General features: G+C 56.2%; 107 protein-coding genes and 2 pseudogenes (2 of these 109 running past the window's edge). 46 read left to right on the top strand and 63 right to left on the bottom strand.

Annotation, left to right across the window (positions count from 1 at the left end; genetic code table 11):
• The 4 genes from pabA to ppiA form a co-directional block, all read right to left on the bottom strand.
• Window positions 1-192, bottom strand: the 5' portion of a protein-coding gene (pabA, locus tag WFN75_RS19890; protein ID WP_040078317.1) for an aminodeoxychorismate synthase component 2. It extends 372 nt beyond the left edge of the window; 192 of the gene's 564 nt are visible here — the first part of the coding sequence; the start codon lies at window positions 190-192; its stop codon lies off the left edge, out of view.
• A gap of 32 nt (window positions 193-224) precedes the next feature.
• Entirely contained in the window at window positions 225-827 is a 603-nt protein-coding gene (locus WFN75_RS19885) for a putative adenosine monophosphate-protein transferase Fic (RefSeq protein WP_046886751.1), read from the bottom strand.
• The gene (locus WFN75_RS19880; protein WP_072039554.1) at window positions 817-984 is read right to left on the bottom strand and encodes a YhfG family protein; all 168 of its coding nucleotides are present in this window, start codon (window positions 982-984) and stop codon (window positions 817-819) included. Before WFN75_RS19880 ends, WFN75_RS19885 begins: the two co-directional genes overlap by 11 nt.
• Window positions 985-1,093: 109 nt before the next feature.
• Window positions 1,094-1,666: a peptidylprolyl isomerase A gene (gene ppiA / locus WFN75_RS19875; protein WP_263617141.1), complete on the bottom strand. Its 573-nt coding sequence runs from the start codon at window positions 1,664-1,666 to the stop codon at window positions 1,094-1,096.
• 278 nt (window positions 1,667-1,944) lie between these two features.
• Here ppiA and tsgA point away from each other — a divergent pair, with 278 nt between their 5' ends.
• Window positions 1,945-3,129, top strand: a complete 1,185-nt coding sequence (tsgA, locus tag WFN75_RS19870; RefSeq protein WP_040078313.1) for an MFS transporter TsgA — start codon at window positions 1,945-1,947, stop codon at window positions 3,127-3,129.
• 3 nt (window positions 3,130-3,132) lie between these two features.
• Here the strand turns inward: tsgA and WFN75_RS19865 are convergent, their stop codons facing one another.
• Complete coding sequence (locus WFN75_RS19865; RefSeq protein ID WP_336996706.1) at window positions 3,133-4,449, bottom strand: cytosine deaminase; 1,317 nt, start codon at window positions 4,447-4,449, stop codon at window positions 3,133-3,135.
• 240 nt (window positions 4,450-4,689) lie between these two features.
• Between WFN75_RS19865 and nirB the strand changes: the two genes are divergently transcribed.
• From nirB to cysG, 4 genes are all read left to right on the top strand, one after another.
• Window positions 4,690-7,233: a nitrite reductase large subunit NirB gene (gene nirB, locus WFN75_RS19860; protein WP_040078311.1), complete on the top strand. Its 2,544-nt coding sequence runs from the start codon at window positions 4,690-4,692 to the stop codon at window positions 7,231-7,233.
• A complete protein-coding gene (gene nirD, locus WFN75_RS19855) occupies window positions 7,230-7,556 on the top strand; it encodes a nitrite reductase small subunit NirD (protein ID WP_040078310.1) in 327 nt (108 codons plus the stop codon). The genes nirB and nirD overlap by 4 nt, the downstream gene beginning before the upstream one ends.
• 68 nt (window positions 7,557-7,624) lie before the next feature.
• Window positions 7,625-8,434, top strand: a complete 810-nt coding sequence (nirC, locus tag WFN75_RS19850) for a nitrite transporter NirC (protein WP_040078309.1) — start codon at window positions 7,625-7,627, stop codon at window positions 8,432-8,434.
• 11 nt (window positions 8,435-8,445) lie between these two features.
• Window positions 8,446-9,819, top strand: a complete 1,374-nt coding sequence (gene cysG, locus WFN75_RS19845) for a siroheme synthase CysG (protein ID WP_286765057.1) — start codon at window positions 8,446-8,448, stop codon at window positions 9,817-9,819.
• Window positions 9,820-9,880: 61 nt separating this feature from the next.
• Here the strand turns inward: cysG and trpS are convergent, their stop codons facing one another.
• From trpS to WFN75_RS19785, 12 genes are all read right to left on the bottom strand, one after another.
• The gene (trpS, locus tag WFN75_RS19840) at window positions 9,881-10,885 is read right to left on the bottom strand and encodes a tryptophan--tRNA ligase (protein WP_040078306.1); all 1,005 of its coding nucleotides are present in this window, start codon (window positions 10,883-10,885) and stop codon (window positions 9,881-9,883) included.
• A complete protein-coding gene (gene gph, locus WFN75_RS19835; RefSeq protein ID WP_040078305.1) occupies window positions 10,878-11,639 on the bottom strand; it encodes a phosphoglycolate phosphatase in 762 nt (253 codons plus the stop codon). The genes trpS and gph overlap by 8 nt, the downstream gene beginning before the upstream one ends.
• The gene (gene rpe, locus WFN75_RS19830; RefSeq protein ID WP_336996705.1) at window positions 11,632-12,309 is read right to left on the bottom strand and encodes a ribulose-phosphate 3-epimerase; all 678 of its coding nucleotides are present in this window, start codon (window positions 12,307-12,309) and stop codon (window positions 11,632-11,634) included. The genes gph and rpe overlap by 8 nt, the downstream gene beginning before the upstream one ends.
• A gap of 41 nt (window positions 12,310-12,350) precedes the next feature.
• Window positions 12,351-13,163 carry an adenine-specific DNA-methyltransferase gene (gene dam / locus WFN75_RS19825; protein WP_040078303.1) on the bottom strand — a complete coding sequence of 271 codons (813 nt, stop codon included), beginning with the start codon at window positions 13,161-13,163 and terminating at the stop codon, window positions 12,351-12,353.
• 67 nt (window positions 13,164-13,230) lie between these two features.
• The gene (damX, locus tag WFN75_RS19820; RefSeq protein ID WP_336996704.1) at window positions 13,231-14,493 is read right to left on the bottom strand and encodes a cell division protein DamX; all 1,263 of its coding nucleotides are present in this window, start codon (window positions 14,491-14,493) and stop codon (window positions 13,231-13,233) included.
• Between the two features lie 92 nt (window positions 14,494-14,585).
• Entirely contained in the window at window positions 14,586-15,674 is a 1,089-nt protein-coding gene (aroB, locus tag WFN75_RS19815) for a 3-dehydroquinate synthase (RefSeq protein ID WP_040078301.1), read from the bottom strand.
• A gap of 57 nt (window positions 15,675-15,731) precedes the next feature.
• A complete protein-coding gene (aroK, locus tag WFN75_RS19810) occupies window positions 15,732-16,253 on the bottom strand; it encodes a shikimate kinase AroK (protein WP_010436374.1) in 522 nt (173 codons plus the stop codon).
• Between the two features lie 296 nt (window positions 16,254-16,549).
• Window positions 16,550-17,785, bottom strand: a complete 1,236-nt coding sequence (hofQ, locus tag WFN75_RS19805; protein ID WP_212478417.1) for a DNA uptake porin HofQ — start codon at window positions 17,783-17,785, stop codon at window positions 16,550-16,552.
• Window positions 17,730-18,101 carry a HofP DNA utilization family protein gene (locus WFN75_RS19800; RefSeq protein WP_212478416.1) on the bottom strand — a complete coding sequence of 124 codons (372 nt, stop codon included), beginning with the start codon at window positions 18,099-18,101 and terminating at the stop codon, window positions 17,730-17,732. Before WFN75_RS19800 ends, hofQ begins: the two co-directional genes overlap by 56 nt.
• Window positions 18,091-18,555, bottom strand: a complete 465-nt coding sequence (locus WFN75_RS19795; RefSeq protein WP_336996703.1) for a HofO family protein — start codon at window positions 18,553-18,555, stop codon at window positions 18,091-18,093. Before WFN75_RS19795 ends, WFN75_RS19800 begins: the two co-directional genes overlap by 11 nt.
• Entirely contained in the window at window positions 18,536-19,075 is a 540-nt protein-coding gene (locus WFN75_RS19790; protein ID WP_336996702.1) for a PilN domain-containing protein, read from the bottom strand. The genes WFN75_RS19795 and WFN75_RS19790 overlap by 20 nt, the downstream gene beginning before the upstream one ends.
• On the bottom strand, window positions 19,072-19,854 hold the full coding sequence (locus WFN75_RS19785) for a DNA utilization protein HofM (protein WP_336996701.1): 783 nt from the start codon (window positions 19,852-19,854) through the stop codon (window positions 19,072-19,074). Before WFN75_RS19785 ends, WFN75_RS19790 begins: the two co-directional genes overlap by 4 nt.
• Window positions 19,855-19,974: 120 nt before the next feature.
• On the opposite strand from WFN75_RS19785, the gene mrcA reads away from it, so the two are divergent.
• Entirely contained in the window at window positions 19,975-22,527 is a 2,553-nt protein-coding gene (gene mrcA, locus WFN75_RS19780) for a peptidoglycan glycosyltransferase/peptidoglycan DD-transpeptidase MrcA (RefSeq protein WP_336996700.1), read from the top strand.
• Between the two features lie 47 nt (window positions 22,528-22,574).
• Here the strand turns inward: mrcA and nudE are convergent, their stop codons facing one another.
• A complete protein-coding gene (gene nudE, locus WFN75_RS19775) occupies window positions 22,575-23,135 on the bottom strand; it encodes an ADP compounds hydrolase NudE (RefSeq protein ID WP_263617451.1) in 561 nt (186 codons plus the stop codon).
• 322 nt (window positions 23,136-23,457) lie between these two features.
• Between nudE and WFN75_RS19770 the strand changes: the two genes are divergently transcribed.
• The 5 genes from WFN75_RS19770 (at window position 23,458) to pckA (ending at window position 29,649) form a co-directional block, all read left to right on the top strand.
• Window positions 23,458-25,593, top strand: coding sequence for an intracellular growth attenuator family protein (locus WFN75_RS19770; RefSeq protein ID WP_046886762.1), 2,136 nt, complete (start codon window positions 23,458-23,460; stop codon window positions 25,591-25,593).
• Window positions 25,594-25,659: 66 nt separating this feature from the next.
• Window positions 25,660-26,343: a GMP/IMP nucleotidase gene (yrfG, locus tag WFN75_RS19765; RefSeq protein ID WP_263617450.1), complete on the top strand. Its 684-nt coding sequence runs from the start codon at window positions 25,660-25,662 to the stop codon at window positions 26,341-26,343.
• Window positions 26,340-26,741 (top strand): ribosome-associated heat shock protein Hsp15, encoded by a 402-nt coding sequence (gene hslR / locus WFN75_RS19760; RefSeq protein ID WP_040078288.1) that lies wholly within the window; start codon window positions 26,340-26,342, stop codon window positions 26,739-26,741. Before yrfG ends, hslR begins: the two co-directional genes overlap by 4 nt.
• A gap of 23 nt (window positions 26,742-26,764) precedes the next feature.
• Window positions 26,765-27,643 (top strand): Hsp33 family molecular chaperone HslO, encoded by an 879-nt coding sequence (hslO, locus tag WFN75_RS19755; protein ID WP_040078654.1) that lies wholly within the window; start codon window positions 26,765-26,767, stop codon window positions 27,641-27,643.
• Between the two features lie 389 nt (window positions 27,644-28,032).
• The gene (gene pckA, locus WFN75_RS19750) at window positions 28,033-29,649 is read left to right on the top strand and encodes a phosphoenolpyruvate carboxykinase (ATP) (protein ID WP_263617449.1); all 1,617 of its coding nucleotides are present in this window, start codon (window positions 28,033-28,035) and stop codon (window positions 29,647-29,649) included.
• A gap of 102 nt (window positions 29,650-29,751) precedes the next feature.
• On the opposite strand, the gene envZ is transcribed toward pckA, so the two are convergent.
• The gene (gene envZ / locus WFN75_RS19745) at window positions 29,752-31,098 is read right to left on the bottom strand and encodes a two-component system sensor histidine kinase EnvZ (RefSeq protein ID WP_046886764.1); all 1,347 of its coding nucleotides are present in this window, start codon (window positions 31,096-31,098) and stop codon (window positions 29,752-29,754) included.
• Window positions 31,095-31,814 (bottom strand): osmolarity response regulator transcription factor OmpR, encoded by a 720-nt coding sequence (gene ompR / locus WFN75_RS19740; protein WP_001157751.1) that lies wholly within the window; start codon window positions 31,812-31,814, stop codon window positions 31,095-31,097. Before ompR ends, envZ begins: the two co-directional genes overlap by 4 nt.
• A gap of 227 nt (window positions 31,815-32,041) precedes the next feature.
• Here ompR and greB point away from each other — a divergent pair, with 227 nt between their 5' ends.
• The 5 genes from greB (at window position 32,042) to feoC (ending at window position 38,060) form a co-directional block, all read left to right on the top strand.
• The gene (gene greB, locus WFN75_RS19735; RefSeq protein ID WP_040078285.1) at window positions 32,042-32,515 is read left to right on the top strand and encodes a transcription elongation factor GreB; all 474 of its coding nucleotides are present in this window, start codon (window positions 32,042-32,044) and stop codon (window positions 32,513-32,515) included.
• A gap of 87 nt (window positions 32,516-32,602) precedes the next feature.
• Window positions 32,603-34,933, top strand: coding sequence for a Tex family protein (locus WFN75_RS19730; protein ID WP_233802575.1), 2,331 nt, complete (start codon window positions 32,603-32,605; stop codon window positions 34,931-34,933).
• A gap of 303 nt (window positions 34,934-35,236) precedes the next feature.
• Window positions 35,237-35,464, top strand: a complete 228-nt coding sequence (gene feoA / locus WFN75_RS19725) for a ferrous iron transporter A (RefSeq protein ID WP_040078283.1) — start codon at window positions 35,237-35,239, stop codon at window positions 35,462-35,464.
• 30 nt (window positions 35,465-35,494) lie between these two features.
• Window positions 35,495-37,813: a Fe(2+) transporter permease subunit FeoB gene (gene feoB, locus WFN75_RS19720; protein WP_336996699.1), complete on the top strand. Its 2,319-nt coding sequence runs from the start codon at window positions 35,495-35,497 to the stop codon at window positions 37,811-37,813.
• A 10-nt stretch (window positions 37,814-37,823) separates the two neighbouring features.
• Window positions 37,824-38,060, top strand: a complete 237-nt coding sequence (gene feoC, locus WFN75_RS19715) for a [Fe-S]-dependent transcriptional repressor FeoC (protein ID WP_286809566.1) — start codon at window positions 37,824-37,826, stop codon at window positions 38,058-38,060.
• Window positions 38,061-38,096: 36 nt separating this feature from the next.
• On the opposite strand, the gene WFN75_RS19710 is transcribed toward feoC, so the two are convergent.
• Window positions 38,097-38,366 carry a YdgH/BhsA/McbA-like domain containing protein gene (locus WFN75_RS19710; protein WP_040078280.1) on the bottom strand — a complete coding sequence of 90 codons (270 nt, stop codon included), beginning with the start codon at window positions 38,364-38,366 and terminating at the stop codon, window positions 38,097-38,099.
• A 112-nt stretch (window positions 38,367-38,478) separates the two neighbouring features.
• Window positions 38,479-39,252: a pimeloyl-ACP methyl ester esterase BioH gene (bioH, locus tag WFN75_RS19705; protein ID WP_336996698.1), complete on the bottom strand. Its 774-nt coding sequence runs from the start codon at window positions 39,250-39,252 to the stop codon at window positions 38,479-38,481.
• A 37-nt stretch (window positions 39,253-39,289) separates the two neighbouring features.
• On the opposite strand from bioH, the gene gntX reads away from it, so the two are divergent.
• The 3 genes from gntX (at window position 39,290) to gntT (ending at window position 42,274) form a co-directional block, all read left to right on the top strand.
• The gene (gene gntX / locus WFN75_RS19700; protein WP_046886769.1) at window positions 39,290-39,973 is read left to right on the top strand and encodes a DNA utilization protein GntX; all 684 of its coding nucleotides are present in this window, start codon (window positions 39,290-39,292) and stop codon (window positions 39,971-39,973) included.
• A gap of 58 nt (window positions 39,974-40,031) precedes the next feature.
• Window positions 40,032-40,607: a Fe-S biogenesis protein NfuA gene (gene nfuA, locus WFN75_RS19695; protein WP_040078277.1), complete on the top strand. Its 576-nt coding sequence runs from the start codon at window positions 40,032-40,034 to the stop codon at window positions 40,605-40,607.
• Between the two features lie 350 nt (window positions 40,608-40,957).
• On the top strand, window positions 40,958-42,274 hold the full coding sequence (gene gntT, locus WFN75_RS19690) for a gluconate transporter (RefSeq protein WP_046886770.1): 1,317 nt from the start codon (window positions 40,958-40,960) through the stop codon (window positions 42,272-42,274).
• A 31-nt stretch (window positions 42,275-42,305) separates the two neighbouring features.
• Here the strand turns inward: gntT and malQ are convergent, their stop codons facing one another.
• Window positions 42,306-44,396, bottom strand: a complete 2,091-nt coding sequence (gene malQ, locus WFN75_RS19685; protein ID WP_336996697.1) for a 4-alpha-glucanotransferase — start codon at window positions 44,394-44,396, stop codon at window positions 42,306-42,308.
• A 9-nt stretch (window positions 44,397-44,405) separates the two neighbouring features.
• Complete coding sequence (gene malP / locus WFN75_RS19680) at window positions 44,406-46,799, bottom strand: maltodextrin phosphorylase (RefSeq protein ID WP_336996696.1); 2,394 nt, start codon at window positions 46,797-46,799, stop codon at window positions 44,406-44,408.
• A gap of 638 nt (window positions 46,800-47,437) precedes the next feature.
• On the opposite strand from malP, the gene malT reads away from it, so the two are divergent.
• Complete coding sequence (gene malT, locus WFN75_RS19675) at window positions 47,438-50,143, top strand: HTH-type transcriptional regulator MalT (protein WP_046886773.1); 2,706 nt, start codon at window positions 47,438-47,440, stop codon at window positions 50,141-50,143.
• Window positions 50,144-50,277: 134 nt separating this feature from the next.
• Here malT and WFN75_RS19670 read toward each other — a convergent pair whose 3' ends face one another.
• From WFN75_RS19670 to glpE, 3 genes are read right to left on the bottom strand one after another with little or no spacing between them, the layout of a single operon-like run.
• Complete coding sequence (locus tag WFN75_RS19670) at window positions 50,278-51,036, bottom strand: DeoR/GlpR family transcriptional regulator (RefSeq protein WP_040078270.1); 759 nt, start codon at window positions 51,034-51,036, stop codon at window positions 50,278-50,280.
• A gap of 18 nt (window positions 51,037-51,054) precedes the next feature.
• Window positions 51,055-51,885 carry a rhomboid family intramembrane serine protease GlpG gene (gene glpG / locus WFN75_RS19665; RefSeq protein WP_040078268.1) on the bottom strand — a complete coding sequence of 277 codons (831 nt, stop codon included), beginning with the start codon at window positions 51,883-51,885 and terminating at the stop codon, window positions 51,055-51,057.
• A 44-nt stretch (window positions 51,886-51,929) separates the two neighbouring features.
• Window positions 51,930-52,259 carry a thiosulfate sulfurtransferase GlpE gene (gene glpE / locus WFN75_RS19660; protein ID WP_040078267.1) on the bottom strand — a complete coding sequence of 110 codons (330 nt, stop codon included), beginning with the start codon at window positions 52,257-52,259 and terminating at the stop codon, window positions 51,930-51,932.
• A 211-nt stretch (window positions 52,260-52,470) separates the two neighbouring features.
• Between glpE and glpD the strand changes: the two genes are divergently transcribed.
• Window positions 52,471-53,979, top strand: a complete 1,509-nt coding sequence (gene glpD / locus WFN75_RS19655; protein ID WP_046886775.1) for a glycerol-3-phosphate dehydrogenase — start codon at window positions 52,471-52,473, stop codon at window positions 53,977-53,979.
• A gap of 81 nt (window positions 53,980-54,060) precedes the next feature.
• Here glpD and glgP read toward each other — a convergent pair whose 3' ends face one another.
• From glgP to asd, 6 genes are all read right to left on the bottom strand, one after another.
• Window positions 54,061-56,508 carry a glycogen phosphorylase gene (gene glgP / locus WFN75_RS19650; RefSeq protein WP_040078265.1) on the bottom strand — a complete coding sequence of 816 codons (2,448 nt, stop codon included), beginning with the start codon at window positions 56,506-56,508 and terminating at the stop codon, window positions 54,061-54,063.
• A gap of 19 nt (window positions 56,509-56,527) precedes the next feature.
• Window positions 56,528-57,961 carry a glycogen synthase GlgA gene (gene glgA / locus WFN75_RS19645; protein ID WP_046886776.1) on the bottom strand — a complete coding sequence of 478 codons (1,434 nt, stop codon included), beginning with the start codon at window positions 57,959-57,961 and terminating at the stop codon, window positions 56,528-56,530.
• The gene (glgC, locus tag WFN75_RS19640; RefSeq protein WP_040078263.1) at window positions 57,961-59,256 is read right to left on the bottom strand and encodes a glucose-1-phosphate adenylyltransferase; all 1,296 of its coding nucleotides are present in this window, start codon (window positions 59,254-59,256) and stop codon (window positions 57,961-57,963) included. The genes glgA and glgC overlap by 1 nt, the downstream gene beginning before the upstream one ends.
• Window positions 59,257-59,273: 17 nt before the next feature.
• Window positions 59,274-61,247 carry a glycogen debranching protein GlgX gene (gene glgX / locus WFN75_RS19635; protein WP_336996695.1) on the bottom strand — a complete coding sequence of 658 codons (1,974 nt, stop codon included), beginning with the start codon at window positions 61,245-61,247 and terminating at the stop codon, window positions 59,274-59,276.
• Window positions 61,244-63,430, bottom strand: a complete 2,187-nt coding sequence (gene glgB / locus WFN75_RS19630; protein ID WP_207292535.1) for a 1,4-alpha-glucan branching enzyme — start codon at window positions 63,428-63,430, stop codon at window positions 61,244-61,246. The genes glgX and glgB overlap by 4 nt, the downstream gene beginning before the upstream one ends.
• Window positions 63,431-63,680: 250 nt before the next feature.
• Window positions 63,681-64,784 (bottom strand): aspartate-semialdehyde dehydrogenase, encoded by a 1,104-nt coding sequence (gene asd / locus WFN75_RS19625; protein ID WP_233802596.1) that lies wholly within the window; start codon window positions 64,782-64,784, stop codon window positions 63,681-63,683.
• 178 nt (window positions 64,785-64,962) lie between these two features.
• On the opposite strand from asd, the gene yhgN reads away from it, so the two are divergent.
• Entirely contained in the window at window positions 64,963-65,556 is a 594-nt protein-coding gene (gene yhgN / locus WFN75_RS19620; protein WP_015960802.1) for an NAAT family transporter YhgN, read from the top strand.
• Window positions 65,557-65,953: 397 nt separating this feature from the next.
• Window positions 65,954-66,208: pseudogene (locus tag WFN75_RS19615) on the top strand (hypothetical protein); the annotation flags it as partial.
• Between the two features lie 370 nt (window positions 66,209-66,578).
• On the opposite strand, the gene gntU reads toward WFN75_RS19615, so the two are convergent.
• The 5 genes from gntU to WFN75_RS19590 all read right to left on the bottom strand — a co-directional run bounded on the left by gntU (window position 66,579) and on the right by WFN75_RS19590 (window position 71,519).
• Window positions 66,579-67,919 (bottom strand): gluconate transporter, encoded by a 1,341-nt coding sequence (gntU, locus tag WFN75_RS19610; protein WP_263616698.1) that lies wholly within the window; start codon window positions 67,917-67,919, stop codon window positions 66,579-66,581.
• 3 nt (window positions 67,920-67,922) lie between these two features.
• On the bottom strand, window positions 67,923-68,450 hold the full coding sequence (gene gntK / locus WFN75_RS19605) for a gluconokinase (protein WP_040078255.1): 528 nt from the start codon (window positions 68,448-68,450) through the stop codon (window positions 67,923-67,925).
• 126 nt (window positions 68,451-68,576) lie between these two features.
• Window positions 68,577-69,572 carry a gluconate operon transcriptional repressor GntR gene (gene gntR / locus WFN75_RS19600; RefSeq protein WP_040078254.1) on the bottom strand — a complete coding sequence of 332 codons (996 nt, stop codon included), beginning with the start codon at window positions 69,570-69,572 and terminating at the stop codon, window positions 68,577-68,579.
• Window positions 69,573-69,662: 90 nt separating this feature from the next.
• Window positions 69,663-70,358, bottom strand: a complete 696-nt coding sequence (locus WFN75_RS19595; RefSeq protein WP_040078253.1) for a pirin family protein — start codon at window positions 70,356-70,358, stop codon at window positions 69,663-69,665.
• A gap of 123 nt (window positions 70,359-70,481) precedes the next feature.
• A complete protein-coding gene (locus tag WFN75_RS19590) occupies window positions 70,482-71,519 on the bottom strand; it encodes an oxidoreductase (RefSeq protein ID WP_336996711.1) in 1,038 nt (345 codons plus the stop codon).
• Between the two features lie 228 nt (window positions 71,520-71,747).
• Here WFN75_RS19590 and WFN75_RS19585 point away from each other — a divergent pair, with 228 nt between their 5' ends.
• Both WFN75_RS19585 and yhhY read left to right on the top strand, forming a co-directional pair.
• Window positions 71,748-72,419: a bactofilin family protein gene (locus WFN75_RS19585; RefSeq protein WP_336996693.1), complete on the top strand. Its 672-nt coding sequence runs from the start codon at window positions 71,748-71,750 to the stop codon at window positions 72,417-72,419.
• A 186-nt stretch (window positions 72,420-72,605) separates the two neighbouring features.
• On the top strand, window positions 72,606-73,094 hold the full coding sequence (gene yhhY, locus WFN75_RS19580) for an N-acetyltransferase (RefSeq protein ID WP_046886781.1): 489 nt from the start codon (window positions 72,606-72,608) through the stop codon (window positions 73,092-73,094).
• A gap of 140 nt (window positions 73,095-73,234) precedes the next feature.
• Here yhhY and ggt read toward each other — a convergent pair whose 3' ends face one another.
• On the bottom strand, window positions 73,235-74,980 hold the full coding sequence (ggt, locus tag WFN75_RS19575) for a gamma-glutamyltransferase (RefSeq protein ID WP_336996692.1): 1,746 nt from the start codon (window positions 74,978-74,980) through the stop codon (window positions 73,235-73,237).
• A 122-nt stretch (window positions 74,981-75,102) separates the two neighbouring features.
• Here ggt and WFN75_RS19570 point away from each other — a divergent pair, with 122 nt between their 5' ends.
• Window positions 75,103-75,480 (top strand): DUF2756 family protein, encoded by a 378-nt coding sequence (locus WFN75_RS19570; protein WP_040078248.1) that lies wholly within the window; start codon window positions 75,103-75,105, stop codon window positions 75,478-75,480.
• Here the strand turns inward: WFN75_RS19570 and ugpQ are convergent.
• The 12 genes from ugpQ to livK all read right to left on the bottom strand — a co-directional run bounded on the left by ugpQ (window position 75,467) and on the right by livK (window position 86,420).
• Window positions 75,467-76,210, bottom strand: coding sequence for a glycerophosphodiester phosphodiesterase (ugpQ, locus tag WFN75_RS19565; RefSeq protein WP_336996691.1), 744 nt, complete (start codon window positions 76,208-76,210; stop codon window positions 75,467-75,469). The two genes, WFN75_RS19570 and ugpQ, sit on opposite strands and share 14 nt — an antisense overlap.
• Entirely contained in the window at window positions 76,207-77,277 is a 1,071-nt protein-coding gene (locus WFN75_RS19560; RefSeq protein WP_040078246.1) for a sn-glycerol-3-phosphate import ATP-binding protein UgpC, read from the bottom strand. The genes ugpQ and WFN75_RS19560 overlap by 4 nt, the downstream gene beginning before the upstream one ends.
• A gap of 1 nt (window position 77,278) precedes the next feature.
• On the bottom strand, window positions 77,279-78,124 hold the full coding sequence (gene ugpE, locus WFN75_RS19555; protein ID WP_046886785.1) for a sn-glycerol-3-phosphate ABC transporter permease UgpE: 846 nt from the start codon (window positions 78,122-78,124) through the stop codon (window positions 77,279-77,281).
• Window positions 78,121-79,008 (bottom strand): sn-glycerol-3-phosphate ABC transporter permease UgpA, encoded by an 888-nt coding sequence (ugpA, locus tag WFN75_RS19550; protein WP_336996690.1) that lies wholly within the window; start codon window positions 79,006-79,008, stop codon window positions 78,121-78,123. The genes ugpE and ugpA overlap by 4 nt, the downstream gene beginning before the upstream one ends.
• Window positions 79,009-79,124: 116 nt before the next feature.
• Window positions 79,125-80,441 carry a sn-glycerol-3-phosphate ABC transporter substrate-binding protein UgpB gene (ugpB, locus tag WFN75_RS19545; protein ID WP_040078243.1) on the bottom strand — a complete coding sequence of 439 codons (1,317 nt, stop codon included), beginning with the start codon at window positions 80,439-80,441 and terminating at the stop codon, window positions 79,125-79,127.
• A 470-nt stretch (window positions 80,442-80,911) separates the two neighbouring features.
• The gene (locus WFN75_RS19540; protein WP_040078242.1) at window positions 80,912-81,280 is read right to left on the bottom strand and encodes a type II toxin-antitoxin system death-on-curing family toxin; all 369 of its coding nucleotides are present in this window, start codon (window positions 81,278-81,280) and stop codon (window positions 80,912-80,914) included.
• A complete protein-coding gene (locus WFN75_RS19535) occupies window positions 81,277-81,498 on the bottom strand; it encodes a type II toxin-antitoxin system Phd/YefM family antitoxin (RefSeq protein ID WP_040078241.1) in 222 nt (73 codons plus the stop codon). Before WFN75_RS19535 ends, WFN75_RS19540 begins: the two co-directional genes overlap by 4 nt.
• A gap of 86 nt (window positions 81,499-81,584) precedes the next feature.
• Complete coding sequence (livF, locus tag WFN75_RS19530; protein WP_046886786.1) at window positions 81,585-82,298, bottom strand: high-affinity branched-chain amino acid ABC transporter ATP-binding protein LivF; 714 nt, start codon at window positions 82,296-82,298, stop codon at window positions 81,585-81,587.
• A 1-nt stretch (window position 82,299) separates the two neighbouring features.
• Entirely contained in the window at window positions 82,300-83,067 is a 768-nt protein-coding gene (gene livG / locus WFN75_RS19525; protein WP_046886787.1) for a high-affinity branched-chain amino acid ABC transporter ATP-binding protein LivG, read from the bottom strand.
• Window positions 83,064-84,341 (bottom strand): high-affinity branched-chain amino acid ABC transporter permease LivM, encoded by a 1,278-nt coding sequence (locus WFN75_RS19520; RefSeq protein ID WP_046886788.1) that lies wholly within the window; start codon window positions 84,339-84,341, stop codon window positions 83,064-83,066. The genes livG and WFN75_RS19520 overlap by 4 nt, the downstream gene beginning before the upstream one ends.
• Window positions 84,338-85,264, bottom strand: coding sequence for a high-affinity branched-chain amino acid ABC transporter permease LivH (livH, locus tag WFN75_RS19515; protein WP_040078237.1), 927 nt, complete (start codon window positions 85,262-85,264; stop codon window positions 84,338-84,340). The genes WFN75_RS19520 and livH overlap by 4 nt, the downstream gene beginning before the upstream one ends.
• A gap of 46 nt (window positions 85,265-85,310) precedes the next feature.
• The gene (gene livK, locus WFN75_RS19510) at window positions 85,311-86,420 is read right to left on the bottom strand and encodes a high-affinity branched-chain amino acid ABC transporter substrate-binding protein LivK (protein WP_336996689.1); all 1,110 of its coding nucleotides are present in this window, start codon (window positions 86,418-86,420) and stop codon (window positions 85,311-85,313) included.
• Window positions 86,421-86,843: 423 nt separating this feature from the next.
• Here livK and panM point away from each other — a divergent pair, with 423 nt between their 5' ends.
• Window positions 86,844-87,227 (top strand): aspartate 1-decarboxylase autocleavage activator PanM, encoded by a 384-nt coding sequence (gene panM / locus WFN75_RS19505; RefSeq protein ID WP_040078652.1) that lies wholly within the window; start codon window positions 86,844-86,846, stop codon window positions 87,225-87,227.
• Window positions 87,228-87,457: 230 nt separating this feature from the next.
• Here panM and livJ read toward each other — a convergent pair whose 3' ends face one another.
• The 6 genes from livJ to ftsY all read right to left on the bottom strand — a co-directional run bounded on the left by livJ (window position 87,458) and on the right by ftsY (window position 94,652).
• The gene (livJ, locus tag WFN75_RS19500) at window positions 87,458-88,558 is read right to left on the bottom strand and encodes a branched chain amino acid ABC transporter substrate-binding protein LivJ (RefSeq protein ID WP_072039552.1); all 1,101 of its coding nucleotides are present in this window, start codon (window positions 88,556-88,558) and stop codon (window positions 87,458-87,460) included.
• 229 nt (window positions 88,559-88,787) lie between these two features.
• A complete protein-coding gene (locus tag WFN75_RS19495; RefSeq protein WP_336996688.1) occupies window positions 88,788-90,053 on the bottom strand; it encodes a 4-aminobutyrate--2-oxoglutarate transaminase in 1,266 nt (421 codons plus the stop codon).
• Window positions 90,054-90,311: 258 nt separating this feature from the next.
• Window positions 90,312-91,169, bottom strand: a complete 858-nt coding sequence (gene rpoH / locus WFN75_RS19490; RefSeq protein ID WP_040078232.1) for an RNA polymerase sigma factor RpoH — start codon at window positions 91,167-91,169, stop codon at window positions 90,312-90,314.
• Between the two features lie 255 nt (window positions 91,170-91,424).
• Complete coding sequence (gene ftsX, locus WFN75_RS19485; protein WP_040078231.1) at window positions 91,425-92,480, bottom strand: permease-like cell division protein FtsX; 1,056 nt, start codon at window positions 92,478-92,480, stop codon at window positions 91,425-91,427.
• Window positions 92,473-93,138 carry a cell division ATP-binding protein FtsE gene (gene ftsE, locus WFN75_RS19480; protein WP_040078229.1) on the bottom strand — a complete coding sequence of 222 codons (666 nt, stop codon included), beginning with the start codon at window positions 93,136-93,138 and terminating at the stop codon, window positions 92,473-92,475. The genes ftsX and ftsE overlap by 8 nt, the downstream gene beginning before the upstream one ends.
• 2 nt (window positions 93,139-93,140) lie before the next feature.
• Window positions 93,141-94,652 carry a signal recognition particle-docking protein FtsY gene (gene ftsY / locus WFN75_RS19475; RefSeq protein ID WP_336996687.1) on the bottom strand — a complete coding sequence of 504 codons (1,512 nt, stop codon included), beginning with the start codon at window positions 94,650-94,652 and terminating at the stop codon, window positions 93,141-93,143.
• 137 nt (window positions 94,653-94,789) lie between these two features.
• Between ftsY and rsmD the strand changes: the two genes are divergently transcribed.
• Together rsmD and WFN75_RS19465 are read left to right on the top strand one after the other, a co-directional pair.
• Window positions 94,790-95,392 carry a 16S rRNA (guanine(966)-N(2))-methyltransferase gene (gene rsmD / locus WFN75_RS19470; RefSeq protein WP_046886836.1) on the top strand — a complete coding sequence of 201 codons (603 nt, stop codon included), beginning with the start codon at window positions 94,790-94,792 and terminating at the stop codon, window positions 95,390-95,392.
• Window positions 95,376-95,657, top strand: a complete 282-nt coding sequence (locus WFN75_RS19465) for a DUF1145 family protein (protein WP_336996686.1) — start codon at window positions 95,376-95,378, stop codon at window positions 95,655-95,657. Before rsmD ends, WFN75_RS19465 begins: the two co-directional genes overlap by 17 nt.
• Before the next feature lie 60 nt (window positions 95,658-95,717).
• Here the strand turns inward: WFN75_RS19465 and WFN75_RS19460 are convergent, their stop codons facing one another.
• Complete coding sequence (locus WFN75_RS19460; RefSeq protein ID WP_336996685.1) at window positions 95,718-96,074, bottom strand: DUF2500 domain-containing protein; 357 nt, start codon at window positions 96,072-96,074, stop codon at window positions 95,718-95,720.
• Window positions 96,075-96,202: 128 nt separating this feature from the next.
• Between WFN75_RS19460 and WFN75_RS19455 the strand changes: the two genes are divergently transcribed.
• Entirely contained in the window at window positions 96,203-96,829 is a 627-nt protein-coding gene (locus WFN75_RS19455; protein ID WP_040078225.1) for a lysoplasmalogenase, read from the top strand.
• A 75-nt stretch (window positions 96,830-96,904) separates the two neighbouring features.
• Window positions 96,905-99,079 (top strand): Zn(II)/Cd(II)/Pb(II) translocating P-type ATPase ZntA, encoded by a 2,175-nt coding sequence (gene zntA / locus WFN75_RS19450; RefSeq protein ID WP_336996684.1) that lies wholly within the window; start codon window positions 96,905-96,907, stop codon window positions 99,077-99,079.
• A gap of 88 nt (window positions 99,080-99,167) precedes the next feature.
• Here the strand turns inward: zntA and WFN75_RS19445 are convergent, their stop codons facing one another.
• From WFN75_RS19445 to tusA, 4 genes are all read right to left on the bottom strand, one after another.
• Window positions 99,168-100,454: a TRAP transporter large permease gene (locus WFN75_RS19445; RefSeq protein ID WP_336996683.1), complete on the bottom strand. Its 1,287-nt coding sequence runs from the start codon at window positions 100,452-100,454 to the stop codon at window positions 99,168-99,170.
• A 10-nt stretch (window positions 100,455-100,464) separates the two neighbouring features.
• Complete coding sequence (locus WFN75_RS19440; RefSeq protein WP_336996682.1) at window positions 100,465-100,974, bottom strand: TRAP transporter small permease; 510 nt, start codon at window positions 100,972-100,974, stop codon at window positions 100,465-100,467.
• A 12-nt stretch (window positions 100,975-100,986) separates the two neighbouring features.
• Window positions 100,987-101,958, bottom strand: coding sequence for a TRAP transporter substrate-binding protein (locus WFN75_RS19435; RefSeq protein WP_046886796.1), 972 nt, complete (start codon window positions 101,956-101,958; stop codon window positions 100,987-100,989).
• Window positions 101,959-102,143: 185 nt separating this feature from the next.
• Complete coding sequence (gene tusA / locus WFN75_RS19430; protein ID WP_046886797.1) at window positions 102,144-102,389, bottom strand: sulfurtransferase TusA; 246 nt, start codon at window positions 102,387-102,389, stop codon at window positions 102,144-102,146.
• Window positions 102,390-102,558: 169 nt separating this feature from the next.
• On the opposite strand from tusA, the gene WFN75_RS19425 reads away from it, so the two are divergent.
• Window positions 102,559-103,224: a 7-cyano-7-deazaguanine/7-aminomethyl-7-deazaguanine transporter gene (locus tag WFN75_RS19425; RefSeq protein ID WP_040078217.1), complete on the top strand. Its 666-nt coding sequence runs from the start codon at window positions 102,559-102,561 to the stop codon at window positions 103,222-103,224.
• A gap of 72 nt (window positions 103,225-103,296) precedes the next feature.
• On the top strand, window positions 103,297-103,854 hold the full coding sequence (locus WFN75_RS19420; RefSeq protein WP_046886799.1) for a DcrB family lipoprotein: 558 nt from the start codon (window positions 103,297-103,299) through the stop codon (window positions 103,852-103,854).
• 4 nt (window positions 103,855-103,858) lie between these two features.
• Here the strand turns inward: WFN75_RS19420 and WFN75_RS19415 are convergent.
• A pseudogene (locus WFN75_RS19415) lies at window positions 103,859-105,107 on the bottom strand (MFS transporter).
• Between the two features lie 110 nt (window positions 105,108-105,217).
• Here WFN75_RS19415 and WFN75_RS19410 point away from each other — a divergent pair.
• The 13 genes from WFN75_RS19410 to WFN75_RS19350 form a co-directional block, all read left to right on the top strand.
• Window positions 105,218-106,267 carry an AI-2E family transporter gene (locus WFN75_RS19410; protein WP_046886801.1) on the top strand — a complete coding sequence of 350 codons (1,050 nt, stop codon included), beginning with the start codon at window positions 105,218-105,220 and terminating at the stop codon, window positions 106,265-106,267.
• A 346-nt stretch (window positions 106,268-106,613) separates the two neighbouring features.
• On the top strand, window positions 106,614-107,003 hold the full coding sequence (locus tag WFN75_RS19405) for an LptM family lipoprotein (RefSeq protein WP_207292552.1): 390 nt from the start codon (window positions 106,614-106,616) through the stop codon (window positions 107,001-107,003).
• Window positions 107,004-107,069: 66 nt separating this feature from the next.
• Window positions 107,070-108,134 (top strand): methyltransferase, encoded by a 1,065-nt coding sequence (locus tag WFN75_RS19400; RefSeq protein ID WP_207292553.1) that lies wholly within the window; start codon window positions 107,070-107,072, stop codon window positions 108,132-108,134.
• A 65-nt stretch (window positions 108,135-108,199) separates the two neighbouring features.
• The gene (locus tag WFN75_RS19395) at window positions 108,200-108,922 is read left to right on the top strand and encodes a beta-ketoacyl synthase chain length factor (protein ID WP_336996681.1); all 723 of its coding nucleotides are present in this window, start codon (window positions 108,200-108,202) and stop codon (window positions 108,920-108,922) included.
• Window positions 108,919-109,734 (top strand): lysophospholipid acyltransferase family protein, encoded by an 816-nt coding sequence (locus tag WFN75_RS19390; RefSeq protein WP_412098748.1) that lies wholly within the window; start codon window positions 108,919-108,921, stop codon window positions 109,732-109,734. Before WFN75_RS19395 ends, WFN75_RS19390 begins: the two co-directional genes overlap by 4 nt.
• Window positions 109,715-109,972 (top strand): phosphopantetheine-binding protein, encoded by a 258-nt coding sequence (locus WFN75_RS19385; protein ID WP_207293885.1) that lies wholly within the window; start codon window positions 109,715-109,717, stop codon window positions 109,970-109,972. Before WFN75_RS19390 ends, WFN75_RS19385 begins: the two co-directional genes overlap by 20 nt.
• 10 nt (window positions 109,973-109,982) lie before the next feature.
• On the top strand, window positions 109,983-110,234 hold the full coding sequence (locus WFN75_RS19380) for an acyl carrier protein (RefSeq protein ID WP_207292556.1): 252 nt from the start codon (window positions 109,983-109,985) through the stop codon (window positions 110,232-110,234).
• 39 nt (window positions 110,235-110,273) lie between these two features.
• Window positions 110,274-110,813 (top strand): hypothetical protein, encoded by a 540-nt coding sequence (locus tag WFN75_RS19375; protein ID WP_212478383.1) that lies wholly within the window; start codon window positions 110,274-110,276, stop codon window positions 110,811-110,813.
• Window positions 110,806-112,167, top strand: a complete 1,362-nt coding sequence (locus WFN75_RS19370; protein WP_212478382.1) for an acyl-CoA synthetase — start codon at window positions 110,806-110,808, stop codon at window positions 112,165-112,167. The genes WFN75_RS19375 and WFN75_RS19370 overlap by 8 nt, the downstream gene beginning before the upstream one ends.
• Window positions 112,154-112,507: an ApeI family dehydratase gene (locus WFN75_RS19365; protein WP_207292558.1), complete on the top strand. Its 354-nt coding sequence runs from the start codon at window positions 112,154-112,156 to the stop codon at window positions 112,505-112,507. Before WFN75_RS19370 ends, WFN75_RS19365 begins: the two co-directional genes overlap by 14 nt.
• Window positions 112,498-114,189 carry a glycosyltransferase family 2 protein gene (locus WFN75_RS19360; protein WP_207292559.1) on the top strand — a complete coding sequence of 564 codons (1,692 nt, stop codon included), beginning with the start codon at window positions 112,498-112,500 and terminating at the stop codon, window positions 114,187-114,189. The genes WFN75_RS19365 and WFN75_RS19360 overlap by 10 nt, the downstream gene beginning before the upstream one ends.
• Window positions 114,190-114,192: 3 nt before the next feature.
• The gene (locus WFN75_RS19355; RefSeq protein ID WP_263617422.1) at window positions 114,193-114,615 is read left to right on the top strand and encodes an acyl-CoA thioesterase; all 423 of its coding nucleotides are present in this window, start codon (window positions 114,193-114,195) and stop codon (window positions 114,613-114,615) included.
• Window positions 114,612-114,777, top strand: partial view of a LolA family protein gene (locus WFN75_RS19350; protein ID WP_263617421.1) — the beginning only. Its footprint extends 440 nt past the window's final position; the window shows 166 of its 606 coding nt (coding positions 1-166); its start codon is at window positions 114,612-114,614; its stop codon lies off the right edge, out of view. Before WFN75_RS19355 ends, WFN75_RS19350 begins: the two co-directional genes overlap by 4 nt.

The following is a 114,777-nucleotide window of genomic DNA, read 5'->3' as shown; positions in this document are numbered from 1 at the left end:
CTCAAGCGAGATCCCTGACTCATCAGGCGTGCAGGGGCCAGGCGAGATAACGATTTTTTGTGGATCCAGAGCAGCGATATCTGCCAGCGTTAGCGCATCGTTTCGTCGTACTTCCACCTCGGCCCCCAGCTCGCAAAAATACTGGTACAGGTTCCAGGTAAACGAATCGTAATTATCAATCAGTAAAATCATGGCGGCTCCGGGTCAACAATCGCCGCCCTATTTTACTCAGATTCTCCCGCTTCGCTCACCACTTTGCCAAAGATGGTCTGCAACGCGCTGAGATCGCCCATCGCCCCGCTCTGATTGGCCTGCGCCCAGGCCTCGGGATCAATATCGCGCCAGTTGAGCTGGTAACCCGCATGGATAGCCAGTTGTTCAAAGAAGATGCGCTGCGCAATACCATTGCCGATACGGAATGGATGCAGGACGTTAATTTCACAATAATAATGGCTGAGGCGGGCGACAAACTCCTCTGGGTTCAACCCCACCAGGTACGCTTCATCCTCCAGATCCTGCATAAGGGCATTGCCCTCTTTTTCGATATAGGCGAAGTGACAAAAACGGGTGTCCCCCTGGTAAATATCGATTTCGCGAATCTCTCCCGCCCAGTCAAACACATCCTGGTAAAGATGGCGATGAATGGCGCACAGATGTGGCAAGCCGCGCGCAGAGGGCCCCAGGGGCAAAGTTGCAGCGCGCAGAGCCGTCAGTTCATAGGCCGCCTGCGCAAGGCGTTCAGCCTGGCGAATCCCCAGCCGGTTACGCATCACATTCAAACCAGGATAGAGATAAGGGTCGCGACCGTCGCCGTATTTATCGCTCATAGTGCCTCCTGAGTTCCTCAAGGCGCACCTGCGCTTCGTCCGCATTAAGCGTAACCAGTGGACTGTCGACCCCCTCAAGGAGGCGGCTGGCCCGGAAATTGGCATTTCGTAGCTGCTCCCAGAGACGGGATTTTTGCTTATCGGTGAGCTTTTTCACTTATGTCCTCCCTGCTTGTGTCCGTGTTTGCCACAAGTATAAGCAGCAAATAGCGGTTCCGCAGGGAGGAAAACGCATCGCGGACGTAGAATGCCCGCGTAAAGGGCGATTAAGGCAGGACTTTCGCGGAGAGGATAACTATCGGTTTTGACGGAACATTTTGGTATGGGCCCACGTCGTGAGTCTGCACCTGAGAAATCTTATCCGCCACGTCCATTCCTTTCACAATTTTACCAAACACTGCATAGCCAAAATCACGCTGTCCGTGATCGAGGAAGGCATTGTCAGCCACATTGAGGAAGAACTGGCTGGTTGCGCTGTCTTTATCAGCGGTACGCGCCATAGAGATGGTGCCGCGCTTGTTCAGCAGTCCGTTATCCGCTTCGTTTTTGATTGGCGGGTTAGGTTTCTTCTGCTGCATCTGCTCGGTGAAACCGCCGCCCTGGATCATAAAGCCCGGGATCACACGGTGGAAGGTGGTGTTGTTATAGAAGCCACTGTTTACGTAATCGAGGAAGTTTTTTACCGATACAGGGGCTTTCTGGCTATTCAGTTCCAGCTCAATGTTGCCGGCGGAAGTGGTCAACAGAACGTGAGGGTCTCCTTTCGCTGCCAGCGCAGCAGGAGAAACGGCAGAAAAAGCAAACACAGCTGCAACAGCCGCCAGTGTTGATTTGAGCATGAGAATTCCTTAACAAAGCGCAGTATAAAAAGCGAATGGCTTGATTCTAAAGAGCAGTATGAGCCGAGACCAGCCTTTTACCTAATTTTACGAAAATGAAACAATTATTACCGCGCAAACGATTGGTTATCTCGCCGATTAATGTGATCTGGATCACATATAAAACTGCAACGATCTTCAAATTTCTCTTAAAAGATATGAATGGATCACTTTAATGTCTAAAATCTGCCCGCCCTCAGCGCCCTTTCCGGCGCTTCTCTTTTTTGAACAGGCCAGACATGACTAACAGCAATCGCATCAAGCTCACATGGATCAGCTTCTTCTCCTACGCCCTGACCGGCGCGTTGGTGATCGTCACCGGGATGGTGATGGGAAATATCGCAGACTACTTCCAGCTGCCCGTTTCCAGCATGAGTAACACCTTCACCTTCCTTAACGCGGGGATCTTGATCTCCATCTTCCTGAACGCCTGGCTGATGGAAATTGTCCCGCTGAAAACACAGCTGCGCTTTGGCTTTGTGCTGATGGTTGCCGCCGTGGCGGGCCTGATGCTCAGCCACAGCATCGCGCTCTTCTCTGCCGCCATGTTCGTACTGGGTCTGGTGAGCGGGATCACCATGTCCATCGGTACCTTCCTGATTACTCACATGTATGAAGGCCGTCAGCGCGGCGCTCGCCTGCTCTTTACCGACTCCTTCTTTAGCATGGCCGGCATGATATTCCCGATGGTGGCTGCCGTGTTGCTGGCACGTAGCATTGAGTGGTACTGGGTATACGCCTGCATCGGGCTGGTGTACGTAGCGATCTTTATTCTGACCTTCGGCTGCGACTTCCCGGTGCTGGGCAAAAAAGCGCAGACGACCTCAGAGCCGGTGGTGAAAGAGAAATGGGGCATCGGCGTACTGTTTCTCTCTATCGCGGCCCTGTGCTACATCCTGGGGCAGCTGGGCTTTATCTCCTGGGTACCGGAATATGCGAAAGGTCTGGGCATGAGCCTGAATGACGCGGGTAAACTGGTGAGCGATTTCTGGATGTCTTACATGTTCGGTATGTGGGCGTTTAGCTTCATCCTGCGCTTCTTCGACCTGCAGCGCATTCTGACCGTACTGGCGGGGCTGGCAACCGTGCTGATGTATCTGTTCATCAACGGTTCACCGGAGCATATGCCATGGTTCATTCTGACCCTGGGCTTCTTCTCCAGCGCGATTTATACCTCCATCATTACGCTGGGATCGCTGCAGACCAAAGTGGCCTCGCCGAAGCTGGTGAACTTCGTTCTGACCTGCGGCACCATCGGCACCATGCTGACCTTTGTGGTTACCGGCCCGATCGTGGCGCACAGCGGCCCGCTGGCCGCCCTGCATACCGCTAACGGTCTGTACGCCGTGGTGTTTGTTATGTGTCTGGTACTGGGCTTTGTGACCCGCCACCGCCAGCACAACATGGCGGCAGCGTCGCACTAATCCTTATGCCCCTTTGCGCTCTGCGAAGGGGCTGTTTTTCGTAAGGAATACCTCCTCCCCACCGTTGTCCATCTGAATCCAGGTCTGCGCCAGCTGCGTGGTGGCAATCACCCGCCCGTGACGAATTGACCAGCGTACCGGCACCTGACAGCGCACCGCTTCAAAACCGCTCTCCGCGGGCAAAATAATCAGGTTCGCCGGATTTCCCGTCTCGATGCCGTAATCGCTCAGTCCGAAGGTGCGGGCGCTGTTGTGAGTGATCAGGTTCAGCCCACTGTCGATCTGCGAATAACCCATCATCTGGCACACATGTAGCCCCATATGCAGCACCTGCAGCATATTGCCGGTGCCGAGTGGGTACCAGGGATCAAAGACGTCATCATGGCCGAAGCAGACGTTAATCCCCGCCTCCTGCAGCTCTTTAACCCGGGTAATGCCGCGACGCTTAGGGTAGTCGTCAAAGCGACCCTGCAGGTGGATATTCACGAGCGGGTTAGCCACAAAGTTAATCCCCGACATCTTCAGCAGCCGGAATAGCCGCGAGGTGTAAGCGCCATTGTAGGAGTGCATGGCCGTGGTATGGCTGGCGGTCACGCGCGGGCCAATACCTGCCTCATAGGCCAGGGTTGCCACCGTCTCGACAAACCGTGACTGTTCGTCGTCGATTTCATCGCAGTGAATGTCCAGCGGACGGTCATATTTCTTCGCCAGCGCGAAGGCGATGTGCAGCGACTCCACGCCATACTCGCGGGTGAACTCAAAATGCGGGATTGCGCCGACCACATCCGCCCCCAGCTTTAACGCCTCTTCCAGCAGCGCCGCGCCGTTCGGGTAAGAGAGGATCCCCTCCTGCGGAAATGCCACGATTTGCAGCGTCACCCACGGCGCCACCTCCTGTTTCACCTCCAGCATGGCCTTCAGGGCGGTAAGCGTCGGGTCGGAGACATCCACGTGGGTACGTACAAACTGGATGCCGTTGGCAATTTGCCATTTCAGCGTCTTCCAGGCGCGTGCTTTCACATCGTCGTGGCTCAGCTGCGCCTTGCGCTCCGCCCAACGTTCAATGCCCTCGAACAGGGTGCCGGACTGGTTCCAGTTCGGCTCACCTGCGGTCTGGGTGGTATCGAGATGAATATGCGGCTCAATAAACGGCGGGATCGCCAGGCCGCCGCGGCCATTAAGCACTTCATAACTTTCAGCGTGGGCATCGCCCATCGGCGTAATCTCGCCAAAATGACCGTTCTCCACGGCAAGTTGCCAGAGCCCTTCACGGCCAGGTAAACGGACATTCTGGATAAGCCAAAGCGGAGCTGTACTCATGATGTTCTCCTGAAAAACGCGGCTGAAATTTAGAGGTAGCCGGATCGGCATAATAACCCTGTAATTTGTACACAAATTCGACAAAGACGAAAAGCTCGATATTTCCGCAACTTAGAAAATCCCTGACAAATCAGGCATCTACCCACTAAGGAGTAGTTGAAGGCGTATTTGATTTACATCAATAAGTGGCTTTGCTGAATCGTTAAGGTAGGCAGTAATAGAAAAGAAATCGAGGCAAAAATGAGCAAAGTCAGACTCGCTATCATCGGTAACGGCATGGTCGGCCACCGCTTTATTGAGGATCTTCTCGATAAAGCCGAGGCTGACCAGTTCGACATTACCGTGTTCTGTGAAGAACCCCGTAAGGCGTACGACCGCGTGCACCTCTCCTCCTACTTCTCTCACCACACTGCCGAAGAGCTCTCTCTGGTGCGTGACGGCTTTTACGAGAAGCATGGCGTGAAGGTACTGGTGGGCGAGCGCGCTATCACCATTAACCGTCAGGAAAAAGTGATTCATTCCAGTGCGGGACGCACGGTTTTTTACGACAAGCTGATCATGGCGACTGGCTCCTATCCATGGATCCCGCCCATTAAAGGCTCGGAAACCCAGGATTGCTTCGTTTATCGCACCATTGAAGATCTGAACGCCATCGAGTCCTGCGCCCGCCGTAGCAAACGCGGCGCGGTCGTCGGCGGCGGTCTGCTCGGTCTGGAAGCGGCCGGTGCGCTGAAGAACTTAGGCGTTGAAACCCACGTCATCGAATTTGCCCCGATGCTGATGGCAGAACAGCTCGACCACATGGGTGGCGATCAGCTGAAACGCAAAATCGAAAGTATGGGTGTGAAGGTACACACCAGCAAGAATACCAAAGAGATCGTGCAGGAAGGCACCGAGGCGCGTAAAACGATGCGCTTCGCCGACGGCAGCGAGCTGGAAGTCGACTTTATCGTCTTCTCTACCGGTATTCGTCCTCGCGACAAACTGGCGACCCAGTGCGGCCTGGCCGTGGCCCAGCGCGGCGGGATCATGATTAACGACACCTGTCAGACCTCCGATCCGGATATCTACGCCATCGGTGAGTGTGCCAGTTGGGAGAACCACGTCTACGGTCTGGTCGCCCCTGGTTACAAAATGGCGCAGGTCGTGGCAGACCATATCCTGGGTAATGAAAATGCCTTCGCGGGCGCCGACATGAGCGCCAAGCTGAAACTGCTGGGCGTGGACGTGGGCGGCATCGGTGATGCGCATGGTCGCACTCCGAACTCTCGCAGCTACGTTTATCTCGACGAAAGCAAAGAGGTCTATAAACGCCTTATCGTTAGCCCGGATAACAAAACCCTGCTCGGTGCGGTGCTGGTGGGCGACACCAGCGACTACGGTAACCTGCTGCAACTGGTTCTGAACGGGATTGAGCTGCCGGAGAATCCGGACGCCCTGATTCTCCCGGCTCACGCCTCCAGCGGTAAGCCCTCCATTGGGGTAGATAAACTGCCGGATAGCGCGCAGATCTGCTCCTGCTTCGACGTCACCAAAGGCATGCTGGTTGCGGCCATCAACAAAGGCTGTCACACCGTTGCGGCGCTGAAAGCCGAAACCAAAGCCGGTACCGGCTGCGGGGGTTGTATCCCGCTGGTAACTCAAGTGCTGAACGCCGAGCTGGCCAAACAGGGCATCGAAGTGAATAACAACCTGTGCGAGCATTTCGCTTACTCTCGCCAGGAGCTGTATCACCTGATTCGTGTTGAAGGCATCAAATCCTTCGACGAATTACTGGAAAAACACGGCCAGGGTTATGGCTGTGAAGTGTGTAAACCGACAGTGGGCTCACTGCTGGCCTCGTGCTGGAACGACTACATCCTTAAACCGCAGCATACGCCGCTGCAGGATACCAACGACAACTTCCTGGCCAACATCCAGAAAGATGGTACCTACTCGGTGATCCCACGCTCTGCCGGCGGCGAAATCACGCCGGAAGGGCTGGTCGCGGTTGGTCGCATTGCACGTGAGTTTAACCTCTATACCAAAATCACCGGTTCTCAGCGTATCGGCCTGTTTGGTGCGCAGAAAGATGACCTGCCGGAAATCTGGCGTCAGCTGATTGAAGCCGGTTTCGAAACCGGTCACGCGTATGCTAAAGCGCTGCGTATGGCGAAAACCTGCGTAGGCAGCACCTGGTGCCGCTACGGCGTGGGCGATAGCGTGGGCTTCGGCGTTGAGCTGGAAAACCGCTACAAAGGCATCCGTACGCCACACAAAATGAAGTTTGGCGTCTCCGGCTGTACCCGTGAATGTGCGGAAGCACAGGGTAAAGACGTGGGTATCATTGCTACCGAGAAGGGCTGGAACCTGTACGTCTGCGGTAACGGCGGGATGAAACCACGCCATGCGGATCTGCTGGCGGCGGACATTGATCGCGAAACGCTGATCAAATACCTCGACCGCTTCATGATGTTCTACATCCGCACTGCGGACAAACTGACCCGTACCGCCCCGTGGTTAGATAATCTGGAAGGCGGCATCGACTACCTGAAGTCGGTCATTATTGACGACAAACTGGGTCTGAACGCACACCTGGAAGAAGAGATGGCCCGCCTGCGCGACGCGGTGATTTGCGAGTGGACAGAAACCGTGAATACCCCGGCCGCTCAGGTTCGCTTCAAACACTTCATCAACAGCACCCAGCGCGATCCGAACGTGCAGGTTGTGCCTGAGCGCGAGCAGCACCGTCCTGCAACACCGTATGAACGCATTCCCGTCACTCTGGTGGAGGAAAACGTATGAGCCAGTGGGTAAACATCTGCAGCATTGACGCTATTCTGCCTGCAACCGGCGTATGTGCGCTTTTAGGTAACGAGCAGGTCGCCATTTTCCGTCCACGTCACGATGAACAGGTTTTTGCCATCAGCAATATCGACCCGTTCTTCGAGTCCAGCGTGCTCTCCCGCGGCCTGATTGCTGAACACCAGGGTGAACTGTGGGTTGCCAGTCCGCTGAAAAAACAGCGTTTCCGTCTGAGCGACGGGCTCTGTATGGAAGATGAAGGCCACTCCGTGAAGCACTATGACGTCCGGGTGAAGGATGGGCAGGTGCAACTGCGCGGTTAAACACTTATTGGGAGGCGCAACGCCTCCTTTTTTTACATTTTTCTTTTTATTTTCAGGATAATCAAACCATGTTCACAGACACTATTAACAAGTGTGCGGCTAACGCTGCGCGCATCGCGCGGCTCAGCACGAATAATCCCCTCGGTTTTTGGGTCAGCTCAGCGATGGCGGGTGCCTACGTTGGTCTGGGCATCATCTTGATCTTCACCCTCGGCAATCTGCTGGAGCCCTCTGTCCGTCCGCTGGTGATGGGCGCAACCTTTGGTATCGCGTTAACCCTGGTCATCATCGCCGGATCGGAGCTCTTCACGGGCCATACCATGTTCCTGACGCTGGGCGTTAAAGCGGGCACCATTACCCAGGGCCAGATGTGGGCCATCCTGCCGCAAACCTGGATGGGTAACCTGCTGGGCTCGGTCTTCGTCGCGCTGCTGTATAGCTGGGGCGGCGGAAGCCTGCTGCCTGTGGATACCAGCATCGTTCACTCCGTAGCGCTGGCGAAGACGACTCAGCCAGCTATGGCTCTGTTCTTCAAGGGCGCGCTCTGTAACTGGCTGGTATGCCTGGCAATATGGATGGCAATCCGTACCGAAGGCGCGGCCAGGTTTATCGCTATCTGGTGGTGCCTGCTGGCGTTCATCGCCTCCGGCTACGAGCACTCCGTGGCAAACATGACCCTCTTCGCCCTCTCCTGGTTTGGACACCATAGCGAAGCTTTCACCCTTTCGGGTATCGGCCATAACCTGTTGTGGGTAACCCTGGGCAATACCCTTTCAGGTGCAGTATTTATGGGCTTAGGTTACTGGTATGCTACCCCTAAAGCGGAGCGTCCGACTCCGGCCAACATCGCAACAGCACCGGCGAAAGCCCATTCTTAAGAGGTAATGTCGTGGATCACCTGCCAATATTTTGTCAATTACGCAACCGCGACTGCCTGCTGGTGGGCGGTGGTGATGTCGCCGAACGCAAAGCACGTCTGCTGCTAGAGGCAGGTGCACGACTGACCGTCAATGCCCTCGCGTTCGCGCCGCAGTTTGATGTCTGGGCGAAGGAAGGGATGCTCACCCTTGCGCCTGGCGAGTTTGATGAATCCCTGCTTGATACCTGCTGGCTGACCATCGCAGCCACGGACAATGATGACGTGAACCAGCGCGTCAGCGATGCCTGCGAAGTTCGCCGCATCTTCTGCAACGTGGTGGATGCGCCGAAAGAGGCGAGCTTTATCATGCCCTCCATCATCGACCGTTCGCCGCTGATGATTGCGGTGTCATCCGGGGGACGTTCGCCCGTTCTGGCTCGCCTGTTACGGGAAAAGCTGGAGGCCCTGCTGCCCCAGCACCTCGGGCAGATTGCACACTACGCCGGGCAACTTCGCTCCCGCGTGAAGCAAACCTTCCAGACCGTTGGGGAGCGCCGCCGCTTCTGGGAAAAATTCTTTGTTAACGACAGGCTGGCGCAGTCGCTGGCGAATCAGGATCAGAAGGCCATTGAAGAGACGACAGCGCAACTGCTGAGCGAGCCGCTGGATCATCGCGGTGAAGTGGTGCTGGTTGGCGCAGGCCCGGGTGATGCAGGCTTGCTGACGTTGAAGGGGCTGCAGCAGATCCAGCAGGCAGATATCGTGGTTTACGATCGCCTCGTATCGGACGACATCATGAATCTGGTGCGACGCGATGCGGATCGCGTGTTCGTGGGCAAACGCGCAGGTTACCACTGCGTACCGCAGGAGGAGATTAATCAGATCCTGCTGCGCGAGGCGCAGAAAGGTAAACGCGTGGTGCGTCTCAAGGGGGGCGATCCCTTTATCTTTGGCCGCGGTGGCGAAGAGCTGGAAACCCTCTGCGAAGCGGGCATTCCCTTCTCCGTGGTGCCCGGTATTACGGCAGCTTCTGGCTGTTCGGCTTACTCCGGTATTCCGCTGACCCACCGTGATTACGCCCAGAGCGTACGTCTGGTAACGGGGCACCTGAAAACCGGCAGCGAACTGGACTGGCACAACCTGGCGGCTGAAAAACAGACGCTGGTGTTCTATATGGGGCTGAACCAGGCCGCCACGATTCAGGCGAAACTGCTGGAGCAGGGTATGGATGCAGAGATGCCCGTCGCGCTGGTGGAAAACGGCACCGCCGTTACGCAGCGGGTGGTGAACGGCGTTCTGACGCAGCTGGGTGAACTGGCACAACAGGTTGAAAGCCCGGCGTTGATTGTGGTTGGCCGGGTGGTGGAACTTCGCAACAAGCTCAACTGGTTCTCAAATCACTAACGGGCAGGCATAAAAAAACCGGGGCCATCCCCGGTTTTTTTTCACTGAGACTTCGCCGTATTTACGGTTTTGCCACAAAACCAATCGCTTCGTAGACCGCTTTCAGGGTTTCAGACGCTCGAGCACTGGCTTTTTCCGCTCCGTCTTTCATCACCTTCTGCAGGAAAGCTTCGTCGTTACGGAAACGGTGATAACGCTCCTGCAGGTCAATCAGCATACCGGACACCGCATCAGCAACTTCGCCTTTCAGGTGGCCATACATCTTACCTTCGAAGTGCTGCTCCAGCTCCGGAATACTCTGGCCGGTCACGCCGGAGAGGATATCCAGCAGGTTAGAGACACCCGCTTTGTTCTGCACGTCGTAACGTACCACTGGCGGCTCATCAGAGTCGGTCACGGCACGTTTCAGTTTTTTCACCACCGCTTTTGGATCTTCCAGCAGGCCGATAACGTTGTTGCGGTTATCGTCAGACTTGGACATCTTTTTGGTCGGCTCCAGCAGAGACATTACGCGCGCGCCGGATTTCGGAATGAACGGCTCCGGAACTTTGAAGATCTCGCCGTAGATGGCGTTAAAGCGCTGGGCGATATCGCGGCTCAGCTCCAGGTGCTGTTTCTGGTCTTCGCCAACCGGAACCTGATTGGTCTGATACAGCAGAATATCTGCAGCCATCAGCACTGGGTAATCGAACAGACCGGCGTTAATGTTTTCGGCATAGCGGGAAGATTTATCTTTGAACTGAGTCATACGGCTCAGCTCACCGAAATAGGTGTAGCAGTTCAACGCCCAACCCAACTGCGCATGCTCCGGCACGTGAGACTGAACGAAAATGGTGCTTTTCTCAGGATCGATACCGCAGGCCAGATAGAGGGCAAGCGTATCCAGCGTGGCTTTACGCAGCTGCTGTGGGTCCTGACGCACGGTGATCGCGTGCTGGTCAACGATGCAGTAAATGCAGTGATAGTCATCCTGCATGTTTACCCACTGACGCAGCGCACCCATGTAGTTGCCAATGGTCAGTTCACCTGAGGGCTGTGCGCCACTAAAAACGATGGGCTTAGTCATTTTTCAATTCCTGATTTTCACTGTGCGGGAGCCCGAGTGCGGGCAGTAAATCTTTAAAGTGGTCGAAGACGTAATCCGGCTCACTGAGAGTAATGGCTTCACCGTAGTTGTAGCCATAGGTCAGGCCAACGGAGGGGCTCCCCGCGGCTTTCGCAGCCAGAATATCATTGCGGGAATCGCCCACAAAGAGCAGCGCTTCCGGCGATAAGGATAATTTTCCCGCCACCAGCAACAGCGGCTCCGGGTGTGGTTTTTTGTTCTGTACGTCGTCGCCGCCAACAATCACTGAGAAATAGTGGGCGATATTCAGCGCTTCCAGCAGTGGGGCAACAAAGGGGGTCGGCTTATTGGTCACCAGCCCCAGCGGCAAGCCTTTGGCATGCAGCGCACTCAGCGTGGCCTCAACGTCCGGGAACAGGAAGCTGCCCTCTTCAACCGTCTCTTCATAGAAACGGTCAAACAGTTTGCGCAGGATACGTACCTGCTCTTCCTGAGGGATATCCGCATGGTCAACGCCCGGTTTGCCCTGTGCGGCGCGCTGAATGGCGCGCTCCTGGCGCGCCCAGCTTAATGCGCGCTCCATTAGCACATCGGCACCGTTGCCGATCCAGGTAATGACCCGCTCTTCGCCCGCAACGGGCAGCTCCAGTGCATATAACGCCTGGTCGACTGCGCTGGTTAAACCCGGTGCGCTATCCACCAGCGTACCGTCGAGGTCAAAGGCTACACCCCGAATTGCCTGCAATTTATTCATGACTTACCTTTGCCAGTTCGCTGCGCATTTCATCAATCACTTTGCGGTAGTCCGGCTGATCGAAGATGGCAGAACCGGCGACAAACATATCCGCACCTGCCGCTGCGATTTCACCAATATTATTGACCTTCACTCCCCCGTCCACTTCAAGACGAATGTCGTAGCCGGATTCGTCGATACGGCGGCGGACTTCACGCAGCTTATCCAGCGTTTGAGGAATAAAGGATTGACCACCAAAGCCCGGGTTGACGGACATCAGCAGAATGACATCCAGCTTATCCATTACGTAATCCAGGTAGCTCAGCGGCGTGGCCGGGTTGAACACCAGTCCGGCTTTACAACCGTGCTCTTTAATCAGCTGCAAGGTGCGGTCTACGTGCTCGGAGGCTTCCGGATGGAAAGTAATGATGCTGGCACCCGCGGCGGCAAAATCCGGCACGATGCGATCAACCGGCTTGACCATCAGATGTACGTCAATCGGCACGGTGATACCGTAACTGCGCAGCGCCTTCAGCACCATCGGGCCGATGGTAAGATTCGGCACATAGTGGTTATCCATCACGTCGAAATGAACCACATCCGCGCCGGCAGCCAGCGCCTTCGCGGTATCTTCACCCAGGCGGGCGAAATCGGCCGACAGAATTGAGGGAGCAATCAAATACTGTTTCATCCGCATCTCCTTGAAAAGTTTATAGCGGCGGGCGAAACGGCTCAGGGTCGATAGAGAGCCAGCAGTTCGTCCACCTTTTTACGTGTGCCGCCGTTGCTGCTGATGCTACGGCGCACCTTCACCTGATAATGCTTCGCGGCTTTGTACCATTCGCGCGTATCAGGCGTGTCATGATTCGAAATTAACACCGGTATTCTTTTGCTGACCAGCTTTTCCGCCATCTCCGCCAGACGCGCCTGCTCGGCAGGGCTGAAGCTGTTGGTGTGATAGGCGGTAAAATTCGCTGTGGCAGACAGGGGGGCGTAAGGGGGGTCACAGTAGACCACCGAGTTTGCATCAGCACGATCCATACACTCCTCATACGAGAGGCAGTGGAACTCTGCATTCTGCGCTTTTTCGGCGAAGTGATACAACTCGGCCTGCGGGAAATAGGGGCGCTTATAACGGCCAAATGGCACGTTAAATTCGCCGCGCAGGTTATAGCGGCACAGGCCGTTGTAGCCATGGCGGTTGAGATAGAGGAACAACAGCGCACGGCGGAACGGCTCCTGGCTCTGATTAAATTCAGTGCGGAACTGGTAGTAAACGTCCGGATGATTATGCTCAGGCGTAAACAGCTTACGGGCCTCATCAACGAACTCGTCTGTCCGCTCTTTAACGATGTTATAGAGGCTGATCAGGTCGCTGTTGATATCCGCCAGGATGTAACGAGAAAAATCGGTATTGAGAAATACCGACCCGGCCCCGACAAAGGGCTCGATAAGGCACTCGCCTTTCGGCAGGTGTTTTTTAATATCATCAAGCAGGGGGTATTTCCCCCCTGCCCATTTCAGAAAAGCGCGATTTTTTTTCATGCTGACTAACTGATTACACCTTCTCCGGCTGTGGAGAAAGCTCCGACAGCATCCTGCGCTTCACAGATTATTTCAAATCGGACTGAACCTGACGGATAGGTTTAGCCCATGGGTTTTTCGCCTGAACGTCCGCTGGCAGCGAGGAAACAGCGCGTTTCGCCTCATCTTTAGAAGCATAAACACCGCTTACCAGCACGTACCATGGCTGACCGTTACGCGTGGTTTGATAGACCACATAGTTTTTCAGGTTCGACTTTTTAGCCCAACCGTTCAGGTTGTCATAGTTCGATGAACTGCTCAGCTGCAACGTATAGTTGCTGGAGGGTGCAGATTTCAGCGAACTGACGTTGCCAGTGGTTTTACCCGCGCTGCTGGTTGCAGTGGCTGTCGCTGCAGGAGCGGCAGGTGCCGTTGCGGTCGCCTTCGGCGCAGACGGCGCTGCTGTGGTCGGCGCTTTTACCGGTGCGCTGGTCACGGTTTCGCTGTGCTTAGGCTGCGCGGCTGGTTTTGGCTCTGCGGCTTTGGCTACGGGCTGTGGTTTGGTTTCACGCTTCGGCTCGATAACCGTCTGCTTGCGTTCCTGACGCGGTGCAGTCTGGGTCTGGCGAGGCGTTGATTCGGTCGCGGCGGTTTGCTGGCCATTCGCACCACGAATTGGCGCAACAGTGGCCGGTTCCGTCGGCAGCGTAGAACTGACAACGTTGTTAACCTGCGTCTGGCCCTGCGGCTGAGTCAGCGCATTATTCAAATCGCCCTGAACTTCTACACGCTGCTGGCCCTCAGGCGCGGCGGCTGCCTCACCCTGAGTCGGTGTGGAAGAGACTGGCGGCAGAGAGATCTCTTGCTGAGTATTGCCAGCAGTCTGCTCTGCAGAGGTCGTGCCCGGGGCTGGCTGAGTGCCATTAGCTTGATCGGCGGCGTTACCGGAAAGATCAATACTCTTTTCCGTATTTGCGCTTTGGTTAGCCGACGGGGTAGAAGGTGCTTTGAGTGCGGAACCGACGCCAATAATCAACAGCAGCAGAACCAGCACACCCAGCCCCATCATCACATACTGGCGGGAGGCGGGCTTAGCGGCGGCTTTTTTACGTTTACGCGGGCGACGCTCTACGGGCGCTTCGTCCATTGAATCATCTTCGGACTCATACTCTTCTTCACGCTCATCGCGTGCCGTGCGGCCTCGCGACGGACGGCGGTCGTCACCATCAAGATCAACGTCATCAAAATTAATCTGCGGCTCGTTATCACGTTCTGAAGATTGACGAGTACGACCAGTACGACGATCGCTGGGATCGGGTTTCAGATCGTCTTCTGGTTTGAATTCATCCATTTAACACCCCACTCAACGGCTCATGCTTACAACGCTGCATATCACCTGAAGCAAAATGGCTACGTTTTACGGTAGCCGGACCTTTCTAGTTGTTACGCTTGCTGGCAATCAGCAATAGCGCCAAGAACGACATCGTGCGGCACTCCGCCGCGTACTTCACTCTTTCCTATTGCCAGCGGAAGCACCAGACGCATCTCGCCAGCCAATACTTTTTTGTCGCGCATCATATGAGGCAGGTAAGCCTGCGCCGACATCTCCTGCGGGCCGCTTACTGGCAAGCCAGCGCGCTTGAGCAGGGTAATGATGCGTTGCGTCTCGTCGGGGGTAAACTGTCCCAGGCGTTCAGAAGTGCGGGCCGCCATAACCATGCCCGCAGCAACCGCCTCGCCGTGCAGCCAGTTGCCGTAGCCCATTTCAGCCTCAATAGCGTGACCGTAAGTGTGCCCCAGATTCAGTAAAGCACGTAAGCCGGATTCGCGCTCGTCTGCGGCAACGACTTCTGCTTTCAGCTCACAGCACCGACGAATGCAGTACGCCATCGCCTGACCATCAAGACGCAACAGCGCGTCCATATTCTCTTCCAGCCAGCTAAAGAACTCACCGTCGAGAATAATGCCGTATTTGATCACTTCCGCCAGGCCAGAGGCTAACTCACGCGCAGGCAAGGTTTGCAGACAGTCGAGATCCACCACCACCGAAGCGGGCTGGTAGAACGCGCCAATCATGTTTTTGCCAAGCGGGTGGTTAACGGCCGTTTTGCCGCCCACGGAGGAGTCCACCTGCGAAAGCAGTGTGGTAGGAACCTGAATAAAGCGCACACCGCGCTGATAACTTGCCGCAGCGAAACCGGTTAGATCGCCAACAACGCCGCCCCCAAGGGCAACCAGCGTCGTATCGCGACCATGCGGTTTTTGCAGCAGCGCGGTGAAGACGGTATCAAGAACCGCCAGGCTTTTAAATTGTTCGCCATCCGGCAGGATGACGCTGTCGACTTTCACACCCGCCTTTTCAAGAAGAAGGCGGATTTTTTCGAGATAAAGCGGCGCCAGCGTCTCATTGGTGACCAGCATCACCTGATCGCCCGCTTTCAGTGGCAAAAAGGAAGCTGGATCGTTAAACAAGCCAGCCGCGATGGTGATGGGGTAACTACGTTCCCCGAGAGTGACGGTAATCCTCTCCATGACGCGACATCCACCTTAAATGCTTATACCCGCAGGCGAGTGTGTATTAAGCCAGAATCAGTTGCTTTCCAGCATATGAATAATCTGGTTTGCGACCACTTTAGCGCTCTGATCGTCCGTGCGAATGGTGACGTCAGCAATCTCTTCGTACAGCGGATTGCGTTCACCTGCAAGGGCTTCCAGAACTTCGCGCGGAGGCGTTTCAACCTGCAGTAATGGGCGCTTTTTATCGCGCTGCGTACGTGCCAGCTGTTTTTCGATGGTCGTCTCGAGATAAACCACGACACCACGGGCGGAGAGACGGTTACGGGTCTCGCGTGATTTTACAGAGCCGCCGCCAGTTGCCAGCACGATGCCCTGTTTTTCCGTAAGTTCATTAATAACTTTTTCTTCACGGTCACGGAAACCTTCTTCGCCTTCTACATCGAAGACCCAGCCCACATCAGCTCCGGTTCGTTTCTCAATCTCTTGATCAGAATCGTAAAATTCCATATTGAGTTGTTGAGCTAACTGGCGCCCAATAGTGCTTTTGCCGGCACCCATAGGCCCAACCAGAAAGATATTGCGTTTCTCTGCCATTTTTTCGGTACTACTAAGACTATTCGTTAATGGTAAACCCGCTTCGCCGACACCTGGCGTAACAGGGCATGAACTGAAACCTCATATGCGATAGAGCGAGAGTCAGACTAAAAATTATCTCAGTACTCCCGGTTGTTTGGCAACAGAATAAATCACCGGACCAGAAGCTTAAGGCGTAAAGGCGCATGACCAGACAAGCTGACACTCAAATCGGTACTCCTTGTATGCTAATTCATGCCCCACGTCAAACATCTGCAACAAACTGAATGCAAAATCACTACGGGGATCGTTACCTGTTAGCGCGTCGTCACCAGACGAGGCGTAATAAAAACCACCAGCTCCCGGCGCTCTCTCTCTTTTCCGTCATGGCGAAATAGCTGCCCTAACAACGGAAGCCCTCCCAGCCCCGGAACCCGTTGACTGCCGGTTTTATGCTTCTGCGAAAAAATGCCGCCTAGCGCCAGCGTTTCACCGCTTTTGACTTCGACCTGGGTTTCAATCTCTTGCTTATCGATCGCCAGCGTTTCCCCCTCCGCCTGTTGCAATACCTGGCCTGGGGTATTTTCGCTGATCCGCAGTTTTAAACGCACGCGTCCGTTGGCCAGTACCACGGGCGTCACCTCCATCCCCAGCACCGCCTCTTTAAATTCTACCGAGGTGGCACCGCTCTCTCCGCTGGAGACCTGATACGGGATCTCACTGCCCTGTTTGATGCTGGCAGGCTGCATATGCGAGGCCAATAGTCGTGGGCTGGCAATGATCTCCAGCTGCTGTTTCTGCTCCAGCGCAGAGAGCTCAATATCCAGCAGCCGACCATTAATCCGCCCGATATTGAATCCCAGCCGCCCGGTAGCATTGGCGACCGCCAGCTCGCTGTTCAGCGTGGTGAGCTGGCCGGGTTTACCCGCCTGCTGCGCTTCCGCCAGGTTCCACTTTACCCCCAGCTCACGCAGGCTCTTTTCGCTGATGGTGACAATATGCGCGGCCAGTTCAACCTGTGCCACGGGCAGATCCATCTGCTCAACCCAGCGCGATATTGACTCTAGGACTGCCCGGCTATCACGAACCAGCAGCCGGTTGGTGCGTTTGTCCACCGCCAGCGTCCCCCTGGCACTGAGCAGTTTCTCCGCCGCAGCCTGCAGATCGCTGGCATCCGCATAGGAGAGGGGGATGCTACGCGCTTCCAGCGGAGCGTTCTGGGCCCTTTTATTGCGCTCAGCCTCCTTGCCCGCCTGCTGTTGTTGCTGCCATACAGCGGTATGAACGAAATAAATGCCGTTCTCTTCCCGCAGTACCAGCCCGGCGCTGTTCACCACCGTCTGGATTGCCTGGCGCCACGGCACGTCCGTCAGCCGTAGGGATACCTTGCCCGCCACCTCGGGAGAGATGATCAGATTGCGGTTTTCCTGCTCGGCCAGCGCTTGCAGGACCTGCGCGACGGGTACCTCGTCCACCACCAGGCTGATGGTTGTGGGCTTAGCCATCAGCGGCGGCGTGCAGATCAGTAATAGCGCGACGATCCCTGTTCTCATTTTTTGTTGTTCCTTCTCGTGGCCATCGCCAGTGCTGCGGTTCACACGCAGCTAAGGTATCGATGACGAGTTCTTTCTCATTAAATGCCAGCACTCGCCAGCCGGTGGGCAGCGTTTCACCGTCCCGCACGCGAAGCCAGCGGCCATTCGCATCCCGTATAATGCCGAGCGGCCTCTTTCCACTCACTACCCCTGAATAGCGCCATTCGCCCGTTTTGCCGTTGGGGCAGTTCGACAGCGGCGGCTGAAACGGGTCGCGCATGCCCAGCAACAGGGGCAGGCTGATAAGCAGCCACCCTATCCTCCTACCCCGCATTCTGGCGCTCCAGTTGCAAAACCACCTGTAAACTTTGCTGCTCTGGCGCAACGCTAAAGCTCGCCACCGTCACATCACGCTGGGCCAGCAAGCTGAAGAGCGCGGGGATCGCTGCCCAGGCGGCATCCAGGACCAGTTCCCCACCTGCCGCAGCCGGTTGCCAGCGCACCAGACGCAGGCCATTGACGTTGAACGCCAGCGGGGTAAAAGGCTGAGCGGGAGAGTTGATTGCCTCAGCCGGAGGCGGAAAGAGTTTTCTCGCCGCAGACCACATAGCACGGTGAGAAGCCGCTTCACGTTGTCGCTGCGCCTCCAGCGAAATGAGCTGTTGTTGGGCTGGGCGGTAAAACGAGAGCCACCACCCCAATAGCAACAACAGGGAACTGGCCAGCCAGACGGCGCATCGCCCGCGCGGCGTAAGCGCGTACCAGCGCTCAAAGGGGACCGGCATCATTCGCCTCCCGCTTACTCAGGGCGTAGCTAAACTGCCAGCGTCCCTGCGCATCCTGTCGCATCTCGCCTGCGGGCTTGAGCAGGAAACCGGGAAATGCCGCAAGCGCGCGCTCCAGCCGGTTCAGGGCGCCTGGCGTGGAGGTGAAACCGGTCAGGTAGAGCGTGGATTGCTGAAAGCGCAGACGGGTAAGCCATGCCTGCGCGGGCAGAGTTTCTGAAAGGGTGATGAGCACCTGCTGCCAGTCGCGAGTGGCGGCTTTTTGCTGCTCCCAGCGTTGCCGCTGCTGGCGCTGATTCTGCATCGCCAGCCACTGTTTTTTGCGCTGTTCGAGCGCCTGCTTTAGCGTCAGGTTGCTGTCGCGCCACTGCTGGGATGCTGGCAAAGAAGCGAAATGGCTGGCCCGTCCGCTCAGGTACAGCGACAGGACCAGAAACAGTGAACCGGTAAACAGCAGTCCCCAGAAGCGCACACAGTGGCGCTGCCGGCTCTGGCGCCAGGGCAGTAAATTGGCGGTTCTCACCGGGCGCCCTCCCCCATGGCCAGCGCCAGCGCTACGCTAAATTCTCCACCATTTTCTGGTAGCGGAGGCTGGCAATAAGAGAGCGTTGCCCAGGGGTCGAAGCTATCGCTACCACAGCAGACGATCTCCTCTGGCTGCAGCGCCAGCAGGGCCGCCAGCCGATCTGGCGTCTGCGCCTCGGCCAGCGTTCGCCGCCCCCACTGGTGGCGCATCGCCCATAGCCATTGATCCTTGTCGCGCCAGGCGATGCACTGGGCCGGCAAGCTGAGCCAGGGAAGAAAATGCGCCAGCGCACCTGCATCGGGGGTAATGGTTGTCAGCCGCAGCCGTAACGCCACTGCCAGATCCAGTAGCGTCGCAATCTCTCTGTTTTGCGCCGCAGTGACGTGAAAAGCGTGGCTGAAGGTGTCTTCGGTGTAGTCGAAGCGTAGCGCATCGGGAGCCATCTCCAGTTCACGACTGATGGCTGTGTGAATCCAGTCCACCTGCTCGTTTTCACGCAGGGTCATTTCCGGGCGCGGCAGGGTGCGCTGCAGGGTACGGGAAGCAGGGAACGCGAGGAAAATCTGATGCTGCTGAGGTAGCAGCCTACGCCACTCCCCCAGCGCGGTTACCAGCTGTTGGGGTTGCAAAATTTGCCCGTCGCGGATGATGCCAGGCACCAGCGGGATCTGCCACCAGCGGCGTAAACCCCAGCCCGCCTTCTCCTTGACCAGTGCGACGGCAAGCACCTTATCCTGTTGAATATGCAGGCCTGTTCGCCATGTTTTGAACGCCATGTTTCACGATCTCCTTATCACCGCCGGGGATGACGGCTATATCAATGATCCAGGCTTGCCTTTATACTACCGCGCGATTGTTTAGAAACTGCCCAGGTCCAACTAAATGGGAAATCTCCGGTGAAGTTCGTAAAGTATTTATTGATCCTTGCAGTCTGTTGCATTCTGCTTGGAGCAGGCTCGATTATTGGTTTGTACAAATATGTAGAGCCCCAGCTACCTGATGTTGCCACGCTGCGCGATGTGCGACTCCAAATCCCCATGCAGGTCTATAGCGCTGATGGCGAGCTCATTGCTCAATACGGTGAGAAGCGCCGTATCCCGCTGACCTTAGATCAGATTCCGCCGGTGATGGTGAAAGCGTTCATCGCAACGGAAGACAGCCGTTTTTATGAGCACCATGGCGTTGACCCGGTGGGGATTTTCCGTGCCGCCAGCGTCGCGATGTTCTCAGGCCATGCGTCTCAGGGTGCAAGTACCATTACCCAGCAGCTTGCGCGTAACTTCTTCCTCAGCCCTGAAAAGACGCTGATACGAAAGATCAAAGAAGTGTTCCTGGCGATCCGCATAGAACAACTGCTGAACAAGGACGAGATCCTTGAGCTTTACCTCAATAAGATCTATCTCGGCTATCGCGCCTATGGCGTGGGGGCTGCGGCTCAGGTCTATTTTGGTAAGTCGATCGATCAATTGACGTTAAGCGAAATGGCGACCATTGCCGGCCTGCCGAAGGCGCCGTCAACCTTTAACCCGCTCTACTCGCTGGAGCGCGCAACTGCCCGTCGTAACGTGGTGCTGTCGCGTATGTTGAGCGAAGGCTATATCAGCCAGACGCAGTACGAGCAGGCGCGTAACGAGGTGATTAACGCCAACTATCACGCCCCGGAAATCGCCTTCTCGGCCCCTTATCTCACCGAGATGGTGCGTCAGGAGATGGTTTCCCGCTACGGCGAGCAGGCGTACGAAGATGGCTATCGTATATACACCACCATCACCCGCAAAGTGCAGCAGAGTGCGCAGCAGGCCGTGCGTAATAACGTCATGGATTACGATATGCGCCACGGTTACCGTGGCCCGTCGAACGTCCTGTGGAAGGTGGGTGAAGCGGCCTGGGATAGCAAAAAAATCACGGATTCCCTGAAAACGCTGCCGACGTATGGCCCGCTTATCGCCGCAGTCGTGACCAGCGCCAACCCGCAAGAGGCCACGGCGATGATGGCCGACGGCACCTCAGTGTCACTGCGTATGGAAGGGATCCGCTGGGCGCGTCCGTACCGCTCTGATACCGCACAGGGCCCAACGCCACGCAAAGTGACCGATGCCGTCCAGGCGGGCCAGCAGATCTGGATCCGCCAGGTTGGAGACAGCTGGTGGCTGGCACAGGTTCCGGACGTCAACTCTGCGCTGGTCTCAATCGATCCCCACAACGGTGCCGTGCTGGCGCTGGTAGGTGGCTTCGATTTCAACCAGAGCAAATTCAACCGTGCAACCCAGGCGCTGCGCCAGGTCGGCTCGAATATCAAGCCATTCCTCTATACTGCGGCGATGGATAAAGGATTGACGCTCGCCAGTATTCTGAACGACGTGCCGATTTCTCGCTGGGATGCCGGTGCCGGTTCCGACTGGCGTCCGAAAAACTCCCCGGCGGAATATTCCGGGCCTATTCGCCTGCGTCAGGGGCTGGGTCAGTCGAAGAACGTGGTGATGGTGCGTGCGATGCGTGCCATGGGCGTGGATTATGCCGCTGAGTACCTTCAGCGTTTCGGTTTCCCGGCACAGAACATTGTCCATACCGAATCGCTGGCGCTGGGCTCCGCCTCCTTTACGCCGCTGCAGGTGGCGCGCGGTTATGCGGTGATGGCGAACGGCGGTTTCCTTGTCGATCCGTACTTCATCAGCAAAATCGAGAACGATCAGGGCGGCGTCATTTTTGAAGCGAAGCCTAAAATTGCCTGCCCGGAGTGTGATATTCCGGTGATTTATGGCAACACGCCGAAGTCTGACGTGCTGGAAGGCAAAGATATGGAAGATGTTGCCGTGTCGCAGGAGCAGCAAAATGCCACCGTGCCAATGCCGAAGCTCGAGCAGGCTAACCAGGCGCTGGTGTCGCAGGTGGGTGCGCAGGAGTACGCTCCGCACGTCATCAACACCCCGCTCTCCTTCCTGATTAAAAGCGCGCTCAACACCAATATCTTTGGTGAGCCGGGCTGGCAGGGCACAGGCTGGCGTGCAGGACGTGATTTACAGCGTCGAGATATCGGCGGAAAAACCGGTACCACCAACAGTTCGAAAGATGCGTGGTTCTCCGGCTACGGCCCGGGGGTGGTGACCTCCGTCTGGATCGGCTTTGACGATCACCGCCGTGATTTGGGCCGTACCACTGCCTCTGGCGCCATTAAGGATCAGATCTCGGGCTACGAAGGCGGGGCGAAGAGTGCTCAGCCAGCGTGGGATGCCTATATGAAAGTGGCCCTGGACGGCGTACCGGAACAACCTCTGACCCCGCCGCCAGGCGTGATCACGGTGAATATCGACCGCAGCACCGGTCAGTTAGCGAACGGCGGCAACAGTCGTGAAGAGTTCTTTATTGAGGGCACCCAGCCAACGCAGCAGGCTGTGCACGAGGTAGGTACAACGCTAATTGATAACGGCGAAACGCACGAGCTGTTCTGACAGCCATAAAAATAGCCCGGCTCGCCGGGCTATTTTTTTATAAGCGATTACAACCGCCCCTGTCCTTTTAGCCATTCCCTCACCAGGAACAACGCACTGACGTTGCGCGCTTCATTGAAATCAGGCTCTTCCAGCAGATCCATCAGATGCGCCAGCGGCCAGTGTACCTGCGGCAGCGGCTCGGGCTCGTCGCCCTCCAGCCACTCCGGGTAGAGATCTTCTGCCAGAACAATATTCATTTTGCTTGAGAAGTAGGACGGCGCCATGCTCAGTTTTTTCAGGAACGTGAGATCCTTCGCACCAAAACCCACCTCTTCTTTCAACTCACGGTTTGCTGCCTCAAAGACAGATTCACCCGGGTCGATAAGCCCTTTCGAGAACCCCAGTTCATAAGACTCTGTACCTACCGCATATTCGCGGATCAGAATCAGATGATCGTCAATAATCGGAACAATCATTACCGCTTCGCGCGTGGACGGACGCATACGTTCATAGACGCGGCGCACGCCGTTGCTGAATTCCAGATCCACGCTTTCGACATTAAACAGACGCGACCTGGCGACAGTTTCAACATTCAGAATCGTGGGCTTTTGTAATGGTTTGCTCATATTGGGGGGTCTTTGCTGAGTGGACTCACGTCATTGTGCGATATGCCGCACGGGTTCGGCAATGTTCATCGCTCTGTATTTACATTTATGCAACTTATAGGGATTCATCCCTTATTTCAAACTGAAAGTCAAGAGGTTGAAATATGTCCAGGAATTTGCTGATATCCGCCATAGATTGCCTTTGCTATCATGACGGATCACTGGGACGCGTTTCAAATTGCTCAAGTTTGACTCCACACATGCCGATAGCCGAACACAGATTCTCATTCATTGTAAAAGGTGCAACTGATTACACCTGTAAAATAAGTAAGATGGGGAAAGCATGAGCACCATTTTGTTTTTTATCGCTGCTATGCTGGCCTGCGCAATGATTGCAGGGTGGGTGTACAGGCGTCGGGCAAAACGTCAGTATCGACTGCCCTTTTTAAATGCGTTTGCTGGCGCAGGCACGCGTAAACTCACTGCCGAAGAGCGCAGTGCCGTTGAGCAATATCTCGACGCCTTTAACCGCATTCAGCTAACGCCAGGTCCTACAGGCGCCAGCGCGGCACCGGTTTCCCTTACTCTGAATGCGCAAAGCAATACCGTGCTTTGCGTAACACGTTCTATTACCCGCTACGGCATTACCACTGACGATCCCAACAAGTGGCGTTATTACCTGGACTCTGCCGAAGTCCACCTGCCGCCGTTCTGGGAGCAGTACATCAATGATGAAAACAGCGTTGAACTGATTCAGACCGACTCCATTCCACTGGTGATTGCCCTTAACGGCCACACCATTGGTGAGTATGTGCAGGAAGCGCCTCGCTTTGCGCTGGAACATGTCAGCGCTACCCAGGCCTCTATCCGCGGTGAAGAGACCGAGCAAATCGAGTTGCTTAATATCCGACAGGAGACGCACGAAGAGTATGCCTTAAGCCGCCCGGACGGGATCCGCGAAGCGGTACTGATTGTGGCCTCTTTCCTGCTGTTCTTCTTCTGCCTGGTTACGCCAGACGTGTTTGCTCCCTGGCTGGCTGGCGGCGGTGTTCTGCTGCTGGCTGCCGGTTTATGGGGGCTTTTTGCCCCGCCAGCGAAAAATACCCTGCGTGAAATTCATTGCCTGCGCGGTACGCCAAAACGCTGGGGTCTGTTTGGCGAGACCGATCAGGACCATATCAATATTTCGCTCGGTATTATCGACCTGATTTATCCCCGTCACTGGCAGCAGTGGATTGCCCAGGACATCGGACAAAAAACCGATATTGATATCTATCTCGACAGGCACGTCGTGCGCCAGGGGCGCTATTTATCCCTGCACGATGAAGTAAAAAACTTCCCCCTCCAGCACTGGCTGCGTAGTACCGTCATTGCGGGCGGCGCCGCCATTGTGCTGGCGATGTTGTTTTTCCTGGTGCCGCTGGATATGCCGCTCAAATTCACCCTGTCATGGATTAAAGGGGCGCAAACCGTTGAGGCCACCAGCGTAAAACAGCTTGAAGAAGCAGGTATCCGCGTGGGTGACACCCTGCGTCTGAAAGGAACAGGAATGTGTAACATCCACGCGCCTGGCACCTGGACGACCCGACAGAACTCGCCGTTCACGCCGTTTGACTGCTCACAACTTATCTGGAATGACGCCCCGCCGCTGCCGCTGCCGGAGTCCGACACCGTTAACAAAGCCGTTGCGTTAACCGAGGCGCTGAGCAACCAGCTCCACCCGAAACCAGACACGAACTCTCGCGTTAGCCCGGCGCTCCGCTCGGCCATTCAGAAATCAGGCATGGTGCTGTTGGATGACTTCGGCGACATCGTGATGAAAACGCAGGATCTCTGTTCAGCGCAGGATGAGTGCGTGAGGCTAAAAAATGCGCTGGTGAATCTGGGTAACAGTAAAGACTGGGAAACGCTGGTCAAACGTGCCAGCGCCGGCCGACTGGATGGCGTGAACGTACTATTGCGCCCGGTCAGTGCGGAGTCTCTCGATAATCTGGTAGCGACCTCCACCGCGCCGTTCGTGATACGTGAAACCTCCCGTGCAGCGCAGGCGCTGAACAGCCCGGCTCCCGGTGGCTTTATCATTATCAGCGATGAAGGCACCGATCTGGTCGATCAACCCTATCCACCGGTGGCGTTGTATGACTATCCGCCTCAGGAACAGTGGGGCGAGTTCCAGCGCCTGGCGCAGATGCTGATGCAAACGCCGTTCAGCGCGGAGGGGATTGTCACCGGTATCTTTACCGATGCCAACGGCACCCGCCATGTTGATCTGCATCGTATGCCGGATAGCGCAGGGCTCTGGCGCTATATCTCCACCACCCTGCTGATGTTAGCGTTGGCTGTCTGTATTATCTGGAATGGTTTCCTGGCGCTGCGCCGCTATCAGCGCTCGCGCACTCGTCTGGATGAAATCCAGCAGTACTATGATAATTGCCTTAATCCGAAGCTCATTCCCTCTCCTGAAAGCCTGATCGGATAACGCTGCTGCGCGACAAGATGTGCTACCCTGTCGCGCATCTTTCTTCTGGCTGGAGAGTCCCCCCTCATGCACCTTGATATCACCTGGCAGGACGTTGATACCGTCCTGCTGGATATGGACGGCACGCTGCTCGACCTCGCGTTTGATAACTATTTCTGGCAAAAGCTGGTGCCCGAAACTTACGGCGCGCAGCAGGGCATCACTCCGGCAGAAGCCCAGGATTATATTCGTCAGCAGTATCATGCCGTGCAGCATACGCTAAACTGGTACTGCCTGGATTACTGGAGCGAGCGCCTCGGTCTGGATATCTGCGCGATGACCACCGCCCAGGGGGCACGCGCGATACTGCGTGAAGACACGGTTCCTTTCCTGGAGGCGTTGAAAGCGTGCGGCAAGCGACGCATCTTGCTGACGAATGCGCATCCGCATAACCTGGCCGTGAAGCTGGAACATACCGGACTGGCCTCGCACCTTGATTTATTACTTTCCACCCACACATTTGGTTATCCGAAAGAGGATCAGCGTTTGTGGCAGGCGGTGGCTGAGCAAACCGGATTGCAGCCTGAAAGAACGCTGTTCATTGACGACAGTGAGCCGATTCTGGATGCCGCCGCGCAATTTGGTATCCGTTATTGTCTGGGTGTGACCAATCCTGATTCTGGTCTGGCAGAAAAAAGCTACCTGCGCCATCCGGGACTGAACGATTATCGCCGGATGATCCCCTCACTCAGCGTGAAGGAGACGCCATGAAAGAAAAACCCTCTGATGGGGTAAGACTGGATAAATGGCTGTGGGCTGCCCGTTTTTATAAAACGCGCGCCCTGGCCCGCGAGATGGTTGACGGCGGCAAAGTGCACTACAACGGACAGCGCGCTAAGCCCAGCAAGATTGTTGAACTGAATGCCACCCTGACGCTGCGTCAGGGAAATGACGAGCGAACGGTGGTGATCAAAGCCATCACTGAACAACGTCGACCCGCGACCGAAGCTGTGTTGCTCTATGAAGAGACCGCAGAAAGCATCGAGAAACGCGAAAAAACGGCGCAGGCGCGCAAGCTGAATGCCCTGACCATGCCGCATCCCGACAGGCGACCGGACAAGAAAGAGCGCCGCAACCTGATAAAATTTAAATACGGCGAAAATGAGTAATCGTCGTTAAACGAGAGAAAACTATGGCCCAACACGACCAATTACACCGCTATCTGTTTGAGCAATTTGCTGTTCGCGGCGAGCTGGTGACTGTATCTGAAACCTGGCAGCAGATTCTGGAAAACCACAACTATCCGCTGCCAGTGAAAACCCTTCTTGGCGAGCTGCTGGTTGCCACCAGCCTGCTCACCGCCACGCTGAAGTTCGCGGGCGACATTACCGTGCAGTTGCAGGGTGACGGGCCAATGAACCTGGCCGTGATTAACGGTAATAACCAGCAGCAAATGCGCGGCGTTGCGCGCGTGCAGGGCGACATCCCGGAAGGTGCAGACCTGAAAACGCTGGTCGGCAACGGCTTCCTGGTGATCACCATCACCCCGGAAGAGGGCGAACGCTATCAGGGCGTGGTAGGTCTGGAAGGCGATACCCTGGCCGCCTGCCTGGAAGATTACTTTATGCGCTCCGAGCAGTTACCTACTCGTCTGTTTATCCGTACCGGCGAAGTAGAAGGTAAACCCGCCGCGGGCGGTATGCTGCTGCAGGTACTGCCAGCGCAGAATGCGCAGGGCGATGATTTCGAACACCTGGCCACGCTTACCGAAACCATCAAAGCGGAAGAGCTGCTGACGCTACCCGCGAATGATGTACTGTGGCGTTTGTATCACGAAGAAGAGGTCACGCTTTACGATCCACAGGATGTAGAGTTCAAGTGCACCTGTTCCCGTGAACGCTGTGCAGGCGCACTGAAAACGCTGCCGGATGAAGAGATCGACAGCATTCTGGCGGAAGACGGTGAGATCGATATGAACTGCGATTACTGCGGTTCACACTATGTCTTTAACGCCATGGATATAGCAGAAATTCGTAATAACGCCTCTCCGGCGGATCCGCAAGTTCACTAATCCTGTTATGAACTGCCCTCTCTGCAGGGCAGTTCATCTTCTTCTCGCTCCCCTTTTCCCGCGCTCCCCAGCCTGACTCATCTTTTTCTCTTCGTTTACGTTATGCGAATCACTTTCCATTCTGTAAGTATTACGTAATTTACTTTCATGTATGCGATTACATTCACATTCTTTTGGATTAAATCACCACCTCTTAACCTTTTAGGAACATTTTCTCCAACCAAAAAATGAATCCTGCCATAATCTGTGCCGCGGAGTGACAGGAGTTACAGCGTTTTCCGTTAAAAGGGTTTTGTCCGGATACGTAAATCTATGAGCCCCGTCGCGGTCAACAAACTCAGAAAAACCCTACAATTTTAGGCAGTACATATTGGCTAAGGAGCAGTGACATGCGCGTTAAAAGTTTAACCCCGCAAGATCTCAAGGCTTATGGTATTCACGACGTCCAGGAAATCGTTTATAACCCCGATTACGATACGCTGTATCAGGAAGAGCTTAATCCGGCACTGGAAGGCTACGAACGCGGGATATTAACGAATACCGGCGCTATCGCCGTTGATACCGGTATCTTTACCGGCCGTTCGCCAAAAGATAAGTATATTGTCCGTGACGACACGACCCGTGACACCCTGTGGTGGGCAGATAACGGTAAAGGGAAAAACGACAACAAACCGCTTTCCCCTGAAACCTGGCAGCATCTGAAATCGCTGGTCACCCATCAACTTTCTGGCAAGCGCCTGTTTATTATCGACGCTTTCTGTGGTGCCAATGCCGATACCCGTCTCTCGGTGCGCTTTATCACTGAGGTGGCCTGGCAGGCACATTTCGTCAAAAACATGTTTATCCGCCCGACCGATGAAGAATTACAGGATTTCGAACCTGACTTTATCGTGATGAACGGCGCGAAGTGCACCAACCCGCAGTGGAAAGAGCAGGGGCTGAATTCCGAGAACTTTGTGGCATTCAACCTCACGGAGCGTATTCAGCTGATTGGCGGAACATGGTACGGCGGCGAAATGAAAAAAGGGATGTTCTCGGTCATGAACTACCTGCTGCCGCTGAAAGGCATTGCCTCTATGCACTGCTCGGCTAACGTGGGCGAGAAGGGTGACGTGGCGGTCTTCTTCGGCCTTTCCGGCACTGGAAAGACGACCCTCTCCACCGATCCGAAGCGCCGTCTGATTGGCGATGATGAACATGGCTGGGATGATGACGGCGTGTTTAACTTCGAAGGCGGGTGCTATGCCAAGACCATTCGTCTCTCTCCCGAAGCGGAGCCGGATATCTATCAGGCCATCCGTCGCGACGCGCTGCTGGAGAACGTTACCGTCCGTGCCGACGGTAGCGTCGATTTTGACGATGCGTCAAAAACCGAAAACACCCGTGTAAGTTACCCGATTTACCATATCGACAATATTGTGAAGCCGGTATCGAAAGCGGGTCATGCCACGAAGGTCATCTTCCTTACTGCCGATGCGTTTGGCGTACTGCCGCCGGTATCTCGTCTGACCGCGAGCCAGACTCAGTATCACTTCCTTTCGGGCTTTACCGCCAAGCTGGCAGGTACCGAACGTGGCGTCACCGAGCCGACCCCGACCTTCTCGGCCTGTTTTGGCGCAGCGTTTCTCTCTCTGCACCCAACGCAGTATGCCGAAGTGCTGGTGAAGCGCATGCAGGCAGCCGGTGCGCAGGCGTACCTGGTAAATACCGGCTGGAACGGCACCGGCAAGCGTATCTCGATTAAAGATACCCGCGCCATTATCGACGCCATTCTGAATGGTTCGCTGGATGACGCGGAAACCTTTACGTTGCCGATGTTTGATCTGGCCATCCCAACGGCGCTGCCGGGCGTAGAGACGCGCATTCTCGATCCGCGTAATACCTACGGCTCACCGGAGCAGTGGCAAGAAAAAGCGCAATCGCTGGCGAAGCTGTTTATTGAGAACTTCGAGAAGTATACCGATACCCCGGCGGGCGCTGCGCTGGTGAGTGCGGGACCCAAGTAAAGGTAAAAGTAAAAAGGCAACGAACGTTGCCTTTTTTCATGTTTTCTTTCTCTCCCCGTGGGAGAGGGCCGCGGTGAGGGCATCAGACCGCACCTTCAAGATCTAACTCTCTTTCACCTGCCCTCGCGTAACCGGCACCGGTAACCAGGCACGAATGCTCAACCCGCCCCGCTCACTGGTACCAATCTCCAGCAGGCCGTTATGGTTATCAACAATACGCTGCACAATCGCCAGGCCAAGACCGGTCCCGCTCGTGCTACGGGCACTGTCGCCACGCACAAACGGCTGAAACAGGTGCTTACGCTGCTCAGGTTTAATGCCCGGGCCGTCATCCTCTACCTGGAACCAGGCGCGGTTCAGTTCAGAACCGCTGCTCACTCTGATCCAGCCATTACCATAGCGGGCAGCGTTCACCACCATATTGGCGATAGCGCGTTTGATGGAGAGCGGGTGCATACGCACCTGAATTTCGCCTGGCTGCATCGCGGTTTCGATTTCGCGTTCATAACCACTCTCTGCTGCCACCACTTCACCCAGCACCGCGTTCAGATCGGCCATCTCCATGGGCATCTCCTGCCCGGTACGCAGGTAGTCAATGAACTGCTCGATAATGGCATTGCACTCTTCGATGTCTTTATTAATCGACTCGGCGAGATATCCGTCCTCTTCGCCCATCATCTCTGTCGCCAGACGGATGCGCGTAAGCGGCGTTCGCAGATCATGGCTGACACCCGCCATCAATAGCGTTCGGTCATCCGCCAGTTGCTTCACCCCTGCCGCCATATGGTTAAAGGCACGGGTTACCGACCGCACTTCCGATGCGCCATATTCACGCAGCGGCGGCGGAATAATCCCTCTACCGACCTGCAGCGCAGCATGCTCCAGGTCGACCAGGGGTCGGTTTTGTATACGGATGAATAGCCATGCGCCGCCTATCGCCAGCAGCATAATGGCCAGGGTGTAACGGAACAGCGGCGAGAAGTCGCCCTGGTGGATTTCGGTGAGCGGTACGCGCACCCAGATATTGGGTGACAACCAGGTTTTCAGCCAGACGACCGGCGAGCTTTTGTTAACCTCGACGCGCACTTCCGTCGGGCCACCCAACTGCTGCGCCATCTGCTGGCTGAGAAATTCATAGTGCTGGGCCCAGCGCAGGCCTGCGTCTTCCGCCGCTTCGTTTGAATAGAGCGATATTCCCAGCTCCCGGTAAATTTCACGGCGGAATGCCGGTGGAACCACCAGCTGGGTGCCATCTTCCAGCTGCAGTTTATCGGTCATCAGCATACGGACTTCGTACGCCAGAACCTTATTAAACTGTTGAAGACTAGGCAGAATCGCAAAGTTCAGCACCACCAGATAGGTCGTCACCAGGCTGACGAACAGCAAGGTGACGATCAATAACAGGGTGCGGGCAAACGAGCTTCGCGGCGAGAAACGCATTCGCCTCATGCTTTAGAGCCGTCCGGCACAAATACGTAGCCCAGGCCCCAGACGGTCTGGATATAGCGCGGATGCGCGGGATCTTCTTCCACCATGCGACGCAGGCGAGAGATCTGCACGTCGATGGAGCGCTCCATGGCGGAATATTCGCGGCCACGCGCCAGGTTCATCAGCTTATCGCGCGAGAGCGGCTCACGCGGGTGGCTGACCAGCGCTTTCAGAACCGCGAACTCACCGCTGGTGAGCGGCATTGGCTCATCTTCGCGGAACATCTCGCGGGTGCCGAGGTTAAGCTTGAACTTACCGAAAGCGATCACCGCCTCTTCCTGAGAAGGCGCACCCGGCAGTTCGTTCGCCTGGCGGCGCAGCACCGCGCGGATACGCGCCAGCAGTTCGCGCGGGTTAAACGGTTTTGGAATGTAGTCGTCGGCGCCGATCTCCAGCCCTACGATACGGTCAACTTCTTCCCCTTTCGCCGTCACCATAATGATTGGCATCGGGTTGCTTTGACTGCGCAGACGGCGGCAAATAGACAGGCCATCTTCGCCCGGTAACATCAGATCCAGTACCATCAGGTGGAAGGATTCACGGGTCAGCAGGCGGTCCATCTGTTCGGCGTTGGCTACGCTACGAACCTGGAAGCCCTGCTCGGTCAGATAACGCTCAAGCAGCGCGCGCAGGCGCATGTCGTCATCTACCACCAGAATCTTATAATTCTCTTGCATTGTGTGTACTCCCAAAGGTTCGGATACTCTTGAAGAACGTATTCTAAAAAAGTGCGCGTCTACGACCAGCTAATTCTGGTATAAATTCTAGTCGAAATTGTTACAAAGCATATTTAACAGCAGCTTATCTGCATAATCCATCACATAAATCATTATTAATCCTGTCTGTTACGCTCAGTGATACCTAATGTGCGTAAATGAGACAGGCCAGGTAGTAAGGCAAGATGATGAAAACGCCCCTGATCACCCGCGAAGGGTATGAGAACCTCAAGAAAGAGCTGGATACCCTGTGGCGCGAAGAGCGCCCGGAAGTGACTAAAAAAGTGACCTGGGCGGCTAGCCTGGGCGATCGCAGTGAAAATGCGGACTACCAGTACAACAAAAAGCGGTTACGCGAAATCGACCGCCGGGTGCGTTACCTGACCAAATGCCTGGAGAACCTGAAAATCGTCGATTACTCCCCCCAGCAGGAGGGCAAAGTCTTCTTTGGCGCCTGGGTTGAAATTGAAAATGACGACGGCGATCTCAAGCGTTTTCGCATTGTCGGCTACGATGAAATTTTTGGTCGTAAGGATTACATCTCCATCGACTCCCCCATGGCCCGCGCGCTGTTGAAAAAAGAGGTAGGGGATATCGCCATCGTCCACACCCCTGCGGGTGAAGCGAGCTGGTACGTGAATGAGATCCAGTACGTTAAATAGTCCGAGAGCACCCTCCCCGGCTGGCATTTTGCGGTGCCAGCCCGTATAACTATCCCCCTGATTTTTGATCCACAAGATGAACCAATCATGATGAAAGAGTCGCTCTGCCGCATTATTGCGGGTGATATTCAGGCCAGAGCCGAACAGGTAGAAGCTGCCGTTCGCCTGCTTGACGAAGGGAACACCGTGCCGTTTATTGCACGTTATCGTAAGGAAGTCACCGGCGGCCTGGATGATACCCAGTTGCGTAACCTGGAGACCCGTCTGGGCTACCTTCGCGAACTGGAAGACCGACGTCAGGCGATCCTGAAATCCATCGGCGAACAGGGCAAGCTGACCAGCGATCTGGAAAAAGCCATCAATGGCACCCTGAGCAAAACGGAATTAGAAGATCTCTATCTGCCCTACAAACCGAAGCGCCGCACGCGCGGGCAGATTGCGATTGAAGCGGGCCTGGAGCCGCTGGCCGATCTGCTGTGGAACGACCCCTCGCATGACCCGGAAACAGAAGCCGCCAAATTTATCGACGCCGACAAAGGGGTGGCAGATACCAAGGCCGCGCTCGACGGAGCACGCTACATTCTGATGGAGCGTTTTGCCGAAGATGCCGCCCTGCTCGCCAAAGTGCGTGATTATCTCTGGAAGAATGCCCACATTGTGGCCACCGTGGTGGCAGGTAAAGAAGAAGAAGGCGCGAAATTCCGCGACTACTTCGATCACCATGAGCCGATCGCTACCGCCCCTTCTCACCGTGCGCTGGCGATGTTCCGCGGCCGCAACGAAGGCGTGCTGCAACTCTCCCTGAATGCTGACCCGCAGTTTGACGAGCCGCCAAAAGAGAGCCATTGCGAGCAGATCATTGCCGATCACCTCAATCTTCGCCTGAACAACGCCCCGGCGGACAGCTGGCGCAAAAACGTGGTGAGCTGGACCTGGCGCATCAAGATCTTAATGCACCTCGAAACCGAACTGATGGGCACCGTGCGCGAACGCGCGGAAGACGAGGCGATCAACGTCTTCGCCCGTAACCTGCACGACCTGCTGATGGCTGCGCCTGCTGGCTTGCGCGCGACCATGGGTCTCGATCCGGGTCTGCGTACCGGCGTGAAAGTGGCCGTGGTTGACGGCACCGGCAAGCTGGTTGCCACCGATACCATCTATCCACATACCGGCCAGGCCGCGAAAGCCGCCGTTGCGGTGGCCGCCCTGTGCGAGAAATATAACGTCGAGCTGGTGGCGATTGGCAACGGCACGGCGTCGCGTGAAACCGAGCGTTTCTACCTTGACGTGCAGAAGCAGTTCCCGAAAGTGACGGCGCAGAAAGTGATCGTCAGCGAGGCGGGCGCCTCCGTCTATTCCGCATCTGAACTGGCGGCCCAGGAGTTCCCGGATCTGGACGTTTCTCTTCGCGGTGCGGTCTCTATCGCCCGTCGTCTGCAGGATCCGCTGGCGGAGCTGGTGAAGATTGACCCGAAATCCATCGGCGTGGGCCAGTATCAACACGACGTCAGCCAGACGCAGCTGGCGCGTAAGCTGGATGCGGTGGTGGAAGACTGTGTAAACGCCGTTGGCGTAGACCTGAACACCGCCTCGGTTCCTCTTCTGACCCGCGTGGCAGGCTTAACCCGCATGATGGCGCAAAACATCGTCGCCTGGCGTGACGAGAACGGCCAGTTCCAGAATCGTCAGCAGTTACTGAAGGTCAGCCGCCTGGGGCCGAAAGCTTTTGAGCAGTGCGCGGGCTTCCTGCGTATTAACCACGGCGACAACCCGCTCGATGCCTCCACCGTTCACCCGGAAGCCTACCCGGTTGTGGAACGTATTCTGGCCGCCACCCAGCAGGCGCTGAAAGATCTGATGGGCGACAACAGCGCGCTGCGCAACCTGAAGGCCGTCGATTTCACCGACGAGCAGTTCGGCGTGCCGACGGTCACCGACATCATCAAAGAGCTGGAAAAACCGGGCCGCGACCCGCGTCCTGAATTCAAAACCGCTACCTTTGCCGACGGCGTCGAGACCATGAACGACCTGCTGCCGGGCATGGTGCTGGAAGGCGCGGTAACCAACGTCACCAACTTTGGCGCGTTTGTTGATATTGGCGTCCATCAGGATGGCCTGGTTCACATCTCTTCGCTGGCCGATAAGTTCGTGGAAGACCCGCACACCGTGGTCAAAGCGGGCGACATCGTGAAAGTGAAGGTGCTGGAAGTGGATCTGCAGCGCAAGCGTATCGCCCTGACCATGCGTCTGGATGAGCAGCCGGGCGAGACCAACGCGCGCCGTGGCAACGGCGGCGGCGCTCGCGATCAGCAGCGTCCGGCAGCCAAAGCGGCGAAACCGCGCGGGCGTGATGCACAGCCGGCGGGTAATAGCGCGATGATGGATGCCCTGGCGGCAGCCATGGGTAAAAAACGCTAAACCTCTTTACCCTCTCCAGCCGGAGAGGGTATTTAATCCTGTAATAGTATCGTTTTATTCCTCACCCTTTATTTCATTCTGAAACCGATTGCACATCCATTATTAAACTGTAATTTATCACTCCATTAACAAATAAGTCATTTTTCCCACGAATCGAATATTCATTAAATATTGAGCAAGGTCAAACAGCCCGCAAATTAATAGCGCTATGCACATTTCGTCACAGTTTGAATATTGCTGGTAGTAACCATTCTCATTATCATTGCATCTGTTTATTATTTCACCTCAGTGTAAGTAGGCACTATGCAATTCACTCCAGACAGTGCATGGAAGATCACCGGATTCACGCGTGAAATCAGCCCGGCTTATCGACAGAAACTCCTGTCATTGGGCATGTTGCCGGGGTCCTCGTTCCAGGTCGTGCGGGTAGCACCTCTGGGCGATCCCATACATATCGAGACGCGCCGGGTGAACCTGGTGCTGCGCAAAAAAGATCTCGCATTCATTGAAGTCGAAGCCATGCCTCAATAATCCGCCAGCCGTCACCACGAGTTTTGAAAAATGAATAAATTAACCATTGGCTTAATTGGCAATCCAAATTCCGGCAAGACCACATTATTTAATCAATTAACTGGCGCACGTCAGCGCGTGGGAAACTGGGCGGGCGTTACGGTTGAACGAAAAGAGGGACAATTTTCGACGACGGATAATAATGTCACGCTGGTTGACCTGCCGGGTACCTATTCTCTTACCACTATCTCGTCGCAAACCTCGCTCGATGAACAAATAGCTTGTCACTATATTTTGAGCGGCGATGCGGATTTACTGATTAACGTGGTGGATGCCTCTAACCTCGAGCGCAATCTCTATCTGACATTACAGCTGCTGGAGCTTGGGATCCCCTGCGTGGTGGCGCTGAACATGCTCGATATTTCGGAGAAACAGAAAGTCCGCATCGATATCGACGCGCTGGCCGCGCGTCTCGGCTGCCCGGTGGTGCCGCTTATCTCTACCCGTGGTCGTGGTATCGATGCCCTGAAGCTGGCCATTGACCGTCACCAGAAGAATAGTGACCTTGAGCTGGTGCACTACCCTCGCCCGCTGCTGCGCGAAGCCGATCGGCTGGCGCAATTCATGGACCCGACGATGCCGCAAAAACAGCGCCGCTGGCTTGGTCTGCAGATGCTGGAAGGAGATATCTACAGCCGCGCCTTTGCCGGCAATGCCGCCCAAAAACTGGAGGCGTCGCTGGCCCATCTCAGCGAAGAGCTGGATGACCCGGCCCTGCATATCGCCGATGCCCGCTATCAGAGTATCGCCGCCGTCTGCGAAGTGGTTAGCAATACCCTGACCGCTGAGCCCAGCCGCTTCACCGCTGCGGTAGATCGCATTATCCTCAACCGCTTCCTCGGTCTGCCTGTCTTCCTGCTGGTGATGTATTTGATGTTCTTGCTGGCAATCAACATTGGCGGGGCGCTGCAACCGCTGTTTGACGTCGGCTCGGTGGCAATCTTCATTCACGGTTTGCAATGGCTCGGCTACACCCTGCACTTCCCCGAATGGCTGACCATTTTCCTCGCCCAGGGGATTGGCGGCGGGATCAACACTGTTCTGCCGCTGGTTCCCCAGATTGGCATGATGTATCTGTTCCTCTCATTCCTGGAGGACTCTGGCTACATGGCCCGCGCGGCTTTTGTGATGGACCGTCTGATGCAGGCGCTGGGTCTGCCGGGCAAATCCTTCGTGCCGCTGATTGTCGGCTTCGGCTGTAACGTCCCGTCGGTAATGGGGGCGCGAACCCTGGATGCGCCACGTGAACGTCTGATGACCATCATGATGGCACCCTTTATGTCCTGCGGCGCGCGTCTGGCGATTTTCGCCGTCTTTGCGGCGGCGTTCTTCGGCCAGCAGGGAGCGCTGGTGGTCTTCTCGCTGTACGTGCTCGGGATTGTGATGGCTATTCTTACCGGCCTGATGCTGAAGCACACCATTATGCGTGGCGAAGCGTCGCCCTTCGTAATGGAGTTGCCGGTCTACCACGTCCCGCACCTGAAAAGCCTGTTGATTCAAACCTGGCAGCGTCTTAAAGGCTTCGTGGTGCGCGCCGGTAAAGTGATCGTGGTGGTCAGTATTTTCCTTAGCGCCCTGAATAGCTTCACCCTCAGCGGAAAAGCGGCCGATAACATCAACGACTCCGCGCTGGCCTCCGTCAGCCGCGTCATCACGCCGCTGTTCAAACCCATCGGCGTGCATGAGGATAACTGGCAGGCCACCGTTGGGCTGTTTACCGGTGCGATGGCTAAAGAGGTGGTCGTCGGAACACTGAACACGCTCTACACCGCCGAAAACATTCAGGAAGAGGCCTTTAACCCGGCGGAATTTCACCTCGGTGACGAGCTGTACAGCGCCGTGGATGAAACCTGGCAGAGCCTGAAAGAGACCTTCAGCCTGAGCGTGCTGGCCAACCCCATCGAAGCCAGCAAAGGCGACGGTGAAATGGCGACCGGCGCCATGGGCGTGATGAGCGAGAAATTCGGCAGCGCCTCGGCCGCCTACAGCTATCTGATCTTCGTTCTGCTCTATATTCCGTGCATCTCGGTTATGGGGGCGATTGCCCGCGAGTCCAGCCGCGGCTGGATGGGCTTCTCCGTACTGTGGGGGCTGAACATCGCTTATTCGCTCTCTACGCTCTTCTATCAGACGGTCAATTTCAGCCAGCATCCGCAGTTCAGCCTGGTCTCTATTCTGGCGGTGGTATTGTTCAACGTGGTACTGCTTGGCATGCTGCGCCGGGCGCGCAGTCGTGTGGATATTAACCTGCTGGCGACACGTAAAACGCCGGCTCACTGCTGCGACAGCCCGGCAGAAAGTTGCCACTAAGGAGCGCAATATGGCATCGATGATTGACGTTCGGGATTTACTGGCGCTCCAGGGAAGAATGGAGGCGAAACAGATCGGTCTTCGTCTGCATACCCCGCAGGCGCTGGTGGATGCCATGCTGCACCGTCTTGAGGCGATGGGTAAAGCAATACGTATTCAGGAGGAGCGCGACAATTGCCTCTCCGGCAGCTGTAAAAGTTGCCCCGAAGGGAAAGCCTGCCTCAGGGAGTGGTGGGCGCTGCGTTAATCAGGAAGCCGGGCATCACTGCCCGGCTCGCCTCGCTTACTTAAAGACTTCTGCGGTTGCGCGTACGTTTTTCGTATCTTTATTGGCGCTGGTAACCACAAAATATTTTCCGCCCATTTCGTCCGCTTTCTGTGAAAGCTCTTTTTTAGCGTCCATTGGCGCCGTGGTGTCAGACGTTGAAATCTCACCGACTTTGGTCAAATTCATCTCTTTCGCTTTGTCTTTTTCCAGCTCCTGTGCCGCAAAGACGCCAAAAGAAAGTGACCCGATAACCAGAGATGTAACAATACCTGTAACAAGTTTCATAGTCATAACTCCCAAAGAAATTGTTGTTTTGATAGTCGTAGGCAGAACAACCGCAACGACTTCTTGAGTATTGTTGCGGCACGTGACTTTTGCCAGGCGGATTAAAAAACAATCATTCGATGCGTTGACGTAGCGCAATCAGCGCGGCGCAAAATTCGGCGGGATGAGAGACAAACGGCGCATGTGCCGCTTTAGGGATTACCAGCGATGCGCTATCAGGCCATAGCGCATCCAGCAAGGGGACGATCTTGCGCGGTACCAGCCCATCCAGGTAGCCGTAGATCCGCAGATGCGGCATCGCCAGCGCAGCCAGCGGCGCGCGCAGATCGACCGTTTTTAGTATCTCCAGTCCACCGTTCAGCACGCTGACGTCGGGCATTGGCAAAGACAGCACGGTGCTTTTGAGCAGGCGCGCATCCTGGCGAGCAGTGTCGGTGCCCATGGTTTGTAGCGCCAGAAAACGCTCTACCGTGCGCTGAAAATCGTCACTCAGCTGTTGCTGGAACCCGGCTAACACCTCGGGTTTGATACCCGGCCACCCCTCACGCGCGCTAAAGCAAGGCGAGGATGCCACCGTCACCAGCGCCTGAACGCGCGTCGGGTGCGTCAGTGCGATCTGGCTCGCCACCAGCCCGCCCAGACTCCAGCCGAGCCAGATCGCGTTTTGCGGCGCACGTTCCAGAACCTCTTCGGCCATCGCCTCCAGCGTCAGGGCCTGATAGCCGCGGCTGCGGCCGAAACCGGGCAGATCCACCAAGTGCAGGGTAAAGTGCGAGGCGAGTTCCTCGCGAATTGTATTCCATACTTCGGCATTCAGCCCCCATCCGTGCAGCAGCACAAGATGACAATTTCCTGTGCCTACGGTCTGCCACCAAAGACTCTTCATCGCTTACTGTTCTCTTTTATCTACAAGGAGGAGAGCTATGCTAACAGTGCCTGGCTTGTGCTGGCTATGTCGGATGCCCTTAATGCTGAGCCATTGGGGCATCTGCTCAGTCTGTGAGAAAGCCATTACGCCACAGCGTGGATGCTGTCCGCAGTGTGGCTTATCGGCATCCAGCCTTTTTCTGCCGTGCGGACGCTGTCTGCGCAGGCCACCGCCCTGGCAGGCACTGGTGGCAGTCTGTCCCTATATCCCCCCGGTCAGCAGGCTGGTACATCAGTTTAAATTTTCTCGTCGCAGCCAGCTGGCGCAACCGCTGGCAAGGCTGTTGCTGTTAGCAATATTGCGGGCCAGACGCACCCGGGCACTGCCTCCGGTGGAGATGATTGTCAGCGTGCCGCTCTGGTCTCGGCGTCACTGGCGGCGCGGGTTTAACCAGAGCGACCTGCTCTGCCGTCCGCTGGCGCGCTGGCTCAAGTGTGACTACAACCCCGCCGCCCTTCGACGCACCCGGCCCACCGCTACCCAGCACCAGCTTAGCGCCAGATTGCGAAAGCAGAACCTGAAGCAGGCGTTTCAGCTTGAATTCCCGGTGGCGGGTCGCCATATCGCTATTGTGGATGATGTCGTGACAACAGGTACGACCGTGGCTGAACTATCCCGCCTGCTTTTGCGAAGCGGCGCGGCCTCGGTTCAGGTATGGTGTCTGTGTCGAACCTTGTAGCGCCCCCAGGTTGGGCGTATTATAACCAGGTATTTTAGTCAACTATTAGGCCAATGCTATGATCCGTATTTCCGATGCTGCACAAGCGCACTTTGCCAAACTGCTGGCAAATCAGGAAGAAGGGACCCAGATTCGCGTTTTTGTCATCAATCCGGGTACCCCGAACGCAGAATGCGGCGTCTCTTATTGCCCACCGGACGCTGTGGAAGCAACTGACACCGCCCTGAAATTTGAGCAACTGACTGCCTATGTCGATGAGCTGAGCTCACCGTATCTGGAAGATGCGGAGATTGATTTTGTGACCGACCAGTTGGGTTCGCAGTTAACGCTGAAAGCGCCAAATGCCAAGATGCGCAAAGTGAGCGATGACGCTCCGCTGATGGAACGCGTTGAGTACCTGCTGCAGTCGCAAATTAACCCGCAGCTGGCCGGGCACGGCGGTCGCGTCTCCCTGATGGAGATCACCGAAGATGGCCTGGCGATTCTGCAGTTCGGCGGTGGCTGTAACGGCTGTTCCATGGTCGACGTCACCCTGAAAGAAGGGATTGAAAAGCAGCTGCTGAATGAGTTCCCGGAGCTGAAAGGCGTGCGCGATCTCACCGAGCACCAGCGCGGCGAGCACTCTTACTACTAAGTTCCCGTCTGTTTTGCCCGGTGGCGGCGTCGCTAACCGGGCCATAGAACCCGACTCCAGGCCGGGCCATGCGTTTACGCTGGCCCGGCTTTTCTTTTGCCCTCTCCTGCACCATAAGTTGACCTGCGTCTCATAATTCACATTTTGACCGGCTGGGTGATTCTCAAATCACCAATGTTACCCGTATCATTCGCGTGGGCACTAACCCCCCCAATAACAGCCGACTAAACTAGGTAGTCTGGACGGTATCAGTGTTAGTGCCATTACAACTCTGTTCCCAGTTGGGACAATTGGACAATAGTCGTTGAAACAACGACGTTACCCATAACAATTCAAAGGCCAGGTCAATCATGCCATTAGTCATCGTAGCTATCGGTGTTGTGTTATTACTGCTCTTGATGATCCGTTTCAAAGTGAACGGCTTCATCGCTCTGGTTCTGGTGGCGCTTGCAGTCGGTTTGATGCAGGGTATGCCGCTGGTAAAAGTTATCAGCTCTATTAAAGCCGGTGTCGGCGGTACGCTGGGTAGCCTGGCGCTGATCATGGGCTTCGGTGCCATGCTCGGTAAAATGCTGGCGGACTGCGGTGGCGCACAGCGCATTGCAACCACGTTGATTGCCAAATTTGGTAAGCAGCATATCCAGTGGGCGGTGGTGTTAACCGGCTTTACCGTGGGTTTCGCCCTCTTCTATGAAGTCGGTTTCGTACTGATGCTGCCGCTGGTGTTCACCATTGCCGCCGCGGCGAATATCCCTCTGCTGTTCGTTGGCGTTCCGATGGCGGCGGCGCTCTCTGTCACGCACGGCTTCCTGCCACCGCACCCGGGCCCGACCGCAATCGCGACGATCTTCCATGCCGATATGGGTAAAACCCTACTGTTCGGTACCATTCTGGCTATCCCGACCGTTATCCTCGCAGGCCCGGTGTTTGCACGCTGCCTGAAAGGGATCGACAAGCCTATTCCTGAAGGTCTGTACAACGCTAAAACCTTCACGGAAGAAGAGATGCCAAGCTTTGGCGTCAGTGTCTGGACCTCTCTGGTACCGGTTGTGCTGATGGCGATGCGCGCCGTGGCGGAGATGGTTCTGCCAAAAGGTCATGCTTTCCTGGGCGTGGCTGAATTCCTCGGCGACCCGGTTATGGCTACCCTGATTGCGGTGCTGATTGCCCTCTTCACCTTCGGCCTGAACCGTGGCCGTAGCATGGATCAGATTAACGATACCCTGAGCTCTTCGATCAAAATCATCGCCATGATGCTGCTGATCATCGGCGGCGGCGGTGCGTTTAAACAGGTTCTGGTTGATAGCGGCGTGGATAAATACATCGCCTCTATGATGCACGAAACCAATATCTCGCCGATCCTGATGGCCTGGTCTATCGCCGCGGTACTGCGTATCGCCCTCGGTTCTGCAACCGTGGCAGCCATTACTGCCGGGGGGATTGTTGCCCCGCTGATCGCCACTACCGGCGTCAGCCCGGAGCTGATGGTGATTGCCGTCGGTTCGGGTAGCGTGATTTTCTCGCACGTGAACGATCCGGGCTTCTGGCTGTTCAAAGAGTACTTCAACCTGACTATCGGCGAGACCATTAAGTCCTGGTCAATGCTGGAAACCATTATTTCAGTCTGCGGCCTGGTGGGCTGTCTGCTGCTGGCAACGGTGGTATAAAAAACGAAACCCGCCATCCGGCGGGTTTTTGTTATTTCTGGCGTTTTGACAGCGCTTTTCGCCGCTTATCCAGATCCTTAATCAGCTTGTTGACCCCGTCATCGGCAAACATCGCCTCCAGCGAGGAGGATAACTTCCGGCGCCAGTTCTTGTACTGATAACTGGTGCCAGGAATGTTCACCGGCCCGGCCATATCGAGCCAGTCTTCTGGCTGCAACCCTAACAGCGCACTGTTGCTATCGGCAATGTAACGCTGCATACCTCGATTCAGGGTTGGGGTCATCGCCATCAGCGACGCTTTGTGACCGGTACGTTTCGGCAGGCAGCCATGTTTATGTAACGCATCTAGCAGCCCCTGCTTCGACAGCTCTCTGTCCTGATACAGCCCGCGCAGCACTACCTCATCGGGATACAGCCCTAAGGTTTTACCGAGCGTGAGATCGCCACTCTCCCAGTAGCCTCTGAGCGTAGGAAGGTCATGCGTCGTCGCGACTGCCATTGACTGTTGAGGATACGCTTGCGGCGCACGGAAATTCTTCTCATGGTCGTTTTCAAAATAGAGCACCTTGTAGGAGTAAACGCCGCTGTCGCGCAGTTTACTGACGATCTCGACCGGCACGGTGCCAAGGTCTTCGCCAATCACCATGCAGTTGTGGCGCTTGCTTTCCAGCGCCAGGATCGCGAGCAGATCGCCTACCGGGTAGTGAACGTAAGCGCCGTGATCCGCGGTTTCACCGTAGGGGATCCACCACAGACGCAGCACCGACATCACATGATCGATACGCAGCGCGCCGCAGTTCTGCATGTTGGCACGCAGCAGTTCGATGAAGGGCTCGTAGGCACGAGACACGATAACGTGCGGATCCATCGGCGGCAGTCCCCAGTTCTGGCCCAGGGGGCCGAGAATGTCCGGCGGTGCGCCTACCGAGGCTTTCAGACAGTAGAGTTCACGGTCGCACCAGGTCTCCGCTCCCCCTTCTGCCACCCCCACCGCCAGGTCGCGATAGAGACCAATCGGCATGTTGTAACCCTGGCTTACCTGCCAGCAGGCGGCGAACTGGGTATACGCCAGCCACTGCAGCCAGAGGTAGAACTCCACTTCGTCAGCATGCTGTTCGCAAAAGGCGCGAACCTGAGGGGAGTCAACGGACTGATAGGCCTCCGGCCAGACCGGCCACCCCCAGCGCATTTCGTCCTCTTTAACCTGCTGCGCATGCAGCGCATCGAACGCCGCCTGCCAGTACAGGCTTTCGCCTTCGGCGGCGATAAACTGCCGGAAGGCCAGCATATCGGCATCGTCACGCTGAGAAAAACCTTTCCACGCCATACGCAGGGCGGCCATTTTCAGCGCCGTCACGGTGGCGTAATCCACCCATTCAGCCTCACGCGCCTGCCTCAGCGCCTGTTGCGTGGTATCTAACGCCCACCATGCCTGCGCCTCAGCACTGTTTTTAAAGTCATCTAAGGCATTAACGTCGATATAAATCACGTTCAGCCAGCGACGAGACGACGGGCTGTACGGGCTGGCGCTCTCCGGGTTCGCCGGGTAAAGCGCATGAATCGGGTTCAGGCCAATAAAGGCGCCGCCGCGCTCACCCACTTCGGCGAGCATCGATTTGAGATCGCCAAAATCACCGATCCCCCAGTTGGCTTCTGAACGCAGGGTGTAGAGCTGTACGCAAGCCCCCCACAACTTTTTCCCTTCCAGCAAAGCCTGGGGTTCATAGCAGCGTTTGGGCGCCACAATCACGCGGCAGTGCCAGCGATGGTCGTCACGGGTTAGCGTCAGGGTGTGGTAGCCCTCCGGCAACTTTGCCGGAAGGTTCAGGTTTTTGCCGCCAGTGGCATGGCCTTTATGCTGTTGCCCCGTTTCAGTGGTCAGCAGCCAGGCAAACTCACCGTGGCCTTCGATCGGCAGCGGCATTTTTTTACCGGCAGTGAACACTTTCACATTCGGTACAGGGGTGACCGCTGCTTTTGCGCCGGGTGTGGCTTTGTGCATAGCATCCAGCAAACGCCTTTTGGTCTCAGCACCAATAGACTGCGGTTTACCATGAGCATTGATGTAGCTGGGGCTGATCCCCGCCGCCAGGGCGGCATTATCGAGACGTTTGCTTTCCATCGCGCTTCCTTAGCGTTTTGCCTGCCAGATACGAGCCTGGTAGTCACGGATTGAGCGGTCAGAGCTGAACATGCCGCAGCGCGCGGTATTCAGAATACAGGCGCGGGTCCAGGCATCCTGGTCACGGTACAGCACGTCCACCTGTTTTTGCGCATCCACATACGCCGTAAAGTCGGCCATCAGCAGATAAGGATCGCCGCCCTGTTTACCTATGCTGTGCAGCATCTGGTCGAAGGCGTGCTTATCCCCATCACTGTATTTACCGCTTTCCAGCTCTTTCAGTACGGCATCCAGCACTTTATCTTTCTTACGCCATTTCACCGGGTCGTAGCCTTTGGCTTTCAGGGCCTTCACCTCTTCCACGGTATGACCAAAGATAAAGATGTTTTCGTCGCCCACCTGTTCGGCAATTTCCACGTTCGCGCCGTCCAGGGTACCTACGGTCAACGCGCCGTTGAGTGCCAGCTTCATGTTACCGGTGCCCGAGGCCTCTTTACCGGCCGTGGAGATCTGCTCTGAGACATCCGCCGCCGGGATCAGCAGCTCTGCCGCTGAAACGCAGTAATCCGGCAGGAAGACCACTTTCAGCTTATCGCCCACTTTCGGGTCGTTATTAACCGCTTCTGCCACCTTATTGATAGCAAAGATAATGTTTTTCGCCAGGTAATAACCCGGCGCCGCCTTGGCACCGAACAGGAATACGCGCGGTACGCGATCGGCCTGCGGGTTCTCGCGGATCTCTTTGTACAGCGCCAGAATATGCAGCAAATTCAGGTGCTGACGTTTGTATTCGTGCAGGCGTTTAATCTGGATATCGAACAGCGCGTGCGGGTTGATCTCAATGCCGGTGCGCGCTTTGACAAACTCTGCCAGACGCACTTTGTTCTCCTGCTTGATGGCCCGATACTGCTCGCGGAATTTCGCGTCATCGGCATACTTTTCCAGGTTGATGAGCTGATCAAGATCGTTAGCCCACTCTTTCTGCAAAGTGCTGTCGAGCAGTGCAGAGAGCGCCGGGTTGCACTGCTTGATCCAGCGACGCGGCGTAATGCCGTTGGTCACGTTGTGGAATTTGTTTGGCCACAGCTGGTGATATTCCGGGAACAGATCTTTCACCACCAGATCGGAGTGCAACGCAGCCACGCCGTTCACCGCAAAGCCACTCACCACGCAGAGATTCGCCATCCGCACCTGTTTGTCATAGACGACCGCCAGCTTCGCCCAGATTGCTTTGTCGCCTGGCCAGGTTTGCTCGACCTGTTTTTTGAAGCGGTTGTTGATCTCGTTAATCAGCTGCATATGGCGTGGCAGCAGGGTTTTAATCAGCTTCTCATCCCAGCACTCCAGCGCTTCTGGCATCAGGGTGTGGTTGGTGTAAGCAAAGGTCTTACTGGTAATGGCCCAGGCATCGTCCCAGCTCATCTGGTGCTCATCGATCAGCACGCGCAGCAGTTCCGGGATAGCGATCGTCGGGTGAGTGTCGTTCAACTGGATAACTTCGAAATCAGCCAGATCGGCCACGTTCCGGCCCGCCAGATGGTGGCGACGCAGAATATCGGCCACTGAACAGGCGCACTGGAAATATTGCTGCATCAGACGCAGTTTTTTACCCGCCAGATGGTTGTCGTTCGGGTAGAGCACTTTTGTCAGTTTGTCGGCGTCGATACCCTGCTGCTCTGCGCGCAGGAAATCACCGTCGTTGAATTTGGTCAGGTTGAACGGGTGAGCGTGTGTCGCTTGCCACAAACGCAGCGGCTGAGCCACGCCGTTACGGTAGCCCAGCACCGGCAGATCCCAGGCCTGGCCGGTAATGGTAAAGCCTGGCTCCCAATGCCCCGCTTTTGTCACTTTACCGCCGATGCCCACCTGCACATCCAGCGCCTCGTTGTGGCGGAACCAGGGATAGCTGCCGCGATGCCAGTCGTCCGGCGCCTCCTTCTGCTGACCATCCGCAAAGGATTGACGGAACAGGCCGTACTGGTAATTCAGACCATAGCCGGTGGCCGACTGGCCAACCGTCGCCATTGAGTCCAGGAAACAGGCAGCCAGACGCCCCAGCCCACCGTTACCCAACGCCGGATCAATCTCCTCTTCGAGCAGATCGGTAAGGTGAATATTGTGGCCTTTAAGCACATCGCTCACCTCCTGGTACCAGCCCAGGTTCAGCAGGTTGTTACCGGTAAGGCGGCCAATCAAAAACTCCATGGAGATATAGTTGACGTGACGCTGCCCTTTAACCGGCTTTGCCGCAGGCTGGGCGTTCAGTAACTCGGCGAGCGCACCGCTAACGGCTTGCCACCACTGGCGAGACGTCATCTCCTCTGCGGCGACTAAACCAAAACGTTGCCACTGACGCGTCAGTGCGGCCTGAAATTGCGCTTTGTTGAAGGTAGGCTGTGACATAGGGAAACGGCATCCTGTAGAAAAAAATAAACACGTTGGTGCTAGTGTGCCTGGCTCATAAACGCTCTTCCTCCTCCTGCCAGGGATTAGCCAGGGAGGAGTACCGGGGATGAGCATCAAAGTGTGATCGTGGCCACTTTATCTACCCGGTTTCGCCCTTCAGCGCTCAAGAAAGCAGTCCGAATCGCCGCCTGTCTCAGAAGAGGATGAACGAAATGTCATCAACACAATAAGGTCATCCTTGTGACAATATGTTTTTTAAGCTCGTCAGAAATAGCCCAGGCAAGAAATAATTACTCACGTGAAATAATATTTTTCGACATTAACGTTAAACCAACGTTTTATTTTATAGAGATGACAGTCGCGAAACTTTATTAACTCAGGTGATTGTTAACCTTCGTTTACGGTTTGGCTTGTTAAAGCAGCAGCTTCGGTGCAACCCAGTATCCATGCGCTCTCAAGGCCAATATAAAAGTTCCCTGCTATGCGGTAATATTTTTGTGACAGAGTGCAAATTCAGGCGCATTAAAAACGGTCATAACTTGCAATAAAAGTGTTTCTGGCCGAACTTATAAGCATTAATTACGAAGCGCAAAAAAAATCAAAATTCTCGTTTTCCACACAGTGAAGTGAATACCATGTTGATTCCGTCCAAATTAAGTCGCCCCGTTCGTCTTGACCATACCGTGGTTCGCGAACGGTTACTGGCGAAACTTTCCGGCGCGAACAATTTCCGACTGGCGCTGGTAACGAGCCCTGCGGGCTATGGCAAAACAACGCTCATTTCACAGTGGGCGTCAGGTAAAAGCGATCTTGGCTGGTTCTCACTAGATGAGGGCGATAACCAGCAGGAGCGCTTTGCCAGCTATCTGATCGCCGCCATTCAGCAAGCCACAAACGGCCACTGCGTCACCAGCGAAGTCATGGTGCAAAAGCGCCAGTATGCCAGCCTCTCTTCGCTCTTCTCGCAGCTGTTTATTGAGCTGGCCGAGTGGCACCGTCCGCTATTCCTGGTCATTGACGATTATCATCTGATCACCAATCCGGTGATCCATGAATCGATGCGCTTCTTCCTGCGCCATCAGCCAGAAAACCTTACCCTGGTGGTGCTGTCGCGTAACCTTCCGCAGTTGGGCATTGCCAACCTGCGCGTTCGCGATCAACTGCTTGAGCTGGGCAGTCAGCAGCTCTCCTTTACCCATCAGGAGGCGAAACAGTTCTTCGACTGCCGCCTGACATCCCCGATTGAAGCCGCCGAGAGCAGCCGTCTGTGTGACGATGTTGCCGGCTGGGCCACCGCTTTACAGCTTATCGCCCTCTCCGCGCGGCAGAACAATAGCCCCACACATCAATCCGCACGGCGTCTGGCAGGCATTAACGCCAGCCACTTGTCAGATTATCTGGTCGACGAAGTGCTCGACAGCGTTGACACCTCCACGCGGCAGTTCCTGCTGAAAAGCTCGCTGCTGCGTTCGATGAACGATGCGCTGATTGTTCGCGTCACCGGTGAAGACAATGGCCAGATGCGGCTGGAAGAGATTGAACGCCAGGGGCTGTTCCTGCAACGCATGGACGACTCCGGCGAATGGTTTAGTTACCACCCGCTGTTTGGCAGCTTCCTGCGCCAGCGTTGTCAGTGGGAGCTGGCCACCGAGCTGCCGGAGATCCACCGCGCCGCAGCGGAAAGCTGGATGGCGCAAGGCTTCCCGAGCGAGGCCATCCACCATGCGCTGGCGGCGGGTGATGCCCATATGCTGCGCGATATCCTGCTCAATCACGCCTGGAGCCTGTTCAACCATAGCGAACTGACGCTGCTGGAAGAGTCGTTGCGTGCCCTGCCGTGGGAGAGCCTGCTGGAGAACCCGCGTCTGGTGCTGCTGCAGGCATGGCTGATGCAGAGCCAGCACCGCTACAGCGAAGTGAATACCCTGCTTGCCCGCGCCGAGCAAGAGATGAAAGGCGATATGGATAGCTCGCTGCACGGCGAGTTTAACGCCCTGCGCGCCCAGGTCGCCATTAACGATGGCGATCAGGAAGAGGCTCAACGCCTGGCGATGGTTGCTCTCGATGAGCTGCCGCTGGCGAACTTCTATAGCCGTATCGTTGCCACCTCGGTGCATGGCGAAGTGCTGCACTGTAAAGGCGATCTCGCCCGCTCGCTGGCGCTGATGCAGCAGACCGAGCAGATGGCACGTCGGCACGATGTCTGGCACTACGCGCTGTGGAGCCTGATTCAACAAAGCGAGATTCTGTTTGCCCAGGGCTTTTTACAGGCCGCCTGGGAGTCGCAGGAGAAGGCATTCCAGCTGATCCGCGAGCAGCATCTTGAACAATTACCGATGCACGAATTCCTGCTGCGTATTCGCGCCCAGCTGCTGTGGGCCTGGGCCCGTCTGGATGAAGCAGAAAGCACCGCCCGCCACGGCGTGGAAGTGCTTTCGGCATTCCAGCCGCAGCAGCAGCTGCAGTGCCTGGCGCTGCTGGTACAGTGTTCACTGGCGCGCGGCGATCTGGATAACGCCCGTAACCACCTTAATCGCCTGGAAAACCTGCTTGGCAACGGCCAGTACCATAGCGACTGGGTCTCTAACGCGGATAAAGTGCGGGTGATTTACTGGCAGATGGTGGGTGATAAAAAATCGGCCGCCAACTGGTTACGCCAGACGCCGATGCCAGAATTTGCCAATAATCACTTCCTGCAGAGCCAGTGGCGCAACATCGCCCGGGTGCAGATTTTACTGGGTGATTTCGAACCGGCAGAGATCGTGCTGGAGGAGCTGAACGAAAACGCACGCAGCCTGCGTCTGATGAGCGACCTGAACCGTAACCTGCTGTTGCAAAACCAGCTCTACTGGCAGGCAGGTCGTAAAACTGATGCCCAGCGCGTCTTACTGGAAGCGCTGCAGCTGGCTAACCGCACCGGTTTTATCAGTCACTTTGTGATTGAGGGCGAAACCATGGCGCAACAGTTACGTCAGCTGATTCAACTGAACACCCTGCCCGAGCTGGATCAGCATCGTGCGCAGCGTATTCTGCGTGAAATTAACCAGCACCATCGGCACAAATTCGCCCATTTCGATGAGACCTTTGTCGAGCGTCTGCTGACCCATCCGGAAGTGCCTGAGCTTATCCGCACCAGCCCGCTCACCCAGCGTGAATGGCAGGTGCTGGGGTTAATTTACTCCGGATATAGCAATGAGCAGATCGCCGGGGAGCTGGCGGTAGCAGCAACCACTATCAAAACCCATATCCGTAATCTGTACCAGAAACTTGGCGTGGCGCATCGCCAGGATGCAGTACAGCATGCCCAGCAGCTGCTGAAGATGATGGGGTATGGCGTGTAGTTATGCGCGTACAGAAATGAAAATGGCAACCTCGGGTTGTCATGCCATATTCCGCTGAACATGAGGTGAACGGAACAATTTCACCCTGTTTAACCGATCGGCATGACAACCGAAGTTTTCGTGTTGCTTTTACCTCAGCACAGCTCAAGCTGCATTTTATGGTCGTTAATCACCTTCAGCACCCCTTCAGGCGGCACCTCATCGGTATAGACCGCATCCACCATGCTGATACTGCCCATATTCACCATCGCGTTACGCCCGAATTTCGAGTGATCGACCACCAGCATGACGTGGCGGGAGTTCTCAATAATGGCGCGCTTAGTACGCACTTCATGGTAATCGAATTCCAGCAGCGAGCCGTCGGTGTCAATGCCGCTAATACCAAGAATGCCGAAGTCGAGGCGGAACTGGGAGATAAAATCGAGTGTCGCTTCGCCAATGATCCCGCCGTCGCGGCTGCGCAACTCTCCCCCGGCGAGGATGATGCGGAAATCCTCTTTCTGCATCAGCGTATTGGCCACGTTCAGGTTGTTCGTCACCACGCGCAGATTCTCATGGTCCAGCAGCGCGTGGGCTACCGCCTCCGGTGTGGTACCGATATCGATAAATAAGGTGGCGCCGTTTGGGATCTGGCTCGCGACCTTACGGGCGATACGCTCTTTTTCTGACGTCTGGGTCGCTTTACGATCATGCCAGGAGGTATTGACCGAGCTGGAGGGAAGCGCCGCACCGCCGTGGTGGCGTAAAATTCGGTTCTGATCGGCCAGGTCGTTCAGGTCACGGCGAATGGTTTGCGGGCTGACGGCGAACTGTTCAACCAGCTCTTCCGTACTGACATACCCCTGCTTTTTCACCAGCTCGATAATGGCATCATGACGTTGTGTCTGTTTCATCAAATATCCCTGCCAGAATTATGTTCGTTTTCGCGCATGCAGCGTATCGGCAAACGCCATCGCCAGCCCAACGGCCAGACCGGCCACGTGTGCACCGTTAGCTATCGCCATTCCGAACAGATCAAACCATCCGGCAATTAACCATATTAACGCAAAGGCAATTAAGCCGCGCTGAAGAAAGATGCCGCTTTCGGGATCACGCTCGCCGCGCAGCCAGACGTAGCCCATCAAGGCGTAAACGACGCCCGAGAGCCCACCGAACCACGGGCCGCTGAATTTATGCTGCACATAGCCGCTCAGCAAGGCGCTGATAAGGGTGATAACAATGAGTTTACCGCTGCCGAGCCGTTTCTCTACGGCACCGCCGAGATACCACCACCACAGCAGGTTAAAGAGAATGTGCAGGAAGGAGAAGTGCATCAGCGCATGGCTGAAGTAGCGCCAGACATCGAACTGCACCGACGGATCATAGGGCCAGGCCAGCAGCACCATCACACTTTGGTCACCTACGACGTTCATGATGATAAACGTCAGGATACAGGCCGCCATCAGCAGCAGCGTGAACGGGCCGGCACGCTCACGCACCGTGGCTAAAAACGGAAAACGGCGGTAGTGCAGCCCGCTACCGGTGTGGCCGGATTGCCAGCTGGCCGCCAGATAGCGCGGGTCGCCGGGATTTTCCAGAAAGCGCGCCAGCTCGGCATGCACGCGTTCGGCCTGGCTCTCATCTGCCAGCCAGACGTCCGTTTGCGTATGTTGTTGGATAGTCAGGATCACACCCTGCGTCGCCATGTAATCGACAAACGCCTGAGCGACGCGCGGGTTGGTAAAGGAGGTAATCATCAGCATTGGCAGCGGTCGCTTATTCCACACAAAGGGGGACAGTATATACCTTAAAACCCAGTGTGCTCGACTTCCGCCGGGAAATGACGGTGCCAGGCGTCGAAACCGCCATCCACGCTGTAGACCGCGTCATAACCCTGTTGCAGCAAGTATTGTGCTGCACCTTTGCTGCTGTTGCCGTGATAGCACATCACCATCACCGGGGTATCGAAATCGTTGTCACGCATGAAATCACTAAGGGAGGCGTTAGTGAGGTGAAACGCACCCGGGGTGTGACCCATGGCAAAGCTTTGCGGGTCGCGAATATCTACCAGTACAGCGGTTCCCTGGTGCATCTTCTGGTGGGCTTCTTCGACATTAATACATTCAAACTGATCCATGCGGCTCTCTTTCGGTTATTCAGGGTGGTGCGAAGTGAGGTAAGGACCCCACTATTTTACCTTCTAGTGTACGTCCTGGCGGCGGGTAAACGCCATTATGTTAGCTGTATCACTCTAAATTGTTTTTTTAATGTTACCAAAGGCGCGTTCCTTTGCTATTATGAGCGATATCGAACATTTTTGAACGTAAGCGAAAGTGCGTGAGGATACGATGGAAACCAAAGATCTGATTGTGATAGGTGGCGGCATCAACGGTGCCGGGATTGCGGCCGATGCCGCTGGCCGTGGTCTGTCGGTATTAATGCTGGAAGCGCAGGATCTCGCTTGCGCAACCTCCTCCGCCAGCTCCAAGCTGATTCACGGCGGCCTGCGCTACCTTGAACACTACGAGTTTCGCCTCGTGAGCGAAGCGCTGGCTGAGCGCGAAGTGTTACTGAAGATGGCCCCGCATCTCGCCATCCCGATGCGCTTCCGTCTGCCTCACCGCCCGCACTTGCGCCCGGCGTGGATGATTCGTATCGGTCTCTTTATGTACGATCATCTGGGTAAACGCACCAGTCTGCCCGGCTCTACCGGTGTGCGTTTTGGCGCAGAATCGGTCCTTAAGCCAGAAATCGTGCGCGGATTCGAATATTCAGACTGCTGGGTCGATGATGCCCGTCTGGTGCTCGCAAACGCGCAAATGGTGGTTCGCAAAAATGGTGAGGTGAAAACCCGCACCCGCGCGACCTCCGCACGCCGCGAGAATGGTCTGTGGATTGTTGAAGCAGAAGATATCGATACCGGCGAGAAGTTCAGCTGGCAAGCGCGCGGGCTGGTTAATGCGACCGGTCCATGGGTGAAACAGTTCTTTGACGACGGCATGAAGCTGCCTTCGCCGTACGGTATTCGCCTTATCAAGGGCAGCCATATCGTCGTGCCTCGCGTGCATACCCAGAAGCAGGCTTACATTCTGCAGAACGAAGACAAGCGCATCGTGTTTGTGATCCCATGGATGGATGAGTTCTCCATTATTGGCACCACCGACGTGGAGTACAAAGGCGACGCCAAAAATGTCGAAATCGACGAGAGCGAAATCAGCTACTTGCTGAAGGTGTATAACGCGCACTTCAAAAAGCAGTTGGGTCGCGAAGATGTGGTCTGGACTTACTCCGGCGTGCGTCCGCTGTGCGATGACGAATCCGATTCGCCGCAGGCCATTACCCGTGATTACACGCTGGATATCCACGATCAAGACGGTAAGGCGCCGCTGCTCTCCGTGTTTGGCGGTAAGCTCACCACCTACCGTAAGCTGGCGGAACACGCGCTGGAGAAATTGACTCCGTATTACACCGGCATCGGCCCGGCATGGACCAAAGGCGCTACCCTGCCGGGGGGTGATATCGACGGAAACCGGGATGACTACGCGGCAAAACTGCGTCGCCGTTATCCGTTTATCAGCGAATCGCTGGCCCGCCACTATGCCCGTACTTATGGCAGCAACAGCGTCCAGCTCCTCGGCGATGCCAAAGAGATAGCCGATTTGGGCGAGCACTTCGGACATGAGTTTTACGAAGCGGAGCTGCGCTACCTGGTTGAGCACGAGTGGGTGCGCCGTGTAGAGGATGCGCTGTGGCGTCGTACGAAAGAGGGGATGTGGCTGGATGCCGAACAGCAATCGCGCGTGGCGCAGTGGCTGGTCAGAAACGCCCCAAAGCGTGAATTATCGCTTGCGTCCTGATGGGACAGAGCGGGCTGATGCCCTCACCCACTGGGTGAGGGTGAAAAAATGAAAACGGCAACCGACGTTGCCGTTTTGCTTTTACAACCTTACCGGGTCGATATGCCATATAGTCTCGGCATACTCTTTAATCGTCCTGTCTGAAGAGAAATACCCCATATTGGCGATATTGTGCATCGCTTTGGTGGTCCACTCTTCGGGACGGCGATAAAGCTCGTCAACCTTATCCTGACAATCCACATAGCTCCGGTAGTCGGCCAGTACCTGATAGTGGTCACCAAAGTTAATCAGCGAATCCACCAGGTCGCGGTAGCGGCCAGGCTCGTCCGGATTAAAGACCCCGGTGGCGATCTGCGTCAGCACCTGACGAAGCTCTTCATCCTGCTCGTAGTAGTCACGCGGTGAATAGCCCTTCGCCCTTAGCGCCTCAACTTCTTCGGTGGTATTGCCGAAGATAAAGATATTCTCTTCACCCACGTGCTCCAGCATCTCGACGTTGGCCCCATCCAGCGTGCCGATAGTCAGCGCACCGTTAAGGGCAAATTTCATGTTACTGGTGCCGGACGCTTCCGTCCCTGCAGTGGAGATCTGCTCAGAGAGATCCGCCGCCGGAATGATCAACTGCGCCAGGCTCACGCTGTAGTTAGGAATAAAGACCACCTTCAGCTTATCGCCAATCTGCGGATCGTTGTTGATCACTTTCGCTACATCGTTGATCAGGTGAATGATGTGCTTCGCCATGTAGTAGGCCGAGGCCGCTTTACCGGCAAAGATGTTGACCCGCGGCACCCAGTTGGCGTCCGGGTCGGCCTTGATGCGGTTGTAACGGGTGATCACGTGCAGCACGTTCATGAGCTGGCGTTTGTACTCGTGGATACGTTTAATCTGCACATCGTAGAGCGCTTTCGGGTTCGCAACCACGTTCAGATGCAGCGCCATCCATACCGACAGCCGTTTTTTATTCAGCAATTTGGCGTCACGCACCGCTTTGTTCACGGTCGGGAAGTCGGCATGCTGCTCCAGCTCGCTAAGCTGGCTCAGATCGGTACGCCAGTTGCGGCCAATGTTCGCATCCAGCACCTCAGAGAGCGGCTTATTGGCCAGCGCCAGCCAGCGACGCGGGGTAACACCGTTGGTGACGTTACAGAAACGCATCGGGAAGATTTTGGCAAAGTCAGCAAACAGCGACTGCACCATCAGGTTGGAGTGCAGTTCCGACACACCGTTGACCTTATGGCTAATCACCACCGCCAGCCATGCCATGCGCACGCGACGGCCATTAGACTCATCGATAATAGAGGTGCGGCTCAGCAGCCCGGTGTCGTTCGGGTACTGTTCCTGAAGCGTTTTCAGGAAGTAGTCATTGATCTCGAAGATAATTTGCAGATGGCGCGGCAGAATTTTGCCCAGCATGTCCACCGGCCAGGTTTCCAGCGCTTCGCTCATCAGCGTGTGGTTGGTGTAGGAGAAGACCTGACAGGTCACCTCAAAGGCATCGTTCCAGCTGAACTTATGTTCGTCGATCAGCAGGCGCATCAGCTCCGGAATCGAGAGTACCGGGTGGGTGTCATTAAGGTGGATGGCGGTCTTCTCCGCCAGATTGTTATAGGTTTTATGCAGCTGGTAGTGGCGGTTCAGAATGTCCTGCACCGTCGCCGACACCAGGAAGTACTCCTGACGCAGGCGCAGCTCACGGCCCGAATAGGTGGAGTCGTCCGGGTAGAGCACGCGTGACACATTCTCCGAGTGGTTTTTATCTTCCACTGCCGCAAAGTAGTCGCCCTGGTTAAATTTACCCAGGTTGATTTCACTACTGGCCTGCGCGTTCCACAGGCGTAGGGTGTTGGTGGCATCGGTGTCGTAACCCGGGATAATCTGGTCATAGGCGACGGCAAGGATCTCTTCGGTTTCAACCCAGCGGGACTTTTTCCCTTCCAGTTGAACGCGGCCGCCGAAGCGCACTTTATAGCGGGTATTGTGGCGTTTGAACTCCCAGGGGTTACCGTATTCGAGCCAATAGTCCGGCGACTCTTTCTGGCGCCCGTCGACGATGTTCTGCTTGAACATGCCGTAATCATAGCGAATACCGTAGCCGCGCCCCGGCAGCGCCAGAGTCGCCAGCGAGTCGAGGAAACAGGCCGCCAGGCGTCCCAGACCCCCGTTGCCAAGGCCTGGGTCGTTCTCTTCGTCGATCAACTCTTCTAAATCTAACCCCATCTCTTCCAGCGCGTTTTTTACGTCGTCATAAATCCCTAGCGACAACAAGGCGTTGGAGAGGGTGCGGCCAATCAAAAACTCCATCGACAGATAGTAAACCTGACGTGTCTCTTGCGACAGCTGGGCACGGTTGGAGCGCAGCCAGCGTTCTACCAGACGGTCACGCACCGCGAACAAGGTGGCGTTAAGCCACTCGTGTTTGTTGGCGATGACCGGATCTTTCCCAATGGTGAACATCAGCTTATAGGCAATGGAGTGCTTTAAAGCCTCTACGCTGAGGGTGGGTGATGCATAAGAAAAAGGTGCATTCATATCTATGATTCCAGCGTTGTTATATCAAGCGTTGATAAAGATCGCGGTAAGACTGCGCCGCAACTTGCCAGCTAAAATCCATCGCCATCGCCTGACGCTGCACAAAACGCCAGAGAGAAGGACGAGACCACAACACGAAAGCACGGCGGATCGCACGCAACAGCGACCAGGCATTACTGTCTTCAAACGCAAAACCGGTGGCGATACCGTCCGCCAGGTTCTCCAGCGAGGTGTCGGATACCGTATCCGCCAGCCCCCCGGTGCGACGCACCAGCGGCAAGGTGCCGTATTTCAGGCCATACAGCTGAGTCAGGCCGCAGGGCTCGAAACGACTCGGCACCAGAATCACGTCCGCACCGCCCATAATGCGATGCGAGAAGGCTTCGTGATAACCAATCTGAACCCCCACCTGCCCCGGATGCTCTGCCGCAGCGGCCAGGAAGCCCTCCTGCAACACCGGATCGCCCGCCCCCAGTAGCGCCAGTTGCCCGCCTTGCTCCAGCAGGCCTGGCAAGGCTTCCAGCACCAGATCCAGCCCTTTCTGGCTGGTCAGACGGCTGACGACCGCGAACAGCGGGACTTTGTCGTTAACCTTCAGCCCCATTGCTATCTGCAGCTGGCGCTTGTTTTCGGCCTTATCTTCAACCGAATCCCGGTTGTAGCGCGAGGCCAGCAGCAGGTCTGTTTCCGGACTCCAGATCTTCTCATCCACGCCGTTAAGAATGCCCGATAAGCGCCCTTCACGGTGGCGCTGGGTCAGCAATCCTTCCATACCGTAGCCAAACTGCGCTTCGGTAATTTCCCGCGCGTAGGTCGGACTCACCGCCGTAATGTGATCGGCGTAATAGAGGCCGGCCTTCAGGAAAGAGATCTGGCCGTTAAACTCCAGCCCGTGCATGTTAAAGAATGACCATGGCAGTTCGATGTCATCCATGTGCTGCGCATAAAACATGCCCTGATAAGCCAGGTTGTGTACCGTAAACACCGACTTTGCCGGACGCCCTCGCGCCGCCAGATAGGCAGGCGCTAGCCCGGCATGCCAGTCGTGCGCATGAACCACATCCGGGTGCCAGAAAGGATCCAGGCCGCAGGCCATTTCACAGCCTACCCAACCCAGCAACGCAAAACGCAGCACGTTGTCGGTATAGGCAAATAAGTTAGTGTCGTGATACGGGCTTCCAGGTCGGTCATACAGGTGTGGCGCATCAATCAGATAGATACCCACGCCGTTGTAATGCCCGAACAGCAGTGTGATACGCCCGGCAAACGTCTCCCGGCGGCTCACCACCTGTGCATCAGGTATGCCGCGACGGATGTCTGGAAAAGCGGGCAGCAGCACGCGCGTATCAACACCACCGGCAATTTGCGCAGCCGGTAAAGCACCAATAACATCCGCCAGCCCGCCCGTTTTCAATAATGGGAACATCTCCGAACATACATGTAAGACCTGCATTATCGCTCCTGTTTGACCTGCAGTTTGCGCAGCATTTCACGCGTAACCAATACAATGCCTTCTTCTGAGCGGTAGAAACGACGCGCGTCCTCTTCCGCGTTCTCACCAATCACCATCCCTTCCGGAATGACGCAGGCACGGTCTATAACACAGCGGCGCAAACGGCATGAGCGCCCTACCCACACATCCGGCAGCAGTACCGCCGAATCGATATTACAGAATGAGTTCACCCGTACTCGCGGGAAGAGCACGGACTGCACCACCACGGAGCCGGAAATAATGCAGCCGCCAGAAACCAGCGAGTTCAGCGTCATACCGTGGCTACCGGAACGGTCCTGCACAAACTTCGCGGGCGGCAGCGACTCCATATGGGTGCGGATCGGCCAGTTCTGGTCGTACATATCCAGCTCCGGCGTAACGGAGGCCAGATCCAGGTTCGCCTTCCAGTAGGCTTCCAGCGTTCCCACATCGCGCCAGTAAGGCTCTGAGGCCGGATCGGACTGAACGCAGGAGAGCGGGAAAGGATGTGCATAGGCCATGCCAGATTTTGTGACCTTCGGAATAATGTCCTTCCCGAAGTCGTGGCTGGACTGCTCGTCATTGTCGTCCTCTTCCAGCAGCTGGTAGAGGTAGTCGGCGTCAAAGACGTAGATGCCCATACTGGCCAGGGAACGATCGGGGTTACCGGGCATGGCGGGCGGATTGGCAGGTTTCTCGACAAAATCGATCACTTTGTCGTGTTCATCCACGGCCATAACGCCAAAGGCGGTTGCCTCGGCAATGGGCACCGGCAAGCACGCCACGGTGCAACGTGCACCCTTTTCAACGTGATCGATGAGCATGCGCGAGTAGTCTTGCTTGTAGATGTGGTCCCCGGCGAGGATCACCACATACTCCGCATCGTAGCGACGAATGATATCCAGGTTCTGGGTGACCGCATCCGCTGTACCGCGGTACCAGTTTTCACCATGCACACGTTGCTGGGCAGGCAACAGATCGACAAACTCGTTCATCTCCTCACTGAAGAACGACCAGCCGCGCTGAATATGTTGCACCAGCGTGTGGGACTGGTACTGAGTGATCACGCCAATACGGCGAATACCTGAGTTAAGGCAGTTTGAAAGTGCAAAGTCGATAATACGGAACTTGCCGCCAAAGTGGACGGCGGGTTTGGCACGCGTGATTGTTAAATCTTTTAAACGGGTACCGCGACCACCAGCAAGAATCAGGGCTACAGATTTTAATGGCAGTTGACGCGCTAGCATTAATGGATCGTTCTTATCTAACCTAACCATGACTAACTCCTTTTTTATCATTTCTGGAATACGCACACTCCGTGCGCAGGCCCATGCCAGACGGCCATCACCACCGGGTTGTCCTCACCGGCAAAGGGGGGAATAGCTCGCCACTCCCCATCAGGTAAAACCATTTCTGCTACTTCAGTGGTCGCGTTTAGCGTAATCAGCCATCGCTCTGAAAGCAGGATCTGCAGACGTGGAACGCCCCACTGCCACTCTTGCGCACTTAAAGGTTGCGCTTTGCTATTGAGCCAACGAACGTTGCCGTCACCCTCTTCCCACCACCGATCGGCCGTGAGTGCCGGGATTTGCTGGCGCAGGTGAATCAGCGCAGCAGCGAAGTTTGTTAGCCCGGTATTTGCCTCGTCCCAGGCAAGCCAGGTGAGTTCGTTATCCTGGCAATATGCATTGTTGTTGCCATGCTGGCTGTGGCCGTGTTCATCTCCGGCCAGCAGCATCGGTGTACCTTGCGAAAGCAGTAGCGTGGTCAGTAGCGCATGCACGCTGGCCCGCCGACGCTCAATCACATCCTGACTGCCCCCTAAACCTTCTATACCATGATTAAAGCTATGGTTATTGTTGGTTCCGTCGCGATTCTCTTCGCCGTTGGCCTCGTTATGTTTTCGGTCATAACAGACGCAATCACGCAGGGTAAAACCGTCATGCGCCGTGACCAGGTTGATCGAGGCCGACGGCAACCGCCCGCTGCGTTTAAACAGATCGCTGGAGGCGGCAAATCGTCCGGCTACGTCACCGAGCGACAGGTTACGCGTGAGCCAGAACCGGCGGACTGCATCGCGAAAGTGGTCATTCCACTCGGCAAAGGGGGGCGGGAAATTTCCCACCTGATAACCCCCTTCACCAATGTCCCATGGCTCGGCTATCAGCTTGACGCGAGAGAGCAGCGGACAATTTTTTATAGCCTCAAACAACGGCGCCTGCTGGCTAAACGTCGGCGTGCGTCCGATAACGGAGGCTAAATCAAAACGAAAACCGTCCACATGGAAGGTCTCGACCCAGTATTTCAGGCACTCATACGCATACTGCATGACTGCCGGGTGGCTAAGATTCAGCGTGTTACCGCATCCGGTCCAGTTGTGATAATCGCCATCCTCTCTGATCCAATAATAGCTACGGTTATCAATTCCGCGCAGGGAGAACGTCGGTCCCTCATAATCCAGCTCCGCGCTGTGGTTCAACACCACGTCGAGGATGACCTCGATTCCCGCCGCATGTAGCGCTTTAACCGCATCGCGAAACTCATCCCGGGCTTTAACAGGATGCGCGGCATAGCGCGGGCTGAGGGCAAACATTGCCATGGGGTTATAGCCCCAGTAGTTGCTTAACCCCAGCCGTTGCAGACGTGGCTCGCAGGCGTAATGGGCGACAGGCAATAGTTCCAGCGCCGTAATGCCCAGCTGTTTGAAATAGCGAATCATGGCCGGGTGGCCGAGCGCTTTATAGGTGCCGCGCATCTCCGCCGGAATGGCCGGATGTTTGAAGGTAAGCCCCTTGACGTGGGCTTCATAAATGACCGTCTTGCCCCAGGGCGTCGCGGGAGGTGTATCGTCTTCCCAGTCGTAACGTTCGGCGATCACTACCCCTTTGGGCGCGGCGGGCGCACTGTCGCGGCTGTCGGGTTGATCCAGACCGCCGCACAGCAGACCGGTATCCCGCAGCTCGCCCTCCACCTGAAGGGCATAAGGGTCGAGCAACAGTTTCGCCGGGTTAAAGCGGTGTCCGTTAGCCGGATCCCAGGGGCCATGAACCCGATAGCCATAACGCAGACCCGGTTTGACGCCGTCGAGGTAGCCGTGCCAGACCTCACCTGTACGGCCAGGGAGATCGAATCGTTGCTCATTCCCGTGGGCATCAAACACGCAGAGTTCGACCCGCTCCGCATGAGCGGAGAAGAGGGTAAAATTTACCCCCTTACCGTCAAAGCTTGCGCCGAGCGGTTCGGCCTGGCCTGCGCTGAGCTGGGTCATTCCCCCTCCCTGACCAGCCAGATGGTAGACAATGGCGGCAGCGTCACGCTGAGGGAGTGAGGGCGACCGTGGCTTTCGTGCTCATCGCTTTGCACCAGCCCACCGTTTCCGGCATTGCTGCCGTGGTAGTGCACAGAGTCGGTGTTGAGTATTTCACGCCACTTGCCCGGCTGGTTGATGCCAAACCGATAATTATGGCGCGGAACCGGGGTGAAGTTACTGGCAACGATAATCTCATTCCCGGCTTTATCACGACGCACAAAGACGAAGATTGAGCGTTCGTGATCGTCCACCACCAGCCACTCGAAGCCGTAGGTGTCGAAATCCAGTTCATGCAGTGCCTTGTGGTAACGGTAGGTCAGGTTAAGGTCGCGCACGAGGCGCTGTACGCCGTGGTGCCAGTTGTCGCCCCCTTCCAGCAGATGCCAGTCGAGGCTGGCGTCGTGGTTCCACTCTCGTCCCTGGGCGAATTCATTCCCCATGAACAGCAGCTTTTTACCCGGGAAGGCGAACATCCAGCCGTAGTAGGCGCGCAGATTAGCGAACTTCTGCCACGCATCGCCCGGCATCCGATCAAGGATCGATTTTTTGCCATGCACAACTTCATCGTGTGAGAGCGGCAGAACGAAGTTCTCGGTGCCGTTATAGAGCATGCCAAAGGTGAGTTTGTCGTGGTGATACTGACGATGCACCGGATCCAGCTTCATATAATCCAGCGTGTCGTGCATCCAGCCAAGGTTCCACTTATACCAGAAGCCCAGCCCCCCCATTGACGGTGGACGAGAGACGCCTGGGAAATCGGTAGACTCCTCGGCCATGGTTACCGCGCCAGGCACCTGCTCGCCGAGAATACGGTTCGTGCTGCGCAGGAAGTCTATGGCCTCCAGGTTTTCGCGCCCGCCGAACTCATTCGGGATCCACTCTCCCTCTTTACGGCTATAGTCGCGATAGATCATGGATGCCACCGCATCCACGCGCAGAGCGTCGATGCCAAAGCGTTCAATCCAGTAAAGGGCGTTACCCACCAGATAGTTGGTCACTTCACGACGGCCATAGTTGTAAATCAGGGTATTCCAGTCCTGATGATAACCTTCGCGCGGATCGCTGTGCTCATACAGGTTGGTGCCGTCGAACTCAGAGAGACTAAAGTCATCCGACGGGAAGTGGCCTGGCACCCAGTCCAGGATCACGTTCAGACCGGCCGCATGCGCGGCGTCGATGAAGTAGCGGAAGTCGTCACGGGTCCCGAAGCGGCGGGTCGGAGCGTAGAGTCCCGTGGGCTGATAACCCCAGCTTCCATCGAAGGGATGCTCGTTAATCGGGAGCAGTTCCAGATGGGTAAAGCCCATCCACTTCGCGTAGGGAACCAGTTGGTCAGCCAGCTCACGATAGCTCAGCCAAAAATTGTTGTCCGTATGACGGCGCCAGGAGCCGAGATGCACTTCATAAATGGAAATGGGCTGATCGAACTGGTTGGCCTTGACGCGCGCTTCGCTCATGGCGATCTTCTCTGGCAGGCCGCAGATCATTGAGGCCGTATCCGGACGCATCTGCGCCTCAAAGGCATAGGGGTCCGCTTTAATGCGCAGCTGTCCGTGGGCATCGACCAGCTCAAATTTATACAGTTGTCCGGTGTGCGCGCCGGGGATAAACAGCTCCCAAATACCGGTTTCACGGCGCAGGCGCATCGGGTGGCGGCGGCCATCCCAATAGTTGAACTGACCCACGACCGAAACACGACGCGCATTAGGCGCCCAGACGCTGAATCGGGTACCGGTGATGCCGTCCATCGTATCGGCATGGGCACCCAGGGTTTCGTAAGGACGCAGGTGCGTACCTTCAGAGAGGAGCCAGGCATCCATCTCCTGCAGAAGCGGGCCGAAGCTGTAAGGATCGTCAATCAGGTTTTGCTGACCATGCCAGAGTACGGCAAGCTGGTAGCGGAAGGGATTTTTACGGCGGGGCATAATGCCCGAGAAGAAACCACGTGAGTCAAGGCACTCCAGTTTGCCCACTTTGCGGCCCGTTTTGGGTTCGATGACCCAGACTTCCGTCGCGTCAGGTAACAGCGCGCGGACTTCCAGTCCGGCCTCTGTACGGTGCATGCCAAGTACAGAAAAGGGGTCCGCAAAATGACCCGTAATAAGCGCATTAATCACGTCTCTATCAATACGAACGGACATGGTGTTCATCCTGTTTTTTTTGTTGTCGGCCCTGGCGTGCTAAGGGTTCGACCTTATTGTGACCTGAATGGAACAGCACATTGTGCATCCTCTCTGTTCCACCCATCCTCCAGGCTGGATGCCACGCATCCAACTTAAAGCATAGCCAACGCTTTATATGACTCCCGATAAATAATGACTCATCTGCGTTTTACTCCGTGTATTACGCAAAAAAAGGGGTGTCTAAGCACCCCTGAGATTTAACAAATTATTACGCCAGCTGGCGAAGCATCCTGCGAAGCGGCTCGGCGGCTCCCCACAGCAGCTGGTCGCCAACGGTGAAGGCGGAGAGATACTCCGGCCCCATATTGAGTTTACGCAGGCGCCCTACCGGGGTAGAGAGCGTGCCGGTGACCGCCGCCGGGGTCAGTTCGCGCATCGTGATGTCGCGATCGTTTGGCACTACTTTTGCCCACGGATTGTGCGCAGCCAGCAGCTCTTCCACGGTCGGAATAGACACATCTTTTTTCAGTTTAAGGGTGAATGCCTGGCTGTGGCAGCGCAGCGCGCCAACGCGCACGCAGAGGCCATCGACCGGGATCGCGGAAGCGGTGTTGAGAATTTTGTTGGTCTCAGCCTGGCCTTTCCACTCTTCACGGCTCTGGCCGTTGTCGAGCTGTTTGTCGATCCACGGAATCAGGCTACCCGCCAGCGGTACGCCGAAGTTATCAACCGGCAGCTCGCCACTGCGGGAGAGCTGAGTCACTTTACGTTCAATATCCAGAATGGCCGATGCCGGGTTCGCCAGCTCGTCTGCCACGTGATGATGCAGCTGGCCCATCTGCGCCAGCAGTTCACGCATGTGACGCGCCCCGCCGCCGGAGGCTGCCTGATAAGTTGCCACGGAAACCCACTCCACCAGGTCCTGTGCGAACAGGCCGCCCAGCGACATCAGCATCAGGCTAACGGTGCAGTTCCCGCCAACGAAGGTTTTCACCCCTTTGTTCAGGCCGTCGGTGATAACATCCTGGTTGACCGGGTCGAGAATGATGATGGCGTCGTCTTTCATGCGCAGTGAAGAAGCTGCATCAATCCAGTAGCCCTGCCAGCCGCTTTCACGCAGCTTTGGATAGATTTCGTTGGTATAATCGCCGCCCTGGCAGGTGACTATAATGTCGAGTGCCTTCAGCGCTTCCAGATCGAAAGCATCCTGCAACGTACCAGTGCTACCGCCGAAAGAAGGCGCAGCCTGGCCGAGCTGGGAAGTTGAGAAGAAGACCGGGCGGATGGCGTCAAAGTCGCGCTCTTCAACCATGCGTTGCATGAGTACAGAGCCGACCATACCGCGCCAGCCGATGAAACCAACGTTTTTCATAGCGTATTTTTCCTGCAGAGGTGTGTGCTGAGTGTGCCGAACCAGATTCCAACTGGCTCCAGCCTTCACATTACAAAATGCAGCCAAAGTCGCAAGCGAAATTAATCGATGATTGCGCTGCAATCAGTAATACCACTTATTACGATAATAACCATAAGGATTCAGGGGATAAATAATAATGACTGAAATAATTTCCGCGGCGGTTCTTTTAATCCTGATTATGGACCCCCTGGGGAACTTGCCCATCTTTATGTCGGTGCTGAAACACACCGAGCCGAAGCGCCGGCGGGCGATCATGATCCGCGAACTGCTCATCGCGCTGCTGGTGATGTTTATCTTCCTGTTTGCCGGCGAAAAGATCCTCGCCTTCCTTAACTTGCGCGCCGAGACCGTCTCCATTTCCGGCGGGATTATTCTGTTCCTGATTGCTATCAAGATGATTTTCCCGAGCGCGGAAGGCAGCAGCAGTGGTCTGCCTGCCGGTGAGGAGCCATTTATCGTACCGCTGGCCATCCCGCTGGTGGCCGGCCCGACCATTCTGGCCACGCTGATGCTGCTGTCGCATCAATACCCAAATCAGATGAGCCACCTGGTGATTGCCCTGCTGATTGCCTGGGGCGGCACCTTTATTATTCTGCTGCAGTCGTCGCTGTTTTTGCGTCTGCTGGGCGAGAAAGGGGTAAATGCTCTGGAGCGCCTGATGGGGTTGATCCTGGTAATGATGGCGACCCAGATGTTCCTCGACGGGATCCGGGCGTGGATGAAGGGCTAGGTAAAAGCAAAACGACAACCCCTGGTTGTCGTTTTTAGTATTTGCTCCCTCTCCCCGTGGGAGAGGGCTGGGGTGAGGGCACCAGACCGCACCATCAAAAATAATCCTGCGTTTTGCGAGCCGCCTTCCAGAGCCTCTCTTGCCACCTGTTCAGCAAAGCAGTATCGTCTCGCCACGCCTGCAAAATCAAGCGTCAGGGTTGGTCCCCTGTTATCCTCATCCGTGATAAATAACGTTTTTATCGCGTGGCCAGTTACACCTCAATGGTGGGCTGGACGGTGGCGCCGTAAGGCGCGCCGGTAGCTGATGAGGCCGGTAGGACCAACGCCGTTCAGTCCGCCACCAGTGAGGTTGGTCCCTCCTTTGGCGGCCCATTCAACTCATCAGAGGCTGTCTTATGACTACTACCCCAGGCTTTTCTCACGCTTTATTCACAACTGCGTTCGATCACACCACCGACTTCACCGACCTGGCAGACAACTGCGAGCGATTCGTAGATGTGCTGGTTGAGTGTGAAGACCCGGCACAAAAGATGGCGCTGTGTGGGCGGCTCGCAGCCTGCCTTGCTCTGCTCCAGCCCATGCTGCTTGATCCTGTGCCGGAACATTTGAAAGCAAGTCTGACGATGGATGACCTGCCGCTGGAGGCGCCGCGCTGGCTGCGCACGGAGAACGGTGCCGTACTGCTGTAGAAGCTTGCGCTACCGGGGCTGCGGTTTGGGGGGAGGTTCGGGTCGGGTATGGCGAAGCTGCCGCCTGAAAAAATAGCACCTCTGCGGCCTGATACCCTCACCCCGGCCCTCTCCCACAGGGAGAGGGGGAAAACCAGAGTCAGCCTGGCGGTTGAATACCTTCACCCCGACCCTCTCCCACAGGGAAAGGGGGAAAACAAGGGTCAACCCGGCGGTTGGATACCCTCACCCCGGCCCTCTCCCAGAGGGAGAGGGGGAAAACAAGGGTCAACCCGGCGGTTGGATACCCTCACCCCGGCCCTCTCCCAGAGGGAGAGGGGGAAAACAAGGGTCAGCTCAGCAGTGAAAACGCAATCATCCCGACAATCGCGCCTGTGGTGCCGAGAATCGTCTCCATCAGCGTCCAGGTCTTCAGGGTTTGCGCTTCGGTGGCGCCGGTAAATTTACCGAACAGCCAGAAGCCAGCATCATTCACGTGTGAAACCACAATTGACCCACCCGCGATACAGATAGAAAGCGCCGCCATCTGCGCACCGGAGTAGTTCAGCTGTTCAATCACCGGCATCACCAGCCCCACGGCAGTTAAACACGCCACGGTAGCAGAGCCCTGAATAATACGTACCGCTGCCGCCAGCACGAAGCAAGTCACCGCAATCGGCAGCCCCATGCCGGTTAACGCTTCACCGAGCGCCGGGCCGACGCCGGAATCCACCAGCACCTGCTTGAACACCCCACCGGCACCGATCACCAGCAGGATAATCCCCGCAGGTTGCAGCGCCGCGCCGCAGATCTCCATCACCCTGTCTTTCGGCATGCCCTGACGCATCGCCAGGCCGTAAATTGCCACCAGACACGCTACCAGGATCGCCGTGAACGGGTGGCCGATAAACTCGAACCACTCGTAGGCGGTAGAGCCTTCCGGCACGAAACGTGCGGCGATGGTTTTCAGGCCAACCAGCACCAGCGGCAGCAGGATCAGCGCCAGGCTGAAGCCGAAGGAGGGCATTTTGCCTTCGCCCAGGTGCGGCTCGGTGATGTCGTCAGGAATATGAAGTTCAACGTAGCGGCTAATGAAGTTGCCCCACAGTGGGCCAGCAATAATCATTCCCGGGATAGCGGCGCAGAGGCCAATCAGGATCATCCAGCCGAAGTCAGCGTGCATCTGCGAGGCCAACAGCATCGGCGCGGGCCCAGGCAGCAGGAATGCCGCCGCTGCCGCCACCCCCGCAAACAGCGGAATGACCAGCTTCACAAGATTGGTACCGGTATGGCGCGCCATGGAGAACGCTACGCTTATCAGCAGTACAACCGCCACTTCAAAGAACAGCGGCAGAGCGCAAATCAGACCGGCCAGGCCAATGGCATAATGCGCGCGGCTATGGCCGAACGATTTCAGCATCTTGACGGCAATTTGATCGACCGCGCCCGTTTCATGCAGAATCTTGCCAAACATCGCGCCCAGTGCGACCACTATCGCCAGAAAGCCCAGCGTGCCGCCCATCCCTTTTTCCATTGTCGCTGCGATCTTGTCGAGCGGCATACCGGAAAAGAGACCTGCACCAATAGACACCACCATCAATGCCACGAAAGCGTGCATACGCGCTTTCATGACCAAAAACAGCAGCAGTAAAACGGAGCCCACTGCTGTCAAAACAAGCGTTAAAGTACTCAAAACTTACTGCCTTTTATTAATAACCTCGATGGTGCTTGCTACCACACCGTCCAGCGGCTGATCGATATCAACCACTAATACATCTTGCTCGTCCGCACCCGGCTCTTGCAGAGCTTCAAACTGGGTGACCAGCATCTGGGTTTTGAAGAAGTGACCTTTACGCGCCTTCAGACGGCTTTCAATCACCGCAAAATCGCCCTTCAGATAGATGAAAGAGAGATTCGGGTTACCGTCACGCAGCAGGTCGCGGTAGGTTTTTTTCAGCGCAGAGCAGACAATCAGCGACACTTTATTGGTGCGCTGCATGGCAAAGGCGGCGTCATTCAGCGCCTGCAGCCAGGGCTTACGATCGTCGTCGTTCAGCGGCTCGCCGGCGGCCATTTTTGTGATATTGCTGCGCGGATGGAGGAAGTCACCATCAAGAAACGCAGCATGGAGTTGATGCGCCACTTCGCTGGCCACCGCAGATTTACCGCTACCGGAAACGCCCATCAGGACGTATACGTGGTGATCGTGGTTAGTCGTGCTCAAAGGGAGTCCCTCGGTCAATTGTTACGGGTAACTGTTATCGGTAACATTGTCCTGCCGGGGCTATGGAGAAGCAATATCCAAAGGTGCGAGAAATGAATAAGTGTGAGCTACTTCAAATTTGTCACACTAAATGGATCCACCCGGTGACAAGGTGAAACCTAAATCTAACATTTTCGGCGTCACCGCTTCCCCACGAATACGCGCCAGCAGACGTTCTGCACCGATGCGGCCCATACGCTCGCGCGGTGTTAACACGCTCGCCAGACGCGGCTCCATCACCTGGCCGATGTCGTGGCCGTGGAAACCGGCAATGGCCATATCTTGCGGAATTTTTAACCCCAGGCGCTGGCATTCGAAGGCCGCGCCAACCGCAAGGTCATCGTTCGTGCAGAAGATACCGTCGAGCTGCGGATACTCGCGACGTGCCTGACGCATCAGTTCAATACCGGAAGTGTATGAGGATGATTGTTCCACCATCACGCTGTAGGGCGTTAAACCGGCATCGAGCATCGCCTGCTCATATCCCTTCTGTTTGATGATAGTACGTTCATCCAGACGTGCGCCAAGATAGGCGACGTGACGATGACCACGGGCAATAATGGCTGCGGTCATCTGCCGGGCCGCTTCAAAGTTATCGAAGCCAACGGCAATGTCGAGACACGGCGACTGGCTGTCCATCAGCTCCACCACCGGGATACCCGCCACTTCAATCATTTTAAGGGTACGCGGAGTGTGAGTACGTTCCGTTAAAATCAGGCCGTCGATGTTCCAGGAAAGCATGGATTCAAGACGCTCTTCTTCCAGTTCCGGTTTATACCCATAGTGCGCAAGCATGGTCTGATAACCAAAGGCATCCGTCACGCTTTCAATACCGCGTAGGACTTCGGCAAATACCTGGTTAGTTAAGGAAGGTAACAGGACACCCACCGCGCGGCTGGTGGCATTCGACAGAATATCGGGTGCGCGATTGGGGATATAGCCCAGTTCATCCAGAGCAGCGGCAATCTTGCCACGCAACGCCACGGAAACCTGTTCCGGGTTACGTAAAAAGCGGCTGACCGTCATTTTGGTCACACCGACGCGATCGGCGACATCCTGAAGTACGGGGCGTTTCTTTTTCATCGTCCTGAGAAATCGGTAGGGAAAGATTCCTTCAGTTTATCACGGACAAAGCTCAACCTTCCCCGTTTAAAGGGAAGGTTGAGTAATTATTTATACCGGTGGCAGATCGAACAGCAAGATTTCACTTTCGCTGTCGGCATGCACAGAGAGTGCCTGCTCATCCCAGATAGCCAGGCCATCGGCCGTAGTCGCTTTGGTGCCGTTGATAGACACTTCGCCTTTCACCACCTGGATCCAGACGCGGCGGTTAGCAGCAATCTGATGAACAGACTGTTCGTCTTTCGCCAGCGCCCAGCGGTACAGCTCCATATCCTGATGCACTTTCAAAGACCCGTCACGCGCATCCGGAGAGAGCACCAGCTGTTTGCCCTGCTCTGCATCAAAGCGGCGCTGTTCATAGCGTGGCGTGATGCCCGTTGTTTCTGGAATGATCCAGATTTGATACAGGTGCAGTTTGTCTGTTTTGCTCGGGTTGTACTCCGAGTGACGCACGCCGGTACCCGCGCTCATAATCTGGAACTCACCTGCCGGAACCTGCTCTTTGTTGCCCATGCTGTCCTGGTGCTCTACCGCCCCTTCCAGCACATAGGTCAGGATCTCCATGTCTTTGTGCGGGTGGGTACCGAAGCCCTGGCCTGCATCAATCACGTCATCGTTAATCACTCGCAGTGCCGAGAAGCCCATAAAGTTCGGGTCGTAATAATCGGCAAACGAGAAGGTGTGCCATGAGTCCAGCCAGCCATGATTTGCGTGACCACGTTCGTTAGCTTTGCGTAAGAAGATCATCTGTTTTTACCCCAGTTCGTTTCGATGGAGTAAGTGTGGACGCAATCGACCTGGGATCATAGAGGGTGAAAATTGACTCCTCTGTTCAAAATCATTGAACAAGAACAAAGGAGTCAGAACTGCTTATTTGGCGAGGGTTACCGTGGAGGGTGATGCCTGCTCGAAGGCCCGTTCCAGGATTTCAAGATTGGTGAGAACTTCAGTTTCCTTGACGTAATTCGGCACGCCATTGCTGAGGGTGTCATACAGCGCATCGTAGACCCGACCGTAGTCCCCGGTTTCCGGCGCAAGCGTCTCTTTTACCGTCTCGCCCCCCTCGTTGACATACTCCAGCACCCCTACGGAGTCATCCGCCGCAAAGCCCGCTTCGCCCGGCATGATATTGGCCTTCAGGCTGGTCTCCTGTTGGTCGATGCCGTATTTGATAAACGAGCCCCGGGTGCCGTGCACGATAAATTTCGGATAGTCGATTTTCACCAGATGGCTGGTTTTGACGATGGCTTTCAGGTCACCGTAGAACAGCTGAGCTTCGAAGGTGTCATCCGGGTTGGCTTTGTTGCGCAGGCTGCGGATGTCATAGGCCACATGATCCGGGCGGCCAAACAGGGAGATGATCTGGTCCATCGTGTGTACGCCCAGACCGTAAAACGAGCCGTCCTGCGGCAGGCCAGGTTTGGTCTCTACGATCGGGCGGTAGTAATCGAAGTGGCTTTCAATTTCGACAATGTCACCCAGCTTGCCGCTCTCAATCGCCTTCTTCGCGGTCAGGAAGCAGCTGTCGAAGCGGCGGTTCTGATACGGCGTGACGGTCAGCCCTTTGCTGTTTGCCAGCGCGAACAGCTCTTTTGCTTCCGCAATGGTCGGGGTGAAGGGTTTTTCCACCAGCACGTTTTTACCCGCTTCCAGCGCACGCTTCGCGTAATCAAAGTGGCTATCCGCATGGGTGCAGACAATCACCAGTTTGACCTGCGGATCCGTCAGCACTTCATCGAGATCGCTGGTGAAGTGGATATGAGAATATTGCGGGGCCTGCTCTTCGGGCTTTGCGCTGCGGCGGAAGATATGGGCGACATGCCAGCTCTCTTTCCGGTTAAGAACGTAAGGCAGATGATACCGGGTGGTGCTTTTACCAAAGCCAATAAAGGCGCAATGTAATGTCATCATGTTGTCCTGATTCAGAAAACTGCTTTAACCATAGCGCAACCCGCGGGTGAATTTAATCAGACCGCTTCACCCTTTCACGATCCCATGCGCTTAAACGCGTTAACAGAGCGGCTAATAGCAGGCTTTGTCCATTCCTAAAATGCGGGCAACAGCTTGACCTGAAGAGAGCGAATCCCGATAAATACTAGCCAAAACCACATGGTCGCTAAGGGAGTAGCTACGCATATGGCTGGCAATTATTTCGCGTTAAATATCGCGCTGGTTTTCTGGTTTCTCACACTGATCTGCTGGACCTTATCAGCCACCCTGCCGGCGCAGATATTCGGCGCGCTCTCCTTACTCCACTTCACTATCCACGCTTTTTCTAATCAGGTTAATCGTATGTTTAAGAAGAAAAAATCCGAAGAGATCGAACAGCCCATTATCTCCCGTCCCGCCCCCGTTGAAGTTCGTGAAAAAGAGCCGACCGCGACGGAGAAACAGGCCACCACGGTTATCGCCAGCGACGTCTGCTTTGAGGGAAATATCGTGGCCGGCGGCCACGTCTATATTCACGGCACGCTGAAAGGCAATGTTGATGCCAAAGAGAACCTGATCAAGGTGATGCGTGGCGGCGTGATTGAAGGGAATATTAGCTGCCGTGAGCTGATCATTGACGGCAGCGTGAATGGCCAGTGCACCTGCGACATCGTAGATATTTGCGAGAATGGCCATGTCACCGGCACCCTCACCTACCGCACGCTGGCGGTGAAAAAAGGCGGTACTTTCTCTGGCCAGGCGGAAGTGATGCCCCTGAAGATTGAGAAGACCAACGTGGTGGGATTGACGCCAGAGGTGGCTGAAAACGCGGTCGAGGCAAAATCGCAGGCAAAAAAAAGCCAGCACGCGGCTGGCTAAAGTAATACTGGAAGCAATGTGAGCAATGTCGTGCTTTCAGGTTCCCGTAGTGGTCTTCCTGAATGCAGAGCAATAATAATCATTCTCATTCGCACTTGTCCAATACTTTTTGCAAAAAAGGTGGGTTGACTCAAATTTTAAAGTCACTGATGTTAAAGAGGACATTAACCTACAGAGGATGAAGGAATGAGTGAGATAGTGATACGCCACATTGAAGCCAGCGATGCCGCCGCATTACGCGAGATCATGACGCATCCGGAGGTGTATCAAGATACGCTACAACTTCCTCATCCCTCTCTGGAGATGTGGCAAGAACGCGTGGCCGCCAGGCCGGGCAGGCGCCATCTCGTCGCCTGTCTGGAAGAGCGCGTGGTGGGGCATATGGCACTGGATGTAATGGAAAATCCACGCCGTAGTCATGTTGCAACCTTCGGCATCAGCGTCGCCGCGGATATGCAGGGACGGGGTGTAGGTCGCCGTCTGATGAGCGAGATGGTTAACCTGTGTGATAACTGGTTACGCATTGAACGTATTGAACTGACGGTGTTTGCCGATAATCCCGCCGCCGTCGCGCTCTATAAAAGTTTCGGTTTTGAAATTGAAGGGACCGGCAAGAAATTTGCCCTGCGCAACGGCGAGTATGTGGATGCCTATTATATGGCGCGGATGAAGTAAGCCTCCCCCCTCACCCCGGCCCTCTCCCCAAAGGGGCGAGGGGGAAAAGACCGCACCGGGCAAATACTCTCCCCATAGGTGCAGACCGCACCGGGCAATCCCCTCTCCCTTAGGGAGAGGGTTAGGGTGAGGAGAAAACATCAATACCCTGCCGTCAAATCATCCACCGAACGCGGATCCGATGCCCCATATAGCTCACCGTCCGGCCCGACCATGATGCTCTGAGTGCTACCCATCGCCTCTTTCACCACCACTTTCTGCCCGCGCTGCTCCAGCAGTTTCAGAGTATCCGGGCTAAAGCCCTTCTCCACGCGCAGCTCGTCCGGTAGCCACTGGTGATGGAAACGCGGGGCGTTGGTCGCTTCGGCGACGTTCATCCCGAAATCGATACTGTTAACCACCATCTGCAGCACGGTGGTAATAATGCGGCTGCCGCCAGGGCTGCCGGTCACCAGCCAGGTCTTACCGTCTTTTACCACGATCGTCGGTGACATAGAGGAGAGCGGGCGTTTCTTCGGCCCCACCGCATTCGCATCACCGCCCACCAGACCATAGACGTTCGGCACGCCAGGTTTGGCCGAGAAATCATCCATCTCGTTATTCAGCAGAATACCGCTGTTGCCCGCCACGATCCCGGTGCCGAAGGTGGTGTTGAGCGTGTAGGTCACCGCCACCGCATTGCCCTCTTTATCCACCACCGAGAAGTGGGTGGTCTGGTTACTCTCATACGGGGCGAGCTTGCCGGGGCGGATCTGGCTCGAAGGTTTAGCTTTATTGATATCGATCTGCTCCGCGATGGATTTGGCATAGGCTTTACTGGTTAGCGCCTGCCACGGCACCTTCACAAAATCGGGGTCGCCGAGATACTCCGAACGGTCAGCGTAGGCGTATTTCTCCGCCTCGGCCATTACCTGCATCGCATCCGCGCTGCCGAAGCCAAATTTGTGCATGTCGAAACTTTCGAGAATGTTGAGGATCTGCACGATATGGATCCCCCCGGACGAAGGCGGCGGCATTGAGAACACCTGATAGCCGCGATAATCGCCGCTGACCGGCTCGCGCTCAACAGCTTTGTACTCCGCTAAATCCGCTTTGGTGATAAGCCCGTTATGCTTCTGCATCTCGTCGGCAATCTGGTCGGCAATGGCCCCTTTGTAGAAGACGTCCGGGCCGTTTTCCGCAATCAACTCCAGACTTTTAGCGAGATTCTTCTGCACCAGCTTGTCGCCCTTTTTCAGCGGTTCGCCCTCTTTCCAGAAAATGGCCTTGCTGTTTTCATGATTCGGAATCACTTCGCTGCCGTAGGTTTTGAGATCGTCCGCCAGGGCGTCATTCACCACAAAGCCATCACGCGCGAGCTTAATGGCAGGCTGTACCACTTTGTTTAGCGGCAAGGTGCCATATTTTTCCAGCGCCAGCGAAAAGCCCGCGACGGTGCCTGGCGTGCCGGTAGCAAGGTGAGAAGTGAGCGATTTTTTACTGTCCGGATTGCCCTGATCGTCCAGGAACATATCGCGCGTGGCCTGAGATGGCGCCATTTCACGGAAGTCGATGGCGGTCGTTTTCCCGTCTTTGGTGCGCAGCATCATAAAGCCACCGCCCCCCAGATTCCCCGCCTGCGGGTGGGTCACCGCCAGCGCATAGCCCACGGCGACGGCCGCATCCACGGCGTTACCGCCCTGCTTCAGGATATCGACCCCCACCTGCGTTGCCAGCGCGTCTACCGAGGCGACCATTCCCTGCTTCGCGCGCACCGGATGGAAGACATCCTCCTCTACGCCGTAAGAGACGGGAGGCGCCGCGGGGGGGTTGGCTGCCACGCTAAAGGTGCCGCCTGCCATCAGGGCAGCAATGGCTACCCAGCGTAAAAACGTTGGTTTTATCATTGTTGTTCTCCAGGTGAAGGGACCCATATTCCCGTTTAAGCCTGGTTCACAACTCCTAAAAAATCATCGTAGTGACGGAATAGAGGTAAACTTAGAGGAGACCTCAGAAGGGGGAAATCACAATGAAACGACTTCTTTTACTGACGACGTTATTGCCTTTTGCCGTGCTGGCACAGCCGATTAATACGCTGAATAACCCTAATCAGCCGGGTTATCAGAATCCGAGCCAGCAACGGATGCAGACCCAGATGATGAACCAACAGCAGCAACAGAAAGGGATGCTGAATCAGCAGTTGCAGACGCAGACGCGCATCCAGCAACAGCAGCTGCAAACGCAGATGAATAACAATACGCAGAGGATCCAGCAAAGCCAGCCGGGTGTGCAGACGTTACCCAACACCAGCGGCGGCATGCTCAACAGCACCACCAGTCAGAGCGGCATGCAGCAACAGCATATGTTGCCGCAGCAGCAGAATGGCACCCTGCTTAACCAGCCGTAAAGTTCGGGCCTATCCGGTCAATGGCATCGGTGCAGATGCAATCCACTCCCCAGCGCAGCAGCTCGGCTGCACGCTGGGGTTTGTCGACGGTATACACCAGGATGTGCAGCCCCGCCTCTTTCAACGCCTTCACCCGTGCTTCATCCAGCAGCTTGTGGTTTAAGTGAATCGACACGCATTGCAGGCGGGTCGTTAACGCGCGCCAGTCTTCACGCCATTCATCCAGCAGCACTCCGCGCGGCAGTTCCGGAACGGCGGCCTGGGCCGCCTCAAGCGCGTCAATATCAAACGACGACAGCAGCGGTGCGGTCATCCCTTCCCACAGTTGACGTGCGGCGAGGGCAATCACTTTTCCCGTGAGCGGCCCGGTGCCGGTCGTGGGTTTGATCTCAATATTGGCCATCATCCCGTGTTGACGACAACGGTCCGCCACCTCCGCTAACAGCGGCAGCGGTTCGCCTTTGAATTCACCGCTGTACCAGCTTCCGGCATCCACTTTCAGCAGGTCACGCCACGGTAACTCCCCTGCTACGCCCCAGCCGTTGCTGGTGCGCTCCAGGTTATCGTCGTGCAGCAGAAAGATTTCGCCATCTTTCGACAGCTTGGCGTCAAACTCGATCATCGTATGGCCGAAACGCGCGCCGGTGTCGATAGCCGCCAGGGTGTTTTCTGGAGCCAGTTTACCGCCGCCACGGTGGGCGACGATGTGGGGATAAGGCCAGTTACTCATAGTCGTTGTCCTGTTTCACCATCAAAGAGATGCAGGTGATTTTCCGGCAGGTGCAGCCATAGCGTGCTGCCTGCTTTAGGGCGTTCCTGATGGGCCAGACGCACCACCAGCTTTTGCTCGCCCCACCGTCCGTGCGCCAGGTTGTCTGCCCCCAGCATCTCGAGCGTGTCCATCACCAGCGGCACGCCCCCGTCCGCCTGAGAGGTTAAACCGATATGTTCCGGGCGGATACCGAGCGTCATTTTACGCCCGGCGTAACCACGATAGTACCAGTTGATGGGCAATGCCATCCCGCTTTCCAGTTCAAAGTGGGTGCCCGCGCTGCTGATACGCCCTTCCAGCAGGTTCATCGCCGGGCTGCCGATAAAGCTCGCCACAAAGCGGGTGGCCGGCTTCTCGTACACTTCCACCGGCGTGCCAATCTGCTCGGCAATCCCTTTGTTCATTACCATGACCCGCTGGGCGAGGGTCATGGCCTCCACCTGATCGTGGGTCACGTATAACGAGGTAGTTTTCAGGCGGCGATGCAGCTGCTGTAGCTCGAGACGCATCTGCACACGCAGCTTGGCGTCAAGGTTAGAGAGGGGCTCATCGAACAGGAACACCGCTGGATCGCGCACGATGGCGCGTCCCATCGCTACGCGCTGACGCTGGCCGCCGGAGAGTTCACGCGGGCGTCGCTTTAGCAGGCCGTCCAGCTCCAGAATGCGCGCCGCCTCTTTAACGCGCTCCTCAATATGGCCTTTGCCCATGCCCCGGATTTTCAGCCCCCAGGCCATGTTCTCTTCCACGCTCATGTGCGGATAGAGGGCGTAGTTCTGAAACACCATCGCAATGCCGCGATCTTTTGGCTCCATCTCGGTGACGCGCTGGCGGTCAATCCAGATATCCCCGGAGGTCACGCGCTCAAGCCCCGCCACCATCCGCAGCAGCGTCGATTTGCCGCAGCCGGACGGGCCGACCATGACGATAAACTCGCCGTCCGCTACGTCGAGCGTGAGCGGCTGAATGACCTGGGTTTTGCCATCCCAGCTTTTGGTTACTGCCTGAAGTTTTAAACCTGCCATGTTATTTCTCGCTATCGACCAGGCCACGGACAAATGCACGCTGCATGGCTAAAACTATGACGACGGGTGGGATAAGGGTGAGCAGCATTGCCGCCATCACCTGGTTCCAGAGGGTGGTGCCTTCGCCGGTGGCGATCATGCCTTTGATGCCTGCCACGGCCGTGCCGAGGTTGACGTCCTGAATAATCAACAGCGGCCACAGGTACTGGTTCCAGCCGTAGATAAAGGTGATCACAAACAGCGCCGCGAGGTTGGTGCGTGAGAGCGGTAGCACGATGTCGCGGAAAAAGCGCATCGGCGAGGCACCGTCGATACGCGCCGCTTCAATCAGCTCGTCCGGCAGGGTCATAAAGAACTGACGGAACAGGAAGGTGGCGGTGGCCGAGGCCATCAGCGGCAGGGTTAGGCCCGCGTAGCTGTCGAGCATGCCGAGGTTAGCGATCACCTCCACCGTCGGGAAGATACGCACTTCTACCGGTAGCATCAGGGTGATGAAAATCATCCAGAAGAAGAGGTTACGCAGCGGAAAGCGGAACCAGACGATGGCGAAGGCCGAGAGCATCGAGACGGTGATTTTGCCCACCGTAATGCCAAACGCCATGATGAAGCTGTTGAGCATCATCAGCCAGAACGGCGCGCTGTTGGCGCCCACGCCCTGGGTCCAGATGGTCCTCATGTTTTCTAGCAGATGCGTGCCGGGGATCAGCGTCATTGGCGTATCAAACACCGCTTTGGTGTCCAGCGTGGCGGCCACAAAGGCCACGTACAGCGGGAAAAGAATAACGACGATCCCCAGAATCAACATGGTATGGCTGAAAATCGTCAGCCCACGACGGTTCTCAATCATTGGTAGCGCACCTTACTTTCAACATATCGGAACTGCACCACCGTCAGGAGGATGACGAGGAACATGAGCACGACGGACTGGGCGGCGGAGGCCGAGAGATCCAGGCCGGCGAAGCCTTCGCGATAGATCTTATAAATCAGGGTGGTGGTGGCCTGTACCGGGCCGCCTGCGGTGGCGGCGTCGATCACCGGGAAGGTGTCGAAGAAGGCGTAGACCAGATTGACCACCAGCAGGAAGAAACTCACCGGCGCGATTAGCGGCAGGGCAAGACGAAAGAAGCGGCGTACCGGGCCTGCACCATCAATGGCGGCGGCTTCTACCAGCGATCGCGGAATAGATTGCAGCGCGGCGAAGAAGAACAGGAAGTTGTAGCTGATCTGCTTCCATACCGAGGCGAAGACCACCAGGAACATCGCCTGACCGCTGTTCTGCGCATGGTTCCAGTCATAGCCGAGCTCTGCCAGGAAGTGGGTAATCAGCCCGCGCCCGGGATTAAACAGGAAGATCCACAGCACGGCGGCCACGGCAGGCGCCACGGCGTAGGGGAGCAGCATCAGGGTTTGATAGAGGCGGCTACCGCGCACCACGTAATCCACCAGCGCAGCGAAGAACAGCGAGACGAGCAGGCCGCTGACGGTAACCAGCGCGCTGAATTTCATCGTTGTCCAGAATGCGTCGAGGTAGTAGGTGTCGTGCCAGAGGGCAGCGAAATTATCCAGGCCAACAAACTGGCTGGAGAGCCCGAACGGATCGACGCTTTGTACCGAGTACCAGAGCGCTTCGCCCGCAGGCCAGATAAAGAAGATAACGGTGATAACCAGCTGCGGCGCGACCAGCAGATAGGGTAGCCAGCGGGAGCGGAACACCGGACGGGATGAGGACATAGTTTAGCTCAGGTAGTTTTTCACCCCTCACCCTAACCCTCTCCCCAAAGGGGAGAGGGGACGATGACACCCTCTCCCCTATGGGGAGAGGGCCGGGGTGAGGGGATGAGTTTTAATTACGACTTCGTCGACTGTTCAAAGCGGCGCAGCAGCTGGTTCCCGCGCTCTACCGCAGAATCCAGCGCCTGCTGTGGCGTTTTCTTCCCGGTCCAGACGCTTTCCAGCTCTTCATCCACGATGGTACGGATCTGCGGCATGTTGCCCAGACGCAGACCTTTGGTGAACGGCAACGGCGGCTTGTTCAGCATCTGACGCGTGGCGATATCCGCCCCTGGGTTCTTCTCATAGAAACCCTGCTCGCGGGTCAGGTCGTAGGCGGCTTTGGTGATCGGCAGGTAGCCGGTCTTCTGGTGCCATTCGGCCGCATTTTCTGGCTTCGCCAGGAAGTCGAGGAACTCGGCCACGCCCTTGTAGGTGCCGTTATCTTTACCCTGCATGACCCACAGGCTCGCCCCGCCGATGATGGCGTTCTGCGGCGCACCCTTCACGTCGGCGTCGTAAGGCATCATGCCCACGCCGTAGTTGAATTTGGCGTAGTGACGGATGTCCGCCAGCGAGCCGGAGGAGGCGGTAGTGATAGCGCAGTCACCGCTGTAGAACTTCTCGGTGGATTCGTCTTTACGGCCGAAGTAGCTGAAGTCACCCTTCTTGTTCAGATCGGCAAGCAGCGCGATGTGTTTTACCTGCTCTGGCTTGTTGAACTCCAGCACTGCGTCGGTGCCGTCGAAGCCGTTGTTTTTGGTCGCCACCGGCAGGCCGTGCCAGGCGCTGAAGTTTTCAATCTGGATCCAGCCCTGCCAGCCGCTGGCGTAGCCGCACTTCATCCCTGCAGCTTTCAGCTTCGCAGTGTACTCGGCGAGATCCTGCCAGGTTTTTGGCGGCTGCTCCGGGTCTAAACCGGCTTTCTTAAAGGCGTCTTTGTTGTAGTACAGCACCGGGGTAGAGCTGTTGAACGGCTGAGACAGCAGGTGGCCGGTTTTGGAATCGGTGTAGTAACCGGAAACCGTCGGCACGAACTGGGATTCGTCGAAGTTGATGCCCGCGTCTTTAAACACTTCGTAGACCGGTTTGATGGCTTTCGAGGCCATCATGGTGGCGGTGCCCACTTCATACACCTGCAGCAGGGCCGGTGCGTTGCCGGTACGGAAGGCGGCGATGCCCGCGCTCAGGCTCTGCTCGTAGTTACCTTTGTACACCGGCACAATTTTGTAATCCGGGTGGGTGTCATTGAAACGCTGCGCCAGGGAGTCTACTTCTTTACCCAACTCCCCTTCCATGGAATGCCAGAATGGAATGGTAGTGACAGCCATTGCGTTCGTCGCAAAAGCCAGACCGATTGCCAGACCCAAAGCTGTGTGTCGTAACGATGTCATTGTCATCTCTCTTATTGTGCCGGATGCGCGATATCACGCGTTTTGTGCTCGCGAGGTAACATGACATGCTCGAATGACAGAAAAATAACTGTTTGTTTACAGATAGGTTACAACAAGACGTCAGGGGGATGATGGTTGTGTGAAGGGGATCGGTGCGGTTTGATGCCCTCACCCCGGCCCTCTCCCACGGGGAGAGGGAGAAAACACTAAAAAAGCAACGTGTGTTGCCTTTTTGCTTTTGCCTTGTGCGGTCTGATGCCCTCACCCCGGCCCTCTCCCACGGGGAGAGGGAGCAAACACTAAAAAAGGCAACGTACGTTGCCTTTTTGCTTTTGCCTTGTGCGGTCTGATGCCCTCACCCCAGCCCTCTCCCACGGGGAGAGGGAGCAAACACTAAAAAAGGCAACGTGCGTTGCCTTTTTGCTTTTACCTTGGTCTGGTACTTACCCACGCGAAGAGAAGGCTTCGGGCTAACAACGTAGACGCTGGACAACCTCGTCAAGCGTCAAACGCCCTGCCGCTGCCTCAACGGTCATATCCACATAATCGGGATTGGCCTTTAACGAAATACCATTACGTTTGAGAAACAGCAGGGTAATAAACAAAGCCGTTCGCTTATTGCCGTCATTGAAGATGTGACCGCGAGAGATAGCCAGCAGGTGCATCGCCGCCAGCATCCAGACATCGGTAACGCCTTCGTATTCGTACTTATTCAGCACGCGGTACAGCAGGGCTTCCGCCCGGCCTGGATCCGGCATTCCCGCAACGCCCGGCGTCACGCTAAGCAGCTTGTCGTGAAACAGCACTATCTCTTCCGCTGAGATAAATTGCAGCGTCATTTATCAGCCAGCTCCCTGATTTCGCTGCCATGAATACCCATGATGGCGTCAAACTCTGCGTCGAGCTTTGCCGTCTGATAGCGCTCAAACTCTTCCATACTGATGATCACCGCAGACTTATGACCACGACGTGAAATAGTGACTGGCGTTCCTGCTGCCGCGGACTCGAGCGCGGAGGCAAGATTCTGCCGGGCTTCGCTATAGTTCATTGTACGCATAGAGCCTCCTTTTAAGTACAGGTTTATTGTACAGGTAAGGCGTACAAAAAAGGAGCCAGATGGCTCCTTTTTAAAAGATGAATCTCTCAACCGCCCAAATACGCACTTCGCACGGCTTCGTTCGCCAGCAGCGCGTCGCCGGTATCGGACAGCACCACGCGGCCGTTCTCCAGCACGTAGCCGCGGTCGGCGAGCTTCAGCGCCTGGTTGGCGTTCTGCTCGACGAGGAAGATGGTCATCCCCTCTTTGCGCAGCTGTTCGATGGTGTCGAAAATCTGCTGGATAATGATCGGCGCAAGGCCGAGCGAGGGTTCGTCAAGCAACAGCAAACGCGGCTGGCTCATCAGCGCGCGACCAATCGCCAGCATCTGCTGTTCACCGCCGGACATGGTGCCGGCACGCTGCACGCGACGCTCCCACAGACGCGGGAAGAGTTCGTATACCCATTTGATGCGGGTCTGAAACTGGTCGCGGTGGGCGAAGAAACCGCCCATCGCCAGGTTCTCTTCCACCGTCATGCGCGAGAAGACGCGGCGCCCTTCCGGAACAATCGCCACCGCTTCGCGCATGATTTTGGCGGTCTGCCAGTCGGTAATCTCTTTGCCGTCGAACACAATCTGCCCGCTGCTGGCGCGCGGGTCGCCGCACAGGGTGCCGAGCAGCGTGGTTTTACCCGCGCCGTTGGCCCCAATCAGGGTGACGATTTCGCCCTGATTAATGTGCAGGCTAACATCGTGCAGCGCCTGGATCTTACCGTAGTGCGCATTGACCTTGTCGAACGTTAACATCGCTTTTTCCATCTTATGCCTCACCCAGGTATGCGCGGATCACGTCCGGGTTGTTGCGGATCTCTTCCGGCGTGCCGTTGGCCAGCGGTGTGCCCTGGTTTACCACGTAGATACGGTCAGAAATGCCCATCACCAGCTTCATATCGTGTTCGATAAGCAGGATGGTGGTGTCGTGATGATCGCGCAGCTCAGCAATCAGCTCGTCCAGCTCTTTGGTCTCTTTCGGGTTGAGGCCAGCGGCCGGTTCGTCGAGCATCAGAATTTCCGGCTGGGTCACCATGCAGCGGACAATCTCCAGACGACGCTGATCGCCGTAGGCCAGGTTACTCGCCTGGCGGTTAGCGTGCTGCAGCAGACCGATACGATCCAGCCAGGTAGCGGCGCGGTCGAGCGCTTCTTCCTGCGCGCGGCGGAAGGCCGGGGTTTTCAGCAGGCCGGAGAAGAGGCCAGTTTTAAGCTGCTGATGTTGCGCCACCAGCAGGTTTTCAATCACCGTCATTTCACGGAACAGGCGCACGTGCTGGAAGGTACGCACTACGCCCATGCGGGCAATCTGCTGGCCCGGCAGCCCTTCCAGGTGCTGCTCGCGCAGCATGATGGTGCCGCCCGTCGGCTTATAGAAGCCGGTCAGGCAGTTAAAGACCGTGGTCTTTCCTGCGCCGTTCGGGCCAATCAGGGAGACGATCTCTTTCTTGTGCAGATCCAGATTCACATTGTTGACGGCCAGCAGGCCGCCAAAACGCATCATCAGACCGTTAACGGATAATAATGGCTGACTCATGCCTGCTCTCCTTTCGCTTCCGCACGCTTAAGCTTCAACTGCGGACGGGTCATCGGCAGCAAGCCCTGCGGACGCCAGATCATCATCAGCACCATCAAACCACCCAGCATCAGCATGCTGTATTCGTTAAAGTCGCGCATCAGCTCGCGGGAGACCACCAGCAGGACGGCTGCAAGAATAACGGCGAACTGCGATCCCATCCCGCCCAGCACCACAATCGCCAGCACAAAGGCAGATTCGGCAAAGGTGAAGGATTCCGGGCTGACGAAGCCCTGACGCGCGGCAAACAGCGTTCCGGCAAAGCCGGCAAACGCGGCGCTGATGGTGAACGCGGTCAGCTTGATGCGGGTCGGGTTCAGACCCAGCGAGCGACAGGCGATCTCATCTTCACGCAGCGCTTCCCACGCGCGGCCCAGCGGCATGCGCAGCAGACGGTTAATCACGAACAGGGTGATGACCACCAGCAGCAACGCCACCAGATAGAGCCAAATCACGCGGTCGGACGGATCGTACTTAATGCCAAAGAAGTTGCTGAAGGTGTCCCAGCCGCCTTCGCGGGCGGTGCGGCTGAACTCCAGGCCGAAGAAGGTCGGTTTCGGGATCTGGCTGATACCGTTCGGGCCGCCGGTCACTTCGGTGTTGTTGAGCAGCAGGATACGGACGATTTCACCGAAGCCTAAGGTCACAATCGCCAGATAGTCGCCGCGCAGGCGCAGGACCGGGAAGCCAAGCAGGAATCCCGCAGCAGCCGAGACCAGCCCTGCCAGCGGCAGGCAGGTCCAGAAGCCGAGGCCGTAATAGTGGTTCAGCAGCGCAAAGGTGTAGGCGCCGATGGCGTAGAAACCGCCGTAGCCCAGCACCAGCAGGCCCGACAGGCCCACCACCACGTTCAGACCGAGACCGAGGATTACGTAAATCATGGTCAGGGTGGCGATATCCACCGTGCCACGAGAGACCACGAACGGCCACGCTACCGCGGCCACCAGCAGCGCCACGAGGAACAGCTTCTGCTTAACGGTCGAGCCGTCGATTGCCGGCAGCACGAATTTCGGCCCTGAGACGTTTTTCAACGTCTTCTGGAAAATCGGGCGCAGCAGCTGGAAGAAGAAGACCACCGCCGTGCCGATAAATACCCACTGCCAGCGAATGTCAGCCGCGGAATCCACGACCAGTTTGGTGCCACTCAGCTCCAGCTGGACGCCCATAAAGACGCCCGCCAGCACGAAGAACATGGCGGCAGAGAGCAGCGCCATCGCGAAATGCATCGGTTTCATACTTTCTCTACCTCCGGACGGCCCAGAATACCGGTAGGCATCACCAGCAGCACCAGAATCAGCAGGGCGAACGACACCACGTCTTTATATTCTGTACTCAGGTACGCCGAAGAGAGCGCTTCCGCCACGCCGAGGATCAGGCCGCCAATCATCGCGCCCGGGATACTGCCGATACCGCCCAGTACCGCTGCGGTGAAGGCCTTCATCCCGGCCATAAAGCCGATGTAAGGGTTGATTACGCCGTAGAACTGGCCGAGCAGGACACCCGCCACGGCAGCCATTGCCGCGCCGATCACGAAGGTCAGGGCGATCACGCGGTCGGTGTTAATCCCAAGCAGGCTCGCCATCTTCAAATCTTCCGCGCAGGCGCGGCAGGCGCGTCCCATGCGGGAGTAGCGGATAAAAATGGTCAGGGCGAGCATCGCCAGGAAGGTCACGATCCAGATCACCAGCTGCATGGTGGTGATAGAGGCAGAGAAGTTCTCGCTGGCCCCCACAATCCACTGGCCGTTGAACAGGCTTGGCAGCGCCACATCGCGCGAACCTTCGGTCAGGCTGACGTAGTTTTGCAGGAAAATGGACATCCCGATGGCGGAGATCAGCGCAATCAGGCGTTTGGAGCTGCGCACCGGCCGGTAGGCGACGCGCTCGATGCTCCAGCCGTAGGCGCTGGCGATCACAATCGCGCCGACAAACCCGGCGGCGACCAGCAGCCAGCTGCTGTCGATGCCCATCATCATTAGCGCGGCGATGATCATAAAGGAGACGTAACTACCGATCATGTACACCTCGCCGTGGGCGAAGTTGATCATGCCGATAATGCCGTAAACCATGGTGTAGCCGATAGCGATCAGCGCGTAGGTGCTTCCCAGCGTGACGCCGTTAAACATCTGCTGCAGGAAATAGAGAAACTGCTCGGACATATGCAAACCTTTTTATACCCGCCCGGAGAGCCGGGCGGTGGGATAATTATTTGGCGGCCGAAGACGAACCATCGGCGTGCCACTTAAAGACACCAAACTCAAATCCCTTCAGATCGCCTTTCTCATCCCAGTTCAGCGGCCCAATCACGGTGTTCGCCCCGTGTGCTTTTAAATCTTTCACCAGATCCAGCGGCTCTTTGCTGCCGGTACGCTCCAGCGCCGTGGTCAGAGACTGCACGGCGGCATAGGTGATCCAGACATACGGACCACTTGGATCTTTTTTCTGCGCCTTGAGCGCATCCACGATAGCTTTGTTTGCCGGATCCTGGTCATAGCGTTTTGGCATCGTGACCAGCATGCCTTCGCCCGCATCGCCCGCGATGTTAGAGAGGGAGGCGTTGCCCACCCCCTCTGGCCCCATAAACTGGGTTTTCAGACCGGTAGCGCGCGCCTGGCGCAGCATCTGACCCATTTCCGGGTAGTAGCCGCCGTAATAGACGAAGTCGATGTTCTCTTTTTGCAGGCGGGCAATCAGCGCGGAGAAGTCTTTCTCACCGGCGGTAATGCCATCGAAGAAGACCACGTTCGCATTGCCTTTTTTCAGGCCGTCCTGCACGGAGCGCGCCAGCCCTTCTCCATACTGCTGCTTATCGTGAATGATGGCGATGCGCTTTGGCTTAACGGTCTCGAGAATGTATTTGGCGGCGGTCGGCCCCTGAGAGGAGTCGAGCCCGGCGGTACGCATAATGTGCTCATAGCCGCGCTGGGTCAGCTCCGGGTTAGTGGCGCCCGGGGTGATCATCAGAATGCCTTCATCTTCGTAGATATCAGACGCCGGCTGAGTTGAAGAGGAGCAGAGGTGACCAATCACGTACTGGATACCATCGTTAACCACTTTGTTGGCTACGGCGACGGCCTGTTTAGGGTCGCAGGCATCGTCATACTCGACGGCAACCAGTTTGTCGCCTTTGATACCGCCTTTAGCGTTGATATCCTGGATAGCCTGACGCGCGCCGTTAAACTCCATATCACCCCACTGGGCAACAGGACCGGACAGCGCGCCTACCACGGCAACTTTAATCTCTTCCGCTATCGCTGCCTGCGAAATTGCCAGTGCAACCATCCCCGCGATTAATGCTTTCGCGTTCCTTTTCATCTGTGAATCCCCATTCGTGACGTGATGTTTATATTTTGTTTTATTATGGTTAAAAAGCATTCTGTACTTTTAATGAACAACGCTATTTTTACCAGTGCCTTTAATGGTTTAGCGCAGTTTTTTGGCAAAAACCAGACTAAAATCTCTATTTTTCAGGCGATTAAGCAAAGATAATATTCTGAAATTAGTCGGAGATAAACAAATAAAAGTGGAGTTTGCAGCATAAAATAACGGTACAAAGCGCGGAATAAAACGCTGCCTTACAGGGTAATATTCTGCTTATTTTTCGATCCCTGCGTTTTATCCCTACCCATGCGACTGCTAAAAAAGTAATCACCTGGATAATGGATTAAAAAAGAGGACGCCGGTCAGGATATAAATTGAGTACACTGCCCCTACTTTTTAAATGTGGACATGCTGCTAATGAAACTGACTATCATTCGTCTGGTGACCTTTAGCGACCAGGATCATATCGACCTGGGCAAAATCTGGCCGGAATACTCCCCCTCTTCTCTGAACGTTGATGACACCCATCGTATTTACGCTGCCCGTTTTAACGAACGTCTGCTGGCCGCCGTTCGCGTAACCCTGAGCGGTACGCAGGGCGCGCTGGACTCGCTACGCGTGCGTGACGTGACCCGCCGTCGTGGCGTGGGGCAGTATTTGATTGAAGAGGTGATCCGCGATAACCCGAGCGTGACGTCATGGTGGATGGCGGATGTCGGTGTGGAGGACCGCGGCGTGATGGCGGCATTTATGCAGGCGTTAGGGTTTACGGCGCAGACCAATGGGTGGGAGAAGCGCTAGATTTTTGCGGTTAGGTATGTGCGGCCTGATACCCTCACCCCGGCCCTCTCCCACAGGGAGAGGGAGAAAGGCGGTTCCGGCACTCCCTCTCAGCGAGCGGGTGAAAAGCCCCCACCGAACAGTTCCCTCTCCCCATGGGAGAGGGTTAGGGTTAGGGCATCAAACCGCATCAAACAGTCCCCTCTCCCCGTGGGAGAGGGTTAGGGTGAGGGCATCCAACCGCACCAGTCTTACTTAGCGTCGGTCGCCGTGCCGTTCGCATGCCAATCAAACACGCCGAACTCGAAGCCCTTCAGGTCGCCCTTCTCATCCCATGACAGCGGCCCCATTACGGTTTCAACAGAGTTCGCTTTCAGCCAGGTAGCAATCTCAGCCGGATCGGCGGACTGGTTCAGACCCGCCTGCAGAGACTGCAGCGCCGCGTAGGTAGTCCAGACGAACGCGCCGCTTGGATCCTGTTTCTTCGCCTTGATCGCATCTACGATCGGTTTGTTCGCAGGCACCTGGTCGTAGTTCTTCGGCTTGGTCACCAGCAGACCTTCGGCAGACTCACCCGCAATGTTAGACAGGGAGACGTTCGCAACCCCTTCCGGACCCATAAACTGGGTTTTCAGACCGGCAGCGCGTGCCTGACGCAGGATCTGGCCCATCTCCGGGTGATAACCACCGTAGTAGACGAAATCGATATTCTCTTTCTTCAGACGCGCCACCAGCGTAGAGAAGTCTTTCTCACCGGCGGTAATACCATCAAAAAAGACCACGTTGGCGTTGGCTTTTTTCAGGTTATCCTGCACCGCGCGCGCCAGGCCTTCACCGTACTGCTGTTTGTCGTGAACGATAGCGATACGCTGTGGCTTCACTTTTTCCAGAATGTATTTCGCCGCGGTTGGCCCCTGGTCGGAGTCCAGACCGGTGGTACGCAGGGTCAGTTTGTAACCACGTGAAGTCAGCTCCGGTGCGGTAGCTGCCGGGGTAATCATCAGAATGCCTTCGTCTTCGTAGATATCAGACGCAGGCTGCGTGGATGAGGAGCACAGGTGGCCGATAACGTATTTAATCCCATCGTTGACCACTTTGTTCGCTACCGCGACCGCTTGTTTCGGGTCACAGGCGTCATCATATTTTACGATCTGCAGTTTTTCGCCTTTGATGCCGCCTTTGGCATTAATGTCTGCAACCGCCTGCTCTGCGCCCGTAAACTCCTGATCGCCGTACTGTGCTACCGGGCCGGACATGGCGCCCACAACCGCCACTTTGATATCTGCCTGGGCCATGGTGCTGAATGCCAGCGCGATACATCCTGCCAGTAACGCTTTACCCTTCATGTTCATCCTGAGAATCCCCATTGTTATGGTTTTTGCAATTGTTGTGATGTTGTTGTGCGGCACATTATTTTTCTTATCGGCATAAGAAAAGCATATGATAGTTATATTTTGGTGTGCTGCCGGTGCCAAAGCAGCATACTCTGCTAAAACATACCCCATTTTCATGGATATGGAATAGCTAATTTGAAATGAATATATGATAAACCCGGCAGTTTTTTCTGCCGGGTAAAAGGCTTTAACGTGTCAGCGCCGCAGAAATAATATCGAGCGCTTTACGGAACTGAGCTTCGGGAAGGGTAAGCGGATAGAGGAAACGAATCACGTTGCCATACACGCCGCAACTTAGCAGCAGTAGCCCCTCTTTCAGGGCGCGCTCCTGGACCTGCCGCGTAAATTCCGGCGAGGGCTGTCCGGTTTGCGGGTCGTTGAACTCCACCGCCACCATTGAGCCCTGAGCACGGATATCGGCGATATAAGGGCAACTCTCTTTGGCGTTGTTCAGCACTTCCACCAGATGATGGCCGAGATGCGCCGCACGTGCGCAGAGATCCTCTTCATCGATCACGTCCAGCACCGCATGGGCTGCAGCAATCGCCAGCGGATTACCCGCATAGGTGCCGCCCAGCCCACCGGGCGCGGGGGCGTCCATCACCTCTGCGCGCCCCGAGACCGCCGAGAGCGGCATCCCGCCCGCCAGGCTTTTCGCCATGGTGATGAGATCCGCCTTCACGCGGTGATGTTCCATTGAGAAGAGTTTGCCGGTACGGGCAAAGCCCGTTTGGACTTCATCGGCAATCAGCAAAATGCCGTGGTTATCGCAGATGGCGCGCAGCCCCAGCATAAAATCTTCGGGGGCCACGTTGAACCCGCCTTCGCCCTGCACCGGTTCAATGATGATGGCTGCCACCTGATCCGGGGCGATGTCGGTTTTAAACAGGCGTTCCACGCTGTGCAGCGCCTCAGCGGTGCTTACCCCGTGCAGTTCGTTGGGAAATTGCGCATGGTAGACCGAGCCGGGGAAAGGGCCGAATCCCAGTTTATAGGGTGCCACTTTGCCCGTGAGGGCCATGGTCATAAAGGTGCGGCCATGGAAGGCACCGCCAAAGGTGATAAGGCCTGGACGACGGGTCCAGGCGCGGGCGATCTTCACCGCATTTTCAACCGCTTCTGCGCCGGTTGAGAAGAAGGCGGTTTTGGCTGGCCCGTCGATCGGCACGCGGGCATTAATGCGCTCTGCGAGGGCGACATAGCCTTCGTACGGGACAATCTGGTAGGCGGTATGCGTAAAGGTGTGAAGCTGTTTTTCGATGGCGGCGATGACTTTTGGATGACGATGGCCAGTGTTCAGCACCGCGATCCCGGCGGCGAAGTCGATGTATTCGTTGCCTTCCACGTCCCACACCGTGGCGTTTTCGGCTTTATCGGCATAGAAGTTACACATCACCCCAATGCCGTGCGGCGTGGCCTGCAAGCGCCGGTCATTCAGTTCTTTGTTGTTCACCTTATCCCCCTGAGGATCGCATGCGTAGCGCATCAGTAAGTGTTTGCCAGGGGGTAAAATTTCGCCAGAGCGGGCGTTAAAAAAACAGAGCCCCCGGATTCACATCCAGGGGCTTTTATCCTTCATATTTCAAGCCGCAGGTGCGTTGGCTGCTCTCGTTCACCCGAATCACTTTCTCATGTAAGCTCATCGGGATTCACTCATTTGCCGCCTTCCTGCAGCCTGAACTATTTCGGCTAAACGGGGACTTCGCAGAAATTACGCTTCAATAGCGGCGCGAAGTTTTTTCATGGCGTTCTTTTCAAGCTGACGCACACGTTCAGCGGAGACGCCGTAGCGGTCGGCCAGCTCCTGCAGGGTGGACTTGTTGTCTTCGTCCAGCCAGCGGGCACGGATAATATCCTGGCTACGCTCGTCGAGGCCTTCCATCGCAAAGCTCAGCTTGTTGGCAGCCTGATCTTCCCAGTTATCCTCTTCAATGCCGTCAGCAAAGTTAGAGGTTTTATCCTGTAGATACAGAACCGGTGCCATCGGCTGGCTGTCGGACGCATCGTCGTCGGAAGACATGTCAAAGGTCATGTCCTGGGCGGCCATACGGGATTCCATCTCACGCACGTCTTTACTGGTTACACCCAGCTCGCGCGCCACCATTTCCACTTCATCCTGATTAAACCAGCCCAGACGCTGCTTGGTTTTACGCAGGTTAAAGAAGAGTTTGCGTTGCGCTTTCGTCGTGGCGACCTTCACGATACGCCAGTTACGCAGTACGTATTCGTGAATTTCCGCTTTGATCCAGTGCACGGCGAAGGAGACCAGTCGCACACCCACTTCCGGGTTAAAGCGACGTACAGCCTTCATCAGGCCAATGTTACCTTCCTGAATCAAGTCCGCCTGCGGCAGGCCGTAGCCCGAGTAATTACGAGCAACGTGAACAACAAAGCGCAGGTGAGACAGGATCAGCGTCTTAGCTGCTTCCAGATCGCCCTGGTAATGCAGCTTTTCAGCAAGCTCCTTTTCTTCCTCGGCCGTTAACATCGGCCAGGTGTTCGCAGCCCGGATGTAAGACTCCAGGTTACCAACAGGGGCTAAAGCTAAAGTTTGCATTTCTTTGGTCATTCATTCCTCTCAATATGATCTCTTCTGGTCCAGGTTATCCCCATCAGGCAATAACCATGCCAAAGCGTTTGAGCAACGAGAATAGCATCCACTCTTGTATCAGACAGTGATTTTATCCACAAGTTCCAGGCGCAACGGTGAATAAATTACGCACAAATTGTGACATGGAGATGATACTGCGGGGAAGAGACAACAGGGAGCTCTTTCCCTGCAGAGCGACAACTCGGTGCAGGGAAAGATTATATCACGCTTTTATTATTCCGGAGTAAAGCGACGTAAATGTTGGACGGTAGCAAGCCAGGCTGCGACCCACCCAATCATTGAGCAAACCAGCAGTAATAACAGGCACTCATCGAACCCTAAGCCACTGATATCAAACTTAGTTCCGAAAACCTGCGCCACTTCAGTAACGGCAGAAGAGAGCCGCATCACCAAAATTTCTGACAATATCAGTGAAAGAAATGCGCCGGTAAAACCGAGTAGCGCCCCGCCGTAGAGGAATGGACGCAGGATAAAGCCATCCGTTGCGCCGATCAGCTTTTGCACGTTGATGGTATCGCGACGGGCAAAGATGCTCAGACGGACGCTGTTACCAATGACGAGGAACACCGCCGCGACCATTAGCACGCCAATCATTGCCGCCACGCGCCCCACCAGCCCGGTAAGCGCCGCCAGGCGCGCGAACCAGCTATCGTCCATGCGCACTTCATCGATTCCGTTAATGCGGGAAACCCGGTCACGCAACGTGTTCAACGAATCCGTGCCCTGGAAATCGATTTTCGGGATCACCACCGCCACGGCGGGTAACGGGTTCTCTTCCAGCATATCCAGCGCGCCACCAAAGCCAGACCAGTTACGGAACTCCCCCAGCGCTTCTTCACGCGAAAGGTAGTTAACCTTCTCTACCCCCTGCTCGGCCTGGATCTGCCCCACAACCTGCGCCGCAGCGTTGTCGTCGAGCGCTTTATCAAGGTAGACGGTGATTTGCGGCGATGGGTAATACTGCGACGCCGCCTGGTTTACGTTTTTGTAGACCATGTAGCAGACGCTGGGCAGCGTCAGGGAGATGGCAATCACCATCACCGTGAGGAAGGTCGCCAGCGGCTTGCTCTTCAGATCCTGCAGTGCGCCCTGGAAGGCGTAGCGAACCTGCTCGTTAAAGACGTTAGTTTTTCGCGAGTTTGGTTTCGGGGCGGCTTTCGCACGTCTCGGTTGATTGCGATTGCCGTCACCTCCGCTATGCGGTTTGCGGAAACGGTCGAATTTGCTGCCAAACTGGCGGATCTGGTTGATTGCGTCGCGCTTATTCACCAAGGCCTCCGTGCAGGTGCCCGTCGCTGAGCGTCAGCATGCGGTACGAACGACGGGAGATAAGGCCCAAATCGTGCGTCGCCATCAATACCGTCACCCCAACGCGGTTAAACTCCTCAAACAGACGCAAAATCCCTTCGGAGAGGGCTTCGTCCAGGTTTCCGGTCGGTTCATCCGCCAGCAGAACGGCAGGCTTGTTCACCACCGCCCGGGCGATGCCCACGCGCTGCTGTTCACCGCCGGAAAGCTGAATCGGAAAGTTCTTCGCTTTGTCCAGCAGCCCAACCTTGTCCAGCGCCGCAGAGACGCGACGACGGATATCATCATAGCTGGCCCCGGCAATAATCAGCGGGATCGCCACGTTATCGAAAACGGTGCGATCCATCAGCAGATGGTGATCCTGGAAAATCATGCCGATCTGACGACGCAGAAACGGCACTTCACGGTTTTTCAGACGGCTAATATCGTGGCCGCTAAACCAGATTTTCCCGGCGCTTGGCCGTTCGATCCCACAGATCAGCTTGAGCAGGGTACTTTTCCCCGCGCCGGAATGGCCGGTCAGGAATGCCATCTCGCCCGGCTGCAGGTGGAAGGTAACTCCCTGCAGCGCTTGTCTCCCACCGAGATAGGCCTTGCTGACGTGTTCAAAGCGAATCATTGTTAATCCTCTCGGGCAAATAGTGCCTCAATAAAGTCGTCCGATTTAAACGGACGCAAATCCTCGATACGTTCGCCAACACCAATGTAGCGGATAGGAATACCGAACTGATCTGCCACGGAGAAAATTACCCCGCCTTTTGCGGTGCCGTCCAGTTTTGTCAGCGTAATACCGGTCAACCCTACCGCTTCATGGAACAATTTCGCCTGACTAATGGCGTTCTGTCCGGTGCTGGCGTCAATGGTCAGCATAATTTCATGCGGTGCGTCTTCATCCAGCTTCTTCATGACGCGAACAATCTTCTTCAGCTCTTCCATCAGGTGCGATTTGTTCTGCAAGCGCCCGGCGGTATCGGCAATCAGCACATCCACGTTACGCGCCTTCGCGGCCTGGATGGCGTCGAAGATCACGGAGGCGGAGTCTGCGCCAGTATGCTGAGCAATGACCGGAATGTTGTTGCGCTGGCCCCACACCTGCAGCTGCTCAACCGCGGCCGCACGGAAAGTATCGCCCGCCGCCAGCATCACCGATTTGCCCTGCTGCTCGAACTGACGCGCCAGCTTACCGATGGTGGTGGTTTTCCCTACGCCGTTAACGCCAACCATCAGAATAACAAAGGGCATTTTGCCTTCAATATTAAGCGGTTCGTCAACTTTTGCGAGGATTTCACCCATCTCGTCTTTCAGCAGACCGTACAGCGCTTCAGCATCGCGCAGCTGTTTGCGGTTTGCGCCTTCGGTGAGACTGGCGATGATTTTTCGCGTGGTCTCAACACCGACGTCGGCAATCAGCAGCTGTTCTTCCAGCTCTTCAAACAGATCATCGTCGATTTTTTTGCCGCGGAACAGGCTGATAAATCCGGAACCGAGGTTTTCTTTAGTTTTAAGCAAGCTGCGCTTCAGACGGGCGAAGAACCCCTCTTTCGTCGGTTTTTCTTGCTCCTGCACGGCCTCATCTTCTGGCTGCGCTTCCACTGGCACGATCATGACCGCTTCTTCAGCGGCCTCGGCTGCCAGCGCCTGGGCCTCCAGCTCTTCGTCGGTGAGTTCCGGTTCGCGTTCTGCTTCCTCTTCCACCGCGTCGACAATTTCGACAGTTTCCGCTTCGGCCTGCCACTCTTCGGCTGAGACCGCTTCGGCTTTCACCTCTTCCGGCAGCGGCAGCGCTTCGTGTTCGATAACCGCCTGCGGGGTTGGCTCAACCTTCTTCTCGGTTACCGGCTCTGGTTGTTCGACAGGCTCAACGTCAGGGAGAGGCTCAGGCTCAACCGGCTGCGGTTTTTCGCTCTCCTGTACCTGCTCCGTGACCTCGACAACCTCTTCGGCAAAGGCCTCTGTCTCTTCTTTCGAATGAGCGTGCTCTTCCGCTGCGGGTTCAGCAATCGCTTCTACTGGCGTTTCAGGCTCGGGCTGCGCGTCAACAGCCTGCTGCTCTTCAACCTGCTGTTCGGTTTCCTGCTCTTTCTGCCCAAAGCCCAGCCAGGAAAAGAAGCCACGTTTTTTCTCTTTTGCCATTTGCGACTACACCCCTCGCGGTTAATTTCCGGCGCTATATACATGGAAGCTAAAAAAATGATGAAATAGTTTATCACTTAACTTAACGCACATCACCGCCTGCAAGCGCAGGCCCAATGAGTGACCTGAGCAAAGATATGAAGAAACCCAACCGTGCTGCGGCCGGTCAGATACGTATCATCGGCGGCCAGTGGCGAGGCCGTAAACTTCCGGTGCCGGATAGTCCCGGCCTGCGCCCCACCACCGACCGCGTGCGTGAGACGCTGTTTAACTGGCTGGCACCGTCGATGGCCGATGCCCGTTGCCTGGATTGCTTTGCCGGCAGCGGCGCGCTGGGGCTGGAAGCCCTCTCCCGCTATGCCTCCAGCGCCATTCTGCTGGAGATGGAGCGCGGCGTAGCGCAGCAGCTACAGCAAAACCTTGCAACCCTGAAGGCGAGCCATGCCAAAGTGGTGAATACCAACACGCTCACCTTCCTCGCGCAACCCGGCACGCCGCACGATGTGGTCTTTGTCGATCCGCCGTTTCGTAAAGGGTTGCTGGAAGAGACATTAGCATTACTGGAAAACAACGGCTGGCTGGCAGATAACGCGCTAATCTACGTAGAGAGTGAAGTGGAAAACGGCCTGCCGCCGGTGCCCGTACACTGGGATCTGCACCGGGAAAAAGTGGCCGGTCAGGTGGCTTATCGTCTTTATCACCGACAATCACAAGGAGAGACCGATGCCGGTTCTGATTAATCTGGGGCGTTTGCTGATGCTGGGGGTCTGGGCATTTCTGATCCTCAATCTGGTGCACCCTTTCCCGCGTCCAATGAACATCTTTGTTAACGTAGCGCTGATTTTCACTTCGTTTATGCACGCCCTGCAGATGGTGATGCTGAAAAACGGCCTGCCAAAAGATGGCCCACAAATGACTGCCTGGCAGCAGGTACGGGTCTTTATTTTCGGCGTGTTTGAACTGCTGGTGTGGATGAAGAAGTTTAAGGCGCTGGTGAAGAAGTAAGGTGCGGCCTGATGCCCTCACCCTAACCCTCTCCCACAGGGAGAGGGGACCGATCGAGCATTACTCAGCCCTGAATCCTTCAAACCGCGATCCTTTGTAGCTCAACACCCCCTTCTCCCCCACCGTCAGTTGATGATACTGCTGCGCCTCCAGGCGGAAGGTCATCTCCAGCCCTCCGGTCTGCGGCCTGAAGCTCGCTTCATAGCGCACGGCGGTTCCGGCAGGCGTCACCTGCTGCTGGCGTGAACGGCGATCGTTAATGGGTTTCTCACGTTTATTGCTCACCACCACGCGCTTTTGCAGCAGTGGCGCAGCATCATTATCCGCCTTCTCGCGGCGCTGCTGCACGAAGCGAAACGAGGCGGCAATGACAATAATCGCCACCACGATAATGAAAAAAAGCGGGATCTTGCTCATCAACGCATTCCATCAGATTAGACGGAATTGAGGATACCTTGCCTTCCCCGCATTGCCAAACGCCCGCCCGCGTCACTACACTAAATCAGAAACTGATTATTCAGCCGTAACAGATACAGGGAGTTAATATGCTTTGGTCATTTATCGCTGTCTGTTTTTCCGCATGGCTTTACGTCGATGCGTCTTACCGTGGCCCAGCCTGGCAGCGCTGGTTGTTTAAACCCGTCACGCTGCTGCTTTTATTACTCCTTGCCTGGCAGGCGCCTATGTTCAACGCCGTCAGCTATCTGGTGCTCGCCGGACTGTGCGCCTCGCTGGTGGGTGATGCGTTAACACTTCTTCCACGCCAGCGGCTGCTCTATGCCGTAGGGGCGTTTTTCCTGTCGCATCTGCTCTATACCATCTATTTCGCCAGCCAGATGACGCTCTCCTTCTTCTGGCCGCTACCGCTGGCGCTGCTGGTGATTGGGGCGCTGTTGATTGCCGTGATCTGGACGCGACTGGAGGAGATGCGCTGGCCCGTTTGCACCTTTATCGCCATGACGCTGGTGATGGTCTGGCTGGCGGGTGAACTGTGGTTCTTCCGCCCAACGGCCCCGGCGATGTCAGCCTTCTTCGGCGCGACCCTGCTGCTTATCGGGAATATCGTCTGGCTGGGCAGCCACTATCGTCGCCGTTTCCGGGCTGATAATGCGATTGCTGCCGCCTGCTACTTTGCCGGCCACTTCCTGATCGTGCGTTCGCTCTATATTTAAAAACGCTTGACTCTGGAGTCGACTCCAGAGTGTATGCTGCGGTTAATGAGAAAATTATCATTACCGGAGAGTGCCATGTCGACTCCAGAAACGTCAAAAAAAGTGCCACAATTCTCGGCGCTTAAGCTTACCCCCGCCCAGCCCGAAGTGCCCTGCTGTTGCGTAAGCGCCTGCGAAACAGAAGCGCTAACCCCGCAGACTGAAAGCGGAAAACGTTATAGCTGGGTCGTTAACGGCATGGATTGTGCCGCCTGCGCGCGCAAAGTCGAAAACGCGGTGAAACAGGTGCAGGGGGTCAATCACGTCCAGGTGCTGTTCGCCACGGAAAAGTTGCTGGTCAGCGCCGACAGCGATGTTACTTCCCGGGTTGAGGCCGCCGTCGTCAACGCCGGTTACTCCCTGCGCAGTGAATCCGCCCCGGTCGTACACACCTCCTTCCTGCGGGAAAATCTGCCGCTTATCACGCTGATTGTGCTGATGGCGCTGAGCTGGACGCTGGAGCAGTTTAACCACCCTCTCGGTAACCTGGCCTTTATCGCTACCACGCTGGTGGGACTTTATCCCATCGCCCGTCAGGCGCTACGCCTGATGAAAAGCGGAAGCTGGTTTGCCATCGAAACCCTGATGAGCGTGGCGGCCATAGGTGCCCTGTTTATCGGCGCGACGGCAGAGGCCGCTATGGTGCTGCTGCTGTTTCTGGTGGGTGAACGCCTGGAAGGCTGGGCAGCGAGCCGGGCGCGCAAAGGGGTAAGCGCGTTAATGGCGCTCCGCCCTGAAACCGCCACTCAGGTCGTTAATCACGAACGTAAAACCGTGGCCATCAGTGCGCTACGTCCGGGCGATGTTATCGAAGTGGCCGCAGGCGGGCGCCTGCCCGCCGATGGCGCCCTGCTAAATGCAATGGCAAGTTTCGATGAAAGCGCCCTGACCGGTGAGTCGATTCCGGTAGAACGCAAGACCGGAGAACGAGTTCCGGCGGGGGCAACCAGCGTGGATCGTCTGGTACAGCTTACCGTTCTCTCTGAACCTGGCGACAGCGCCATCGACCGCATTCTGAAGCTCATTGAGGAAGCCGAAGAGCGCCGCGCCCCGGTTGAGCGATTTATCGATCGCTTCAGCCGGATTTATACCCCGGCCATCATGCTGGTCGCCCTGCTGGTGGCCCTTATTCCGCCGCTGTTCTTTGGCGCGCCGTGGCAAGCGTGGATCTACAAGGGGTTAACGCTGCTGCTGATTGGCTGCCCCTGCGCACTGGTGATCTCCACGCCTGCGGCTATTACCTCTGGCCTTGCCGCTGCCGCGCGTCACGGGGCGCTGATTAAAGGCGGTGCCGCGCTGGAACAGCTGAGTCAGGTACAGCACGTCGCCTTCGATAAAACCGGCACGCTGACCGTCGGAAAGCCGCAGGTGACCGGTATCTATCCGCAGGCGAGCAGTGAGAACGAACTGCTTGCGCTGGCGGCGGCCGTTGAGCAAGGTTCCACGCACCCGCTGGCGCAGGCCATTGTTCGTGAAGCTCAATCCCGCGGGCTGACGATCCCGGCGGCAACCGCGCAGCGTGCGCTGCCAGGATCGGGCATTGAAGCCGAGGTCGAAGGTAAAAAGGTCGTGATTATCGCGGCGGGCGGCACCCCTGACGCACAGGCTCAGGCTTTAGAGGAGGCCGGGCAAACGGTTGTGGTTGTGCTGCAGGATGGCGTGACCAAAGGGGTTCTGGCGCTACGCGATACCCTGCGCGAGGATGCGAAACAGGCGGTCGCCGCACTGCATCAGATGGGCATTCAGGGCGTCATCCTCACCGGGGATAACCCACGCGCCGCCGCAGCCATCGCGAACGAACTGGGGCTGGCCTACAGGGCCGGATTACTGCCTGCCGATAAAGTGCGTGCCGTGGCGAAGCTAAAAGAAGATGCCCCACTGGCGATGGTGGGAGATGGCATTAATGATGCCCCGGCGATGAAAGCCGCGACGCTGGGCATCGCGATGGGTAGCGGCACCGACGTGGCGCTGGAGACCGCCGATGCAGCCTTGACCCACAATCGCCTGACCGGGCTGGCGCAGATGATCGCCCTTGCCCGCGCCACCCGCGCCAATATTCGTCAGAACGTCGCTATCGCGCTGGGGCTGAAGGCTATTTTCCTGGTCACAACGCTACTCGGGATAACCGGCCTGTGGCTGGCAGTGCTGGCAGATACCGGGGCGACGGTGCTGGTCACCGCGAACGCGTTACGGCTTTTGCGTCGTCGGTAATACACCCAAATGAATGACGGCCGGGGTGGGTCTACTGCCCCACCCCACCCCACCCCAGCCTTCCTTCACGATGCCTGGGGGCACGGCGTTACTGCATCCCCAGTACGCCCGGTAACCACAATGAGATGGCCGGGATATAGGTCACCATCGCTAATACAATCAAGAGCATGCCGTAGAAGGGCAGCATGGCGCGGACCACGCTTTCGATCTTCTGTTTACTCACCGCGCTGGCAACGAACAGCACGGATCCTACCGGCGGCGTAATCAGCCCGATCCCGAGATTCACCATCATGATCATGCCGAAGTGCACCGGATCAATCCCCAGAGAGTTGGTGACCGGCAGCAGCACCGGCGTCAGGATCAGGATGATCGGTGCCATGTCCATGAGAGTGCCGATCAGCAGCAACATGATATTGAGGTACATCAAAATCACGTATTTGTTGTCCGAGAGCGCGGTAAAGAATTCGGTGATGCGCATCGGCAACTGCATGTAGGTCATCACCGCGCCAAATGCCGCGGCAAAGCCAATCAGGATCATCACAATGGTGACCGTCTTGACCGTGCGGCACATCAGCTTCGGCAGCTCGCTCCATTTATAATCGCGGTAGATAAACATGGTGACGAAGAAGGCCCAGAGGCAGGCCACCGCCGCTGATTCGGTCGCGGTAAAGATCCCGGTCAAAATCCCGCCGAGGATAATCACTACCGTCATCAGTCCCCACAGGGCATCGACAAAAATCTTCAGTGCCTGTTTAAAGGGGATTTTTTCCCCTTTTGGATAGCCGCGTTTATGGGCAAATCCGAGGCAGAGGATCATCAGACTTAATCCCAATAGCAACCCCGGCAAAACGCCTGCGATAAACAGGGTGGCGATAGAAACCGTGCCGCCAGCCGCCAGCGAATAGATCACCGAGTTATGGCTGGGCGGGATTAAAATCGCCTGCACCGACCCGCTGGCCGTGACCGCCGCTGCATATTCTCGCGGATAGCCCTTCTTTTCCATCTCCGGGATCATCACGCTGCCGATAGAGGCGGTATCCGCCACCGACGACCCCGAAATAGCGCCGAAGAAGGTCGAGGCCACAATGTTTACCAGCGACAATCCGCCGCGAATAAACCCGACAAAAATATAGGCGAAGTTCACCAGCCGCCGCGCAATGCCCCCCTCCGCCATGATCGCCCCGGCGAGGATAAAGAACGGGATCGCCAGCAGAGTAAATTTGTTTACCCCGCTGGTTATCTGAATCATCAGCGCTTCCAGCGGCAAATCAATCCACAGCGCCCCGGCAACGGCGCTTAACCCTACGGCAAAGGCCACCGGCATTCCCAGTGCCAGCAGAATGGCGAGGGTGAATAACAAAACAAAAGCGTCCATCGTTCACCCCTTAACTGTGGTTACCGATCATCACGACCGGGCGGTTTTCCTGGGAGCCAAAGAACAGCCGCTCCAGCACAAAGAGAATCAATATTGCCGATCCCACCGGTAGCGGCAGGTAGCTTTCGCCGGAGGTCAGTATGGGAAATTCCGCCACGGGCTGCTCCCAGAGCTCCATGCACAGCAGGTAGCTGTACCAGAAGATGATGAGTGAAATCAGCAGCATCAGAAGATCCACCACCCTGGCGCAGAGCATTTTAAGCCCGGCGGGAAGGCGGTCGGTGAGCATGTTGACCGCGATGTGAGAGCCGGCGCGGTAACCCACCGCCGCGCCGATAAAGGTGAACGTCACCATGCAGATAATGGCAATCGGCTCAGGCCAGGACTCACCGCGGTTGAGCACATAGCGAGAGAAGATGCCGATTGGAATAACAATGGTCATGACCAGCAGCGACAGCCCGGCAATCGCCATCGCCAGCAGGTAGAGACGGTCCATCCACTTCAGGTAGATTTCGGACATACATACTCCGGTTTACTGAACGTCAGCGATGGCTTTCATCAGATCCTGGTGCTTGTCGCCGTACTGGGCGCGCACCGGCTCTGTCGCTTTCACAAAGACCGCTTTATCGATATCGTGGAACTGCACGCCGCCCGCTTTCATTTTCGCCAGCGCCTGATCGTTATATTCTTTCCACAACTTGCGCTGTTCCATCTGAGCTTCGCGGGCCAGGGTCAAAATCTTCTGCTGCTCGTCGGCGCTGAGCTTGTCCCACTTCACTTTCGAGTAGAGCAGCATTTCCGGGGTGATGAAGTGACCGCTCAGGGTGTAGTTCTTGGCAACCGGCATGTAGTTGTGGGCGATATAGGTCGGTGGGTTGTTCTCTGCGCCGTCGATGACGCCGGTCTGCATACCGCTGTAAACCTCACTCACCCCCATCGCGACCGCGTTAGCGCCCATATCTTTCAACGTGGCCAGCGCGACAGGGCTCCCCTGCACGCGAATCTTCAGCCCTTTCAGATCTTCAGGTTTCGCTACCGGGGCCTTGGTGATCAGGTTGCGGGTACCGGAGTCCATCCAGCCGAGGAAGACCAGACGCGATTTCGGATTAGCCGTGAGCTTATCGCCAATCTGCTTGCCGATATCGCCATCAATGACCTTGTGCATATGGTCTTCATCGCGGAAGACGTACGGCAGGGTAAAGACTTCGATATCCGGCAGGATGGCGGCAACCGGCGCCATAGAGACGCGAATCATATCAATGGCCCCCATTTGCGCCTGCTCAATCATCTGTTTTTCATCGCCCAGCACGCCTCCGGGGAAGACTTTAATCTCCAGCTTGCCGTCGGTTTGTTGTTTAAGTTTTTCGCCCATATGCTGTACCGCCACCACGTTCGGGTAGCCCTCGGGATGCACATCGGCAGCTTTAATGGTTTGAGCAGAGACGGATGCAGCAACGGCAGACAGACACAGCGCGGCCAGCAACGGCTTGAGGGTCGTTTTCATCGAGTCAACTCCAGGGTAGTGAGGTAAGCGTTAAAACGTTGTTTTAGTTTTCCGCTTAAAAACTAGACTACGCCCTGAAAAGCGAAGGTGAAGCGCCTCACAAAAACGCTTAATTTTGAAACGATGGTTTGAAAATGTGATGGGCGTTCTGCCGGGAGGCAGTCACGCCCTGTCGGGCGAGAGGGCTACTGGCCTTTACGGATGAGGTAGCGGTACGGCAGCGCGCCGGTATCTTGTGCCACCAGCTGGTGTTCCATAAAGGTACAAAAGCCAGGAATATCGCGGGTTGTCGCCGGGTCGTCAGCGATGATCAGCAACGTTTCGCCGGTCTGCATGTTACGCACGGTTTTGCGCACCATCATTACCGGCTCCGGACAACGCAGGCCCTGGGCATCAAGGGTGTGGTCTGGGGTAGAAAACAGATCGGTCATCTTCATCTCGTTCACAGAAAAACGGCAGTAGTTTACGCCGCGTTTCAGGCAAAGCAAACCAGGTTAACGATTGCGTGAAAATTAGCCATTGCAAACGCCTGTCAAAGCAGTATCATGCGGCGGCTTTATTGGGTTCCCTCACCCCAAATATTAATCAAAAAGGTACAATATGAACTCCTTTACACAATCGCAGCGCGTCAAAGCGTTGTTCTGGCTTTCGCTTTTTCATTTGCTGGTGATTACCTCCAGTAACTACCTGGTGCAGCTCCCCATCTCCATTTTTGGTTTCCACACCACCTGGGGCGCATTCAGTTTCCCGTTTATCTTCCTGGCAACCGACCTTACCGTGCGGATCTTTGGCGCGCCGCTGGCACGTCGCATTATTTTCGCGGTGATGCTGCCTGCGCTGTTTATCTCATATGTGATCTCCTCCCTGTTTTATATGGGAAGCTGGCAGGGCTTTGGCGCGCTGGCGCACTTTAACCTGTTTGTGGCGCGTATCGCCGCCGCCAGCTTTATGGCCTATGCGCTGGGGCAGATCCTCGACGTGCACGTCTTTAACCGCCTGCGGCAGAGTCGTCGCTGGTGGCTGGCTCCCACCGCCTCCACGCTGTTTGGCAATGTGAGCGATACGCTGGCCTTCTTCTTTATCGCCTTCTGGCGTAGCCCGGATGCGTTTATGGCGCAGCACTGGATGGAAATCGCGCTGGTGGATTACGCCTTTAAAGTGCTTATCAGCCTGGTATTCTTCCTGCCGATGTATGGTGTATTGCTGAATATGTGTATGAAAAAGCTGGCAGATAAATCTGAAATCTCGGCATTGCAGGCAGGGTAAAGGTTCCCCAGAGCAGTTGTGATAAGATGGAAGAATGAGCCGTTATGGCCGTTTATCGAAAGGAAGAAGTTAATGCGCAATCTGGTTAAATATGTCGGGATTGGCCTGCTGGTAATGGGGCTTGCAGCTTGTGACAACAGCGATACCAAATCTGCCGCTCAGGCCGCGTCTGCTGAAAGCAACGCAACGAGCCAGCCGATCAGCCTGATGGATGGCAAACTCAGTTTCTCTCTGCCGGCGGACATGACCGATCAGAGCGGTAAACTGGGCACCCAGAGCAACAATATGCACGTTTATTCCGACGCGACGGGGCAAAAAGCCGTGATCGTGATTGTCGGCGACGACACCTCAGAAGATCTGGGCGTGCTGGCGAAGCGCCTTGAAGATCAACAGCGTACCCGTGACCCGCAGTTGCAGGTGGTGACCAACAAGTCCATTGAACTGAAAGGCCACAAGCTGCAGCAGCTGGATAGCATTATCTCGGCCAAAGGCCAGACCGCGTACTCATCCGTGGTGCTCGGCAAGGTCGATAACAAACTGCTGACTCTGCAGATTACGCTGCCTGCCGACGATCAGCAGAAAGCGCAAACTGCCGCTGAAAATATCATTAACACTCTCGTGATTCAGTAATCCATCACGTTGAAGTGGCCTCCGGCGCTGGCGTCGGGGGCCTTTTTTTTAGCCGCCAGGTCAATAATAACGCCACCGTGACCAGCCCCGCCGCCGCAAGATAAATCACTGGCACCCCTGCCCATGCCATCACCAGTCCGGCCAGCGGCCCGGTGATCCCGAGCGACATATCCATAAACACCGTATAGGTCGCCAGCGCTGCGCCCTGGTTTTGCTGCGGCACGGCCTTCACCGCCACCACGCCCAGCGCCGGGAAGACCAGCGAAAAACCAGCCCCCGCCAGGAAAACGCCAATTTTCGCGACCCACGGCTCGTTAGCGATCCCGGTCAGCAGCAGGCCGATAATTTCCACGGCAAAGCAGATCATCGCCACGTTCAGCCCGCCCAGGCGGTTAATGCCGTTGGGGAACAACAGGCGGGTGCCGACAAACGCACAGCTAAACAGCGTTAAGGCAAAGGCGGCACCGTCCCAGCCTTTAGCATCGTAAAACAGGGTGATAAAGGTGGCGATGACGCCAAACCCTGCCGAGGCCAGCGCCAGCGCCATGCCGTAAAGCCAGACGCGTCCCAGCACCGCCCGAAACGGCATCGGTTTTCCTTTGCTGGCTTTCACCTTTGGGCGCGGCAGCGCGAAGAGAATGGCGAGTAACGCCACTCCCATAATCGTGAGTGCCAGCCCCTGCAGGCCAATATAGCGATAGCAGAGCACGCCAAGCGGCGCACCTATCGCCATCGCGCCGTAAGTGACAATCCCGTTCCATGAAATCACCCGGCCAATGTGCGGCGCGCCGACGACGCCAACGCCCCACAGCGTTGAGCCGGTTCCCGCCAGGCTCTGGCCGATACCCAGAATCACGCGCCCCAGGCATAACAGCGCCAGGCTTGCCATCGGCCAGGCGTGGGTCCAGTCGGCCAGCAGGTAGCTCACGCCGCTGAGAAAACAACCGCACAATCCCAATACCACAATGCTCTTTGGCCCGAAAAGATCGGCGTACCGGCCCGCGTGCGGGCGGCTCATCAGGGTGGCAAAGTATTGCAAGCTGATCACCAGCCCCGCCCAGAATGCGCTAAAACCCATGGTTTCATGGACATAACCTGGCAGTACCGCAAGCGGCAGGCCGATGGTGAGGTAGCTGGCAAAGTTAAAAATAACGACAGAGACAATACGCAGATTGAGGCGCAATCCGCTCAGCGCCAGTTCGGCGGCAGGTTCGGGCATGGATATCACCAGGATTTTTACAACAGTGTTTCACTATTACCACGTCAGGGGCAGAAAATCAGCAGCGACTTTTCAGAATATCAGCGTCTAACGAAGCGTCTGCCGCGCACTACACTCTATATGCATACAACAAAAGGAATCGTCATGACGCCCACGCCTCCCGATAAAGCAGGACTTCACATTTTACTCAAGCTGGCCTGCCTGGTGGTGATACTGGCCGGGATCCACGCCGCGGCGGATATCCTTGTCCAGCTCTTGCTGGCGCTCTTCTTCGCAATTGTCCTTAACCCTCTGGTGACCTGGTTTTTACGGCGCGGGGTCAGTCGCCCAATCGCCATTACCATTGTGGTGGTGGTAATGCTGATTGTCCTTATCGCCCTCTTCGGCGTACTGGCGGCCTCGATGAATGAATTTGTCGCAATGCTGCCAAAATACAACCGGGAATTGACGCGCAAACTGGTGGATTTACAGCAGATGATGCCTTTTCTTAACCTGCACATTTCGCCAGAACGCATGCTGCAGCGAATGGATTCTGAGAAGGTGATGACCTTCGCCACCGCATTCATGACCCAACTTTCCGGGGCGATGGCGAGCATTGTGCTGCTGGTGATGACGGTCGTCTTTATGCTTTTCGAGGTGCGCCACGTCCCCTATAAAATGCGCTTTGCCCTGCACAATCCGCAGATCCACATTGCCGGCCTGCACCGCGCCCTGAAGGGAGTGTCGCACTATCTGGCGCTGAAAACGTTACTGAGCCTGTGGACGGGAGCCATCGTCTGGCTGGGGCTCGCGCTACTGGACGTCCAGTTTGCACTGATGTGGGGTGTGCTGGCCTTTCTGCTTAATTATGTTCCCAATATTGGCGCTGTCCTCTCCGCCGGGCCGCCCATGATCCAGGCCTTTTTGTTCAATGGTTTTTACGAATGCATGATGGTCGGTGCACTTTTCCTGGTGGTACACATGGTGCTGGGAAATATTGTCGAACCCCGCATGATGGGCCACCGTCTGGGGATGTCGACGATGGTGGTCTTCTTGTCGTTATTAGTCTGGGGCTGGCTGCTGGGGCCGGTCGGCATGTTGCTTTCCGTACCGCTCACCAGCGTCTGTAAAATCTGGATGGAGACGACTCAGGGCGGCAGCAAGCTGGCAATCTTGCTGGGCCCAGGCAGACCAAAAAGCCGGCTACCCGGATGACAAAATGTCCAAAATCCTACCAAACAGAGTAGGTTAAATACCTTAACAGCACCTGTAGTATATGTGCCGCTTTTAACAAAGCGGCATTTTTCATTCTCTGCGTCTTTTCCCCTTCAGGGTGGCTGAATAACGCCCGCAAAAGTCCGGAATTAATGCTTATTTAAAGCAAATTAAAAGTGCAAAATTCAATGGCCGATTTTTTCTTGATCGCGGATATTACTTTTAACCGTCATCAGGAAATAATAGCCAGACTAAAGGGTTACGTAGATAACCGTAGTCTCTTTAACATGTTTTAAATATGTGAGTGTTATTGGCTTAAATCGTTATTACTGATATGGAGTTGTTGATGAAAAAAATTATTAAATGGGTTGCTGCTATTACTATTATGGGTGCGCTGGCAGGCTGTGCGCGTACCGCGCCTATCGTAGAAGTGAACTCTGTTGTGAGCGCCGGTCATACCGCTGCGCAGGTGAAAAACGCCATTCTGAAAGCGGGTCTTCAGCGTGAATGGATCATGACCGAAGCCGGTCCTGGCGTCATTAAAGGCCGTCTGCAGGCCCGCGACCACTCCGCAGATATTAAAGTAACCTATTCTGCATCAAGCTACTCTATTCATTATGAAAACAGCATGAACCTGAAGGCTGCGGACGGTAAAATCCATAAGAATTATAACCGCTGGGTACGTAATCTCGACAAAGATATTCAGCTGAATCTCTCTGCCGGTGCAGCACTGTAATTTTTATTAAAGTCGGGCTGTCATGGCCCGATAATATCTTTTTGCCAGTGAAAGGTTACGCAATCCATGTACGAAAAGGACTCCCTCAGCGCGCTTGATGCCATCACGGAAGCGCAACGTATCGCCTTTGCGCCAATGCTGTTTCAAACTGCCCTTTGTCTGCGTAACTCGGGTGTACTTTCCTGGCTGGATAAACAAGGTAAACGCGGCTCTCACCTCGATGAAATAGTGGCAAATAGCACCCTGAATGAATATGCGGTAAGCGTATTACTGGATATGGGATTAAGCGGACGCATCGTTACCCATCATGATGGCGTCTATTATCTCGCCAAAGTCGGTCATTTTTTGCTGCATGATAAAATGACCCGCGTAAATATGGATTTCACGCAGGACGTCTGTTATCAGGGGTTATTTAATCTTTCAGACTCCCTCGAACAGGGTAAACCGTCCGGGTTATCGGTATTCGGTGAATGGCCAACCATCTATCCGGCATTATCTCAGCTGCCCGATCAGGCGAAAGCGAGCTGGTTCGCGTTCGATCACTACTACTCAGACGCCGCGTTTGACGCCGCGCTACCGCATATATTCGCAAGCAAGCCGACAAAATTGTACGATGTAGGCGGCAATACTGGAAAATGGGCATTGCGCTGCTGCGGTTATGATGAAAATGTGGCGGTCACGCTGCTCGATCTGCCCCAGCAAATCGCACTGGCGCAGGAAAATGTCGCAAAAGCAGGCTTTTCTCATCGCATTGGCTTCCATGCTGTCGATATGCTTAGCGATGCGCCATTGCCAGGGGAAGCCGATATCTGGTGGATGAGCCAGTTCCTCGACTGCTTCTCACCCGACCAGATTGTCACCATGCTGGGCAACGTCGCGAATGTGATGAAGCCAGGCGCCAGACTGTGCATTATGGAGCTGTTCTGGGATGCGCAAAAATTTGAAGCCGCATCGTTTAGCCTGAACGCCACATCGCTCTATTTTACCTGCATGGCAAACGGCAACAGCCGCTTCTATAGCGCTGAAAAATTTTACCACTACCTGGAGACCGCCGGTTTCCACGTAGAGCAACGTCTGGATAATCTTGGTTTGGGTCACACCTTACTGATTTGTCAGAAAAATGAACATTAAACAGCCCCGGCTGTTCTGACGTTTGTATCGTCATTTGATTACAGGTTTATCGCGGACGCGCGTAGATGAAATTTGCACTTACTCTTCTTGACTGGCAGGCCAGAGCGCCAGGTCTTTGCGATGCCGCACAGTGGCAGGCATGGTCACAGGGGTCGATTATTCTCGACCCCGCCGCGCCCCTACCCAGACTCACCGACCTGCCGATGATGACCGCCCGTCGTCTCAACTCAGGCAGCAAACTGGCCGTTGATTGTGGGCTGGCGATGCTGCGTAAACACGCTATCGATGCCGTTGTCTATACCAGCCGCCACGGCGAGCTGGAGCGCAATTACCGTATCCTGCATGCACTGGCGACGGACCAGGCGGTCTCCCCCACTGATTTCGCCATGTCGGTGCATAATTCCGCGGTGGGCAACCTGACCATCGCTGCCCGTCAGCCTATTGTCTCCTCGTCGATCTCTGCCGGGCAGGATACGTTCCAGCAGGGTTTATGCGAAGTGCTGAGCCTGCTGCAGGCCGGTTATTCCCGGGTTCTGCTGGTGGATTTTGACGGCGCACTGCCCGAGTTTTATCATCCGGCACTGCCTGCGCAGATGCCGACCTGGCCCTACGCGCTGGCGCTGGTCTTTGAGGCGGGTGAAACCCTCCACTGCGCAACCCGCAGCGGCAGTATCGGCGACGAGCCGCCTCTCCCGCAAAGCCTGCTGTTCCTGCAAGGTTACCTGCGCGAAGAGCGCGCGTTTGTAGTTCCCGGAGAACGCCTGCTATGGGAATGGGCGCGCGCATGACCCGGCTGGTTGCAAAAATAAACTGGGCGTGGCGCCTGGTAATGACCGGTTTCTGCTTCGCGCTTTTTGGCGTAGGGGGGTTACTGCTGTCGCTGGTGTGGTTCAACCTGCTCCTCGTGGTTCAGCGCGATCGCGCCCGTCGTCGCCGTCTGGCGCGCCGCAGCATCGCCGCCAGTTTCCGCTTCTTTTTAACCGTAGCCCGCACCCTTGGCGTGCTGGATTATCGCATCGATAACCTCGAGGCTTTGCGTAATGAGCGTGGCTGCCTGGTCGTGGCTAACCACCCGACGCTGATCGATTACGTTATCCTCGCCTCGGTGATGCCCGAAACGGACTGTCTGGTGAAGAGCGCATTACTGCGCAATCCCTTCGTCAGCGGCGTGATCCGCGCAGCGGATTACCTGGTTAACAGCGAAGCCGAAACGCTGTTAAGTGCCAGCCAGCAGCGGCTGAATCAGGGCGATACCCTATTAATCTTCCCGGAAGGCACGCGCACGCGCTTCGGGGAAGCCATCACGCTGCAGCGTGGTGCGGCGAACATCGCCGTACGTTGCGGCAGTGATATGCGGGTGGTGCTTATCCACTGCAGCGAGCATCTGCTCGATAAAAAAAGCCGGTGGTATGACGTACCGCCGCATAAGCCCTTTTTCACGGTTGATGTCCGTGAACGGGTAAACGCCCATGATTTTTACGATGCGGCCCAACAAGAACCGGCGCTGGCGGCACGCCAGTTAAACCGGCATCTACAGCAACGTTTAACATCAGGTCTTCAATCTTTGGCAGGAATTAATGATGCAAGCGCTCTATCTTGAAATTAAAAATCTAATTATCTCCACCCTGAACCTGGATGAACTCTCCGCCGACGATATCGACACCGAGGCGGCCCTGTTCGGTGATGGTCTGGGTCTGGATTCCATCGACGCCCTTGAGCTTGGCCTGGCGGTCAAAAACCAGTACGGCGTGGTGTTATCAGCGGAAAGCGAAGAGATGCGTCAGCACTTCTTCTCCGTTGCCACGCTGGCATCCTTCATTCATGCTCAACGCGCCTGAGACAGCCCCCATGACTCAACAAGACACGATTTACCAGGAAGTCTCAGCACTTCTGATCAAACTGTTTGAAATTGAACCACAAGCGATCACCCCTGACGCGCGTCTGTATGAAGACCTGGAGCTGGACAGCATCGACGCCGTCGACATGATCGTTCACCTGCAGAAAAAGACCGGTAAAAAAATCAAACCGGAAACCTTCAAATCGGTACGCACCGTTCAGGATGTTGTGGACGCCGTCGCCCAACTGCTGCACGAAGAGTAAAACCGGGTGCGTGGCGCGATCCCGCTGATAACGGGACTAATGCTGCTCGCCTGGCCCTTCCTGATTGGCTTTGGCTTGACGCATAACAGCCTGCACTGGCTACTGCCGCTGATGGCACTGGTGCTGATACTGCGTCTGCGCCAGGCGCGGCAAAACGCCGGGCCAATGCGCTACGTGGTGCAGAGCGTTGCGCTGGCCGGTATTGCCCTGTGTGCCGCCAGTTACTTGCTCAAAGCCCATCAATGGTTATTGCTCTATCCGGTGGTCGTGAATCTCGTGATGCTGGCTGTATTCGGCGGATCATTATGGACCGCAATGCCGCTGGTAGAACGACTGGCGCGGCTACGCGAGCCGCTGCTGCCCCCGGAAGGGGTACGTTATACCCGTGTCGTCACCCGGGTCTGGTGCGGTTTTTTCATTTTTAACGGCAGCATCGCGCTGTTTACCGTACTGCGCGGCGATATGCAGCTATGGACGCTCTGGAATGGCATGATTGCTTATATTCTGATGGGCTCGCTTATGGCAACCGAGTGGCTGGTGCGTCAACGGGTAATAAAAAAAGAGAACCATAATGAATGACCCCCTTCCGCTAGGTCAGTGGCTGGATGCCCCACGACCGGAAAATACACCTATTGCCTGGCTGGATGATCGCACCTGGACCCTGGGGAAGCTGCGCTATGACGTTGCGACGTTAACGCAGCAACTGCGCCAGCAGGAAGGTGAGCGCTGGGCGCTCTGCTTTGAAAACAGTTATCTCTTTATCGTCGCGTTACTGGCCGCACTGCACGCGGGTAAAACGCCGGTGATACCGGGGCACAGCCGTGTCTCACTGCTCGCCGAGCAACAGGCGTTGTTCAATGGCGTACTCAGCGATCAGAGCCTCGATTTCGCGGGTCGCCTGCTGGTCGTGACCTCGTCCGATTGCAGCCTGTCCGACTGGACACCGCTACCCGCCATTGCTGAGGGCAGCTACGTCGAGCTGTTCACTTCCGGCTCTACCGGCGCACCGCGTCAGGTTATTAAGCCCGTAGCAAGCCTCGATCGGGAGGCCAGAATGCTCGCCGCCCGTTTCGGCGAAAGGCTCAGCGGCTGTCGCGTGGTGGCATCCGTGGTGCCACAGCATCTGTATGGTCTGACGTTCCGTATCTTCTTGCCGATGACGCTGGGGCTGCCGCTGCATGCCGCCATGCTCTACTACGCAGAACAACTGGCTGCACTGCCTCCTACTCATCGCTATATCTTTATCAGTAGCCCTGCCTTCCTGAAACGGCTGGACACGGCGCTGACGCCGCCGCCGGTCGCGATGGTTCTCTCAGCGGGCGGCGTGCTGCCGTGGGAAGAGGTGAGTGAAACCCACCGCTGGCTGAACATCTGGCCTGACGAAATCTATGGCAGTACCGAAACCGGCATCATCGCCTGGCGCCATCGCGATGCCGACGCGCGCCCCTGGCTGCCCTTTCCGGGGGTGAAACTTATTCCGGAAGCGGAGGCGTGTCGCGTCACCTCGCCGTTAATTCCCGAGCCGGCGGGCCTGCTGCTGGATGACATTCTTCACTTTGACGATAACGGCCTGTTCCGTCTGGCGGGACGCCGTGGTCGGGTGGTCAAAATCGAAGAGAAACGCATCTCGCTGAACGAGGTCGAGCAGCGTCTGCTGGCGCTGGAAGGTATCTGCGAAGCGGCCGCGTTGCCGGTCTCTCGCGGCGGACGCCAGGGCGTTGGGGTACTGCTGGTTCTTAACGACGAGGCTCGCCAGCGCTGGCAACAGCAGGGCAGCAAGACGCAGGAGTTTGCCTGGCGTCGGGCGCTACTGCCGTGGCTGGAACCTGTCGCCATCCCCCGCTACTGGCGCATCATCGATGAAATGCCCGTCAACAGCATGAACAAGCGTGTCTACGCGCAGTTACAGGAGTTATTTCATGAAAATCCATGAAATCGAGCGCCGCCAGGCACAGCCACAACATCTTGAGATTGTCCTGCACCTTGACCCGAGCCTGTTCTGGTTTCAGGGCCATTTTGCCGTGCAGCCGCTGCTGCCCGGCGTGGCCCAGCTCGACTGGGTGATGCACTACGCTATCACGCTGCTGGCGCCTGACTATCGTTTTCACAGTATTCAGAATGTCAAATTCCAGGCGCCGCTGCTGCCTGAAACCACCGTGACGCTCATCCTCGACTGGAACAGCGAGCGTCAGATGCTGAGCTTCAGTTACCAGCGCCACGACGGCGAAGCGCGCCACACCGCCAGCAGCGGGAAGATCCGTTTATGTCGGTAACCTTTCGTCCCTGTGTGCTGATCCCCTGCTATAACCACGGCGCGATGATGGCGAAGGTGCTGGCGCGCCTGGCGCCCAACGGCCTGCCCTGCTTTGTGGTCGATGACGGCAGTGAGGAGAGTACCCGGCAGACGCTTGAAGCGCTGGCGGCGCAAAATAGCCATGTCACGCTGATTCGGCTGCCGGAGAACGCCGGCAAAGGCGCGGCGGTGATCCACGGGCTGGAAGCCTGTTCTCGTGCCGGGTTTACCCATGCCGTCCAGGTGGATGCCGACGGGCAGCATGCCATTGAAGATATCCCGGCGTTGCTGGCACTGGCAGCGCGTCACCCAACGGCGCTTATCTCCGGACAGCCCATCTATGACGAGTCGATTCCCCGATCGCGCCTGTATGGCCGCTGGATCACCCACGTCTGGGTCTGGATTGAAACGCTCTCTTTACAGCTAAAAGACAGCATGTGCGGGTTTCGCGTCTATCCGGTGGCTCCGACCCTGCAGCTGGCAGAGCGGGTTACGCTCGGCAAACGGATGGATTTTGATACCGAAGTGATGGTGCGCCTCTACTGGCAGGGGAATACCAGCTATTTCCTGCCGACCCGGGTGACCTATCCGCACGACGGTATCTCCCACTTCGATGCCCTGAAAGATAACGTCCGCATCTCGCTGATGCACACCCGGCTGTTTTTCGGCATGCTGCCGCGCATCCCCTCTCTGCTGTTCCGTCGGCGCGACGCGCACTGGGCGCAGCAGGAGGAGGTTAAAGGGCTGTGGGGTATGCGCCTGATGCTGCGCGTCTGGCAACTGCTGGGACGCACAGCCTTTACCGCCCTGCTGTGGCCGGTGATTGCCGTCTACTGGCTTACCGCCCGGCCAGCCCGACAGGCCTCGCAGGCGTGGATCCGCCGCGTAGAGCAGCAGCTGGCCGTACGTCATTTGCCAAAACCCGCCCGCCTGAACAGCTTTTTCCACTTTATGCGTTTCGGTAACGCCATGCTGGATAAAGTCGCCAGCTGGCGCGGTGAATTGACCTTACAAAAGGATGTGGTTTTCGCCCCCGGCGCGCGTGAAGCGCTGAACATGGATGCCCCGGAAGGCAAACTCCTGCTGGCATCCCATCTGGGTGATGTGGAAGCCTGCCGCGCGATGGCGCAGATGGAGGGCAGCAAAACCATTAACGCGCTGGTATTCAGCGACAATGCTCAGCGTTTTAAACAGATTATGGCGGAGATGGCGCCACAGGCCGGGCTAAACCTGATGCCGGTAACGGATATCGGGCCGGAAACCGCCATTGCTCTGAAAGAGAAGCTCGAACGCGGCGAATGGGTGGCGATCGTCGGCGATCGTATTGCGGTCAATCCCCAGCGCGGCGGCGACTGGCGCGTCGTCTGGAGCCAGTTTATGGGCCAGCCCGCGCCGTTTCCACAGGGACCCTTTATTCTCGCCTCGATCCTGCGTTGCCCGGTGGTGCTGATCTACGCCTTACGCCAGCACGACAAATTGCATATCCACTGTGAGCCGTTCGCCGATCCGTTGATTCTCCCCCGCGGTGAGCGCCAGCAGGCATTGCAGCAGACGGTCGATCGCTATGCGCAACGCCTTGAGCATTACGCGCTGCAATCCCCGCTCGACTGGTTTAATTTTTTCGATTTCTGGCATCTGCCGGATGCCAAAGAGAAGGAGTAAAGGGTGCTGACCGATCCCCGCTTTACCGCTGAAGTAGAGATAACCATACCGTTTCACGATGTCGATATGATGGGCGTGGTCTGGCATGGCAACTATTTTCGCTATTTTGAGATTGCCCGCGAAGCGCTACTGAATCAGTTCGATTACGGCTATCGCCAGATGAAAGCCTCCGGCTATGTCTGGCCGGTGGTGGATACCCGGGTGAAATACCGCGATGCCGTTACCTTCGAGCAGCGGATTCGCGTGCGTGCCCAGATTGAAGAGTTTGAGAACCGTCTGCGCATCGCCTATCAGATTTTTGACGCGCAAACCGGCAAACGGACCACCACCGGCTACACCATCCAGGTGGCGGTAGAAGAGGCGACCCGCGAAATGTGCTTCGTCAGCCCGGCCATTTTATTTGAACGTATGGGAGTCACGCCATGAAGTGGTTACCGCTGCTTGCCCTGCTGATCAGCCCCCTCGTCAGTGCCGTTACGCTGGACGAACTGCAGCAGCGCTTTACCGAACAACCGGTGGTGCGCGCGCACTTCGATCAGACCCGCACCATCAAGGATCTGCCCCAGCCGCTGCGCTCGCAGGGGGAGA

This window comes from Leclercia sp. UBA7405 (assembly GCF_037152215.1).
Taxonomy (GTDB): Bacteria; Pseudomonadota; Gammaproteobacteria; order Enterobacterales; family Enterobacteriaceae; genus Enterobacter; species Enterobacter pneumoniae.
The sequence above is the reverse complement of the archived record's forward strand: the minus strand, read 5'-3'. Positions and strand labels throughout refer to the sequence as shown.

Coding starts and splice junctions, on each gene's coding strand:
- WFN75_RS19445 (WP_336996683.1), bottom strand. CDS start 100,454: ATGGACGCTTTTGTTTTGTTATTCACCCTCGCCATTCTGCTGGCACTG.
- glgA (WP_046886776.1), bottom strand. CDS start 57,961: ATGCAGGTCTTACATGTATGTTCGGAGATGTTCCCATTATTGAAAACG.
- rpe (WP_336996705.1), bottom strand. CDS start 12,309: ATGAAACAGTATTTGATTGCTCCCTCAATTCTGTCGGCCGATTTCGCC.
- WFN75_RS19800 (WP_212478416.1), bottom strand. CDS start 18,101: ATGCGGGGTAGGAGGATAGGGTGGCTGCTTATCAGCCTGCCCCTGTTG.
- ompR (WP_001157751.1), bottom strand. CDS start 31,814: ATGCAAGAGAATTATAAGATTCTGGTGGTAGATGACGACATGCGCCTG.
- nirB (WP_040078311.1), top strand. CDS start 4,690: ATGAGCAAAGTCAGACTCGCTATCATCGGTAACGGCATGGTCGGCCAC.
- glgC (WP_040078263.1), bottom strand. CDS start 59,256: ATGGTTAGGTTAGATAAGAACGATCCATTAATGCTAGCGCGTCAACTG.
- glpE (WP_040078267.1), bottom strand. CDS start 52,259: ATGGATCAGTTTGAATGTATTAATGTCGAAGAAGCCCACCAGAAGATG.
- WFN75_RS19585 (WP_336996693.1), top strand. CDS start 71,748: ATGGCTGGCAATTATTTCGCGTTAAATATCGCGCTGGTTTTCTGGTTT.
- aroB (WP_040078301.1), bottom strand. CDS start 15,674: ATGGAGAGGATTACCGTCACTCTCGGGGAACGTAGTTACCCCATCACC.
- WFN75_RS19420 (WP_046886799.1), top strand. CDS start 103,297: ATGCGCAATCTGGTTAAATATGTCGGGATTGGCCTGCTGGTAATGGGG.
- gntR (WP_040078254.1), bottom strand. CDS start 69,572: ATGAAAAAGAAACGCCCCGTACTTCAGGATGTCGCCGATCGCGTCGGT.
- WFN75_RS19465 (WP_336996686.1), top strand. CDS start 95,376: ATGCCGGTTCTGATTAATCTGGGGCGTTTGCTGATGCTGGGGGTCTGG.
- envZ (WP_046886764.1), bottom strand. CDS start 31,098: ATGAGGCGAATGCGTTTCTCGCCGCGAAGCTCGTTTGCCCGCACCCTG.
- WFN75_RS19360 (WP_207292559.1), top strand. CDS start 112,498: ATGTCGGTAACCTTTCGTCCCTGTGTGCTGATCCCCTGCTATAACCAC.
- tusA (WP_046886797.1), bottom strand. CDS start 102,389: ATGACCGATCTGTTTTCTACCCCAGACCACACCCTTGATGCCCAGGGC.
- ggt (WP_336996692.1), bottom strand. CDS start 74,980: ATGATAAAACCAACGTTTTTACGCTGGGTAGCCATTGCTGCCCTGATG.
- ftsE (WP_040078229.1), bottom strand. CDS start 93,138: ATGATTCGCTTTGAACACGTCAGCAAGGCCTATCTCGGTGGGAGACAA.
- WFN75_RS19370 (WP_212478382.1), top strand. CDS start 110,806: ATGAATGACCCCCTTCCGCTAGGTCAGTGGCTGGATGCCCCACGACCG.
- livF (WP_046886786.1), bottom strand. CDS start 82,298: ATGGAAAAAGCGATGTTAACGTTCGACAAGGTCAATGCGCACTACGGT.
- WFN75_RS19535 (WP_040078241.1), bottom strand. CDS start 81,498: ATGCGTACAATGAACTATAGCGAAGCCCGGCAGAATCTTGCCTCCGCG.
- nirC (WP_040078309.1), top strand. CDS start 7,625: ATGTTCACAGACACTATTAACAAGTGTGCGGCTAACGCTGCGCGCATC.
- glgX (WP_336996695.1), bottom strand. CDS start 61,247: ATGACCCAGCTCAGCGCAGGCCAGGCCGAACCGCTCGGCGCAAGCTTT.
- nirD (WP_040078310.1), top strand. CDS start 7,230: ATGAGCCAGTGGGTAAACATCTGCAGCATTGACGCTATTCTGCCTGCA.
- livJ (WP_072039552.1), bottom strand. CDS start 88,558: ATGAACATGAAGGGTAAAGCGTTACTGGCAGGATGTATCGCGCTGGCA.
- WFN75_RS19390 (WP_412098748.1), top strand. CDS start 108,919: ATGACCCGGCTGGTTGCAAAAATAAACTGGGCGTGGCGCCTGGTAATG.
- WFN75_RS19400 (WP_207292553.1), top strand. CDS start 107,070: ATGTACGAAAAGGACTCCCTCAGCGCGCTTGATGCCATCACGGAAGCG.
- ugpQ (WP_336996691.1), bottom strand. CDS start 76,210: ATGAGTAACTGGCCTTATCCCCACATCGTCGCCCACCGTGGCGGCGGT.
- WFN75_RS19670 (WP_040078270.1), bottom strand. CDS start 51,036: ATGAAACAGACACAACGTCATGATGCCATTATCGAGCTGGTGAAAAAG.
- rpoH (WP_040078232.1), bottom strand. CDS start 91,169: ATGACCAAAGAAATGCAAACTTTAGCTTTAGCCCCTGTTGGTAACCTG.
- WFN75_RS19440 (WP_336996682.1), bottom strand. CDS start 100,974: ATGTCCGAAATCTACCTGAAGTGGATGGACCGTCTCTACCTGCTGGCG.
- livH (WP_040078237.1), bottom strand. CDS start 85,264: ATGTCCGAGCAGTTTCTCTATTTCCTGCAGCAGATGTTTAACGGCGTC.
- WFN75_RS19560 (WP_040078246.1), bottom strand. CDS start 77,277: ATGGCAGGTTTAAAACTTCAGGCAGTAACCAAAAGCTGGGATGGCAAA.
- ppiA (WP_263617141.1), bottom strand. CDS start 1,666: ATGCTCAAATCAACACTGGCGGCTGTTGCAGCTGTGTTTGCTTTTTCT.
- glpG (WP_040078268.1), bottom strand. CDS start 51,885: ATGCTGATGATTACCTCCTTTACCAACCCGCGCGTCGCTCAGGCGTTT.
- tsgA (WP_040078313.1), top strand. CDS start 1,945: ATGACTAACAGCAATCGCATCAAGCTCACATGGATCAGCTTCTTCTCC.
- WFN75_RS19365 (WP_207292558.1), top strand. CDS start 112,154: ATGAAAATCCATGAAATCGAGCGCCGCCAGGCACAGCCACAACATCTT.
- WFN75_RS19570 (WP_040078248.1), top strand. CDS start 75,103: ATGAAACGACTTCTTTTACTGACGACGTTATTGCCTTTTGCCGTGCTG.
- WFN75_RS19435 (WP_046886796.1), bottom strand. CDS start 101,958: ATGAAAACGACCCTCAAGCCGTTGCTGGCCGCGCTGTGTCTGTCTGCC.
- ugpE (WP_046886785.1), bottom strand. CDS start 78,124: ATGATTGAGAACCGTCGTGGGCTGACGATTTTCAGCCATACCATGTTG.
- rsmD (WP_046886836.1), top strand. CDS start 94,790: ATGAAGAAACCCAACCGTGCTGCGGCCGGTCAGATACGTATCATCGGC.
- ugpA (WP_336996690.1), bottom strand. CDS start 79,008: ATGTCCTCATCCCGTCCGGTGTTCCGCTCCCGCTGGCTACCCTATCTG.
- malT (WP_046886773.1), top strand. CDS start 47,438: ATGTTGATTCCGTCCAAATTAAGTCGCCCCGTTCGTCTTGACCATACC.
- WFN75_RS19405 (WP_207292552.1), top strand. CDS start 106,614: ATGAAAAAAATTATTAAATGGGTTGCTGCTATTACTATTATGGGTGCG.
- greB (WP_040078285.1), top strand. CDS start 32,042: ATGAAAACGCCCCTGATCACCCGCGAAGGGTATGAGAACCTCAAGAAA.
- WFN75_RS19590 (WP_336996711.1), bottom strand. CDS start 71,519: ATGACATTACATTGCGCCTTTATTGGCTTTGGTAAAAGCACCACCCGG.
- glgP (WP_040078265.1), bottom strand. CDS start 56,508: ATGAATGCACCTTTTTCTTATGCATCACCCACCCTCAGCGTAGAGGCT.
- pckA (WP_263617449.1), top strand. CDS start 28,033: ATGCGCGTTAAAAGTTTAACCCCGCAAGATCTCAAGGCTTATGGTATT.
- WFN75_RS19460 (WP_336996685.1), bottom strand. CDS start 96,074: ATGAGCAAGATCCCGCTTTTTTTCATTATCGTGGTGGCGATTATTGTC.
- WFN75_RS19425 (WP_040078217.1), top strand. CDS start 102,559: ATGAACTCCTTTACACAATCGCAGCGCGTCAAAGCGTTGTTCTGGCTT.
- damX (WP_336996704.1), bottom strand. CDS start 14,493: ATGGATGAATTCAAACCAGAAGACGATCTGAAACCCGATCCCAGCGAT.
- WFN75_RS19710 (WP_040078280.1), bottom strand. CDS start 38,366: ATGAAACTTGTTACAGGTATTGTTACATCTCTGGTTATCGGGTCACTT.
- WFN75_RS19865 (WP_336996706.1), bottom strand. CDS start 4,449: ATGAGTACAGCTCCGCTTTGGCTTATCCAGAATGTCCGTTTACCTGGC.
- WFN75_RS19540 (WP_040078242.1), bottom strand. CDS start 81,280: ATGACGCTGCAATTTATCTCAGCGGAAGAGATAGTGCTGTTTCACGAC.
- WFN75_RS19795 (WP_336996703.1), bottom strand. CDS start 18,555: ATGATGCCGGTCCCCTTTGAGCGCTGGTACGCGCTTACGCCGCGCGGG.
- gph (WP_040078305.1), bottom strand. CDS start 11,639: ATGAATAAATTGCAGGCAATTCGGGGTGTAGCCTTTGACCTCGACGGT.
- bioH (WP_336996698.1), bottom strand. CDS start 39,252: ATGAAGAGTCTTTGGTGGCAGACCGTAGGCACAGGAAATTGTCATCTT.
- WFN75_RS19730 (WP_233802575.1), top strand. CDS start 32,603: ATGATGAAAGAGTCGCTCTGCCGCATTATTGCGGGTGATATTCAGGCC.
- WFN75_RS19395 (WP_336996681.1), top strand. CDS start 108,200: ATGAAATTTGCACTTACTCTTCTTGACTGGCAGGCCAGAGCGCCAGGT.
- nfuA (WP_040078277.1), top strand. CDS start 40,032: ATGATCCGTATTTCCGATGCTGCACAAGCGCACTTTGCCAAACTGCTG.
- WFN75_RS19770 (WP_046886762.1), top strand. CDS start 23,458: ATGAGCACCATTTTGTTTTTTATCGCTGCTATGCTGGCCTGCGCAATG.
- WFN75_RS19410 (WP_046886801.1), top strand. CDS start 105,218: ATGACGCCCACGCCTCCCGATAAAGCAGGACTTCACATTTTACTCAAG.
- feoA (WP_040078283.1), top strand. CDS start 35,237: ATGCAATTCACTCCAGACAGTGCATGGAAGATCACCGGATTCACGCGT.
- aroK (WP_010436374.1), bottom strand. CDS start 16,253: ATGGCAGAGAAACGCAATATCTTTCTGGTTGGGCCTATGGGTGCCGGC.
- trpS (WP_040078306.1), bottom strand. CDS start 10,885: ATGACTAAGCCCATCGTTTTTAGTGGCGCACAGCCCTCAGGTGAACTG.
- ugpB (WP_040078243.1), bottom strand. CDS start 80,441: ATGACATCGTTACGACACACAGCTTTGGGTCTGGCAATCGGTCTGGCT.
- panM (WP_040078652.1), top strand. CDS start 86,844: ATGAAACTGACTATCATTCGTCTGGTGACCTTTAGCGACCAGGATCAT.
- malP (WP_336996696.1), bottom strand. CDS start 46,799: ATGTCACAGCCTACCTTCAACAAAGCGCAATTTCAGGCCGCACTGACG.
- livK (WP_336996689.1), bottom strand. CDS start 86,420: ATGAAAAGGAACGCGAAAGCATTAATCGCGGGGATGGTTGCACTGGCA.
- hslO (WP_040078654.1), top strand. CDS start 26,765: ATGGCCCAACACGACCAATTACACCGCTATCTGTTTGAGCAATTTGCT.
- WFN75_RS19520 (WP_046886788.1), bottom strand. CDS start 84,341: ATGAAACCGATGCATTTCGCGATGGCGCTGCTCTCTGCCGCCATGTTC.
- dam (WP_040078303.1), bottom strand. CDS start 13,163: ATGAAAAAAAATCGCGCTTTTCTGAAATGGGCAGGGGGGAAATACCCC.
- malQ (WP_336996697.1), bottom strand. CDS start 44,396: ATGGAAAGCAAACGTCTCGATAATGCCGCCCTGGCGGCGGGGATCAGC.
- WFN75_RS19375 (WP_212478383.1), top strand. CDS start 110,274: ATGCTGCTCGCCTGGCCCTTCCTGATTGGCTTTGGCTTGACGCATAAC.
- feoC (WP_286809566.1), top strand. CDS start 37,824: ATGGCATCGATGATTGACGTTCGGGATTTACTGGCGCTCCAGGGAAGA.
- hslR (WP_040078288.1), top strand. CDS start 26,340: ATGAAAGAAAAACCCTCTGATGGGGTAAGACTGGATAAATGGCTGTGG.
- asd (WP_233802596.1), bottom strand. CDS start 64,784: ATGAAAAACGTTGGTTTCATCGGCTGGCGCGGTATGGTCGGCTCTGTA.
- ftsY (WP_336996687.1), bottom strand. CDS start 94,652: ATGGCAAAAGAGAAAAAACGTGGCTTCTTTTCCTGGCTGGGCTTTGGG.
- livG (WP_046886787.1), bottom strand. CDS start 83,067: ATGAGTCAGCCATTATTATCCGTTAACGGTCTGATGATGCGTTTTGGC.
- gntT (WP_046886770.1), top strand. CDS start 40,958: ATGCCATTAGTCATCGTAGCTATCGGTGTTGTGTTATTACTGCTCTTG.
- WFN75_RS19455 (WP_040078225.1), top strand. CDS start 96,203: ATGCTTTGGTCATTTATCGCTGTCTGTTTTTCCGCATGGCTTTACGTC.
- WFN75_RS19595 (WP_040078253.1), bottom strand. CDS start 70,358: ATGATCTTCTTACGCAAAGCTAACGAACGTGGTCACGCAAATCATGGC.
- yrfG (WP_263617450.1), top strand. CDS start 25,660: ATGCACCTTGATATCACCTGGCAGGACGTTGATACCGTCCTGCTGGAT.
- WFN75_RS19385 (WP_207293885.1), top strand. CDS start 109,715: ATGCAAGCGCTCTATCTTGAAATTAAAAATCTAATTATCTCCACCCTG.
- glpD (WP_046886775.1), top strand. CDS start 52,471: ATGGAAACCAAAGATCTGATTGTGATAGGTGGCGGCATCAACGGTGCC.
- gntX (WP_046886769.1), top strand. CDS start 39,290: ATGCTAACAGTGCCTGGCTTGTGCTGGCTATGTCGGATGCCCTTAATG.
- WFN75_RS19885 (WP_046886751.1), bottom strand. CDS start 827: ATGAGCGATAAATACGGCGACGGTCGCGACCCTTATCTCTATCCTGGT.
- WFN75_RS19380 (WP_207292556.1), top strand. CDS start 109,983: ATGACTCAACAAGACACGATTTACCAGGAAGTCTCAGCACTTCTGATC.
- zntA (WP_336996684.1), top strand. CDS start 96,905: ATGTCGACTCCAGAAACGTCAAAAAAAGTGCCACAATTCTCGGCGCTT.
- hofQ (WP_212478417.1), bottom strand. CDS start 17,785: ATGAGAACAGGGATCGTCGCGCTATTACTGATCTGCACGCCGCCGCTG.
- WFN75_RS19785 (WP_336996701.1), bottom strand. CDS start 19,854: ATGGCGTTCAAAACATGGCGAACAGGCCTGCATATTCAACAGGATAAG.
- nudE (WP_263617451.1), bottom strand. CDS start 23,135: ATGAGCAAACCATTACAAAAGCCCACGATTCTGAATGTTGAAACTGTC.
- yhhY (WP_046886781.1), top strand. CDS start 72,606: ATGAGTGAGATAGTGATACGCCACATTGAAGCCAGCGATGCCGCCGCA.
- feoB (WP_336996699.1), top strand. CDS start 35,495: ATGAATAAATTAACCATTGGCTTAATTGGCAATCCAAATTCCGGCAAG.
- glgB (WP_207292535.1), bottom strand. CDS start 63,430: ATGTCCGTTCGTATTGATAGAGACGTGATTAATGCGCTTATTACGGGT.
- yhgN (WP_015960802.1), top strand. CDS start 64,963: ATGACTGAAATAATTTCCGCGGCGGTTCTTTTAATCCTGATTATGGAC.